Origin of the sequence: Streptomyces sp. CB01249, assembly GCF_001905735.1 — a bacterium.
Lineage (GTDB): Bacteria > Actinomycetota > Actinomycetes > Streptomycetales > Streptomycetaceae > Streptomyces.
Genome location: NZ_LISW01000009.1, coordinates 114,506 through 224,539 on the forward strand (window position 1 = coordinate 114,506; position 110,034 = coordinate 224,539).

A 110,034-nucleotide genomic window follows, 5' to 3' on the forward strand; every position below is an offset into this window, starting at 1 on the left:
ACGAGGTCTACGGCCAGTACTTCACCGAGACGGGACCGGCCAGGACCACCGTCGCCGTGCACCAGCTCCCCCACCCCCATCTGCTCATCGAGATCCAGGCCGTGGCGCATCTGCCGGCCGCGACCACCACGAAGGAGACACCGTGACCGACATCCCCGAGGTCATCGACTTCCAGGGCTGGATCGACGCCCACGCGCACCTGCTGAAGCCGCCGGTGAACAACCGCACCATGTCGCTCGGCAAGGACTTCATCGTGCAGATCGTCGGCGGCCCCAACCAGCGCACGGACTTCCATCTCGACCCGTACGAGGAGTGGTTCTTCCAGGTCAAGGGGGACATGCACGTCAATCTGATGACCGACGAGGGCCCGCGTACCGTGCACATCGAGGAGGGCCAGGCGTGGCTGCTGCCGGGCAACGTGCCGCACTCCCCGCAGCGCCCGGACCCCGACTCCATCGGCCTGGTGATCGAGCGGGTGCGTGAGGAGGGCACGCTGGAGAAGTTCCTGTGGTTCTGCCCCTCCTGTTCGGCGACGGTGTACGAGGTGGAGCTCCAGGTACGCGACATCGTCGCCGATCTCCCGCCGGTCTTCGAGCAGTTCTACGGGGACGAGCGGGCCCAGGTCTGCTCCGCCTGCGGTGCGCTCCACCCCGGGAAGGGCTGACCGGTGGCAGAGCTGATCGACGTCCACACCCACTACGTCCCGCGCGGCTGGCCCGACCTGTCGGAGCTGGGCGGCCCGGACGCCCCGTGGCTGCGGATCGAGTCCGAGACCGAAGCGATGATCATGACGGGCTCGTCGGAGTTCCGCCGGATCCAGGCGGACTGCTGGGACGCCGGGGTCCGGCTGCGGGACATGGACGCGGACGGGGTGCGCGCGCAGGTGGTCTCCCCCACCCCGGCGTTCTTCCACTACGGCCGCAGCGGCGCCGAGGCCGCGAAGATCGCCCGGATCTTCAACGATCTGGCCCTGGAGATCACCGCTCCGGCGCCGGACCGGCTGATCCCGTTCTGCCAGGTGCCGCTCCAGGACCCGGACGCCGCGTGCCGGGAGGTGGAGCGGGCGGTAGCCGCCGGGCACCGGGGGGTGGAGATCGGTAACCACGTCGGTGACCGGGACCTGGACAGCGAGGGGGTCGTCACCTTCCTCCAGCACTGCGCGTCGCTCGATGTGCCGGTGTTCGTCCACCCCTGGGACATGGACTCCTCGCCGCGGCTCGACCGGTGGATGGCGCGGTGGCTGACGGCGATGCCGGCGGAGACCCATCTGTCGATCCTGGCGCTGATCCTGGGCGGCGCGTTCGACCGTATCGACGAGCGTCTGAAGATCTGCTTCGCGCACGGCGGTGGGTCGTTCGCCTTCTGGCTGGGCCGGATGGAGAACGCCTGGCACGGGCGCAACGACGTCATCGGCACGTCGCAGTACCCGCCCTCGCACTACCTCGGCCGGTTCTCCGTGGACTCGGTCGTCTTCGACGACCGGGCGCTGCGGCTCCTCGTGGACACCGTCGGCGAGGACCGGGTCATGGTGGGCAGCGACTACCCGTATCCGCTGGGCGAGCGCCCGGCGGGTGCGGTGGTACGCACGAGCCGTTCGCTGAGCGAGTCGGCCCGGCAGAAGATCATGTACGGGAACGCGGAGCGTTACCTCGGGCTCTGATCCCAGAGCTCGTCCGGCCCCCGGTCCGCCTCGTGCGGGTCCGGGGGCCTTGCCGTCATTCCGGCGGCCGCCTCCTCCAGGCTCTCCATCAGCGCCCTGGCCGACGGGCTGAGGGTGCGGTCGGCCGACAGGGTCAGCCCCACGCGGTGGCCGATGCGGTCCAGCGGGACGGGGAGTTCGGCCAGCCGGCCGTCGTCCCGGACCAGGGAGCCGGGCAGGACGGCCACCACCTCGGTCTCCAGGAGCAGTTGGCGCACGGTCAGGAACGAGGTGGCCTCGACCCGGTCGCGCGGCAGGCCGAGGCCCTGGAGCGCGAGCATCTCCTCCACCTCGCGGCGGAGCACGGTCTGCTGGCCGGGCAGGATCCAGGGGAAGTGGAGGGTGTCCGCGAGCTCCGCCCCTGGGGTGGCGGTCAGCGGATGGCCGGCCCGGACGACCAGGCCGATGGACTCGTCGTAGAGGGGGCGCCGGATCAGGCCCTCGCCGGAGGAGGCGGTCAGCCTGCCCACGATGAGGTCGACACGCCCAGCCTCCAGGTCGAGGAGCAGGTCCTCCGGGGACGCCTCGCGGACGACGACCGTGAGGAAGGGGTGGGCCCGCTTCAGCGCGGCGACGGCCCTGGGCAGCAGGAGGTTGGAGCCGGCCAGGTGGGTGCCCACGACGGCGGTCCCCCGGTCGGCCTCGGCGAGTTCCACGAGGTGCCGGCCGGCCTGGGCGAGCTGGGCGAGGACGGCGCGCGCGTGCTGGGTGAACGCCTCGCCGAAGACGGTCGCGCTGACGCCCCGGGGTCCCCGTTCGAAGAGCGGGACGCCGAGGATGTCCTCCAGCTCGTGCAGGCTCCGGGTGGCCGCGGGCTGCGTGGTGTGCAGCTCACCGGCGGCCGCCACGACCGATCCCTGCCGCGAGAGGGCGTCCACCAACAGCAGGTGCCGCATCTTCAGCCGGCCGTCGAGCAGGCGGGGAATGTCCACGTAACGACCCTAACGGAGCCGTCGCCGGCCCCTTCCTCGAAGCAGCGGCGGGCCCGGTCGTCACCGTGGTGCACGACGGGGCCCGCCCGTCGGTCTCACGCGGAGGTGTTCGCCCCCGTCAGGTCGAGCGCGATGTCGGTGATCATGTCCTCCTGGCCGCCGACCATTTTGCGCCGCCCCACCTCCACGAGGATGTCGCGGGTGTCGAGACCGTACCGGCGGGCGGCGGTCTCGGCGTGGCGCAGGAAGCTGGAGTAGACGCCCGCGTAGCCGAGGGTCAGGGTCTCGCGGTCGACGCGCACCTCGCGGTCCTGGAGCGGGCGGACCACGTCGTCGGCGGCGTCCATCAGGGGGAACAGGGCGCAGCCGTGGTCCCAGCCCATGAGGTCGGCGACGGCGACGAACGCCTCCAGCGGGCAGTTCCCGGCGCCCGCGCCCTGGCCCGCGAGGGACGCGTCGACGCGGGTGACGCCGTTCTCGACGGCGACGACGGAGTTGGCGACGCCCAGGCCCAGGTTGTGGTGGGCGTGGATGCCGAGTCCGGTGGCCGGGTCGAGGACGTCGCGGTAGGCGCGGACGCGGTCGCGTACGCCGTCCATGGTGAGCCGCCCGCCGGAGTCGGTCACGTAGACGCAGTGGGCGCCGTAGGACTCCATCAGCTTGGCCTGGCGGGCGAGTTCGGCGGGTTCGGCCATGTGGGACATCATCAGGAACCCGGCGACGTCCATGCCCAGGTCCCGGGCGGCCGCGATGTGCTGGGCGGAGATGTCGGCCTCGGTGCAGTGGGTGGCGACGCGGACGGAGCGGATGCCGAGGGCGTGTGCCTGCCTGAGGTCGTGCAGGGTGCCGATGCCGGGCAGCAGCAGGGTGGTGGGGACGGCGTGCTCGACGCTGTCGCAGACCGCCTCGATCCACTCCCAGTCGGTGTGGGCGCCGACGCCGTAGGTGATGCTGGAGCCGGACAGGCCGTCGCCGTGCGCTATCTCGATGGCGGCGACCCCGGCGGCGTCGAGGGCCGTGGCGATGGTGCGGGCCTGGTCCACGGTGTAGCGGTGGCGGACGGCGTGCATGCCGTCGCGCAGGGTCACGTCCTGCAGGTAGAGAGCGGTCATCGCGGGGCCACCTCCGTGGCGCGGTGTGCGGCCATGCGTTCGGCGGTGCGCAGGGCGGCCGACGTCATGATGTCGAGGTTTCCGGCGTAGGCGGGCAGGTAGTGGGCAGCGCCCTCGACCTCCAGGAACACGGAGACCCTGGCGGCGTCCCCGGACCGGGTGCCGGCCGGGAGGAGCGAGCGCAGCGGGTCGTCGCCGGTGACGCGGTCGAACTGCACCTTCTGCTTGAGGCGGTAACCGGGTACGTAGGCCCGGACCCGGGCCACCATCTCCTCGACCGAGGCGGTGACCGCGGCGTCGTCGCAGTCGCCGACCAGGCAGTGCACCGTGTCCCGCATGATCAGCGGGGGTTCGGCCGGGTTGAGGACGATGATCGCCTTGCCGCGCGCGGCTCCGCCGACCTGTTCGATGGCCGAGGACGTGGTCTCGGTGAACTCGTCGATGTTGGCCCGCGTCCCGGGTCCGGCCGAGCGGGAGGAGATGGAGGCGACGATCTCCCCGTAGTGCACCGGGGTCACGGCGTTCACGGCGGCGACGACGGGGATGGTGGCCTGGCCGCCGCAGGTGACCATGTTGACGTTGGCGGCGCCGAGGTGCGCGTCGCCGTTCACGGGCGGCACGACGTACGGGCCGAGGGCGGCCGGGGTGAGGTCCACGACCGTGCGTCCCAGGGCGCGCAGCACCTCGTCGTGGCGGCGGTGCGCGCCCGCCGATGTGGCGTCGAAGACGATCTCGACGTCCGCGAACGCGTCCAGCTCGACGAGTCCGTCGACGCCCTCGTGGGTGGTGGCCACCTTGAGGCGGCGGGCCCGGGCGAGGCCGTCGGAGGCGGGGTCGATACCCGCCATGGCGGCGATCTCCAAGGTGTCGGAGAGCCGCAGCACCTTGATCATCAGGTCGGTTCCGATGTTCCCGGACCCGATGACGGCGACCTTCGTGGTCATGCGCGCGCTCCTTGCGTGGTGGCGGACGCGAACGCGGCGGAGACCGTGCCCAGTCCTTCGATACGGGCGGTGAACTCGTCGCCCTCGGCCGCCGCGGCCATGGGCCCGAGCGCGCCGGTCAGGACGAGGTCGCCGGCCTTCAGCGGATCGCCGAGCCCGGCGAGGGTGGAAGCGAGCCAGAGCGCCGCGGTGAGCGGGCTGCCCAGGCAGTCGCGGCCGGTGCCCCGCGAGACGGTCTCGCCGTTCTTCGTGAGGGTCATCGCCACGTCGCGCAGGTCGACCCGGTCCAGAGGGACCGGGGTGCCGCCGAGCACGTACAGGCCGCAGGAGGCGTTGTCCGCGACGGTGTCCACGATGCCGATGTCCCAGTCGGCGATGCGGCTGTCCACGATCTCCAGGGCGGGCAGGGCGAAGGCGGTGGCGCGCAGCAGGTCGGCGACGGTGGGGTCGCGGTGCGGCAGGTCCGTGCCGAGTACGAGCGCGACCTCGGCCTCCACCTTGGGCTGCAGCAGCCGTCCGGGGGCGATCGGCAGGCCCTCGGGCACGGCCATGTCGGCGAACAGGGCGCCGAAGTCGGGCTGTGCCACCCCGAGCTGGCGCTGCACGGCGGGCGAGGTCAGGCCGATCTTGCGGCCCACGAGGCGACGGCCCTCGGCGAGCGAGCGCTCGACGTACAGCCGCTGCACGGCGTACGCGGCCGCGACGTCCTCCTCGGGCAGGAGCGTGCGCACCGGGGGGCACGGCACGCCGGTGCGCGTGGCCTCGCGCAGGACGGCCGCCGCCTCGTGCACGGCGTCGGGCGCGCTCACGGCCGCCTTCCTTCGGTCGCGGCGGTGCGGTGGGGGACGTACATGCGCGTTACCTCCGGCAGGAAGGGGGTGGGGCGGCCGTCGACCGCACGACAGGTATAGGCGTGCGGCCGGAGGCGCGGCAAAATATGTTCCATGACACGGAACAGTGCGTCGGGAAACATGCTCGACAAGGCGGCGGCCGTCCTGGATTGCTACCGTCCGGACGGCGGAGCGTTCCGTCTGACAGAAATCGCCGCGCGTACGGGCCTGGCCAAGACCACCGCATTCCGGCTGTGCGCCGATCTGGTGCGGCTGGGCCTGCTGGACCGTGCGGGTGAGACGTACCGGCTCGGCGGCAAGCTGTTCGAGCTGGGCTCCCTGGTGCCGAGGCGGCAGGATCTGCGGGAGGCGGCGCTGCCCTTCCTCCAGGACCTGTTCGAGGCGACGCACGAGACCGTGCACCTGGGCGTGCGCGAGGGCTTCGACGTGGTGTACGTGGAACGCATCCACGGCCATGACGCGCTGGCCCTGCCGTCCCGCATCGGCGGCCGGCTGCCGCTGACGTGCACGGGGGTCGGCAAGGCCCTGCTGGCGTTCTCGGACGGCGCCCTGGTCGAGGAGGTGCTGGCCCGGCCGCTGCCCCGGCTGAGCCCCCACTCGATCACGGACCCGGTCCGGCTGCGCACGGTCGTCGAGCAGATCCAGGTCTCCGGGCTCGCCTACGAGGAGCAGGAGGCGGCCGTCGGCGTCAGCTGCATCGCCTCACCGGTCTTCGACGGTCCGACGGCGGTGGCGGCCCTGTCCGTGGCCGTGCCGCGCGCCCGGTTCCGTCCCGCCCAGCTGGCCCCGGCCGTGCGCACGGCCGCCCTCGGGCTCTCCCGGGTCATGCGCGGCACGGCACGCGACCGCTCATGAGGGCCGCGGCTGCCGGCGCTTCCGGGCGTCGTGGCGGCCGGCCACGACCGCGCGGACGGCCCGGTCGCCCCGGGGGTCGGCCATCAGTCGGGCGATGTCCCACCAGCGCAGCAGCAGTGCGGGGAAGTGCGGCGGGATCGCGTTCAGGTGGTCCTGGTCGAACCGTGCGCGGACGCTCTCGTGGCGCAGGGCGGTCCTGATGTCCTGGAAGGACGGCGGCCGGTGGCGTATCGCGGGCGGCAACGCGGCCTCGTACTCCGGACCCAGCCTGCTGCCCGGCTGAGCCATGATGTTCCCGCGCAGCGCGGCGGCGATGTCGTCCTCCAGCTCCTCCTGGGCGTGCACGGCGCGCCCCCACCAGTGGTCCAGGAAGGCGGCGACGGCCTCCGGGTCGGCCAGGTCGAGAGCGTCGCGCCGCTGGTCGAACGCGTCGCGCTCGTCGTGGGGCAGGGCGGCCCGGATCGCGCCCGGGGTCTTCGCGGGGTGGCGGGGCGCGGCCTGGCCGAGGTGGCGCACCCACGCGTCGCCGCGTTCGTCCTCGGGGGGTCCCCAGACGAGGGCGCCGTGCAGCATCCCGGGCTTCTCCGGGCCCGCCGCCGTCAGGGGGGCTTCCAGGCTGACCGCCATGAGTTCGAGGAAGGCGGGCAGCGACGCGTACTCCCGGTCGCGCTCCCCGTACCTGGTCCAGCGGCGCACCTCCCCGGTCCGGCCGTCGAGGTAGAGGCCGGAGGCGGTGTCGCGGGGGTTGCGGGAGCAGAACGGGATCCACGCGGGCTCCCAGAAGGGTGTGAGCTCCTCGCCCCCGCCGACCTCCTCCTGGATCTCCGTCTGCCGCCGGTGGACCTCGGCCACGGCGTCGAGCGGCATGAGGGCCCAGTCGCCCAGCATGAGCCCCGACCCGTTCACACCGTCCTCACCGGCGGACAGCCGCCACACCGCTTTCAGCTCTTCCGGGACGTCCACGCCCAAGACCGCTTCCAGCCGGGCCAGTTCGTCGTCGGATGCGCCGGGCCGGAGGGCCGCGTACGACGGCGGGGTGTACTCGGCGAGCCATTCCAGGATCCGGGCCCAGGCCCGGGTGACCCGTGCGTCTGCCGGTGCGTCAGTAGTCATGGCCCCTACGCTCGCATCACGCCCCGAGCAGTCGCGGGGCGGGGCGGGCCAACGCCCCCGGAGGGATGGACCATTCGCCCTTGGAGAATCGATTCGACGGCCCCCGATCGAGGGAAGCCGTGTTGGCTCCCCGGCGGCGGGGGCATGCCTGGCACCGACCCGCAGGACTACAAGAAAGAGGACGATCCCCGGTGTCTCTTCGCTCTCTCACCAAGGCCGTCGGCGCGGCGGCCGGTGCCGCCGTGCTGCTCGTGGCCGTGCCCGGTTCGGCGTCGGCCGCGACCGGTCAGTTCCGGTACTCCTACACCACCGAGGACGGGTACGAGGCCGTCGGCTTCCTGAACAACCCCGAGAGCGGCCGGTGCGTGAACCTGGACGCTCCCGCTTCCGTGCCGGGGGCCGCTTCCCGGGCGCCGAAGAATCTGACGGACGCCACCGCCATCGTCTTTCTCGGCGCGGACTGCGAGGGCGACACCTACTACGTCCTGCCGCCCGGCAAGGGCGCCTCCGACCGACTGCTGCTGAGGTCCGTCGTCTTCTCCTGAACCGGCCGGCCGAGGGGCTGTGTCCGGGTGTCACGGACACAGCCTCTCGGCGCGCCGCGCCGACGAGTTCCCTGCCCGGGCAAGCCGGACGCGTTCGCGCGCCGCCTCCGCGAGGTCCTCGCGGGCGCCGCGTAGGCGCGGACCGCGCCGTACGTCTGCCGATGCGGGCCGGGCGGGTGCGGTGTAGAGAGGAGTCATGGCGCAGCACGCCGAAAGACGCCGCCGGCCGGTGCGAGCGAGCCGGGCACTGCTCGCTGTCCCCATCGGCTGGATCATCACGGTCTTCCTGGTGGACATACTCGCACCGCCCGACATCCACCTCGGCCCGCTGCTCGTGGCGGCGCCCGCGATCACTCCCTCGATCGGCGGACCCCGCGCGGTCGGGTTCGTGGCCGCGCTGGCGGTGATCGCGCAGACGGCGGTCGGGGTGCTGCGCGATCCGGACGAACTGCTCTCGGCGAACCACGAGGCGCAGATCCTCGCTCTGGCCCTGGTCGGGGTGTGCCTCGTGGTCTTCTGCGTGCTGCGGGAGCGCCGCGCCCGGGAGCTGGAGCAGGTGCGGTACGTCTCCGAGGCGGTCCAGCGGGTGGTCCTGCCCCCGCTGCCCCGGCGTCTCGGGCCGTTGCGCGCGGCCTCGCTCTATCTCGCGGCGGAGGCGGAGGCGCAGATCGGCGGGGACCTGTACGCGGCGGCGCGCACCGACACGGGGACGCGGCTGATCATCGGTGACGTACGGGGCAAGGGGGTGAGCGCGGTCAGTGACGCGGCGCTGCTGCTCGGCGCGTTCCACGCCGCGGCCCGGCACCGGGCGAGCCTGGACGAGCTGGTCGCCTACCTGGACGAGAGCGTGACCTGGGGGCTGCCCGAGTCGGACGGGAACGGGCCCGGGGAATCGTTCATCACCGCCACCGTGCTGGACATCCCCGACCGGCACGACCGCGTGCACATGGTCTCCTGCGGGCATCCCCCACCGGTCGTGCTGCGCGGCGGGCGGCCGCTGACGATGGACGCCGCCTCGCCCGCTCCCCCGCTGGGGCTGGGTGGTCTGTCGCATCCGCGCTATCACATCGACAGCTTCCGCTTCGTTCCCGGCGACCTTCTGCTGCTGTACACGGACGGTGTCACCGAGGCCCGTGACGGCTCCCGCGCCTTCTATCCGCTCGCGGACCGCGTCACCGGCTGGGCCGGGGGCGACCCCGACTCCTTCATCGACCGCTTCCGCGACGATCTGCTGGGGTACGTCGGCGGGCGGCTGGACGACGACGCGGCCATGATCGCGATCGGGTACGGCGCCGCTCCCCGGGCCTGACGTCGCGGGCGGGACCCGGCGCCCCCTTGACGGCTCCGTTGGTCCAGTCCAATCTGGGGCACCCCGTGATTTGTTGTGCCCCTGCCAAGACGGTGAGGTCCCGCCATGCTCCGTACCCCTTCCCCTTCCGGCCGGCCCGGGCGACCCGCGCGGCGCACCGCCGTGGCCGCCGCGCTCGTCGGCGCCGGTCTGCTCGCCGCGCCCGGTGCCGCGTCAGCCGCATCCGGGAGCACCGACGCGGCGGTGGTGCGGGTGACGAACGGCAAGGAGCTCAAGACCGCGCTGGCGGCCGCCGTTCCGGGGCAGACGATCGAGCTGGCGGACGGCTCCTACTCGGGCAACTTCAAGATCACGCGGGGTGGCACCGCGGCCGACCCGATCACCCTGACCGGATCACGGGCCGCCGTCCTCACCACCCCCTCGGGCGGCGGGAACGGCATCCAGCTCACGAGCGCGCCGTACTGGGTGATCCGGGGCGTCACCGTCACCGGCGGCCAGAAGGGCATCATGATCGACTCCTCCGACCATGTCACGGCGGACTCGGTGGAGATCCACCACACGACCATGGAGGGCATCCACTTCCGGACGTCGAGCAGCTACGGGGTCATACAGAACTCCTTCATCCACGACACCGGCCTGTCGGGCAACGGCATGGGCGAGGGCGTGTACGTCGGCACGGCGAACACGCTCACGGACGCCAGCGACCACGTCCGCATCCTCGACAACGTCATCGGCCCCGGCATCGGCGGCGAGAACATCGACATCAAGGAAGGCACCACGGGCGGCCTGATCTCCGGGAACACCTTCGACGGCGACGGCCTCACCGGGGCCAACTACGACGACTCGTGGGTCGACATCAAGGGCAACGGCTACACGGTCGAGAACAACCGGGGCACCGGCACCACCAACGACGGCTTCCAGACCCACACCCAGGACCCGGGCTGGGGCTGCGGCACGGTCTTCCGTAACAACACCGCCGACCTGACGGGCGCCACGGGCCCCACCCGCTTCGCCATCGACATCACCAACTACTCCGCGTCGGACTGCCCCGCCACGGTGACCTCGGACAACCGCGTCACCGGCGGCGCCGGACTGGTCAACCCGGGCGTCCCCGTCACCTGACCGTCCGCGGCAAGGGCGCGATGCGCGCCGATGCGCGGGTCAGCCCCCGGCCCCCGACCGGACCGCCCCGCCCACCTCGGCCGGCGAGACGCGCCAGGGCGCGCCGTGGCCGGGGAGCACCCAGGAGGCCGACAGGCCGGCGATCCGGTCCAGCGAGGTGAGCGCTTCGGCGGGGTCGTCGGTGAAGGGCGCCGGCTGGGGACCGGTGCGCCCGGTCAGGACGTGCCGCGTGGTCAGGGCGTCCCCCACGAAGACCGCGTCGGCGAGCGGGACGTGGACCGCCACGCTGCCCGGGGAGTGCCCCGGCATGCCCACGATCACCGGGCGGCCGGGCAGGTCGAGGACATCGCCGTCGGCGACCTCCGTGACCTCTCCGACGTAGCGGGGTCGCAGGCCGTTCTTGCGGAGGGAGTAGCCGAAGAACCCGAGGGCGGGGCCCGGGCGCATGGGGCCGACGGCGACCTTGGGCTTCTCCCCCGTGCGGGCGCGAAGCGCGTCGTCGGCGTGGACGAACACCGGTACGCCGTAGGTGGTGCGCAGCCGTTCGGCGAAGCCGATGTGGTCCGAGTCGCCGTGGGTCAGCACGACGCCGCGGATGTCACCGGCGGACTTGCCCAGGGCGCGGAGTTCGCGCCGCAGGTCCCGCCAGTGGCCGGGTAGTCCGGCGTCGATGAGGGTGATGCCCTCGTCGGTGTCGACCAGGTAGCAGGACACGACGTCGTTGCCGAGACGGTGCAGATGGGGTGCGAGTTTCATGGGGTCTTCCTCCGGGAACGCGGGCGTGGACTAGCTCATCAGGGCGTGCAGTGCGGTGATGACCTGGCGGCCGGGGGGATCGGTGAAGTCGCGGACCAGGTCCGTGACGAGGCTCGCCACCGAGGTCACGGAGCCTCCCGCCGCCTCGACCTGACGCAGTGCCGCCGTCTCCGTGCGCTCCGACATGCCGCCGCACGCGTCGACCGGGACGATCACGTCGTATCCGTCGGCCAGGGCGTCGAGCGCGGTGTGCAGGACCACGATCTCGGAGGTCACTCCGCAGACCACCAGGGTGTCGCGGCCCCGGGCCGCCACCTCCTCGCGCCAGGGCCGGTCGTCCCAGCAGGACGGCCCGCCGCGTACGTACGCAGGTGCTTCGGGGAGTTCGGCGATGGCGCCGGGGCCACCCGGCCGGGGCGCGGCCGAGACGCTGAACGGGATGCCCAGCACCTGGGCTACCTGACCGAGGACTCCCGCCGAGCGCCTGATGTCCGCCGGGCTGTTCGTGCGGCTCAGGGCCACGATGCTGTCCTGCAGGTCGGCGAAGACCACCTGCACGGTACGAGGGTCGATCACTTCTCACCTCAAATCATTCACAGCCTGAATGGTTCGAGGAAGGTAGCATGTTGTCCGTGAACGATGTCAAGTGGACCGAGACCCTGAGCTTCCGCCTGGGTTCCCTGGGTGCGGTGATCTCCGATCAGTACGCGGAGGCCCTGGCCGAGGTCGGCCTGAAGCCCAAGCACGTCGGCGTACTGGGCGTCCTGGACGCGGGGCTTGCCTCCTCGCAGCTGGAGATCGCCAGGCTGATGCGGGTGGCGCCCAGCCTCGTCGTGTCCCTCGCCGATCACCTGGAGTCCCAGGGCGCGATCAAGCGGCTGCGCGATCCGGCCGACCGGCGCCGCCAGGTCCTGAGCCTCACCGACGAGGGCCGCGAACTCCTCGGGCGGTGCACGGACATGGCGCTCGCGATCGATGAACGCCTGGACGCCGGGCTCACCCCTCCCCAGCGGGCCGCGCTCCGTGACGCGCTCGGCCGCCTGGCGGTGGCGTACGGCCTGCCGGTACGCGACTAGGGCCCCGCTGCCCGGCACCCGGGACGTACTCCGACCGGAGGAATCGCGGGGCGACACGCCGTCCCGGGCCGCGCGTCCGGCGGCGGGCGGGGTGAGATCGCCCGATGCGCGTTCCGGGAGAGCGAAGAGGGGGCCGGGTGAAGGGCGTGCCGGGGCCCACGGACCATGTCGTCGTGGTGGGCGCGGGGTTGTCCGGGCTGGCCTGCGCCCTGCATCTGTTGGGGGCCGGCCGCAGGGTCACCGTGGTCGAACGGGACGCGGGTCCCGGTGGCCGGGCGGGGCGGATGCGGCTGGGCGGGTTCGAGACCGACACCGGTCCCACCGTCCTGACGATGCCCCATCTCGCGGACGAGGCGTTCGCCGCCGTCGGCGACAGCCTGCACCGCCGCGTCGAGCTGACGGCCCTGCACCCGGCGTACCGGGCCTGCTTCGCGGACGGGTCCTCGCTCGACGTGCACACCGACGGCGAGGCGATGGAGGCCGAGGTCCGGCGCTTCGCCGGTCCGGCACAGGCGGCGGGCTACCGCGAGCTGCGGCGGTGGCTGGAGCGTCTGTACCGGGCGCAGATGAGCCGCTTCATCGACACGAACTTCGACTCGCCGTTCGGACTGCTGCACCCGGACCTGGCCCGGCTCGCGGCGCTGGGCGGCTTCGGGCGCCTCGACGCCCGGATCGGCCGCTTCCTCTCCGACGAGCGGCTGCGGCGGGTCTTCTCGTTCCAGTCGCTGTACGCCGGTGTGGCCCCGGCCAAGGCGCTCGCGGCGTACGCCGTGATCGCCTACATGGACACTGTGGCCGGTGTCTGGTTCCCGAAGGGCGGCATGCACGCCCTCCCCCGGGCCATGGCCGACGCCGCGGCGGAGGCGGGCGCCGATCTGCGGTGGGCGGCCGAGGTGAGCGCGCTGGAGCGTTCGGCGGGGCGGGTACGGGCCGTGCGGCTGGCCTCCGGCGAGCGCATCGCCTGCGACGCGGTGGTGCTGAGCTGCGAACTGCCCACCGCGTACGAGCTGCTGGGGCACCGCCCCCGGCGTCCGGTCCGGCCGCGCCACGCGCCGTCCGCCGTGGTCCTGCACGCCGGTACCGACCGCACCTGGCCGCAGCTCGCGCACCACACGCTCTCGTTCGGCGCCGCCTGGGAGCGGACGTTCGAGGAACTGACCCGTACGGGCGCGCTGATGAGCGACCCCTCGCTGCTGATCACGCGCCCCACCGCGCACGACGCCTCGCTCGCGCCCCCGGGCCGGCATCTGCACTACGTGCTCGCCCCCTGCCCCAACACCACGACCGGTCCCCCGGCCGCCGCGTGGGCGGATCTCGGCCCGCGCTACCGCGACACGCTGGTCCGCGAACTCGAACGCCGGGGCCTGGACGGCTTCGCGGACAGCATCGAGGAGGAGCTTCTGGTGACCCCGCTCGACTGGACGGCCCGGGGCCACACCGCCGGCACGCCGTTCTCGCTGTCCCACACCTTCGCCCAGACCGGCCCCTTCCGGCCGCGCAACCTCGTGCGGGGCACGGAGAACGCGGTTCTGGCGGGATGCGGCACCACCCCGGGCGTCGGTGTGCCGACCGTGCTCATCAGCGGCAAGCTGGCCGCCGCCCGGATCACCGGCGTCGCCGGACCCCGCCCCCGCCGGATGCGCACCGAACCCTCTCCCCTGGTCCGGGCAGGTGCCGATGACCCGGCGTGAACTGGACGCGGCCGGCATCACCGATCCCGGGCTGCGCACCGCGTACGCGCGCTGCCGGGAGCTCAACGCCCGCCACGGCCGTACCTACTTCCTGGCCACCCGCCTGCTGCCGCCCGAGCGGCGCTCCGCCGTGCACGCCCTGTACGGCTTCGCGCGCTGGGCCGACGACATCGTGGACGACCTGGACCGGCACCGGACGCCCACCGAGCGCGACCGGCTGCTGCTGCGCCTCGAACGCGATCTGGCGCACGGACTGCGGACCGGCACGGGCGACGAACCGGTGGTCCGGGCGGTCGCCGACACCGCCGCCCGGTACGGCATCGGGCACGACCTGTTCGCCGACTTCATGGCCTCGATACGGGCCGACCTGACCGTCACCCACTACCCCACCTATGCCGATCTGCAGACCTATGTGCACGGTTCGGCCGCGGTGATCGGTCTCCAGATGCTGCCGGTGCTCGGTACGGTCGTGCCCCGCCAGGAGGCCGAGCCGCACGCGGCCGCGCTGGGGGTGGCGTTCCAGCTCACCAACTTCGTACGGGACGTGGGCGAGGATCTCGACCGGGGCCGCGTCTATCTGCCCGGCGATCTGCTCTCCTCCCACGGCGTGGACAGGCCGCTGCTGGAGTGGAGCCGGCGCACCGGGCGCGGGGACGCGCGCATCCGCGCCGCGCTGGTGGCCGCGACGGAGCTGACGCGCGGGGTGTACCGAACGGCGGAGCCGGGCATCGGCATGCTCGATCCGCGGGTCCGCCCCTGTATCCGCGCGGCGTTCACCCTGTACGGCGGAATCCTCGACGCGGTCGCCGAGCAGGACTACCGCGTCCTGCACCGCCGTGCGGTCGTCTCCCGGCGACGCCGCGCCGCCACGGCCGCCGCCGGGGTGCTGCGCGTGGCCGGGGCCCGCTGGCGGGCACGCGGCCGGGCGGTGGCGGACGGCCCGCAGGCCGGGCTGAAGGAACCGGTGCGGTGAGCCGGCGGAACGGGAAGCGGTGGTCGCCGCCGCTGCGGCTGCGCGGTTCCGGCCCCGGCTGGGCGGCGCAGGAGCCCACCTGGCGGGACGCGCGGCCCGCGCTCATCGCCGAGGCGCTGAAGCGGGCCACGGCACGCCCGTCCGGCAACTGGTACGTGGTGGGCGCCTCGCGCGAAGTGCGGGTCGGTGAGCGCCCGTACGGCCGGACGGTCGGCGGCACGGAGGTCGTGCTGTGGCGTGCGGAAGGCGGTGCGCTGCGCGCCGGGTCCGGTGTCTGCCCGCACCTGGGCGCTCCGCTGCGGGACAGCCGGGTGGTGTGCGGCACGCTGGTGTGCCACTGGCACGGACTCGCCCTGGACGGTGCCCCGTTCGCGGGCTGGCAGCCCTTCCCGGTGCACGACGACGGCGTGCTCGTGTGGGTGCGCCTTGACGAGGTGGGCGGCGAGGAGCCCACCGAGCGGCCCGCGGTGCCCGGACGGCCGGTGCGCGGGGGCTCGGTGGACGCGGTGTTCACGGCGGTCGGGCGGTGCGAACCGCAGGACGTGGTGGCCAACCGGCTGGACCCGTGGCACGGTTCGTGGTTCCACCCGTACTCGTTCATCGATCTGTCGGTCGTGCGGGAACCGCAGGGCGACGAGGACGACGCCTTCGTGGTCGATGTGTCCTTCCGGGTGGCCGGGCGCCTGGTGGTGCCGGTGCGGGCCGAGTTCACGGCGCCGGGGCCGCGTACCGTCGTCATGCGCATCACGGACGGCGAGGGCGCGTCCTCCGTCGTGGAGACGCATGCGACGCCCCTGACCCTTCCCGGTCACGAGCGCCCACGCACCGCCGTCGTCGAGGCGACGGTCGCCGCCTCGGACCGGCCGGGCTTCGCGCTCGCCCGGGCCGCCGCCCCGGTGCTGCGGCCGCTGATGCGCCGTACCGCCGGGCGGTTGTGGGTGGACGATCTGGCGTACGCGGAGAGGCGCTGGGCGCTGCGCAGCACCGGGCGCTTCCCGGGCTGAGGCGTTTCAGGCACGCCCTGCGGCGGCGAGTGCCCGGAGTGCGCGGGAGCGGCCCCTCCGGGGCACCGTCCACAGCACTTGGCCCCGGACGCCCCGGTCGGCGAGCAGGGCGTTCGCCGCCAGGAAGCCGGTGGTGGCGGCGCGTTCCATGAGGGCGACGGGCAGATCGCAGCGGATCGCGTCCCCGGCGAGGGCCAGCCAGGGGTGCGGGGTGCGCACGGCGGGGCGCAGGGGGTACGTGCCGGTTTCGAAGAACGGGCAGTCGGAGCGCCACTCGTGCCGGGAGTCGACCACGCGGGCGTCCCGGGTCTCCGGGTACACCTGGTGCAGCCGGTCGACGAGCCGTTCCTGGACCTCCTTGTGTTCGGCGCCGGGATCGACGGCGTACGCGTGCAGTTCCACGACGGAGCCCCCGGTGCGCGCGGCCCAGCGGGCGGCCTCGCCCTCGTACCGTTCCAGCGTGCTGATGTTGTCGAGCCCGTCGTAGCCGCTGGTGCCGAGGAAGCCGGGCCGGTCCGCGCGGACGGGGCGGTCGAGCCAGAGCCGGGAGACGAGGAAGGGCGGTGCGGTGCGCAGGGCGGCGATACCGTCGCGCCAGCGTGCGGTGCCGAGGCCGGGGGACGCGGCGACGGTGTGCCGCAGCCCGTCGGTGTCGAGGGCGAGCACCACGGCGTCGTGGCGGTGGGTGCCGGTCCCGGTGTGCACGTGGGCCCCGCCCCCGTCGCGCGGGGCGATCCGGTGCACGGGCGTCCCGGTCCGGATGTTCGCGCCGAGGCCTTCGACGTACGCGGCGAGAGGTTCCCAGAGGGCCTGCGGGAAGGGTTCGGCCGGTACGTCGAAGAGCAGGCCCTCGGAGGAGCCGAGGAAGTAGATGTGGAACATCAGCAGCAGTTCGGCGGCGGACAGCCGGCGCGGGTCGGCGAAGAAGCTGCGCGAGAACACCTCGAACGCCAGATGGTGGGCGGCCTCCGGGAAGCGCACGCCTTCCAGGAAGGCGGTCGCGCCGACGCCGTCGAAGCGCTCGTACACCTCGGGGACACGGACGTCGAGGAGCGGGAGCGCCGCCCGGGCGTCCATGGCGGCCAGGTCCCGCAGGCCGAAGGTGGGGCTGAGCGCGACGAAGCCGAGTGCGCTGAGCGGCGGCGTCCTCGGGACGCGGGCGAAGCTGTCGGTCAGGCCGCCGCTGTGCCGCAGCGGGTAGTCCGGCAGCGGGACGAGGCGGTCGAGGGCGGGGTCGGTACGCCGGAGCAGGCCGCGCAGGTTGTAGTACTGGCGGAAGAACGCGTGGAACCCGCGGGTCATCGTCACCTGTGAGCCGTCGGCCAGCACGGTGCGGTGGCCGGAGAGGCGGCCGCCGAGTGCGTTGTCCTTCTCGTACAGGGTCACCCGGGCGCCGCGCTCGGCCAACAGGGTCGCCGCGGAGAGGCCGGCGATTCCGCCCCCGACGACGGCGACGGACGGTTCGTCACCGCGTGGGAAACGTGGTGCGCCGGGTGCGGGCAGCAGGACTTCGGCCTTGCGGTCGCGGCCTCGTCGGGCGGCGGGGGGTCGGGCGTTCACGCGGCGTGCTCCGGTGTCGTGGCCGGGTGGCCGTTGCGGGCGAGGAAGGTGTGCACGATGCCGGTCTGCCATCCGGCGACGGGCACGACCCGCACCGAGGTCAGACCGGCCCGGGCGAGCCGCTCGGCGAAGGCGGGGGCGGTGTCGAAGGAGGTGACGCTGCGCCAGAGGTGGTGGTAGAGGGCACGGTCGCCGGTGAGCGTGCCCGCCGGGATGATCACCCCGTGGCAGACGGCGGTCCACAGCGCCCGGTGCGCAGGGGAGCCGCTGAGGCTGTACTCGTGCACGGCGAGGCGGCCGCCCGGCGCCAGCAGGTCCCGTACGGACCCGAGGACCGCGTCCGGGTCGGTGACGTTGCGGAACAGGTAGGCGGCGAACACCGCGTCGAAGGGCCCTTCCCCGGCCGTGGCCAACTCCTCGGCGGTCAGGTGGAGGAAGCGCACACGGGCCGGCCAGGGCTTGGCCAGGGCGCGGCGCAGTATGCCCGCCGACGCGTCCACGGCGGTGATCCTGGCCAGGGGCGCGGCGGTGAGCAGGGCCCGGGTGGAGGCGCCGGTGCCGCATCCGAGGTCGAGGAGGTGCAGTCCGGCGCCGCCGCCGGGGAGGCGGAGGCGGCGGGCCGAGCGCACGAGGTCGGTGCGGTAGCCGGGGTTGAGGGACGTCAGGCCGTCGTAGGTGCGGGAGGCGTGGTCGAAGGCCCGGGCCAGGTCGTGGTCGCGCAGCAGGGTCATCAGTGGCTCTCTCCGTCGGTGGCGGTGGACCGGGTCCGGCGCGGGAGGAAGGGCAGTTCGGCTGCGGTGGCGAGCATCGGCCGGACGGGGGTGCGCAGCCCGATGCCCCACTCCTCCCGGAGCGAGGCCGTGCCGTCGAGGAATCTCAACAGCCGCTCGGCCGGGACCCGGCGGAACAGGCCGGTGAAGAAGTCCGGGCCGTCGATCCGGCCGGTGTCCAGCGCGCGGAGCACGATGGCGTCCATGGCGAGCGCGCGCCGTCCGTGGGGGGCGGGGACGCCGCCCCGGCCGTCGCGCAGGGCGGCGGCGATGGCCCGGGCCTGGCGTTGCACGGCGGCGAAGGTGTAGCCGGTGGCCGGGCGGGTGGCACCGCCCGCGGTGCCGATCCGGAACACGGAGGGCCCGGTCCGGTGCGGGAACCGGGCGTCCGTCATCGGGATCATCCCCTGCTCCGTGCGCTCCACCGTGAGCGGGCCGAGCCGGAGGACGTCGCGGCAGTAGTGGCCGAGCGCCGACTCGTACGCCTGGGTGGTCAGCGGGTGGCGGGAGAACTCGGTGTACTCCACGAGCGCCCGGTCCGGAGCCAGCGGCAGCACGTAGCCGAACGCGAGTCCGTGGGCGGGCTGGGGGACGCGGAAGTCCATCAGGTCGGCGACCCCGGGTTCGAACCGGTCGGCGGCCGTGCGGACGAACCAGCCCCGGAAGTGCTGGAGCAGCTGGGTGCGGGCGGGCGGCAGGGCGGACAGCGGCCGGGAGTCGAACACCCGGCGGGCGCGCACGTTCACCGGGGAGCCGTCCGGCAGCGTGCAGCGGACCTCGGCGCCGCCGGGCACCGCGCGCACCGCGTCCGCCGTGGCCCGCAGCACGTGTCCGCCGTCCGCCCGAGCCAGGCGGTCGTGGACCAGGCGTTCGAAGTCGGCGGAGCGCACCATGCGGTAGGTGAAGGGGGCCGGTTCGACGGTGACCGGGCGGCCGTCGGCGCCGTGCACGCGCAGCACGGACCAGGACGCGCTGACGGCTCCGTCGAGGCCGTCCGCCTCCGCGTGCCAGTAGCACCAGGTCCGCTCCGCCGGGCGCTGCGGGCCGTCCGGCGGTTCGATCACGGTCACGGTGGCGGCGCCGGTCTCCGTCAGCCGGTGCGCGAGGCTGAGCCCGGCCGCGCCGCCCCCGACGACGGCCACGTCGCAGCGGTTCATGTCCGGCGCGCCAGGTCCGCCGCCACCTCCCGGGCGGCCCGGGTGCCCGAGGCGAGGGCGCCCTGGACGGAGCCGGTGGCCCGGTGGTCCCCGCACACGTAACGGCCCGGGCCGACGCGGGTGGTGCGGCTCAGCGGCCAGGGCGGGCGCATGGCCGGCAGGGCGCCCTCGACCGTGCAGGCGGCGATCTGCGTCCAGCCGCTCGTGTCGGTGGCGTACAGGTCGGACAGGCGCCGCAGCACCGCCTGCGCGCGGCCCGGGAGTTCGGCGCCCAGCACAGAGGTGGAGATCAGCGCGGTGCCGGGAGGCGCGTACGTGGGGGCGACCTCGCTGAGTACGCAGGTGTTCAGGACCGGTCCGGTGCTGTCCACGAGCAGCGTCGGTTCGGCGAGCGGGGTGCGGTCGGTGGCGTGGTAGTACGTCGTGACGGTGCGGGTGTCCGGGACGCTCAGGTCCGGCAGCAGACGGGTGGCGGCCGCCGGATCGGTCGCCACCACGACGATGCTCGCCGGTACTTCGCTCCCGTCCTCCAGGGCGACCCCCGTGTCCGTGAGCCGCGCGACGGGGGCGCCGAGCCTGAGGACGCCGTCGGGGAGGCCCTGGGCGAGCTGGTGGGGTACCGCGCCGATGCCCTGCGCGGGCAGGCACAGCGTCCCGCGCACCATGCTCCGCCAGACCAGGTGGAAGAAGCGGGCGGAGGTCTCCAGGCCGTCCTCCAGGAACACCCCTGCCAGGAACGGCCGCAGCACGCCGGTGATCGCCTCGTCCGACAGCCCGGCCCGGAACAGCGCCGCCGAGGTGGTCTCGTCGCGACGGCGCCTGACCGAGGAGGCGGGGAGCATCGCGTCGCGTGCCGTGAGCGCCGCCAGGACGCCCAGATCGCGGGCGGAGAGGACCCGGCCCGGGAGCAGGGCGCCCACCGCGCCCTGTTCCCGCGTCGGGTCGGCGAGGCGGACGGGGCCCGTCCGGGTGTGGGCGATGAGGCCTGCGGTGAACGGCCGCAGGCGCAGGCTCCTGAGGTCCAGGCGCCGCTTCACCTGCGGGTACGAGGTGTTGAACACCTGGAAGCCGCGGTCGAGCAGGAATCCGTCCCGGCGGTCCGTGCGCATCCGGCCGCCCACCGAGTCGGACGCCTCCAGGAGGGCCACCTTCCGTCCGGAGCGGCAGAGGTCCAGCGCACAGGCCAGCCCGGCCAGTCCGGCTCCGACGACGACGGCGTCCGTGGGCCGGCGGTGCTCGTCGGTCATGCTGCTCCTCGCCCCGGCGGTCATTCGGTCCAGCGGACCACGTTCGGCGGACCGATGCGAGGAGCCACGCAAGTGCGGACCGGGTGACGCGCGAGGGAGCCCCGGGCCCCGGGGCTCCCTCTACGCGGGCGTCAGCCGCCCGAGCAGACCGCGCCGTTCAGGCGGAAGACGGCCGGGTCGGGGTTGGGGCCGTCGTTGGCGCCGACGAACCCGAAGGAGGCGGTCGAACCGCCGTCCGGCGCCAGCGGGCCCGCGCCGTCGGGAGCGGTGACCCGGACATGGGAACCGGTCTGGTGGAACGTGGCGTTCCAGCCGGAGTCCACCGACTGGCCCGTGGTCGGCCAGTCCCAGTCCACCGTCCAGCCCGTGATCGGCGTGCCCGCCAGATTCCGCACGGTCACGGTGGTCACGAAGCCGTTGCCCCAGCTGGAGTCCCGGTGGTACGTCACCGAGCAGACCGCGTCCGCCGGGGTGCCGGTGGTGAAGGTCAGGGGCGCGGACGGGCCGGAGAGCCGCCCCGCCGGGTCGGCGGCCAGCACGTTGACCGTGTGGGTGCTGCCCGGTGGCAGGTTCCGCAGGGTGACGGAGGTGCCGGTGGCCTCACCGACCAGGCGGGTGTGGGCGCCGTCGCGCTCCTGGACCAGGTAGCGGGCCGCGCCCGTCGCGCTGTCCCAGGTGAGGCGTGCGGTGGTGTCGGTGACCGCGTCCAGGCGCGGGGTGCCCGGAGTGCTCGCGGCCGAAGCGGCGGGCCCGGTCCCGGCCTTCGGTTCGAGGGTCACGGTGAGCAGGGCGTACGGGGGCACGGTGACCCGGGACGCGGACGCGTCGCCGTCGGTGACCTCGGTGATGTCGCTGTCGCCGCGTGCGTAGCGGGTGACCTCCGGCGCGGTGGCGGACGGGGTGAAGCCGTCGTAGTCGAGGGCGACCGTCCGGGCAGTGTCCGGGTCCTTGTTGACGAGCATGACGCTCAGCCGTCCGTCGTCGCGGAGCACGGCGTGCGCCGAGACGTCCTGCGCGGAGGACTCGGCGGCGACCATCGTGTCGCCCGCGGTGCCCAGTTGGGCGGTCATCTTCATCCCGTAGTACGGGGCGAAGGGCGTGTTCGGTGCCGGTTCGCAGACGTCGCCGGTGCAGGCGCCGCTGGACAGCATGCCCATGTCGCCGTAGTCGGTCTCACCGTCGACGGTGGTGATCTCCCCGGCGCCGTTGTGGGTGTTCCACCAGTCGACGTTGAACACGCCGTTCTCCAGCGCCGTCATGAACGCGTCGGCGGCGAACAGGCCGTTGGGGCGGGCGGTGAGCCGGGCGCCGCCGGTGTTGGTGTTGATCTCGGTGAGCGCGATCCCGATGTCGGGTGAGTGCGCGCCCGCGACCCGGTCGATCTGGTTGCGCACCTCACGGAGTTCACCGGGCAGCTTGGCCAGCTTCGACAGGGCCGCGTCGGCGGTGGTGTCCGAGCCGCCCGCGTACCAGTGGACGCTGACGAAGTCGATGACGTCGGCCACGGCCGGGAGCACGGTGTGGTTCCAGTCGCCGGAGTCGCCGTCGCCGACGACTCCGTCCGGCCACTCCCCCGGGCTGGTGAGGACCGCGCCGATCTTGACCGTGGGGTCGACGGCCTTCATCGCCGCCGCGTAGGCGCGCACCTCGCGCGCGTACTCCTGCGGGCTCTTGTCCGCGTGCTCGTCGTTCTCCCAGCCGCTGCCGTAGTGGCCGTTGCCGTAGATCTCGTTGCCGATCTCCCAGTACTTCGCGCCGTACTTCTTGGTGACGTTCGCGTACCTGACCCAGCCGGCCGCCTCCTCCGGGGTGCCGGAGCCGTAGTTGGCGATGAGGATCGGCTGCGCCCCGGCGTCGCGGACGGTGCCCATGAAGGCGTCGAATCCGGTGCCCGGGGCGACGTAGCCGCCGGGTGCCGTGTGCGTCTCCCAGTGGTAGATGTCCGCGTACGAACCTCCCGGGTAGCGCATCACCCCGACATCGGCCGCCGTCATCAGGTCCGCCACCTCGGGATCGTTCATGTGCGCGTCCCAGATGGCGGTGTTGACCCCGCGGGCGGCTCCGGTCAGCGTGCCCAGCGACGCCTGGGCGTTCACCTGTACGTCGACGTCGGCGGCGGCCTGCGGTGCGGCGGGGGCCGCGCCGGTCAGCGAGGCCAGCACGGCGAGCGAGGCGGCCAGGACGGCGGCGGCGCGTGCGAGGTGGCGGGGGCCTTGCGGGGATCTGTGCGTTGGCGCCATGGGTGATCCTTCCTGGGATCTCGGCGGCACGGATGGAGTGGGACAGGAGCATGGGAGCGCTCCCATGATGGGGAGGGGTGTGACGCCCTGTCAACGGCGCGGGCACGCAAGGGAACTGAGCCGAATGGGGGCTTCCGGAGCGACCCCGGTCTTCTCTACTGTCGATGACCGGCTCATCCGGAACTACTGGGAGATCCTATGAAGGCACAGACCTTGTTCTGCTATACGTGCGATTCCGACGAGATGCACCGGCCTCTCACGGACGACGAGAAGTCCTGGCTGAGAGGGGAGACGGGGCGCGCGAAGGTGGACGAGTTCTTCATGTGCGAGGCACCGACGTGCCGCAATGTCCGCAGCGGCTACGTCAAGCGCCCGTTCCACCCGGTCATCCGTATTCCGGTGCCCTGACCCGTCCGGGCGGCTCCGACCATCCGCCGAACGCCCTGTTCCGGCTTGGGCGCCCCGACTCGCGCGCACCCTTCCGTTCGTCGTCCTGCCGCACTGCCTGTGGCGTACGCGTACTACCGTCGTCGCCGGGCAGCTTGACGCCTACGAGTCGACGCGTACGAGGAGGTTGATGTCCTGTGTCCGTCCTGGTCGTGCAGAACACCGCGCGTGGAGGTCCCGGGCGAGTCGGTGACTGGTTGAGCGCGGCGGGGCTCGGACTGCGGGTGCTGCGTCCGTACGCCGGTGAGGCGCTGCCCTCCGCGCTCGGCGGCCGCCCGCTCGTGGTGCTCGGCGGCGGCTTCCTCCCCGACGACGACGCACGCGCGCCCTGGCTCGCCGCCACCCGCCGCCTGGTGGGGCAGGCGCTGGCGGACGGCACACCGATGCTGGGGATCTGCCTGGGCGGGCAGATGCTCGCCCAGGTGGCGGGCGGGACGGTGCGTGCCGCGCACGGGGAGCCGGAGTACGGCAGCACGACGATCCGGCTGCGCCCCGAAGCCGCGGACGACCCGTTGCTCTCGGGGCTGGGCGAGACGGTGCCCGCGATCGAGCGGCACATCGACGCGATCACCCGGCTCCCGGCGGGGGCGGTCTGGCTCGCCTTCAGCGACGGCTGCCCGTATCAGGCGTTCCGGGTGGGGAACCGGGCCTGGGGCGTGCAGTTCCACCCGGAAGCGGAGGCCCGGAACATCGCCGCGTGGGACCGCGACCGACTGGCCGCCCAGGGCGTCGACCGGGACCGGCTCCACGCGCGGGCGGTGGCCGACGAGAAGGCGGCCACCGCCGCGTGGTCCGTCTTCACGGAACGTTTCGCGAAGGTGTGCCGGACCTGACCCGCCCCTGTGTACAACCCATGGATAACGTTGGCATAAGGTGAGCCTCACCTAATCATTTAATGGTGAACAAAACGAGGAGCACGTTCATGTCGTATCGGCGCCGTGGAACAGCCGCAGTCGCCCTCGCCGTCGCTGCCGCGCTGTCGCTGGCCGCGTGCGGCGCCGATTCCTCCGGCAAGGACGGCGCCTCGTCCTCCCAGGGGTCCAAGGACTCGAAGTCGGTCGCCAAGGGCGGCAAGGACTTCGGCGACGCGGCGGCGAAGACCGCGGCGCTCGGCACGGACGCGAAGCCCGGTCAGTGGCCGCGTACGGTCAAGCACGCCATGGGCAGCACCGAGATCAAGGAGCAGCCGAAGCGCGTGGTCGTGCTCGACGTCGGTGAGCTGGACAACGTCGTGTCGCTCGGCGTGAAGCCGGTCGGTCTCGCGCCGACCGAAGGGTCGCCGGAGCTGCCCTCGTATCTCAAGAAGGACGCGGGCACCCCGAAGAACATCGGCACGATCAACAGCCTCAACCTGGAGGCGATCGCCGCGCTCAAGCCCGACCTGATCCTGGGCAGCCAGCTGCGCGCCGCCAACTCCTACGACGAGCTGTCGAAGATCGCGCCCACCGTCTTCTCCATCCGGCCCGGGTTCACCTGGAAGGAGAACTACCTCCTCAACGCCGCCGCGCTGGACAAGACGGCGCAGGCCGAGGCGAACCTCGCCGCGTACAAGAAGAAGACCAAGGCCCTCGGGGACAAGCTGGGGGCGGACAAGCCGACCGTGTCGATGGTCCGCTACCTGCCCGACGGTCTGATCCGGCTCTACGCCAACGACTCCTTCATCGGCACCATCCTCAAGGACGTCGGCATCCCGCGCCCCAAGAACCAGGACATCGCGGACCTGGCGGCCGAGGTGAGCGCCGAGAACATCGACCAAGCCGACGCCGACTTCATCTTCACGGGCGTGTACGGCGATGCCAAGGCGACCGACAAGAGCAAGGCGCAGGCCAACCCGCTCTGGAAGAACCTGAAGGCGGTCAAGGACGGCCACGCCTTCGACGTGCCGGACGAGACCTGGTACCTCGGCCTCGGTGTGACCGCCGCCGACGAGGTCCTCGGCGACCTCGAGAAGTACCTCACGGCCTGAGGGCCGCGGACCGCGAAGAGAGAGTGAGCACGGCGCATGTCGCCAACCGACCTCACCCGCCGGCGGGCGGGCTGGCTGCTGGCCGGGGCGGCGATGCTGCTGGTCGCCGTCCTGCTGAGCCTCACCGTCGGCAGCCGCCAGATCGCTCCGGGGGACGCGCTGCAGGCGCTGTTCCACGACGGCGGCAACGACGACGCCCAAGTGGTACGCGCGCTGCGGGTGCCCCGGACGGTGATCGGTGTGCTCGCGGGCGCCGCGCTCGCTCTCGCGGGAACGGTCATGCAGGGGATCACCCGCAACCCCATCGCCGAACCGGGCATCCTCGGCGTGAGCCAGGGCGCTTCGGTCGGCGTGGTGACCGCGATCGCGTTCTTCGGGGTGCACTCGCTGAACGGCTACGTGTGGTTCGCGTTCGCCGGAGCGGCACTGGCCGGGGTGGGTGTGTACGCGGTCGCCAGCGGCGGGCGCGGCGGGGCCTCACCGGTCAAACTCGCCCTGGCGGGGGCCGCGATGAACGCGTTCCTCGCCTCGCTGGTGTCCGGGATCGCCACCACCAACGCGCGGGCCCTGGACGAGTTCCGGTTCTGGCAGGTCGGCTCGATCGGGGGGCGTGACGGCGAAGTGATCGGCCAGGTCTGGCCGTTCGTCCTGGCCGGGACGGTCCTGGTCGCGATGATCGCCCGGGGTCTGGACGCGCTCGCGCTGGGCGACGACGCCGCGCGGAACCTCGGCAACAACGTCGGGCGGCTGCGGGCCCTCGGTGCCCTCGGCGCGCTCGTGCTCACCGGGGCGGCCGTGGCGTCGGTGGGCCCGATCGCCTTCACCGGTCTGGCCGTTCCGCACATCGCCCGCGCGCTGGTGGGCACGGCACACCGCTGGGTGCTGCCGCTGGCGGCCCTGCTGGGTCCGGTGATGATCCTCGGCTCCGACGTGCTCGGACGCGTTCTCTTCCCGCCTTCGGAGGTTCCGGTGGCGGTCATGACCGCCCTGATCGGTGTGCCGTTCCTGGTCGCGCTGGTCCGGCGCCGGAAGGTGGTGGCAGCGTGAGCGACCTCGAAGCCGCCGTCACCCCGCGTCTGCGCCCCGCCGGGCATGCCGTGCTGCGGCGCGGGCGGGCGAGTTTCCTCGTACACCGCAGGGCGGCCGTCGTCGCCCTGGTGCTCGCGGTGCTGCTGGCGTGCGCGGTGGTGGCGTATCTGTGCGTCGGCGAATCGTTCGTGGCGCCGTCCGAGGTCGTACGCGTCCTGCTCTGCCGGCCCAGTCCCGACGAACTCGTGGTGGGCACGCTGCGGTTGCCGCGTCTGGTCGTGGGGCTTCTCGCGGGGGTGGCGTTCGGTGTCGCGGGGGCGCTGGTGCAGACCGTCGCCCGCAACCCGCTGGCCAGCCCCGACGTCATCGGCGTCACCCACGGGGCGGGCGCGGCCACGGTGGCCGCGCTGAGCTTCAACGCCGTCGCCGCCGACGCGCTCCCCTATGTCTCGGTGGCCGGTGGTCTGGCGGCGGCCCTGCTCGTGTACGTGTGCGCGTGGCGGGGCGGGCTGCACTCCTCTCGCTTCGTCCTGGTCGGCATCGGGGTGTCGGTCGCACTCGGTTCGCTGACCCAGCTGCTGCTGACCAAGGGCGACTATCTGGTGGCCCAGCAGGCCAAGGTCTGGCTCACGGGCTCGCTCAACAGCCGCGGTTACGAGGAGGCGGGGCCGCTCGTCGTCGTCCTGCTCGTCGGCCTGCCGGCGGCCCTGTGGGCGGCGCGGGCCCAGCGCGGCGCGTCGTTCGACGACGACACCGCGACCGCGCTCGGCCTGCGCCTCGGCCGGGTCCGGCTCGGGCTGACCGTGCTCGGGGTGGTCCTGGCGTCGGTGGCGACCGGCGCGGTGGGGCCGGTCGACTTCGTGGCGCTGCTCGCCCCGCAGATCGCACGCCGCCTCACCCGCACCGCGCAGACCCCTCTGCTGTCGTCGGCGCTCGCCGGTGCGCTGATCGTCGTGGTCGCGGACCTGCTGGCCCGCCGCCTGTTCTCCCCGGTCGAGCTGCCGACCGGTGTCCTCACCGCCGTGGTGGGGGCGCCGTACCTGATGTGGCTCATCGTCCGTACCCGTAGCCGATCCGGAGGCATCTCGTCATGAGCCGCCCGTCCGCCAGCCGCCTCTCGGCGCACGACCTGACCCTCGCCTATGAGGACCGCACCGTCGTCGAGGGCCTGGACCTGGAGATACCCGACGCCAAGGTGACCATCGTCGTCGGGCCCAACGCCTGCGGGAAGTCGACGCTCCTGCGGGCGCTCGGCCGTCTCCTCAAGCCGCGGCGCGGTGCCGTGCTGCTGGACGGCACCGAACTGGCCGGCCTCCCCGCCAAGGAGATCGCGCGGACCGTCGGCGTGCTCCCGCAGTCCCCCACGCCGCCCGACGGCATCACCGTCGCCGACCTCGTGGCGCGGGGCCGGCAGCCGCACCAGAAGTGGTGGCAGCAGTGGTCGGAGGCCGACGAGCACGCCGTGAGCGAGGCGCTGGAGCGTACGAACACGGCATCCCTCGCCGACCGTCCGGTGGACGAGCTCTCCGGCGGTCAGCGCCAGCGCGTGTGGATCGCGATGGCCCTGGCGCAGGACACCGAACTCCTGCTGCTGGACGAGCCCACGACGTATCTGGACGTCGCCCATCAGGTGGAGGTCCTGGACCTGGTGCGCCGGCTCAATCTGGAGCGGGGGCGCACCGTCGTCGCCGTCCTGCACGACCTGAACCAGGCCATCCGTTACGCCGATCACCTCGTCGCGATGAAGGACGGGCGCATCGTGGCGCAGGGGGCGCCGGACGAGGTGGTCACCACGGAGATGGTGCAGGAGGTGTTCGGGCTGTCGTCGGTCATCATCCCGGATCCGCTCACGGGCGGCCGCCTCGTCGTCCCGGGGTACAGCTGGCAGCCGTCGGCGGCGACGGAGAAGACGATCACGCGCTGACGGGGGCCCGGGGCGTCGAAACCCTGACATTCCCCTGACCGGGCGGAGGCGGAGTTCTGCGGGAGTCCTGAACCGGCGCGCCTTGTCCCGTCCGTCGGGCGCGGCCGATGCTGGAGAGGAGCCCGCGGTGGACCTCGACCAGAACGGGAACGCATGATGCTGACGACCACGGCACGCCCTTCACCGGAGACCGGCGCCCCCGGCCGTCTGTCGCCAGGGGTCCGCAGGATCACCCTCGACGCGGCGGGCATCCCCCTGTCCGCGCTGCTGAGCGAGCCCCTGGACGGGCGTCCGGCGCGGGCGACCGTCGTCGCCCTGCACGGCGGCGGGATGAGCGCCGGGTACTTCGACGGGCAGGCCCATCCGGACGTCTCCCTGCTGACGCTCGGCGCCCGCCTCGGCTGTGCCGTGCTCGCACTGGACCGGCCCGGATACGGCGCGTCGGCCCCGTATCTGCCCGCCGGGCAGTCGCTGCTGGAGCAGGCGGCGACGGTCCGTGCGGCGCTCGCCGACGCGCGGGACCGCCAGGTGTCCGCGCCGCTGTTCCTGCTCGCCCACTCCTTCGGCGGCAAGCTCGCCCTCGCACTCGCCGCCGACGCCCCGCCCGGCGCCTTCGTCGGCCTGGACGTCTCCGGGTGCGGGCACCGCCCGGCCACCTCCGCCGGGCTGCTGGGCCGCACCACGGCCGCCGGTCTGCGGCGGCTCAACTGGGGGCCGCTGCGGCTCTATCCGGCCGGGACCTTCCGCGAGAGCGGGGCGGTCGTCGCCCCGATGCCACGGCGGGAGGTCGAGTCGGCGGTGGAGTGGGACGCGCTGTCCGCCCGCCTGCTGCCCCGGGTGCGGGTGCCGGTGCGCTTCACCTTCGCCGAGCACGAGGCGTGGTGGCGTCACGACGACGCCGATCTGGCGGACCTCGCCGCGCAGTTGTCGGCGGCACCCCGGGTACTGGTCGACCGGCTTCCCGCGGCCGGGCACAACGTCAGCCTGGGTTCCGCCGCGCGGGCGTACCACCTGCGTGCCCTGGCCTTTCTCGACGAGTGCCTCGACGCGGGCGACCGGGCCGCCGCACGGTGACCGCCGCCGCCCCGGCCCGTCCCTCCCGCGTGAGCGTTCCGCCTCGGGTCCGGCTGCGGACGCTGTCGCTGCCCGCCCCGGGTTCGCGGTTCCCCGTCCCTGACTGCCTGGACGAGACCGAGCGGGCCCGCGCCGCCGGTTTCGCCGGTCCGCGCGCCCGGCTCCGCTATGTCACCGCCCATGCCGCGCTGCGCGAGGTCCTCGCCGAGTACACCGGTACGGACGCGGCACGGCTGCGGTTCGGGCGCGACCGGCCCGGCGGCACGGGCAGCGGTCCGGGAGGGCGGCCGGTGCTGCTCGGCTTCCCGGAGGGGCCGCACTTCTCCCTCTCGCACAGCCACGACCTGATCGTGATCGCCGTCGCCGCCGTGCCCGTGGGCGTCGACGTGCAGCGCGTGCCGCGGACCGGCACGGTCGACGCGCTGCTGCCCCGGCTGCACCCGGCGGAGCGCGAAGGCCTGCTGCGCGTCCCCCGGGCCGCGCGGGCGGCCGCCTTCGCCCGGCTGTGGACGCGGAAGGAGGCCTATCTGAAGGGCCTCGGCACGGGCCTCGCGCGCGGTCTGGCCACCGACTGCCTCCTGGACGGGACGCAGCCGGACGGCTGGCACGTCCGCGATCTGGCCGCTCCTCCCGGGTACGCGGCGGCGACCGCCGTCGCGTACCCCGTACCGCTACCCGGCGTTCATCGCACCGGCACGGCGTGAACCAGCCACCGAGGCGAGCAGTTCCCTCGTGTACGGGTGGGAGGGCTCGGCGAACACCTGTGCCACCGAACCCGACTCGACCAGCCGGCCGCCCCGCATGACGCCGACGTGGTGGGCGATGCCCCGGACCACGGCGAGGTCGTGCGAGATGAACAGGCAGCTCAGCCCCGACTCGTCCTGGAGCTCGGTGAGCAGTTCCAGGATGCGCGCCTGCACCGCGACGTCGAGCGCCGAGACCGGTTCGTCGCACACCACCAGATCGGGGCGCAGCGCCAGCGCGCGGGCGATGGCCACCCGCTGCCGCTGCCCGCCCGACAGCTCCTGCGGTCGCCGCCGGAGGGTACCGGCCGGGAGATGCACCCGGTCCAGGAGGGCCGCCGCCTCCCGGGAGCGCCCGGCCCGGTCGCCCACCCGGTACGCGCGCAGGGGCTCGCTGATGATGTCCTCCACCGTCAGGCGCGGGTCGAGGGAGGCATAGGGGCTCTGGTAGACGATCTGCATGCGGCGCCGCAGCCGCCGCAGCGCCTCCCCGCGCAGCGAGGTGATGTCCTCGCCGTCGAAGTGGACCGTGCCGGACGTCGGATCGGCGAGGCGGACCAGCAGCCGGGCGGTGGTGGACTTGCCCGAGCCCGACTCCCCGACCAGGGCGAGCGTCTCCCCCCGCCGGATGGTCAGGTCCACCGAGTCGACCGCCCGGACCGGCGCCCGGCCGTGACGGCCCCGGGTGAACTCCTTCACCAGCCCCCGGGCCACCACCAGGTCCCGCGACGCCCCCGCGGGCCGGACCGGCGGGGTCCGTTCCCGTACCGAACCGAGGCTCGGCGCGGCGCGCAGCAGTTGCCGGGTGACCGTGTGCCGGGGGTCGCCCAGCACCTCGCCGACCGTCCCCGATTCGACGATCTCGCCCTGGGACATCACCCCCACGCGCTGGGCGCGGTCGGCGGCGACACCCAGATCGTGGGTGATGAGCAGCACCGCCGTGCCCGTACGGGCGACGAGTTCGTCCACGTGGTCGAGGAGGGCGCGCTGCACGGTGACGTCGAGCGCGCTGGTCGGCTCGTCGGCGATCAGCAGCTTCGGCCGGGCGGCGAGGGCGATCGCGATGAGCGCCCGCTGGCGCATTCCGCCGGACAGTTCGTGGGGGTACTGCCGGGCCCTCAGGTCCGGCTGGGGCAGGCCCGCCTCGGCGAGCAGTTCGACGGCGCGCTCCGCGGCCTCGCGCCGGCCGGGGACCAGCTTGTGGATCAGGAGCACTTCGCCGATCTGCGGGCCGATGCGGCGCACCGGGTTCAGCGACACCATGGGGTCCTGCGGGACGAAGCCGATGTCCCGGCCCCGGTGGCGGCGCAGCTCCGGTTCACCGGCCGCGGCGAGGTCGGTCGCGCCGAAGAGGACGCGGCCCGCCGTGACCGTCGCCCCGGGCGGCAGCAGGCCGACGACGGCGTGGGCCGTCGTGGACTTGCCCGAGCCCGAGGCGCCCACCAGGGCCACGACTTCGCCCGGTGCGACGGTGAGGGAGACCCCGCGCACCGCGTCCACCCGGCCCGCCCGGGTGCGGTAGGAGATCCTCAGCCCTTCTATGCCGAGCAGCGGGTCGGATTCCCCGGGCCGTCCGTCCGGTGCCGTCAGGGGTTTCGTCATGGGGCGCTCTCCTTCGCCTCGCCGTCGAGGGCGCGGGCGATGCGGTTGGCGGCCAGGACCGTCGCCGCCAGGGCGAGTCCGGGCAGGGTGGTCAGCCACCAGGCGGTGGCCAGGTAGTCACGGCCGCCGGCGACCAGCGACCCCCACTCGGGGGCCGGCGGGCGCGCCCCGTAACCGAGGAACGACAACGACGACACCTGGAGCACGACGCCGCCGAAGTCCACCGCCGCGTAGACGAGGACGGGCCCGGCCGCGTTCGGCAGGACGTGCCGCAGCAGCACCGCGTACCACCGGGTGCCGCTCGCCCGGGCGGCCTCCACGTACGTGGACCGGGCGACGCGCAGGACCTCGGCCCGCATGATCCGGGCGAACATGGCCACGCTGGTCACCCCGACGGCCACGGCGACCTGCACGGTCCCGAAGCCGAGGGCGGTGACCAGGGCGAGCGAGAGCAGCAGTCCCGGCACGGCGAGGAGTACGTCGGTGAGCCGCATCAGGACGCTGTCGGCCCACCCGCCGGCCGCACCGGCCACCAGCCCGGTCAGCGACCCCGCCACCAGGCCGACGAGGACGGCGAGCGCCGTCGCCCGCAGGGTGAGGGAGCTGCCGTGCACCAGCCGGGTGAACAGATCACGGCCGAGCTGGTCGGTGCCCAGGAGGTGGTCCCCGCCGGGCGGCCGGAGCCGGTCGGCGGGCACCCCGGCCAGCGGGTCGCGGCCGGTGAACAGGGCGGGGTGCAGTGCGGCGAGCAGGACCAGGGCGAGGAACACGACGGACAGGACGAGCCCGGGCCGGGCGAACCAGAATACGGCGGCCCGGCGCAGCCGGGCGGGCGCCTCGCGCGGCGAGCCGTCGAAGGACGCGGTGACGGGGGCCCCGCCATCGGGGGACGTGCCGAGTGCGCTCACGCGGTCACCGCCGTCGCGCTCGTCGCCGTGAGGCGTGGGTCGAGCACCGGGTGCAGGAGGTCCACGGCCAGGTTCGCCAGGACGAACGCGCACGCGCCGAACACCACGAGCCCCTGGACGACGGGGATGTCCTGCGCGGTCACGGCGGTCGCCGTCAGCCGGCCGATCCCGTTGCGGGAGAAGACGGTCTCCACCACCACGGAGCCCGCCAGCACATGGCCGATCAGCACCCCGACGACGGTCAGCGGCGCGAGCGCCGCGTTGCGGGCGGCGTGGGAGAAGTGGACCCGGAGCCGGCTCGCCCCCTTGGCGACGGCCGTGCCGATGTACGGCTCGGCGAGTGCGGTGCGCAGGCTCTTCGCGAAGACCTGGGCGATCAGCGCGGCCGCGGGCAGCGACAGCGTCACCGCCGGCAGCAGCAAGGAGGCGGCGCTCCCGTCCCCGAAGGCCGGTAACAGCCCCCAGCGGAAGGAGAAGAGCTGGATGAGCACCAGTCCGGCCCAGAAGGTGGGGGCGGCCACCCCCGCCGACGGGAGCGACAGCAGGAACTGCGCCGCCCACCGTCGCCGGGTGTACGTGCCGGCCAGGGCGACCCCGGCCCCCAGTGGGAGGGCCAGGGCCAGCGTGGCCGCCGTGAGTTCCAGCGTCGCGGGAGCCGCGTCCGCGATCATCCGCCCGACCGGTTCGCCGGTGTGGACGGAGGTGCCGAAGTCCCCGTGCAGGGCGTGCCCGAGCCGTGTCGCGTACTGCTCCGCCACCGGCCGGTCGAGACCGTACCGGGTGCGCAGCGAGGCGAGTTGTTCCGGGGTCACGGAGGTGCTGTCCCCGCCCCCGGCGGCCATGACGGTCACGGGGTCGCCGGGCAGCAGGTACAGCACACCGAAGGACAGGGTGTAGGCGGCCCAGAGGACGAAGACGGCCTGGGCGAGCCGGCGTACGACGTACGTGGTCATGGTCAGGACAGCCACGCGTCGTGGAACTGCGGGTAGGACGTGGAGTCGAGGGTCAGGCCGTGCACCTTCTCGCCGATTCCGTAGACGCTCGCCATCTCGAACACGGGGATCTGGTAGCCCTGTTCCAGCACCCGTCGCTGTGCGGTCGCGACCAGGGCGGCCCTCTTCTCCGGGTCGGTCGCGGCGGCCTGCGCGTCCAGCGAGCGTTCCAGCCGGGGGTCGTCGATGCGGCCGAGGTTGAGCAGTTTGCCGGAGAACGCGGTGCGCAGGATGTCCGGGTCGTTTCGGGTGCCGTTGCCCCAGGCGAGGTCGTAGTCGCCCGCGCCGCGCGCCTGCTGGTAGTCCGGCAGGGAGAGCAGCGTGAGGGTGAGGCCGATCCCGGTCTTGCGCAGTTGCTGCTGGATCAGTTCCAGGACGGTCTGGTTGGGTCCGAAGTTGGCGCCCAGGATCACCTTCAGGTTCAGCTTCTTGCCGTTCTTCACCCGGATGCCGTCGGGGCCGGGTACCCAGCCGGCCGCGTCCAGCGTCCTTCTCGTCTTCTCGGGGTCGTGGGCGAGCAGCGCGCTGTTGTCGGCGTACGCGCCCGTGCTGCTGGACAGCGCGCTGGTCGCGGGGAGGTAACTGGGGCTGAGGACGGTCTGCACGACCTCGTCCCGGTCCACGGCCGTCTGGAGGGCGTGCCGCACCGCCGGGTCCTTCGTCAGCGGCCGTGCGGTGTTGACGCTGAGGGCCACGGGGACACCGGGGTTGGGCCGGTCGATGACGCTCAGCCCTTGCCCCGCGAGGGTCTCCTGGTCCTGCGGCGCGACGCCGGCGATCGCGTCGACCTGCCCGGAGTTCAGGCTCCCGCTGCGTACACCGGCCTCGGGGACTACTCGCAGGGTGAGCTTGTCCAGATAGGCGGCTCCGGAGTGCTTCCAGAGCGGGGAGCCCCATGTGTAGCCCTTGCGCCTGGTCAGTTCGACCGAGGTGTTCGGGGTGTAGCCGTCGAGGGTGAACGGCCCGGAGCCGATGAGTTTCGCGGTGCAGCGCTTGTCCGCGGGGAGCTTCAGGCTCGCGGGGGCGAGGAGCCCCAGTGTCGCTGTGGAAGTCGCCTGGAGGAACTGCTCGTTGGGCCCCTTGAAGGTGACCTTGGCCGTGTACCGGTCGACGACCTCGGTGCTGCGGTAGCCCTGGAGGTACCCGGCGCCCAGCATCGACTTGGCGCCCAGGGCGGCGACGGCGTCCAGGTTGGTCTTGACCGCCTTGGCGTCGACCGGGGTGCCGTCGGCGAAGGTGGCGTCCGTGCGCAGGCTGAACGTGAACTGCGTGGCGTCGGACGAGACCTGCCACGAGCGTGCGATCCACGGCACGATCTGGCCGGTCGTCGGGTTCTGGTCGGTGAGCGAGTCCACGAAGGCGCGGGCCCCGTACAGGGCGTCGGTGGTCGTGGCCTGGTGCGGGTCGACGCAGCCGGGGTCGGCCGCCATCGCGAACCTGAGGTGGCCGCCGGACCGCGGCGTGGACGCCGCCTTGCCGGAGGACCCGGATGCTCCGGAGCAGGCCGTCGCGGTGACCGAGAGGACGAGTGCGGCGGCGAGGGCGGTGGTCGAGGAGCTCGCGAAACGGCGCGCGGGCATGGGACGTCTGGACATGAAGGTACGACTCCGGGTGAGCGAGAGCGGAAATGAGGAGACCGGGGTGGGGGCTCGGGCGTCGCGGGCCCATGTGGCACACGCGTGCCCGCGCGAGGTGCGGGAGGCGGGGTCAGTGCCCCGGACAGAGGAAGCCGGCGAGGCGTTGCAGATCGATGTGCCGACGGGTCGTCAGCGGTACCCGCTCAGACACGGCCCATCCTGAAGCCGACCCCGCGGACGGTGATGATCCAGTCGGGTGAGCCGAGCTTGGAGCGGACGGCGCTGACGTGGGTGTCGATCGTCCGGCTGGCCCGGCCGCCGGGGACGTGGTGTCCCGGAAACCCCCACACCGCGGCCATCAGCGAGGCCCTGGAGTGCACGGTGTGCGGCTCCGACGCGAGCCTGTGGAGCAGGTCGAACTCCTTGAGGGTGAGGCCGATCAGCCGTCCGTTGAGCCGCACCTCCCGCGTCTCCGGATCGATGCACAGCGAACCGTGCGCGATCGCCTCCGCCCGCGTGGTACGTGGAGCCACCGGGCGGGACCGCCGGAGTACGGCGTCGATACGCGCGAGGAGTTCGCGGAACCCGTACGGCTTCGCCATGCAGTCGTCGCAGCCCGCCTGCAGGCACAGAATCCGGTCGAGTTTCATCCCGGCATCCGTGAAAGCGATGACAGGAATATCACTGCTCGCCCGGACGGCCCGGCAGACCTCCAGGCCATCGATGTCGGGAAGAAGGAGATCGATGAGAAAGAGGTCGAACTTCTCGTGCTTCTCCAGAGCTTCGGTGCCCGTCGTGCAGATCTCCACGTCGTACCCGTGACGCTTCAGCTGGGCACTCAACGTGTTTCCGTTCGACCTGTCGGAATCAACGACCAGGACGCGCATCAATTCCCCCGTTCCATGGTGCGGGCGCAGCACCGAAGTTGCGGGCCTCAGGCTAGACACCCGGCCACGCACCTGACTGTGAGCGGGGTCACAGGAGGCGGTCCGAGGGGGTGTCCTGCGCCTTCCTGAACAGGGATTTGTACTTCCCCTGACATTTCCTTGGCGCCGGCCGCGCACTCGACCCGGCGCGGGGCTTTTACCCGCCGCGTGAATGTCAGACATCCGCCCCGGCGACTTGACGATCGCTTGACATCTCCTTGCGCAGGACCTTGACGTTTCCGCCTTGAAAACAAAAAGTGCGGCGGCCGAGGATGTTTCACGTCAGCAGGAATCGAACGGACCTTCAGTCGGGAGACTCCATGGATGCTTCGGTCATCATTGTCGGAGCGGGACCGGCAGGACTCGTACTCGCCGGTGAATTACGTCTGGCCGGAATCGACGTGATCGTGGTCGAACGCCTTTCCCGGCGTACCGGGGAATCGCGGGGACTGGGTTTCACCATCCGGACGACGGAAAGTCTCGACCAGCGTGGCCTGTTGTCCCGCTTCGGTGAACTGGACACCAGCACCCGGGGCCACTTCGGCGGCATCCCGCTGGACCTGGCCGTCCTCGGCGGCGCGCATCCCGCCGCCCGCGGCATCCCGCAGTCCGTCACCGAGACGGTCCTGGAGGGCTGGGCTCGGGAACTGGGCGCCGACATCAGGCGCGGCCACGAGTTCCTGTCGCTCCAGGACACCGGTGAAGCGGTCTCCGTACGCGTCAGGACGGGCGACCGGGAATCCACGCTCACCGCGCAATATCTCGTCGCGGCGGACGGCGGACGCAGCGCGGTCCGCAAAGCGGCCGGTTTCGACTTCCCCGGCACCGAGGCCACCACGGAGCTGCTGCTCGCCGACATCCGGGGCGTGGACGTGGATGCCCGGGCGACCGGGCAGAGCCTCGCCGGCGGGATGGTCATGTCCGCCCCGCTCGGCGACGGCCTGCACCGCGTCATCGTCGGCGAACGCGGCGCCCTGCCGGGGCGGCGCACCGGGCCGCCCTCCTTCCACGAGGTCGCCGACGTGTGGAAGCGGCTCACGGGCGGCGACATCTCGGGGGCCGAAGCGGTGTGGGTGTCCGCGTTCACCGACGCCACCCGTCAGGCGTCCGAGTACCGGCGGGGCCGGGTGCTGCTGACCGGGGACGCGGCCCACATCCACCTGCCGGCCGGCGGACAGGGCATGAACACCTCCATCCAGGACTCGTTCAACCTCGGCTGGAAGCTCGCCGCCGTCCTGCGCGGGACGGCTCCCGCCACCCTGCTCGACACCTACCACTCGGAACGCCACCGGGTGGGGCAGCAGCTGCTGGCCAACACCCGCGCGCAGAGCCTCCTCATCCTCGGCGGCGACGACGTGCAACCGCTGCGGGACGTCCTGTCCGAGCTCCTCCCGTACGACGAGGTGGCCCGCCACCTCGCTGCCAAGGTCAGCGGGACCGACATCCGGTACGACGTCGGCACGGGCTCCCACCCGTTGCTCGGCGCCCGCCTGCCCCGGCTGGACCTGACCACCCGGGCCGGGCGCACCAGCTCCACCGCCCTGCTGCGCTCCGGCCGCGGGGTGCTGCTCGACCTCACGGACAACCCCTGGGCGCGCCGCAGGGCCGCCCGCTGGCGGGACCGGATCGACGTGGTCACCGGCGCCCCGCACGGCCCCGTGCCCGCAGGGCTCGCCGGCACCACCGCGGTCCTGCTCCGCCCGGACGGCTACGTCGCCTGGGCCGCCCCCGGCAGTCACCACGACCTGCCCACCGCGCTGGACCGCTGGTTCGGACCGGCCTGACCCCGACCGCTCTCAGAGAGGCCACCATGCACAGCAACCTCATCGTCGCCCGGATGGAGATCGGTAGCGCCGACGAAGTCGCCCGTCTCTTCGGCGAGTTCGACACGACCGACATGCCCCACCGGATGGGCACCCGCCGCCGCCAGCTGTTCGCGTACCGCGGGCTCTACTTCCACCTGCAGGACTTCGACGGCGAGGACGGCGGCGAGCGCATCGAGGCCGCCAAGTCGGACAGCCGGTTCATCGGCATCAGCGACGACCTCAAGCCCCACATCGCGGCCTACGACCCCGCCACCTGGCGCTCGCCGGCCGACGCCCTGGCCCAGCGCTTCTACCATTGGAGCGCCACGTGACCGCCACCCCGCCCGGGCAGGAACGCCGTGTCGTCATCACCGGGGTGGGTGTCACCGCTCCCGGCGCCCTCGGCACCAAGGACTTCTGGCGGCTGATCTCCGACGGCCGGACCGCGACGCGGCGGATCTCCCTCTTCGACCCCTCGCCGTTCCGCTCCCAGGTCGCGGCGGAGGTCGACTTCGACCCGGAGCTCGCCGGGCTCGGCCCGCAGGAGGTCAGGCGGATGGACCGGGCCGCCCAGTTCGCCGTCGTCACCGCCCGCGAGGCCGTCCACGACAGCGGGCTCGACTTCACGGCTCTGGACCCCGTGCGCACCGGGGTCACCATCGGCAGCGCCGTCGGGGCCACCACCGGCCTCGACCAGGAGTACCGCACGGTCAGCGACGGCGGCAGGCTCGACCTGGTCGACCACCGCTACGCCGTGCCGCACCTCTACAACTTCCTGGTCCCGAGCTCCTTCGCCACGGAGGTCGCGTGGGCCGTCGGCGCCGAGGGCCCGGGCACGGTCGTCTCCACCGGATGCACCTCCGGGCTTGACGCCGTCGGCCATGCCGCCGGGGTCATCAGGGACGGTCTCGCCGACGTGATGGTGGCCGGTGCCACCGACGCCCCCATCTCCCCCATCACGGTGGCCTGCTTCGACGCCATCAAGGCCACCACCCCCCGCAACGACGACCCCGAACACGCCTCCCGTCCCTTCGACTCCAGCCGCAACGGTTTCGTCCTCGGTGAGGGCGCCGCCGTCTTCGTCCTGGAGGAGCTGTCCGGCGCACGGCGGCGCGGGGCCCACATCTATGCCGAGGTGGCCGGCTACGCCACCCGGTCCAACGCCTTCCACATGACCGGGCTGCGGCCCGACGGCAAGGAGATGGCCGAGGCGATCCGGGTGGCCCTGGACGAGGCACGGCTGGACGCCGTGGACATCGACTACATCAACGCCCACGGTTCCGGTACGAAGCAGAACGACCGCCATGAGACCGCGGCGTTCAAGCGGAGCCTCGGCGAGCACGCCTACCGGACCCCCGTCTCCTCCATCAAGTCGATGGTCGGCCACTCGCTCGGCGCCATCGGATCGATCGAGGTCGCCGCGTCCGTGCTGGCGATGGAGCACCACGTCGTCCCGCCCACGGCCAACCTCCACAACCCCGACCCCGAATGCGACCTCGACTACGTGCCTCTGACCGCCCGCGACCGGCGGACGGACGCGGTGCTGTCCGTCGGCAGCGGCTTCGGCGGCTTCCAGAGCGCGGTCGTCCTCGCCCGACCCGATCGGAGCACCCGATGAGCGCCCGGACGGTCATCACCGGAATCGGCGTCGCCGCCCCCAACGGACTCGGCCTGGAGACCTACTGGCGGGCCACGCTCGCGGGTCAGCGGGCCATCGTCCCGCTGACCCGGTTCGACCCCACGTCCTACCCCTCCCGGCTGGCCGGCGAGATCAGAGGCTTCGAAGCCGCCGACCTGCTGCCGGGGCGTCTCCTGCCGCAGACCGACCGGATGACGCGGATCTCGCTCGTCGGGGCCGACTGGGCCCTGGCGGACGCGGAGGTCACCCCGGGCGATCTGCCCGAGTACGACGTCGGCGTGATCACCGCCGGTCACTCGGGCGGCTTCGAGTTCGGCCAGAACGAGCTCAAGGCGCTGTGGAGCAAGGGCGGCACCTACGTCTCCGCGTACCAGTCGTTCGCCTGGTTCTACGCGGTCAACAGCGGGCAGATCTCAATCCGCACCGGGGCCCGGGGGCCGAGCAGCGTCGTCGTCAGCGACCAGGCCGGCGGCCTCGACGCCCTCGCCCAGGCCCGGCGCCAGGTCCGCAAGGGGACCCCCGTCCTCATCACCGGCGCCGTGGACGCCTCCCTGTGCTCCTGGGGATGGGTGGCGCAGATCGCCGGCGGCCGGCTCACCACCTCCGACGACCCCGCGCGCGCCTACCTCCCCTTCGACAGCGAGGCCTCCGGCCACGTGCCCGGAGAGGGCGGTGCCATCCTCGTCGTCGAGGACGCCGAGCACGCCCGCCGCCGGGACGCCCCCCGGGTGTACGGAGAGATCACCGGCCACGCCGCCACGATGGACCCGCGGCCCGGCAGCGGACGGGCCCCCGGGCTCCAGCGCGCGATCGAACTGGCCCTGGCCGACGCCGGAAGCGAACCGGCCGACATCGACGTCGTGTTCGCCGACGCGGCCGCCGTCCCGGAACTCGACCGGGCGGAGGCCGAGGCACTCACCAAGGTCTTCGGACCGCGCGGGGTGCCGGTCACCGCCCCCAAGACCATGACCGGCCGCCTGTACTCCGGCGCGGCGCCGCTCGACGTCGCCACCGCCCTGCTGTCCCTGCGGGACGGCGTCATCCCGCCGACCGTCGGCTCCACCCTCGCCGAGGGGTACGAGATCGACCTCGTCGGGCCCCGCCCCCGCCCCGCCCCGCTGCGCACCGCACTGGTCCTCGCCCGCGGTCAGGGCGGCTTCAACTCCGCGCTCGTCGTGCGCCGCGACGGCGAACCGGGGTGACGCTCCCGTACACCGCGACTCCCCCGCCCGCGGCTGCGCGCCGCGCCACCCTCCGTAACGCCCCCACGAAAGGCTTCGCCATGTCCGTGCCCGGCACCCACACCGTCTTCGTCCTGGACGACCTGCGCCGCATCCTCCGGGAGGCCGCCGGCGCCGAGGAGGGGGTCGACCTCGACGCCGACATCCTCGACACCACCTTCGACGCCCTCGGCTACGAGTCGCTCGCCCTGCTGGAAACGGGCGGCCGGATCGAGCGGGAGTACGGCATCACGCTGGACGACGACACCCTGACCGACGCCGACACCCCCCGCGCGCTGATCGACGTGGTCAACGCGCAGCTGACCGCCGCCCGCACCGTCTGAGGAGACCTCATGAGCCAGCACACGGGCCGCGTGGCCCTCGTCACCGGCGCCACCAGCGGCATCGGCCTCGCCGTCGCCCGGCTGCTCGCCGGGCAGGGCCACCGGGTCTTCATCGGAGCCCGTAACGGCGACAACGTCGCCGCCACCGTCAAGGAACTGCGGGCGGAGGGCCTGGACGTCGACGGCACCACCCTGGACGTCCGGTCCGCCGACGACGTGCGCACGTTCGTCGGAGCCGCCGTGGACCGCTACGGCACGGTCGACGTCCTCGTCAACAATGCAGGGCGCAGCGGCGGAGGGGTGACCGCGGACATCGCCGACGACCTCTGGGACGACGTCATCGACACCAACCTCACCAGCGTCTTCCGCGTCACCCGGGAAGTTCTGAACACCGGTGGCCTGCGGCAGAAGGACCGGGGCCGGATCATCAACATCGCCTCCACCGCCGGCAAGCAGGGCGTCGTCCTCGGCGCCCCCTACTCCGCCTCCAAGCACGGGGTGGTCGGCTTCACCAAGGCGCTCGGCAACGAACTGGCCCCGACCGGGATCACCGTCAACGCCGTCTGCCCCGGCTATGTGGAGACGCCGATGGCCCAGCGCGTACGCGAGGGCTACGCCGCCGCCTACGACACCACCGAGGACGCGGTCCTGGAGAGGTTCAACGCCAAGATCCCGCTCGGACGCTACTCCACCCCCGAGGAGGTCGCCGGTCTCGTCGGCTATCTGGTGTCCGACACCGCCGCCTCCATCACCGCGCAGGCCCTCAACGTCTGCGGCGGCCTCGGCAACTTCTGACGCCCCCTCACATCACTTCACCCACAGGAGACTTCACCATGACGACCCGCGAGGTCGAGCACGAAATCACTGTCCAGGCCGCCGCCTCCGAGGTCTACCGGCTGCTCGCCGAGGTCGAGAACTGGCCCCGCCTCTTCCCGCCCTCCGTCTACGTCGAGCAGCTGGAGGCCGACGGCGACCGGGAGCGCATACGGATCTGGGCCACCGCCAACGGCGAGGCCAAGAGCTGGACCTCCATCCGGGTCCTGGACCCCGAGGACCTGAGGATCCGCTTCTGGCAGGAGATCCCCGCCCACCCCGTCGCCGAGATGACCGGGACCTGGGTCATCGAGCCGCTCGCCGAGGACGAGACCCGCGTCCGCCTCCTCCACGAGTACCGGGCCGTGGACGACGACCCGGAGAAGCTGGTCTGGATCGACCAGGCCGTCGACCGCAACAGCCGGGCCGAGCTGCCCGGGCTGAAGACCAACCTCGAACTGGGCGCCACGGACGCCGAACTGTCCCTCTCCTTCGAGGACTCCGTGCGCGTCGAGGGCTCCGCCAAGGACGTGTACGACTTCCTCAACGAGGCCACGCTCTGGTCCGAGCGGCTCCCGCACGTCGCCGGGGTACGGCTGACGGAGGACACCCCCGGGCTCCAGATCCTGCGGCTCGACACCCGTACCAAGGACGGGTCGACCCACACCACCGAGTCCGTCCGGGTCTGCTTCCCGTACCGCCGGATCGCGTACAAGCAGACGACGCTGCCCGGACTGCTCACCCTGCACACCGGCTACTGGCAGCTCGACGAGGACGCCGACGGGGTCACCACCGCCACCTCCCAGCACACCGTCGTCCTCAACGCGGAGAAGATCACCGAGATCCTCGGCGAGGACGCCGGTGTCCCGGAGGCCCGCGCCTACATCCGCGACGCCCTCGGCGGCAACAGCCGCGCCACGCTGGGCCACGCCAAGCAGTACGCGGAAGCCCGGCGTTGACCGGGCCGGCGTCCGAGGTCCCGGCGGCCGACGTGGTCGTCGTCGGCGCCGGGCCCGTCGGGCTCCTCCTCGCCGGGGAACTGCGCCTGGGCGGTGCCCGGGTGACCGTCCTGGAGCAGCGCGTCGAACCCGCCACGGAGTCCCGGGCGTCCACCCTGCACAGCCGCACCCTGGAGATCCTGGAGGACCGCGGCGTGCTCCGGCGGCTGGGCGCCCTGCCGGACGGCGGGCCCGGCCACTTCGGCGGGCTCCGCCTCGATCTCGCCGAAGCGGAGCCCGGCCACCCGCACGCCGGACAGTGGAAGTGCCCCCAGACCCGGCTGGAGGCCGTCCTGCAGCTCTGGGCCACCGACCTCGGCGCCCACGTCCGGCGCGGACACCGGGTCACGGGGCTCACCGTCCATCCCCACCGCGTGGAGGTCGCCCACACCGGCGACGACGGCACCGCGCACCGCACCACGGCCGCGTTCGTCGTCGGCTGCGACGGCGAGCGCAGCACGGTACGGCGGCTCGGCGGCTTCGAACTCACCGGCGAGGACGGGACGCTGGAGATGCTGCGTGCCGACGTGTCCGGCATCGACGTACCCGACCGCCGCTTCGAACGGCACCCGCACGGACTGGCCACGGCGCACCGCTGGCCCGACGGCTCCACCCGGGTGATGGTCCACCTCTTCGGCGCGCCACCGGCCCGGCGCACCGGTCCGCCGTCCTTCGCGGAGGTCGCCGCCGCCTGGGCCGAGGTGACCGGCGAGGACATCGGCCACGGCACACCGTTGTGGCTGAACGCGTTCGACAACACCAGCCGGCAGGTGACCGCGTACCGGCGCGGCCGGGTCCTGCTCGCCGGTGACGCCGCCCACGTCCAGATGCCGGTGGGCGGCCAGGCGCTCAACCTGGGCCTCCAGGACGCCGCCGCCCTCGGCCCCCGCCTCGCCGCCCGCGTCACCGGCCGCGCCGGAGACGACGAGCTCGACGCGTACCACCGCGAACGGCACCCGGTGACCGCCCGCGCGCTCACCGGCATCCGGGCCCAGGCACGGCTGCTGCTCGGCGGCCCCGAGGTGGACGGCGTGCGTGAGGTCGTCGCCGGACTCCTGCGCCTGGGCACCGTACGCCGCCATCTCGCCCGGGTCGTCACCGGGCTCGACAACCCCCGACCGCCCGCATCCACAGGGAGCTGACCACATGAGCAACAGGCTCGAAGGAAAGACCGCACTCGTCACCGGGTCGAGCCGGGGCATCGGACGCGCCATCGCGATCCGTCTGGCCCGCGAGGGCGCCCTCGTCGCCGTCCACTACGCCAACGACCGGACGTCGGCCGACGCGACCCTGGCGACCATCGAGGGGGAGGGCGGCCGCGGCTTCACCGTCCGCGCCGAACTCGGCGTGCCCGGCGACGTCCACGAACTCTTCCTCGGCCTGGAACGCGGGCTGAAGGAGCGGACCGGCGAGACCACCCTCGACATCCTCGTCAACAACGCCGGTGAGACCACTCAGAACGGCGTCGCCCCCGAGGACGTCACCCCGGAGCAGTTCGACCGCTTCTTCGCCGTCAACGCCAAGGCACCGTACTTCCTGGTGCAGCGCGCCCTGCCGTCGATTCCCGAGGGGGGCAGGATCGTCAACATCTCCTCGGGCCTGACCCGGGTCGCCAACCCCGAGCAGGTGGCGTACGCCATGACCAAGGGAGCCATCGAGCAGCTCACCCTCCACCTGGCGCGGCAGCTCGCCCCCCGCGGCATCACCATCAACAGCGTGGCGCCCGGGATCACCGACAACGGGAGTCCCGTCTTCGACATCCCGGAGGCCGTGGCGGAGATGTCCAAGCTGTCCGCCTTCCAGCGCGTGGGAGAGGCCGGTGACGTCGCCGACGTCGTCACCTTCCTCGCCACCGACGAGGCCCGCTGGATCACCGGCTCCTTCGTCGACGCCACCGGCGGCACCCTCCTCGGCTAGTCCGTGCCGACCGTCCCCCTCTCGAAAGGCATCTGTCATGGACGTCGGACTCCTCTTCGACCTGCGCAACCCCGACCAGTGGCACCGGCCCTGGGCAGACCACTACGCGCGGACCCTGGAGTTCTGCGAGGAAGCGGACCGCCGGGGCGCGGGCGGTCTGTGGTTCACCGAACACCACCGCTTCGAGGACGGCTACCTGCCGCAGCCGCTCACCTTCGCGGCGGCCGTCGCCGCCCGCACCCGCCACGCGCGCATCGGCACCTCGGTCGTCCTCCCGGCGCTGCATCACCCCGTCGACATCGCCGAACAGGCCGCGATCGTGGACCTGATCAGCGGCGGCCGGCTCGAACTCGGCCTCGGGGCCGGTTACCGCGTCCCCGAGTACGCGCTCTTCGACGCCGACTTCGGACACCGCTTCGCACGGACCGAGGAACGCATGAGGGAGATCCTGCGCCTCTGGCGCGAGCGGGAGATCACTCCCCTGCCGATCCAGGACCCGCCGCCGGTGTGGGGCGGCTTCTACGGGCCGCGGGGCGCCCGGCTGGCCGGGCGGCTGGGCGTCGGGCTGCTGCATATCAACCGGGAACGCTTCGGGCAGTACCGCGAGGGGCTGGTCGAAGGCGGCCACGACCCGGAGACCGCTCGTGTGAGCGATCTGCTCCCCCTGCTGCTCTCCCGGGACCCGGAGGCCGCCTGGCACCGCATCGGCCCCCATCTGGTCCACCAGGTGAACTCCTATCGTCAAGGGGCCCTCCAGGGAACCGCTTTCGACGGCCCGCCGCCCCTGACCCTCGATGATCTGCGCGACCCGGACGCCGAGGACCGGCGCGGACTGCTCGACATCCTCACCCCCGAGGACGCCGCCGTCCGCATCAAGGAGCTGACCGCGGGCCTGCCCGTGAAGCACCTCATCTTCTGGGCGAGCATCGCCGGCATGCCGGACGACCTGGTCGCCGAGAACCTGGAGCTGGTCACCGAACAGCTGCCGCGCCTCCTGCCGTGACGACGACCGAACGCGCTTCCGCCCGGCACGCGTGGGCCCTGCTCCTCGTCCTCTCCGGCAACATGGTTCTGGACGCGACCGAGGTGTCCCTCGTCCTGGTCGCCCTGCCGGTCATCGGGAAGGACCTGGGCCTGTCGCTGCTGACCGTGCAAGGGCTCATGAGCGGCTTCGCCCTCGGCTTCGCGGCCCTGCTGCCCACCGGGCCGCGGCTCGCCGCCCGGTTCGGCAGGCGGCGCGTCTACTTCGCCGCGATGCTCGGCTTCGCGCTCGCGTCGGTCGCGGGCGGGCTGGCGGACGGGCCCGCCCTGCTCATCGCGACCCGGGTGGTCAAGGGCGCGTGCGCCGCCCTCACGGCGCCGATGGGGCTGGCCATCATCGGCACCGCCTACCCCGAGGGGCCGGAGCGGCGCCGCGCCGTCTCGGTGTATTCCGCCTTCGGGGCCGCGGGGTTCACGGCCGGGCTCCTCGTGTCCGGGGCGCTCCTGGAAGCGGGCTGGCGCTGGATCTTCCTCCTGCCGGCCCCCGTCGCCCTCGTCCTCCTGCTGTGGGGGCTGCGGCTCGTGCCCCACGAGGCGACGGCCCGGCCGCCGGCTCCCGTCGGGCCCCCCGAACCAGGGCCGCCGGGGCGCGACCGCGTGCTGCTGCGCACCGGTCTGGGGGCGGCCACGCTGAACGGCACCTACCACGGGCTGCTGTTCCTGCTCACCTTCCAGCTGCAGGACCGGCTCGGCCTGTCGCCCTGGACGGGTGCGCTGGCGCTGCTGCCCGCCTGCGTGCCGCTCGCCGTGTCCGTGCCGTTCGCCGGCTCCCTCGTCCGTCGCCACGGAACGGGCCGGCTCATCGCGCTGGGCGCCGCGGCGCCTCTGCTGGGATTCCTGCTCGCCGTGTGGCGGCCCCCCTCGGGCGCGTACCTCACCCGCACGCTGCCCGTGCTGCTCCTCGTCGGCGCGGGGTTCGTGCTCTCCTTCGCCGCGCTCAACATGCGGGCCGCCGGGTCCGTGCCGCCGTCGCGTCGCGCCACGGCGATCCCGCTCTACCAGATGGCCGTGCAACTCGGCGCGGTCCTGCTCCTCCCGCTCACCGCCTGGCTCCTGACCGCCTTCGACGACCGGCGCCCGGCCCTCGCCGTGCTGGCCGTCGCGGCGGCCGGGGGCCTGGCCGCCGCTCTCCCCGGGCTCCGCGACGGACGTCCCGGCCCACCCGCACGGAAGGAACCCGCATGACCCGCTCCGCACCACCGCTCCCGCTCGCCGTCCCCGTCCGCGAGCAGCCCCATGGGCACTGAGCCCCGGGCCGCCGCCCGCCGCGGCCCCGACCTCGCGCGCCCGGACGCCACCTCGGTCCACATCACCCACTGGCACGCCCCCGGACGTGACGCCGCCCGCGCCCTGCTGGACGAGGTGTCCGACCGGTGGGCCGGAGCCGTGTGGCCCGACGGCCTGCTGTCGTTCCACGCCTACCTGGATACGGGCGGCGACACCGTCCTCACCTACGTCCAGGCGGCACGGCCCACCGCCCACCACGACCTCGTACGGACGCTCCGGGGCCCGGCGGCGGCCGCGGCCGTCTCCTACCGGCTGCACACCAGCGTCGTCCTGGACGGCACCGGAACACCCCCCGGAGCCGTCGTCGTCGCCACCTTCGACGTCGACGGAGCCGACGCACAGGAGCGGATCATCAAGTCCGTGGCGCGGGCCGTCACCGACGCACCGGCGGAGCAGCGCGAAGGCATGCTCAGCGCCCACTTCCACGCGAGCACGGACGGCAGCCGGGTCCTCAACTACGCGGAGTGGACGAGCGACGAGGCACATCTGGCCTTCCTGGAGGGCGCGGCCCGCGCGGCCACCCTCCGGGCCACGGGTGCCACTCCCGGCGTACGCCCCATAGGCTTTCGCCGCTTCCATCTCCACCACGGCATCACCCCCGAGAGGAGCGACACATGACCATCCTGGTGACCGGAGCGCGCGGCCGGGTCGGCGCCGCCGTCGTACGCGAACTGCTCGCCGCAGGCGAGAAGGTGCGGGCCGCGAGCGCCGACCCGGCGTCCCTGACGGCACTGCCCGACGAGGTGGAGCGGGTGCGGCTCGACCTGGCCTCACCGCAGGGCCTGCACGAGGCGCTCCACGGCGTGCAGAAGATCTTCCTGTACGCCCAGCCGGCCGGCGCCGCCCGTCTGACCGACGCCGCGGCGGCGGCCGGAGTCGGCCACATCGTGCTGCTCTCCTCACTCGCCATCGAAAGCCACGGGGCGGACACGAGTCCGATCGCGCAGCAGCACCGGCTCGTGGAGGACGTGCTGCGGGCGTCGGGGATCGGCTGGACATTCGTCCGGGCCGGCGGGTTCGCCACCAACGCCCTCCAGTGGGCTGAGGACATACGGGAGGGGCGCCCGCTGCGGCTCGCCTATCCCGAGGCCCACAGCGAGCCGGTCCACGAGTCGGACATCGCAGCCGTCGCGGTGCGCGCGCTCCTGGACGAGGCCCACCGGGGTGCCACTCTGCGTATCACCGGCCCCCAGTCCCTCTCGGCGCGGCGGCAGGCGGAGCTCGTGGGAGCGGCGGCGGGCCGGGACGTCCTGGTGCGGCTGATCACGCCCGAGGAGTACCAGAAGCAGCTCACCGCCTTCGTGCCCGAACCGGTCGCCGCGACACTCGTCGCGTACCAGGCGGCGCGGGACGGCCGGCCGCAGCGGACGTACGACGGCGTGCCGGAGGTGCTGGGACGCCCGGCGTTCTCCTTCGCGCAGTGGGCGGAGGAGAACGCGGACGCCTTCCGCTGAGCCGGCCGAAGGACCACGTGTGAGCGGCGCCCCCGGCGGGGCGCCGCTCACGGCCGTTCCGGTGCTACCACGCGACGGGCAGCCGCGTGACACCCCGCATCACCCGGTTGGTGTTCCACTCCACCTCGTCGGCCGGCACCGCGAGCCGCAGCCCCGGCAGCCGCCGCGCCAGGGTCGCGATGACCGTCTGCAGTTCGAGCCGGGCGAGCGGGGCCGCGGGGCAGTGGTGCGCCCCGTGCCCGAACGCCACGTGCGGGTTGTTCTCCCGGTGGAAGTCCAGCTCCTCCGGGTTCTCGAACACGGTCCCGTCCCGGTTGGCGGAGTCGGTCTGCGCGACCACCGCGTCACCGGCGCGCACCAGTTGCCCGGCGAGCTCGAAGTCCTCCACGGCGATCCGGGAGAAGGGCGCCACGCTGGTGGCCAGGGGGGTGTACCGCAGCAGTTCCTCGACCGCCGGGGGAACCAGGTCCGGGTCCTTGACCAGGGACTCCCACAGCGGGGGCCGGGACAGCAGGGTGTAGAGGAAGTTGCCGGTCTGGTTGGCGGTCGTCTCGTGGCCCGCGGTGAGCAGATCCACGGCGAACACGCCGAGTTCGCTCTCGGTCAGCCGGTCGCCGCTCTCGCGCGAGGTGACCAGACGGCTGAGCAGGTCGTCGCCGGGCTCGGCGATCCGGCGCGCGATCAGCTCCCGCAGGTAGCCGTCGAGGCTGTCCCGCGCCGCCTGGATGGTCGCGGGATCGGCGACCGTCAGCGCCATCATCGCGTCGGTCCACTCGCGGAACCGGCCGCGGTCCTCCTCCGGTATGCCGAAGGTCTCGCAGATGACCGTGATGCCCATGGGCCAGGCCAGTCCGGTGGCCAGGTCGGCGGGGGGTCCCGACTCCTCCAGGGCGTCCACGAGGGAGTCGATGACCGCCTGCACCCTCGGCCGGACGGCGGCCACCTGTCGTGCGGTGAACGCCTTCGCGGCGAGCCGGCGCAGGCGCGTGTGCTCCGGCGGGTCCATGCTGAGGAGGGAATCGGCCTGCTGGATCAGCGGGCTGGACCGGGGGACGTCCTTGCCGACGGCGGCGGCCCTGCTCAGCCGGGGATCGGAGAGCGCGGCGCGTACGTCCGCGTACCGGGTCACCAGCCAGGCGTCCCCGCCGTGCGGCATCGTGACCCGGGTGACGGGCTCCTCGCTCCGCAGCCTGGTGTAGGCCGGGTCGAGTTCGAGGCGCTCGGAGGTGAAGCCGGAGGCGTGGTAGGGGCAGGAGGAGAGGGAATTCCCGGAATCGGTCGTCGTCATCGGAGGGTCTCCGTCTGTGAGGTGAACCGGTGCGCGAACCCTGCCGACTCTAGATTCCGGCGTTTTCCGTCCCGGTCAGCCGTTTCATCACATCTCGACAATTCGTTGTCAGGAAAAGGAAAACCGGCGGGGCAGGGGGCGAGGGCGGGCCGACGGGTCACGGAATCCGGCGGCCCACCACGGGGTTTCACTCGTGCCCGACCCTGAACCCCACGCCGCGTACGGTCCTTATCCAGCTCCTCTGGCCCAACTTGCTGCGCAGGGAGCTGACATGGGTGTCGACGGTGCGGGTCGCCCGGGACCCCAGCACGTGCGGCATCGGGTCCTCCCAGATCTCGGTCATCAGCCGTTGCCGGCTGACCACGCTCTCGGAGTGCCGGGCGAGATAGTAGAGCAGGTCGAATTCCTTGCGGGTGAGATCGACGGGACTTCCGCGCAACAGGACCTCGCGGGACGCGGCATTGATGCGCAGCGTTCCGATCGAGAGGACTGTCAGGGATTCCCGTAATCCCGGCCGGGCGTGCCTGCGCCTGGTCACGGCCTCGATGCGCGCCACCAGTTCGCGGAATTCGTAGGGTTTGTCGAGGCAGTCGTCCGCGCCGGTCCGCAGGGCCAGGACGCGGTCGAGTTCGCTGCCGCTGTCCGTGAAGGTGATGACCGGTGTCTCCGCGTCCTCGCGGATGCGCCGGCAGACTTCCAGGCCGTCGATGTCGGGAAGGTCGAGGTCGAGCAGGACGAAGTCCGCACCACGATGTGCGTCCAGTGCCGCCGTGCCGCTGCTGACGGAGGCGACGCCGTACCCGTGGCGCTCCAGTGCCCGGGTCAGTTCGCCGTCGCTGTTGTGTGAGTCCTCCACCACGAGAATCTGCACGATGTCTCCCTTGATCCGATCGGGTGCGCATACGCAGACGATGTTCTCCGCGCGGCCCGGGATCCGATGGCACGTGTCGAGGGTCTTAAAGAAGCGTTCACGGAAGTTAACGACCGCTTCGCGTACGACCGTTCGAGCTTGCCGGTACGTGTCAACTCATGAACTCAGCAAGGGATTTGACACACCGTAAGCTCCGAGGAAGGCGTGCACCGCCGACCGCGCCACCTGCCGGACCTCGGCGTCCGGCACGGCTCGGGTGCCGAGCTGGGACCGGGCCTCCATCGGACCGGTCAGCAGGGCGAGGAAGTGCTCGGCCGCCTCCGCCGGATCGCAGGACCGCAGCCGGCCGGAGAGGGCGAGCCGGGCCAGCCGGTCGGCCAGCGCCTCCTTGAGCCGGCTCGCACCACGCCCCCAGACGATCTCCAGCAGGTCGGGGAACTGGCCGATCTCCGCGTAGAGCAGGCGCCGCAGCGCCCAGGACTGCTCGTTGCAACATCGCAACAGCAAGCGGTACGCCAGCTCTTCGAGCCGGGCGGCCTCGTCGCCGTCCGGCACTTCGGCACCCACGCCCTCGGCGGTAAACAGGTCCACGACGGCCAGGTTCTGAGCCATCACGTCGTCGGCCGCGGCCTCCATCGCACTGCGGAAGACGCTCTGCTTGTCGCCGAGGTGGTTGTACACCGTGTGCTTGGCGACCCCCGCGACCTCGGCGATCTCCTCCATGCAGGCGCGGGCGTAGCCCCGCTGGGCGAAGACGGTGAATGCGGCGCCCAGGATCGCCTGCCGCTTGTCGATGCGGCCTCGCGACGGGGCCTTGGGGGTGCTCGTTCCGCTCACCGGGCCATCGTACCCACCGGCGCGCAGAAATGCACCAGCGAGTGCAAACCAATGCCCCACATCGTTGAAACCGAACGCATGGGTGCCCTACTCTGCACTCGCCAGTGCAATTCTCGCTCGATCTCACCGGAGACAGTCATGGCGCATGCACAGGACGAACGTCTGGATCCCGCCCTGCGGCGGCTGATCGGCGTGATCCTGTTGGGCGGGATCATGGGGATCCTCGACGGCTCGATGATCGCCGTCGCGGCCGACACCCTCGCCCGGGACTTCGACACCTCGCTGTCCACCATCAGCTGGGTGTCCACCAGCTATCTGCTCGCGCTCACCGTCTCGATCCCCGTCACCGCCTGGGCGGTCGACCGGTTCGGCGGACGCAGGCTGTGGCTGCTCGGCCTCGTCGTCTTCCTCGTCGGCTCGGTGGCCTCCGGCCTCGCCTGGAACGCACCCAGCCTCATCGTCTTCCGCGTCGTGCAGGGCCTGGGCGCCGGTCTGCTCGACCCGCTGATGCTCACGCTGCTCGCCCGCGCCTCCGGGCCCGCCCGCGCCGGACGCGTCATGGGACTGATGGGGATCGTCGGCTCCAGCGGCCCGGTGTTCGGGCCGGTCGTCGGCGGCATCATCCTCCAGGGCACCGGCTGGCGCTGGATGTTCCTGGTCAACGTCCCCATCGGCCTCGTCGCCCTGGCACTCGCCCTCAAGTTCGTGCCCGGGGACTCCCCCGCCGCCAAGTCGTCCGTCGGCAAGCTCGACATCCTCGGACTCGCCCTGATCGGACCGGGCGTCGCAGCCGGTGTGCTCGCGCTCTCGCAGGCCGCCGAACAGGCCGCGTTCGCCGTCCCGTCGGTGCTGGTGCCGCTGGTGCTCTCCCTCGTGCTGCTGGGCGGATACGGGTTTCACGCCCTGCGACGACGCGGCGAGGGTGCGGCCGCGCCCCTCATCGACCTGCGCCTGTTCAAGCGCGGGAGCTTCGCCGCCAGTGTGACGGTCGGCTCGCTCGTCGGCCTCGCCACGTTCGCCAGCCTCTTCGCCCTGCCGCTCTACCACCAGCAGGTCCAGGGACGGAGCACCTTCGAGGCGGCCCTGCTGCTCGCCCCGCTCGGCATCGGGTCGGCCCTGTCCATGCCGGTCACCGGCCGGCTCTCGGACCGGGTCGGCTCGCGGCGCCTCGTCCAGGCGGGCGGCGCTCTCGCGCTGCTGAGCGCGCTGGCCTTCACCCGTATCGGGGCGGACACGTCCGAAGTGTGGCCGGCCGTCGCCGCGTTCGCCATCGGCGTGGGTCTCGGCGCGGTCGGCGCCCCCACGATCGCGTCCCTCTACCGCACCCTGCCCGCGCCCCTGGTGCCGCAGGGGAGCTCGGTGCTCTACATGCTCAACCAGCTCGGGGCGTCGATCGGCATCGCCGTCGTCGCGCTCGTGATGCAGACCGCCGGTGACGGGGACCCGGTCCGCGGATTCCACGCCGCGTACTGGACGGTGTCGGTGGTGCTCGTCCTCGTCCTGGGGGCGGCGACCCTGCTGCCGGGCCGACCCGCGCCCACGCCGTCGGAGACCCCGTCCGCCGGAAGCCCGCCGTCGGAGGCCGCATCCGTGGAAGCCCCGTCGGTGGAAGCCCCGTCGGTGGGGGTCCCCACCGCATCCGTTCGTACGCGAGGAGAGGGCGAATGAGCACGCTGGTCATCGCCGGTGGCACCGACGGCATCGGCAAGGCTCTGTCCGAGGTGTACCTGGGGCGGGGCGACACGGTGGTCGTCATCGGCCGGAGCCCCGAGAAGGGCCGCCGGTTCCTCGACGCCGCGACTGCGTCGGGCGCCGCCGGGCGGGCCTTCTTCGTCATGGCCGACCTCAGCCTGCTGACGGAGACCTCCCGCGCCGCCGAGGAGATCCGCGCCGCGTTCCCGACGGTCGACGCGCTGGTGTTCTGCGCCCGCCACTACCGTTTCCGGCGCACGGAGACGGCGGAGGGGTACGAGGAGAACTTCGCGCTCTTCTACCTGAGCCGCCATGTGCTGGGCCAGGCCCTCGCCGAGCCGCTCTCCCGCGCACGGCATCCGGTCGTCGTCAACGTGGCCGGTCCGGGCGCCGGGCTCGACATCGTCCAGTGGGACGATCTCCAGTTCAGCCGCGGCTACCACGGCGGGGCCGCGCTCGGTCACGGCGGAAAGCTCAACGACCTGCTGGGTGTCTCCTACGCCGAGCAGCACGGCCCGGCCGGGATCCGTTACGTACTGATCCACCCCGGGGTCACGGCGACCGGCTTCTCCGGTGAGTACGACCGCGCGACACTCGCTCACATCCGGTCGATGCAGGCGCACGCGAAGCCCGTCGAGGCGGCGGTGCCGCCGATCACCGACGCCATCGACAAACCCCCCGCCGAAGCGCTCAGCGCCTACGTCGAAGGCCGTCGCATTCCGGTCGACACCCCCGACTTCGACCCCGCTGCCGCACGCCGGCTGCGCGACCTCACCGACCGTCTCCTTGCGGGGAGTTGACACTTCTGACGAAGACCTGAAACGGCGGCCCTGGGAATCGGAGGACGCCGGACGGAGACTGGGAGGGCGCCCGCACCGCCCTCCTCTCTCCCCCGACTCCCAGGAGCCCGCCACCATGTCCTACGTGTCCGCCGACCCCGTACGGGCCGTCCTCGACGATCCGCGCAGCGCGGCCGTACTCGTCACCACCGTCGCCACACGGGGACCGGACCACACCCGGCGGACCGCCGAAGAGGCCGTCGCCGACGCGCGCCGCGCACCGTGGCCGCGCGGGCTGCTCTCCCTGACCGTGTACACCAGCGGTGACGACGACTCCGTCCTCACCTACGCCCAGTGGGACGCCGAGGACCGGATTCCGGCCACCGGCTCCGTGGACGGGGCGGGCGCCGTGTCCCGGGTGTTCCGGCACTACCGCACGGTCCGCGGCACCGCCGTGGAGGAGCCGGCGCCTGTCCCGGAGTCGTTCCCGGCGGCGTTCTTCCCCGCCGAGGACGAGCAGGCCGCCCGCGCCTGGCTCGACGGGCTGCTCGCGGGGGAAGAGCGGACGGAGGGCGACGACCGGGCCTACCCCGGCGCCCTTGCCGCACACCTCCACATCGCCGTGGACGGCGGCCAGGTACTCAGCTTCTCCGAGTGGGTCGCGGAGGGACCGGCCGTCGCCCACATCGAGGCGGTATGGGCCCCGGTACTCAAGGACTTCGGCGGCACCGGCACCCTCTACCGCCACCACCGCACCCTCCTGCCCCCGGACGCGGCCGCTCCGCGATGAAACGGCCGCCGCGAGGCGGCGAAACCCCCCGGCCCTGCCGCGAAACTACGATGGCGACGCGGCGGTGACGGAATGCTCGGGGGGCGTTGGTGGAGCGGTACGAGATCGAGACGTTCCTGACGTTGGCGGACGAGCTGCACTTCGCGCGGACCGCAGACCGGTTGCACGTGTCGCCCGGGCGGGTCAGCCAGACGGTCAAGGCGCTGGAACGGCGCGTCGGCGGCCCGTTGTTCGAACGGTCCAGCCGCCGCGTCGCCCTCACCCCGGTCGGCCGGCGGCTCCGGGAGGACCTGCTGCCGGCGTACCGGCAGATCCAGCGTGCCTTCGCCGACGCGACGGCGGCGTACTCCGGTGTACGGGGCGCGTTGCGGGTCGGCTTCACCGCCCCGTGGAGCGCGGAACTCCTCATCAAGGCCGGTGACACCTTCACCGCGCGCCACCCGGACTGCACGGTCGAGCTGCTGGACGTGACGTACAACGCCGCCATAGCCGCGCTGAGGAACAAGCGGGTCGATCTGGTGGTCGCCGAGCCGCCCGTGGAGGAAGCCGACGTCGTCGTCGGTCCGGTGGTGTTCTCCGAGCCCCGTGCGCTGGTCGTTTCCGCGAGCCACCCGCTGGCACGGCGGGCCACCGTGTCCCTGGAGGTGCTGGCCGAGCTGCCGCTGGTGACGGCCGCAGGGGTGTCGAAGGCGTTCAGCGAGTGGTTCTTCCCCGCCCGGACACCGGGCGGCCTGCCGATCGAGCGCGGTCCGGCGGCGGTCGGCTGGCAGGCCATCCTTTCGCTGGTCGGTGCCGGAAAGGGGGCCACCGTGGCAGCTGTCGCCGCCGGCACGTACCACGTCCGGCCCGATGTCGCCTACGTGCCGTTCGATGACGCGGAGCCCGTCGACTACGCGCTGATGTGGCGCACCGGTGACCGGCCGTCGGGCCTGTCGGCCTTCATCCGGACCGTCGTGGAGCTCGCCCCGCCGTCCGGCCGCCCCTCATGCGGCTGCGGGGGCGCCGACACCTCCGGCCCTCGGCAGTGTCAGGGTTGCGGCGGCGGTCGCTAGCAGCCCGGCTGCGGCGAGCAGCACGCTCCAGCGCATCCCGGCGAGGAACGAGTCCGCGCCGGCCAGCAACGCCCCGAAGACGGCCACCGCGATCGCCCCGCCCACCTGGCGGGCCGTGTTGAGTACGGCCCCGGCGGTGCCCGCGCGGTCGGCGGGCACCGCGTCCAGGAGCATCGCGGTCAGGGCCGGCACCGCCAGCGCACCCCCGAGGCCGACCGGCACCATGAGCATCGCCACCACCCATACCCCGGTGTGCGGGCCGACGACGAGCAGGGACAGCAGTCCGCCCGCGCCGACGAGTTGCCCCACGGTCATCGGGAAGCGCGGTCCGTACCGGGCGGCCAGCCGGGCGGAGGCGAGGTTCACCAGCGCGACCAGGGCCGTCATCGGGATGAACATCAGGCCCGCGTGCAGCGCCGTCTGCCCGCGCTCCTGCTGGAGGTAGAGGCTGAAGTCGAACACGCCCCCGTAGTAGGCGGCGTTGGCCATGAAGCCGACCACCAGGGACACCGTCACGACCCGGGTCCGGAACAGCGCCATCGGCACCATCGGGTGGGCGCCCCGCGCCTGCGCGACGAGGAAGCCCGCGGCCCCGGCGACGGCCACCGCCAGGGAGGCGAGGACCGCCGGGCGGCCGAAGCCCTCGGCCCCGCCCTCGATGACGCCGTACGTCAGCCCGCCCATCGCCAGGACCGCCGTCACCTGCCCCGGCACGTCCAGCCGCGCCGGCAGTCGCGGGGAGGCGGGGAGCCGGGCCAGGAGGGCCAGCGCCGCCAGGGCCGCGGGGAGATTGACGTAGAAGATCCAACGCCAGCCGGCCGACGCGGTCAGCGCCCCGCCGACCACCGGCCCGGCCGCGACGGCGACGGCGCCGCCGACGGTCCAGACCGCGATCGCGCGCGCCCGCTCGGCCTGAGCGGGGAAGCCCTGCCGGACCAGTGCCAGCGAGGCCGGCATCATCACCGCGGCCGCCGCGCCCTGGACCAGCCGGGCCGTGACGAGGACCGCGAGGCCGGGCGCGAGCCCGCAGGCGGCCGACGCCGCCGCGAAGAGGACCAGGCCGCCTCCGAAGGCCCGCTTCGCACCGATGCGGTCGGAGAGGGCACCGGCGGACAGCATCAGGGCGGCGAACATCAGCGTGTAGCCGTCGACCACCCACTGGAGTCCGGACATGCCGACGCCGAGGCCGCGGCCGATGTCGGGCAGGGCGACCGTGACGATCAGCGCGTCCAGAGAGATGAGGAAGAAGCCCAGCAGGGCGGCGCCCAGTACGGCGGGTGAGCCGCGCCGTTCGGTGGCCGGCGCGCCGGTGGTGGAGTCGAGTCCGGCGGCCATCAGCCCGCCGCTCGTACGGGCAGTGCCTGGTTCCCGTCGCCCCAGGTCGCGGTCATGACCACCGTGTCGATCAGCCACCGGTCGCCGTTGCGGACCAGCTCCCAGCGGTAGTCGCCGCCGAGCGTCCACAGGGACGCGCCGTGGGCCGCGGCCAGGCGGTGGGTGGCCTGGAAGGAGGCGGTGCAGACGGCGCGGTCGCCCTCGACGGTGACGAGCTGATTGGCGATCAGGTGCTGCGTCGCGTCGTAGCCGGAGAGCGTGGCGCGCCAGGCGTCGGTGATCTCCTGCGGTGTCAGGCGGACCGGCTCTCCGCCGTTGAGGCTGGTGTAGTCGAGCACGACCTTGTCGGCGAAGAGCGTGCGCAGCTGCTCCCACTCCCGGCGATCGGCGTGCACCGCCATGCGGGTGCAGGTCTCGGCGACGGCGTACCGGGAGGCGAGGGTGTGGGTGGATTCGGACATGGTGGACGACCTGTCTGTGGGGGCGGCGGTGTTCACAGCGTGCGGGCGAAGTGCTCGGCGGCGGCATCGGCGGCCAGGCGGACCTGAGGCGCCTGGTCGTAGAAGTCGAACTGAACGCCCTCCGTCCACACGAATTCCGAGGACCCGGCCAGACCCGCGTGGAAGCGCCGGGCCCCGTCCGGGATCGCGGCGTCCTCGCTGTGCACGAGCAGCGTCGGTGCCGTGATGCGCGGGGCGAGTGCGACGGCGTCGAGGTCGAGCCATTCGGTCCAGGCCATGACGGCGTACCGATTGGGCCACTGGGGTATCCCGCCGCGTTCGGGGTTCAGGTAGAAGTCGATGTCGAAGGGCATGGCGGCATCCGGGTCGCTGCCGCTGACCACGGGTACGTAGGCGACCTCCCCGGTCTCCGCGTACAGGCGAGCGGCCTCGGCCGCCGCGGCCTTCTTCGCCTCGATGCCCTCGGGGCCTCCGTAGTTCTCCTCGCAGATCCCGCGGTCGTGCAGCCAGGGTGCGACGAGGGCGAGTGAGCGTACGCGGGGGTCATCGGCGGCGAAGGCCGCGGCGTACATCGCGCCCGCGCATACCCCCAGCGCTCCCAGGGCCTCGCCGTTCACGGCGGGGTGGGACAGGACGAAGTCGGCCGCCGCGCGCAGGTCGCGGACCTTCTGCGCGGGCGACTCGCGGTCGCGTGGCGCGCCGTCGGACTCGCCGTATCCGGTGAAGTCGAACGACAGCGCCGCGTAGCCGCGTTCGGCCAGCTCCCGTGCGTAGCGGTCGGCCATCTGCTCCTTGACGGACGTCCAGGTTCCGGCGATCAGGACGGCGGGCGGCGGGGTGGTCTCATCGGCGTCGGGCAGGTGGAGGTGACCGGTCAGTTTGCCCATGTCACCGACGAAGCTCACCTGTTCACGTACGGGCATACGCCACTCCTTGCGATCAAGGGGAAGGGGGATGCCCTCACGCTGACATCCGGCGGTGTTCCGGATCAACGACCGATGCGTAAGGCGAGGTTGAGCTGAGCTAAACGTTCCCCGGAGGCGTGCGGTACCCAAGCGGTGACGTACGTCCGGAGGATGGGGGCACGTTCCGGATGAACAGCACCGGCGTGACGGCGGTCGCGGCGGCGAAGAGGCCGAACGCGAGGCGCATACCGCCCAGTTCAGCAAGGAGGCCCACCAGCGCCGCGCCCAGGGGCATGGCGCCGAAGGTGAAAAGGCGGGACGCAGCGCCGTAGCGGCCGAGCATCTCGTCCGGGACCCTGCGCTGCGTGAGGGTGCGGGCGTTGACGGACCAGAGGGTGCCGCCCATGCCGCCGAGGAACGCCCCGGCCGCCACCGCCCAGAGGCTCGTCGTGAGCGCGGGCAGCGCCGCCATCGCGAGGGTGCCGATCAGGTCGGCGAACATCGCGCGCCGGGCGCCGAGGACCCGGTTGACCCAGGTCACCGTCAGCGCACCGGCCAGGCCGCCGACGCCGAGGGCGCTCAGCAGGATGCCGTACTCGCGGGAGCCGAGTCCCATGGCCCGCTGGGCGTAGAGCGGCATGAGCGCCAGCCAGGCACCCCAGACGGCGGAGAGCACGGCGACGATCAGGGACAGGGTGCGCAGCAGGCGGTCGTTCCAGAGGAAACGTACGCCCTCGGCGATGCGGCTGTTGACCGATGCGGGGGCCGCGTCCGGGGTGGGCGCGGCGGGGCGGAAGCGGCCCACGAGCAGCAACAGAGACAGGGCGGCGAGGGCGTAGGAGGCGCCGGTCACGCCCAGGGCGAGGCCGGTTCCGGCGGCCAGGAGCAGCCCTCCGACGAACGGCCCGGCGAACTCCTGCCCCACGGTCTCCGCGCCCACCATCCAGGCGTTGGCCCGTTCGCGTCCGGCGGGCGGCACCGCGGCCGGGACCAGGGCGGACGCCGAGGTCGAGGCCGCCACGTCGGCGACGCCGAGGAGCGCGCCGGCGGCGAAGAGCACGGGGAGCACGACGCCGCCGGTGAGGGCGGAGACGGTGAGCCAGGCCATGGCGGCCACGCGCATGCCGTTCGCCGTCCAGAGCAGTCGGCGGCGGTCGAAGCGGTCGACGAGGACGCCGATGTGCAGGGCGATGAGCAGCCACGGCAGCGTGAGGGTGAGGGAGACGGCGGTGACCTGTGCGGGTGAGCCGGTGAGCTGGGCGGCGAGCAGGGGCAGGGCCATCTTCATCACGCCGTCGGCGAGGTTGGTCACGGCGGTGAAGGCGACCAGGACGGCGGTGTTGCGGCGCCCGGGGCGGGCCCGGGTGTCGTGCGGCACGGTCGCGGTGTGCGTGTGTGCAGGCGCTGTTGTCGTCATGGCCGTCCATCCCCCTGGTCGTCTCGGCAGCACGCCGTATCACCGTCTAACGAGTTAGCCGGTGAGTGAACTGTGCCCCACGCCGCCCGCGCCGCGCAACCGGTAAAGCCGATAGCCGGTAGAATGGTGGGGGTGCGAAAGGAGTGACGCTCATGCTGGAGCAGCCGGCCCCCGCCGTCCTGATCGAAGCCTTCGCCAACACGGTCGACGTGGAGGAGGCGAGCGACGAGATCGCCACCGCCGCCGGGTTGTCCGCCTGGCTCACCGGACGCGGTCTGCTCGACGCCCCCGCAGAGCTCCCGGCGGACGTGCACGCCGACTACCTCGCGCTGCGCGCGGGCCTCCGGGAGGAGTTGGGCGCGCACGTGGGCGACACCGCCGACCCCGCGCTGCTCGCCGCCGCCGAGCGTGTGCTTGCCGCGCACCCGGTGCTGGTCACCGCCCGGGGGACGCTCGCCGCAGCCCCGGGTCTGCCCCCGGAGCGCCGGCCCGTGGCCGCCCTGGCGATCGCCTGGAACGAGCTGGTCACCACCGGCGACGCGGCCCGGCTCAAGCGCTGCGCGGAACACACCTGTGCCTGGGCCTTCTGGGACGTCTCGAAGAACCGCAGCCGCCGCTGGTGCTCGATGAAGGTGTGCGGCAACCGCAACAAGTCCCGTGCCTACGCCACCCGTAAGCGGGAAGCCGTCTGACGGGGCGTCCCACAGGGCTCATCAGGAATCGAGAAGCGGGGGCCGCCGGGGCGTCCCTAGCCTGCTGGACATGGACATCTCACCCGTACAACACACCCCGGGGAAGCGCCCGGCCGACGTGGCGCGACTGCGCCGCGTCCGCGATCTGATCGACCGGACCTACGCAGCGCCGCTCGACGTGGTGGCGCTCGCGCGCGGGGCGGGCATGCCCCCCGGCTGCCTCAGCCGACGGTTCCGGACCGTCTACGGGCAGTCCCCGTACGCCTATCTGACGGCCCGTCGCGTGGACCGCGCGACGCTGCTGCTACGGGGTGAGCTCGGCGTCGACGCCGTGCGCGCCGCGGTCGGCTGCGCGACGCCGGGGATATTCACCGCCCGCTTCACCGAGCTGACCGGCCTGACGCCGGAGCGCTTCCGCCGCCTGGCGGAGAGCGGGGCGGACAGCGCGGGCGCGGCGGTTTCACCGGGCGTCGAGGGGCTGCCGGCGTGCCTGGCACAGCGGGTCGCGAGAGCGGTCAGGAATCAAGAAGCCCCGGCACCGGCCCGGAACCTAACGTGAAGTTCATGGACACCACCACTGACACCAAGCCCACCACCTCCCTCTCCTCCGTCACCCTTGAGGTGGCCGACGTCGAGGAGGCCCGCCGCTTCTACACCGCCTTCGGAGTGGACACGCACATCCGGCTGAGGGCCCGCGCGGCCCAGGACACCGGGTTCCGCGGCTTCACCCTGGCGCTCACCGTGTCCGGACCGGCCACCGTCGACGGCTTCGTGGCCGCCGCGGTCGACGCCGGGGCCACCGTGCTGAAGCCGGCCGCCAAGTCGCTGTGGGGGTACGGCGGCGTCGTACAGGCCCCGGACGGGACGATCTGGAAGATCGCGACCTCGGCCAAGAAGGACACCGGCCCCGCCACCCGCGAGATCGACGAGTTCGTCCTGCTGCTCGGCGTGCAGGACGTGAAGGCCACCAAGCAGTTCTACGTGGACCGGGGGCTGGCCGTGGGCAAGAGCTTCGGCGGGAAGTACGCCGAGTTCCTGCCCGGCGAGTCCTCCGCCGTCAAGCTGGCGCTGTACAAGCGGCGCGCCCTCGCCAAGGACCTCGGCGTCCCGGACGACACGGCGGGCGAACACCGGATCGTCCTCGGTGGCACCGCCGACGCCTTCACCGACCCGGACGGCTTCGCCTGGGAGCCCGCCGCCTCCGCCGACCACGCCTGACCCGCACGCCCACTCCTCCCTCGTCCTTCCCGTACGAAAGGAACCCCCTGCCATGCCGACGTCGAAGTCCTCCGAGAACTACAGCGGATTCACCGCCGAGGAGCGGGCCGCGATGAAGGAGCACGCGCGCGAGGAGAAGAAGGCGGCCTCCCGGCGCGGTGCGTCCCGGGCCGAGAAGGAAGCGGCGGCGGAGCAGGACGTCCTCGCGAAGATCGCCGAGATGCGGGACGCGGACCGTGTCCTCGCCGAGCGCATCCACAAGATCGTCAAAGAGGCCGCTCCGGCACTCGCGCCGAAGCTCTGGTACGGCATGCCCGCGTACGCCAGGGACGGCAAGGTCGTCTGCCATTTCCAGAGCGCGGAGAAGTTCAAGTCGAGGTACGCGACGCTCGGCTTCAGCGACCAGGCAGCGCTGGACGACGGCGTGATGTGGCCGGCCGCGTACGCCCTGACCGAGCTGACCGCCGCCGCCGAGGAACAGATCACGTCGCTCGTCCGGAAGGCGGCGGGCTGAGGCCCCGCACTCCCCCGCGGTCAGCCCCAGTCGGGGTTGACCGCGATGTGAGACTTGCGCCATGGACATGGGGCGTGAGTCACGGTGGGAGAAGGACGCGATGACGGTGGAGATCGTCTTCGCCCTGGTGTCGGCCGCCCTGCTGGGGGCGGCCGTCTTCGCGGTGTCCTTCGGCGCCGTCCTGGTCTTCGACGTCACCGGCCCGGCACGTGACCGCACCCTGACCGGCGGTGCGCTGCTCGGAGCGGCGGCCGGGGTGTGGCGCGTGGTCCGGGTACTGCGCCGCTTCGACGCGGAGCGCCGTAAGGGTCACTGAGCCGTCGAGGCCTACGCTCCGGCCTGCAGGCGCAGCCCGGCCAGGGTCAGGTCCAGCGCGGAGCGGAACTGGTCCACGTCGTCGTGGCCGTCGAACTCGTCGATGATCTCGTGGACGAACGGGTAGTCCGCCGGGTCCAGCTCACGCCAGGCACTGGCGAAGCGGCCGAGGTACTCGTCGCGGTCCACGGCACCGTCAAGGATCTCCTGCGGCGGCTCCTGGCCCATGTCGACGGCGGACCCGACGACGACTCCAACCACCGCGGACACCGCGTGGAACCGCTGGCGCGCGTTGAGCTTCAGGCGCAGCGTCTGCTGGCCGAGCTTCTCGTACAGGCGCAGCGAATTGCTCTGGAGGTTGGTGTTGCGCATGAAGTACGCGCCGAGCCAGGGCCGGTCCACGATCGCGTCGAACAGCGTCACGGCCATCGCGCGGAGGTTGTCAATGGGGTCGTCGCCCTGCGGAAGCTTCTCGACGTCGGCGAGCACCGTGCCCACCACGTGATCAGTGGCAAGGTCCAGCAGTTCGTCCTTGCTCCCCACATACCAGTAGATGCTCGCGACGCCGCCGCCCAGGCGCTGCGCGAGCGCGCGGAACGTCAGCGCGGGCGCACCGGCCTCGTCCAGCAGGGCCACCGCCTCGGTGAGCACGGACTCCATCGAGTGCGAAGCCCGGCGGCGCCCTCCGTCCGACCGGCGCCGCTGCGGCTGTGCCATGGCTTCTCCCTCTCGCTTTTTGCATCGCATCGAACGTTGTTCTATCGTAGCTCATCGTACGGCGTTCGATAGCCGAACGATGTTCGATCGAAAGGACCGCGCCATGACTACCGCCCCACCCGTGAACGGGTCCCGTTCCTATCCCTCGCTGCGCGCGGCGTGGATACCCCTGGCCGCCCTGTGCCTGGCCTTCTTCGTCGAGATGGTCGACAACACCCTGCTGTCGATCGCCCTGCCCACGATCGGCCGCGACCTGGGCAGCGGCACAACCGCGTTGCAGTGGGTCACCGGTGCGTACTCGCTGACGTTCGGCGGCCTTCTGCTGACCGCCGGATCGATGGCGGACCGGCTCGGCCGCCGCCGGGTGCTGCTCATCGGGCTCACCGTGTTCGGTGCGCTCAGCCTGTGCGTCGCGCTCGTCTCCACCGCGGGCGAGCTGATCGCCCTGCGCGCCGCGCTCGGCGTGGCCGCCGCCGCGATGGCCCCGATCACGAACTCGCTGGTATTCCGCCTGTTCGACGACAAGGCGCTGCGGATGCGCGCGATGACCGTCATGATCATCGTGGGCATGTCCGGCTTCGTCCTGGGCCCGCTGCTCGGCGGTACGGCGCTGGCGCACGTCCGGTGGGAGTGGCTGCTGCTCGTCAACGCCCCGATCGCGCTGATCGCGTGCATCGGCGTCCGGCTCGGCGTCCCGGCCGACCGCCCCGAGGACCTGACCAAGGACAAGCTGGACGTGCCGGGCGCGCTGCTGAGCGTCGCCGCCATCGGGCTCGCCTGCTACTCGCTGACCAGCGGCGTCGAGCACGGCTGGCTCTCCGGGATCACCCTGGCGTCCGTCGTGGGCGCGGTCGCGGCCGCGGTCGCCTTCGTGCGGCACGAGCGGCGCACGAAGGCTCCCATGCTGGATCTGCGGGTCTTCTCGAACGGCACGGTGCGGGGGGCCGCGCTCGCGCAGATCGGGACGTCCATCGCGATGGCCAGTGTGATGTTCGGGCTGATCCTGCACTTCCAGTACGCGTACGGGTGGAGCCCGGTCCGGGCCGGCCTGGCCAACCTGCCCATCATCGTGACGATGCTCATGGCCACCCCGCTGTCCGAGTGGCTCGCCCGCCGGTTCGGCCACCGCATCGCCTGCCTGGTGGGCGCGGCCTGCCTGGCGGGGTCGCTGGCCGGTCTCGCCTGGGGCGTCGAGCACGGGTACGCCGTCATCGCGGTGTGCATGGTGCTCATGACCGTGGGGCTGCGCACCGTGATGACGATCTGCGCGGTGGCCCTGGTGGACGCGATGCCGAGCAACCGCACGTCGATCGCCGCCGCCCTGAACGACACCGCCCAGGAGGTCGGCTCCAGCGTCGGCACCGCGGTGGTCGGCACGCTGATCGCCGCACTGGTCACCACGTCGCTCCCGGCCGGGGTCTGGAGCAGCGACCTCGTCGCCTCCTTCTTCCACGGCGAACGGATCACCTACGCACTGCTCGCCGTCGTCGTCGGGCTGATCGCGGCCGGCGGCGCGCTGAGCCTCACCGACTCGCACAGCGTCGAGGAACACCCCGTCGAGGAACCCGCCTGAGGTACGCCCCGGCAGCGGAGCCCGTCGGTCCCGGGCTCAGTTGCCGGGGGGAGCGCCCGGTCGCACACGCGGCCGGGCGCTCCTTCCTTCACCGGCGTCCGCCGAACTCCCACTCGTGGACCTCGATGCCGGCGTACCGGTCCGCTGTGAGGACGGCGCGTGCCTCGTCAGGGCTCGCGGCCCTGAGCAGGCAGGCCGTACCGAGCCAGGTCCCGCCGTCGTCGGACAGCAGCGGCCCGTACGCGATCAGGTCGTCCTGGGCGGCTGTCGGCAGGCCCGGGTCGGCCGCGGGGCCTTCGCCGAGGCCGATCACCAGGTAGCGGTTGCCGCCCTCCGAACCCCCGGGAAAGTCCCACATGGTGCGGCCCAGCACGTTGCGCCAACGACGTATCAGAACGTCCCGATAGGCACCTGCCTGGTAGTTGGGCTCATCGAAGGCGAACGCCCGGGCGGTGGCCGCATCCGGGAGGTCCACGATGTGCACGCTTCCGGTGGGTGTCTCACCGTCAGCGGCGAAGGTCGGGCCCCGGGCGATCAGCTCCTTCGCGTACCGGTCCATGTAGGACCAGTGATCCTCCAGCAGCTCTTCGCGCAGGGCGAGGGAGCCCGGCCGGTCTCGGTGGTAGCAGAAGTACTCCATGACCACGGACCCTTCCGTGTCGACGGCTCCCGCTCAACCGGTTTCGGGCCGTCGGTGCGCGGCGCCGACGGTCCCAGGAGGACCGGCAGTACTACCGAGGTCTGACGGCCGGGTTGGCTCCCCGGTATGACGCCGTCGGTGCGGCCGTGCCCCTACTGTCCGGTCATCGCACCGAAACCGAGAAGGGGCTCCCCATGACGCTCGCGCCCGACGCCCTCCCCGCGCACCGCCGTCCACTGCCGCGGCGCGCCGCTCTGCTCCTGGTCCATGCGCTGCTGGCCCTGCCCGCCACCGGCCTCGCGCTGGTGATGGCCCTGACCGGCAACGCGTCCGCCGCCGGACGGCTTCAGCACCGTCTCGCATCCCTCGGCGGGCCGACCGCGTTGCCGACGACCACGCCGGACCGCTTCCGCACCGTCGTTGGCCGGGCCCTCCGAGGCCTCCCGGCGAACGCCCTCGCCTTCGCCCTGGCCGCCCCCTCCGTTGTCCTCCTCCTCACCCGCGGCCTGCTGTACCCGCTGGCCACGGCGGGCGAGGACACCTCCCACGCCTGGGGCGGCCCCACCCCGGCAGGCGCCTGGGCAGCCCACTTCGCCATCGCCCTGGCCATGGTCACGGTGGTGGCGGTACTCCTCACCGCCACCCGCCGCCCGCACCGGTGGTAGCCGACGAGAACCGCTCTCGTCCGTCGGTCTCAGCCGGTCGCGCCGTCGACCAGCCCGGACAGCGCGTCGGCGGACTCCGGGGTCAGGCGGTAGAAGCCCTGAAGGCTGATCGAGTTTTCGAGGCGGCCGTCCACCACGTACTTCAGGACGCGCGTCCTGCCTCGACGGTTCTGCCAGGTCAGCTGCGGCAGCAGGTCGCCGGGGACCGGCACGTCGAAGCGCACGGGGGTCGCCGCCACATGCACCGCCTCGGCGCCGCAGCCGTCGGCGCCGAGCATCGACCAGTCGTCGTGGCCCGGATGGGCCGGGTCCTCCCATGTGACGGGAGCCGCGCCGCAGCAGTCACCCCGCTCCCTGTCGACCACGCGCAGCCGGCTCACCACGTAGACCTGGCGCTGGTTGACGTGCACCGCGTACACCGTGTCCCCGGCGCTCGCGCCCGCCCACCCGGGCAGGGACGAGTGCACACCGCTGAAGGCGACCGGCGGCCGCTCGCCCACCCGCCCCGCCTTGCGCAGGGCCCGGCACACGTCATGGGTCCACAGGACCGTGAAGGCATCAGACATGGCGTGATCGTACGGACGGGGACTGACATAGACGGCCACGGTCGTGCCAGGGTGGGCGGCATGGACTGGCAGGCCGAGAGCCCGGAACTCTGGACGTTCCTCGGGTCACTGCACGACGGAGAGATACTCACCGGCACCGTGGCGGCGATCGAGAGGTTCGGGGTCTTCGTGGCACTGGACGAGGGCCCGGGACATCCCATATTCCCGGGCGTCGGGTTCCTCACCATGCCCGAACTGTCGTGGCGGCACTTCACGGATCCGGAGCAGGTCGTGCGGATCGGGCAACGCGTCACGTGCGAGTTCATCGGCTTCGACACCTACAACGCGGAGGCCCGGCTGTCCTTGCGCGCCCTGCAGCCCGATCCGCTCAGAGCTTTCGCCTGCCGCACAGAAGCGGGCCATGTACTGCGCGGAACCGTGAACGCGGTGTGTCCCATCGGCGTATTCGTCGATGTCGGAGACGGGATCGTCGGCCTGGTGCCCTTCAGGGAGTATCCCGGTGCTGCGAAGAATTCCGGGTTCCCCTCGGCCGACCGGTCGGCCGACTTCGAGGTCGGTGCGGGCATCACCATCGTCGTCCTGGACATCGACCTGCCGCGGAGACGTCTGCTGTTCACCCAGGCGGACGGCGGCCGGTAGGCGTGTGGCCCGGTCAGGGCGCCGGACCCCGCCGGTGCTGGGTCGGCGATGAGTTTGCGGGGTGGTAGCGGTCCTTACTGAGACAAGCCACCGATCGTGAAGGGACAGTCCGATGACCAGCCTCATGGTGGACTTCATCATTTCGCTCGACGGCTACGCGTCCGCAGAGGGCTGGCCCGGGTTCTGGGGCATGGAGGGACCCGAATACCTCGCCTGGATCGACAGCGAGAGCGAGAAGCAACATGTCAGTTTGATGGGAGCCACGACCTACCGGCTCATGTCGGGGTTCGCCGCCCAGATGCCCGATGACCCCGGGTTCGCCGAGCTGAACCGCATGCCCAAGGTCGTGTTCTCGTCCACTCTGGAACCGCCTCTCTTCTGGGAGAACGCCGAGCTTGTCAGGGGCGACGCCGTCGAGGCCGTGAGGGAGATGAAGCGGACGGAGACGCGTCCGCTGCGTACCCTCGGCAGCCTGAGCCTGTGCCGGGCGCTGCTCGTGGCCGGGCTCGTGGACCGCTTCCGCGTCGTCGTCTTCCCGGTCATCACCGGCGCCACCGGGCAGGAGAGGATCTTCGACGCATACCCCGATGTCCGCCTCGATCTGGTCGAGAGCCGCACTTTCGACGGCCGGCTCCAACTGCTGGAGTACGCACCCACCGTTCTCGACGGGCCGCCCGGCGAAGACGGTGGAGGTCCGGATCAGGCGTCCTGAGGCCGTGCCCGAGCGGTGGCGTCGGCGTCGGCGTCCACGGTGAACGTCTCGCCGGAGGCCGGTACGCCGGCTCCGTGCCAGGTGAACGGGATTCCATTCGCCGTCTCCAGGTCCGGCCCGTCCATCAGCTGGAAGTGCACATGGGGCTGGGTGGAGTTGCCCGAGTTGCCGCAGCGGCCGAGCAGATCACCGGGCCCCACCTCGTCGCCCGGCCGGACGCGCAGGGAGCCGCGCTGGACGTGCGCGTACACGGCGTGCGTTCCGTCGCCCAGGTCGAGGACTATGTGGTTGCCCACGATGCGACGGCTGCCGCCTATGGTCCGGCACGCCCCCTCGACCAGCCAGAAGTACAGGACACCGGCGAGCGAGCTGCGGCTCAGGTGGTCGCGCTGGCCGTCCTCCGCGTGCACGACGGTCGCGGGACCGACCGCGTACAAGGGGGCGCCGAAGGCGGGATAGTCCCGGTTGCGCTGGGCGACGGGCCAGAACCAGACGGGGGCGGGCCGGGCGGGTCCCTCCGCGGGCTCGGCCACGATGTCGATGGCGTAGGTCTGCGCCAGGGTGTGCGTCCCGTGGCTCGGGACCTTGTCGGCGGGGCTGTTGACCGCGGACCAGCGGCCGGTCACCGGAGGCGCCACCGCGACGGGCTGCGGAGGGCTGGTCTCGATCCGGTGGCGGGCGGAGCGGCCTGCCACCAGGCCGATTCCCATCGCGCCGAGCGCCGGAAGCCAGCTCCACCAGTAGTTGTACGGCAGTTCGACAAAGAATCCGACGACGATCTGGGCGAAGAAGACCACCCACAGCGCGTACTGGACCTTCGCGGCGATCTTCCGTCGGTCCACGGACATGTTCTCCCCCTTGAACGTAGATCTGTGTACGCAATCGGTCAGGTCACCGGGCGTGCGGCGGTGAGCACCACCAGGAGCGGCACGACTCGCCCGGCCGGTATCTCGTAGCGGCCGCGCTCCGGGGAGTGCAGCCAGCCGGCGCCCGTCAGCTGGCGCAGATGGTGGTAGACCTGCCCGGTCGTCCCGACGCCGTCGAGCGCGGTCAGCTCGGCCGCGGTGCGCAGCCCGCCCAGCACCTCACGCAGCAGCGTCAGCCGCACGGGGTTGCCGAGCGCGGCGAACGACGCGGCGGCGTCCGACCAGTTGTCGTCCAGCACCGTTTCGGTCAGCAGCCCGTACTGCCACTCGTAGCGATGCCCGGTCGGTACGCGCACCGCTCCGGTGAACAGCACGGCGCCGTCCGCCTCCTCCGTCACCGGGTGCCGTGCCTTCAGCGCGTCGAGCGCCCAGAAGTCGGCCTCCGACACGGCGGGCGCGGCGGGGGCCGCGTCCACCAGCTCGGCCAGGCGTCGTTCGAGCTCGGTGACACGCTCTTCCAAGTCCATGGAACGAGATTACGTAATTACGTAGTCACGTGCAAGGGTGAATCTTCACCCCCCTCACGCGACATATTTGCGCAGTCCAGACTGCGCACCCTAGGCTGTACGCATGAACGAGACCGAGCAGACCGTCTCCGAGACGGCCGCACGCGCGGCGCACGAGATCCGCGTGGTGTACAGCCGACTGCGGCGGCGCCTGCGGGAGACGTACGACCGCGACGAGCTCACGCCCTCCCAGACCTCCGTCCTCAGCCGCCTCGACAAGGACGGCGAGGCGTCGGTGGTCGAGCTGGCCGCCGCCGAGGGCGTACGGCACCAGTCGGTGACGAGCACCGTCGGTGCCCTGGCCGAGCGTGGTCTGGTCGGCCGCCGCCCGGACCCGGAGGACGGCCGCCGTCAGCTGGTGTACGTGACCGACAGCGGGCACACCTTCCTGGAGGACCGCCGGCTCGCCGGGGAGGGCTGGCTCGCCCGGGCCCTGGAGGATCACTGCACGGAGGAGGAGCGGCGCGAGCTTCTGGCGGCGATGACCGTCCTGGAGCGGATCGTCCGGTCGTGAGTACGGGAATGACACGCGCCCTGAAACGGTGGCGCCCCGAGCGGGACAAGGGCTCGGCGCAGGGCTTCGACCGGCGGCTGCTCGCCCCGATGATGACGGGGGCCGCCCTCAATCCGGTCAACTCCTCCATCATCTCGGTCTCGCTGGTCCCGATCGGGGCCGCCTTCGGCGCGCCGCCCGCCCAGACCGCCTGGCTGATCTCCGCCCTCTACCTGGCCACCGCGATAGGCCAGCCGGTGATGGGCCGGCTGATCGACCTGTTCGGGCCCCGGCGGCTGTTCCTCGCCGGGACCGCGCTGACCGGGATCGCCGGGGTCGTCGGCATGCTGGCGCCCAGCCTCGGCGTGCTCGTCGCCGCACGGGTGCTGCTCGGCTTCGGCACCTGCTCCGGTTATCCGGCCGCCATGTACCTGATCCGCAGCGAGGCCCGGCGCACCGGCCAGAAGAGCCCGGCCGGGGTGCTGACCGCGCTCGCGATCACCACGCAGACCATCGCCGTCGTCGGCCCGAGCGTCGGCGGACTGCTCGTCGGCGTCGGCGGCTGGCGCGCCACTCTCGCCGTCAACATCCCGCTGGCGCTCCTCGGCCTGTACCTCGGGGCGCGCCGCATCCCCGCGCTCCCCGGGTCGGCCCGCGCGGACGGCCGCGCCTGGGTGCGGAGCCTGGACCTGCCGGGGATGGGGCTGTTCGCCGTGGCGCTGTCGTGCCTGCTGCTGTTCCTGATGGACGTCGGCAGCGGCGACTGGTACCTGCTGGTGCTCACCCTCGTGGCCGGTGCCGGATTCACCTGGCGCGAGCTGCGGGCCGAGGAGCCGTTCATCGACGTACGGGTGCTCGGCGGGAATCTGCCCCTGGTCGCCACGTACGGGCGCGCCCTGCTCTGTTACGTCGTCACCTACGCGTTCCTGTACGGATTCACGCAGTGGACCGAGCAGGGGCGCGGGCTGTCCGCCTCGCAGGCGGGGCTGGTCCAGCTGCCGCTGTTCGCGACGGGGATCGCCGTCTCCGCCCTCACCGGACGGCGCCAGGCGGTGCGCGGGAAGCTCCTGGTCGGCGCGGTCGGGCAGATCGCGGCGTGCGCGATGCTGCTCCTCCTGCACGGCGACAGCCCCGTGTGGATGCTGCTGGCCGTCGTGGTCGTCCTGGGTGTGCCCCAGGGGCTGAACGGCCTCGCCCTTCAGAACGCGGTCTACCACCAGGCCGACGCCGACCGCATCGGCTCCTCCGCCGGGCTGCTGCGCACCTTCGGCTACCTCGGCGCCATCACCGCGTCGGCCGCCAACGGCGCCTTCTTCGGGCAGCGCGCCGACACCCCGGGCCTGCACCACCTGGCCTGGTTCATGCTCGCCGCCGGCTTCCTGTTCCTGGCGGTCACCGTCGCCGACCGCTCACTGCGGCGTATCGGCGAGAGCTCCGAGAACGACTCCCAGAACGATGAGGACACCCCATGACCCGCCCCGCCCTGCTCGTGATGGACCTGCAGAAGGCCATCGTCGGCCGCGTCCCCGGCCTCGACGCCGGTTTCACCCCGCGCCTCGCCCGGGCCGTCGCCGCGGCCCGCGCGGCCGGTGTGCCCGTCGTGCACGTCGTCGTCGGCTTCCGGCCGGGCCGCCCCGAGGCCAAGTCCAGCCCGCTCTTCGGCGCCCTGCCGGAGGGGGCGTTCACCGAGGCCGACCCGGGGGCGGAGATCCACCCGGACGTCGCGCCCCGGCCCGGTGAGGCCGTCGTCACCAAGAAGCGGGTCAGCGCCTTCACGGGCAGCGACCTCGATCTCGTCCTGCGCGGGGCGGGCGTCGACCACCTGGTTCTGACCGGTCTCGCCACCAGCGGCGTCGTGCTCTCGACGCTCCGCCAGGCCGCCGACCTCGACTACCGGCTCACCGTCCTGGCCGACGGCTGCGCCGACCGCGACCCGGAGGTGCACCGGGTGCTCACCGAGAAGGTGTTCCCGAACCAGAGCGAGGTCACCACGGTGGACGGCTGGATCGCGGGCCTGGGCTGACCCCGGTCCGGCCGGGGGCCGGGGTGATCCGGCCCCCGGCTCACCCCGGCTCCACGGCGTCCAGATCGTCGGCGTAGTGCTCGATCGCCCGCCGGTACTGCCGCACCCCGGGGTCGTCGGAGGCGGTGGCCAGCGTCTTCAGGAGCAGGCCCACCGCCTCGCGGCCCTCGCCGCGGTTGTACAACGCCATGGCCAGGAACGCCCGGAGCGCCGGGTCCTCCGGGAACGCGTCGAGCCCGCGCCGCAGGGTGCGCGCGGCCTCCTCGTAACGACCCAGGACCCGGTACGTGCTCCCCAGCCCGAGGAACGCCCCGTGCCGGTCCTCGCGGGCCAGGCCCTCCCCCGCCAGCGCCCGCTCGTAGAACGGCACGGCCTCAGCCTCCAGGCCGAGGACGTCGTGCACCCAGGCGGTCTGGTAGGCGATCACGGCGTCCTCCGGATACCGCCCGGCCAGCCCCAGCAACTGCTCCCGGGCCGCCCCGGCCTCACCCTGCTCCCGCAGCCGTACGGCGCGCGCCAGAGCCAGGTCCTTCTCATGGTCATCCACGCCCATGCGGCCTACGGTGGCACACCCGGATCACCCGAACACCAGCAGGCCGACGAACTCGACGCCGAGCGCCACCGTCCCCCAGAGGATGATGTCCGCCACCGGCCGCACCGGGCGGCCGGCACGCTCGCGCCGCAGGGTGAGGTGGACGGCCAGGGCCGCCGGTGCCGAGACGACCCACAGCACCGCAGCGACCAGTGCGCCGTGCGCGGCGAGTTGGCTCCCGTCACCGGATCCCGCCCGCGCCATCAGGACCAGCGTGGGAAGTCCGGCCGCCGCCGCCAATCCGAGGAGCGTGGCCGCCACCACATACCGCCGACGCTCACCACGCCCCCGGCGCCTGCCGAACCAGTGCGCCGCGGCCACCAGCGGCAGGACGTAGCCGAAGGTGAGCACTGTGCTCAGCACCCAGATCAGCGGCGCGCCCGCCACCAGCATCACCACGACGGACCGCTCGGGCGCGGCCAGCAGGCCGGACCACAGCGGAGCGGACGCGAGGAAGGCCACGCACAGCAGCGCGACGGATACGGACGACGGCGCCGACCCGGCGCGCTCGGCCGCGCCCCCTCTGTCGAGCCGCGTCATGCGCCCTCCCCCGCTCCGGCGCACCCTATGACGCACCTCCCACCACCCGCACCCCCACGCTGTGCGAGTTGCCGCATGCGGACCGTTACCCGCACCATGGGATTATCGTCCAGGTCGGCTCGTACGGCCTCACCGCCAGGGACGGGATGGGTGCGGCTCATGGCCAGGTACTTCGAGAACGGCGCCGGTGAACTCGTGTCCGACGCGTTGGCCGGTTTCGCCCGTGCGCACGAGGATCTGGTGCGGTACGACGCGGCGGACGGTTTCGTCACCGCCCGGCACCCCGCGCCCGGGCGGCGGGTGGGGCTGTTGTCCGGGGGCGGGTCCGGGCACGAGCCGCTGCACGCGGGGTTCGTCGGTGCGGGCATGCTCGATGCGGCCTGCCCCGGGAGGGTGTTCGCCTCGCCGCACAACCGGCAGATCTTCCGGGCCTCGCGCGCGGTGGCCGGGCCGGACGGCGTACTGCACATCGTGAAGAACTACACGGGCGACCGGATCAACTTCGGCATCGCGGCCGAGCGCCTCGCCGACGCGGGGATCGCCTGTGCGCGGGTCCTCGTGGACGACGACCTGGCCACCGACTCGGAGGACATCGCCGCCGGACGGCGCGGCACGGGCGCCACGGTGCTGCTGGAGAAGGTCCTGGGCGCAGCCGCCGACACGGGGATGGGGCTCGAAGAGCTGGTGGAGCTGGGTACGGGGCTCGCGGGCCGGTGCCGTACGCTCGCGGTCGCCTCGGCCGCGCACCACGCGCCGGCCACCGGTGAGCCGGCGTTCGAACTGCCGCCCGGCGAGCTGGAGTACGGCGTCGGGATCCACGGGGAGCGCGCCGCGCGCACCCGCGAACAGGGCACCCTGGGCGCGCTGGTGGAGGAGATGACCGGGGCGCTGCTGGAGGCGTTGCGGCCCGGGTCCGAGGAGTCGGTCGTCGCTCTCGTCAACGGGCTCGGGGCCGTCACCTCTCTCGAACTGTACGCGGTGTTCGGGGAGTTGGGCCGGGTGCTCGACGCCCGAGGGGTGCGGCTCGCGCGCCATCTGGTGGGCGAGTACGTGACGGCGCTGGACATGCGGGGGTTCTCCGTCACCCTCATGGCGGCCGACCGGGCCGCCCTGGACTTCTACGACGCACCCGTACACACCCCGGCACTGCGGTGGTGACCGGCCGGCCCCCGACGGGACGAACGTACGAGGAGGGTCCATGACGAGCGACACCCTGGACGGCACGCGCACCCGTGAGTGGGCGGGGCGCTTCGCGGACTCGGTCCACGCCACGGAGGCCGAACTGACGGAGCTGGACCAGCAGGCGGGCGACGGCGACTTCGGCGCCAACCTCGCCGCCGGGGTCGGGGCCGCCGGTCCGCTGCTCGACCGGCTGGCGGCGTCGGCGGGCCCGGGCGACCAGCTCGCCGCCCTGGCCACCGCCTTCCTGGACGAGGTCGGCGGGACCAGCGGACCGCTGTTCGGTCTGCTGTTCCAGGCGATGGGCCGGGCCGCCGGCGCCGGACCGGGGCTGACGACGGGCGCGCTCGCCGAGGGCGCCGCCGAGGGCCTGGCCGCCATCCGCCGCGTCGGGGACGCGGCACCCGGGGACAAGACGCTGGTCGACGCGCTGGCCCCGGCCGCCGACGCGCTGCGGGCGGCCGGGGACGCGCCCCCCGCAGACGCCCTGGCCGCCGCCGCGGACGCGGCGTGGCGAGGGGTGCGGGAGACGGCGTCCCAGGCGGCGCGCATGGGACGGGCCAGTTACCTGGGCGAGCGGGCCACCGGCGTCCCGGATCCGGGGGCCGTGGGCATGGCCCTGTTCTTCGCGTCCGCAGGGGGAACGGTGCGGACGCTGGCGCCCCACCTCTCCGGAGACTGACCCGCCCGCCGCTCAGGGGCCGAGGCGGCTGCGGGCCCAGCTGAGCAGTTCGGGGTCGGCCAGGCTCGTCACCCACAGGTCGGCCTGCTCGCCGTCCGGGTCCGGCGGGCGCGTCCCGATGCCGATCACCCGAAGGCCCGCCCGGCGCGCCGACTCCATGCCGGTCAGCGAGTCCTCCACGGCCAGGGCCTCCTCGGGCGGTACGCCGCAGAGGCGGGCGGCCACCCGGTAGACGTCCGGTTCGGGCTTGGGCCGCACCTCCTCGCCGGCGACCACGACATGCTGGAAGCAGCCGAGGAGCCCGGCCCGGTCGAGGCACGACTCCACCGTGGCGCGGGGGCAGTTGCTGGCCACCGCGAGCGGGCGGTGGCGGGCGGCGAGCCGGACCAGCGCGGCGGCGCCCGGCATGGTGACCGGGTCCTCCTCGACCAGCGCCGTGAAGGTGCTCAGGAGGGTGTCGGCGAAGTCGCCGGCCAGGTCGGGTTTTCCCGTCTCCCGGGCCATCAGGGCGCCGCACTCGATGTAGTGCACGCCCTTCGCCCGGTCCGCGAACCCGGCGGGCGAGGCGAGCCCGTAGAGCCGGAACGTGAGGGTGCGGGCCTCCTGCCAGTGCCTTTCCGTATCCATCAGGGTGCCGTCGCAGTCGAAGACGAGGGCGGACGGGGACCAGGAAAAAATGCGATGAGCTGTCATGTAACCGCCGTTCTCGGAGGCTGCGCCGAACCGGTGAGGTACGAGGGCGCAGACATGTGCCGGATGGCACACCTGTGGAAGGGAGGAATCGGACGCGGGCGTCGCTCCGTGAGCGCGGCGGCCAGGTCGATTCCGCCGGGCGCCGCGACGGGCTCGCGACCCCGAGGGTCAGCCCGTCCGAAACATCATGACCATTACGTTATTTCGGTGGCCCCGAATTCCGCAATCACCAATTCGAGTGCACCGGAATACATGAAGAAGTACCGGCCGACTGCGCGGCCCCGGCGATGAATAATAGGATCGTCGCGCGATGCGACTGGGCCCCTCGCACAGGGACGGGACGGGCTTTCACGTCGCGGCGCTAGCACGTATGAGCGAAGGTGGAACAGGTGCAGGACAGGGCGCGCGCAACCCGGAAAGTGCTGCTGGAATCGGCGGCACATCTATTCGTAGAACGGGGATATGCGGGCACGAGTGTCAATGACATAAGTGACCACTCGGGAAAGACCAGCGGCGCGATCTACTTCCATTACTCCAGCAAGGAAAAGCTCGCCCTTGCCGTCGTCCGCGAGCAGTTCGCCACCTGGCCGCAGCTCGCCGCCGTCTACGCCGCACCCGGCGTCCCTCCGCTGGAGAAGCTGGTCGCGCTCAGCTTCCGCGTCGCCCGGTCGCTCAGCGAGGACGTCGTGGCGCGGGCCGGCGCGCGGCTGTGGGCGGAGCGCCGCGCCATCGGGTCGCCCGTGCCGACACCGTTCGGCACCTGGGCGCTCGCGTGCGCCAGGCTCCTCGCCCAGGCCCGGACGCGGGGCGAACTCGCGGAAGGCGTCGAGCCGTCGGCGGCGGCCGTGGCACTGGTGTGCGGGTTCTACGGGCACTGCACCCTGACCGACGAGATGCCGGGCAAGTGGGGCTGGCCGGAACGGCTCGAAGAGTGGTGGCGGCTGGCCCTCGCCTCGCTCCAGGCGGAGCCCGATGCGGCGGGGCTGCTCGCCCGGGCCCGCGCCCGGATCCCCGCACAGCCGGACGGCTCGGACGCCGGGCGGCCGGCCGCCGCCATCCCTCCCCGGTGACGGGCATCACAGGCTCCGGCCTCTTGACGCCCTCCTTCCAAACCGGTTTGGTTGTCCTCGTTCGAGCAGTCAAACCGGTTTGAAGGCGCCCGTCTTCGGCCCGCGGCAAGGAAGTCCAGGCCCATGGCACGCAAGCCCACCATCGCGGATGTCGCCCGGCGGGCCGGTGTTTCACGCGCCACGGTCTCCTTCGCCCTGAACGACCGGCCCGGCGTCGCCGAGGAGACGAAGCTGCGGATCCTCGCGGCGAGCCGGGAGCTCGGCTGGACCCCCAGCCGTCAGGCCCGGGCCCTCTCGCTCGGCAAGGCCGGTGCCTTCGGGCTCGTCCTCGCCCGCGACGCGGAGCAGGTCGGGGCCGACCCCTTCTTCCCGGCCTTCATCGCCGGGGTCGAGGCGGTGATCGGGCAGCGCGGCGACGGGCTGATGATCCACATCACCGCCCCGGACAACGAACAGAGCGTCTACCGGCGCCTCGCATCGGAGCAGCAGGTGGACGGGGTCCTCCTCACCGACCTGCGCCGCGACGATCCGCGTCCCGCGCTGCTGCGGGAGCTCGGTCTGCCGGCCGTCGTGGTCGGCCAGCCCGAGTGGGGCGACGGCCTGACGGCGGTGAGCCTGGACGACGAACCGGCGTACACCGCCGCCGTGCGCCACCTCGCGGAGCTGGGCCACCGGCGCATCGCCCACGTCGAGGGGCCGCAGGAGCTGCTGCACGCCCACCGGCGGCGGACCGCGTGGGAGCAGACCCTGCGCGCGCTCGGCCTGCCCGAAGGACCCGTGCTGCCCGGCGGGTTCACGCCCGACGGCGGCGCGCAGGCGACCCGGCAGCTGCTGGGCTCCGCCGAGCCGCCGACCGCGATCGTCTACGGCAACGACCTGGCCGCCATGGCCGGACTCTCGGTCGCCCAGGAGCTGGGTGTCCGGGTCCCCGACCAGCTCTCGCTGGTCGGCTACGACGACGCGCCCCTGACGCGGTACAGCTTCCCGCCGCTCGCCTCCGCACGGGCGGACGCCCGGGGCTGGGGCGAGGCGGCGGCCCGCGCGCTCGACGCGGTCGTCGCCGAGGGAGCCGCCGACCATGTGCGGCTGCCCCCGGCGCAGTTCGTGCCCCGCGCGTCGATGGGGCCGGCGCCCCGCCGGTGACGTAACGGGGCAATCGACCGGTCGTGCTCGCGCCGACCGGGAATTCCGCGCGGCGACGAGGCCGCGTGAACAGTTCGGAGATCAATCATGCTGAGGAGAACGGCGTACGCGCTGCTCGTGCTCGCTCTCGCGGGCACGGCGACGGCCTGCGGCCGGTCGGCTCCCGATCCGGCCACCGCCGCCGAGGCGCGCGGCCCGATCACGGTCTGGCTTTCCAACAACGCGCAGGAGGTGCAGTGGGGCAGGGCGATGGTCGCCGCGTGGAACAAGGCCCATCCCGACCAGCACGTCACCGCGCAGCAGATCCCGGCCGGCAAGACCTCCGAGGAGGCCATCAGCGCCTCGATCATCGCGGGGACGACGGCGTGTCTCGCCTTCAACACCTCGCCGGCGGCAGTGCCGACCTTCCAGAAGCAGAACGGCCTCGTCCCCCTCAGTGACTTCCCGGACGGCGAGAAGTACATCGCCGGTCGCGGCGGCTCCCTCACCGACCAGTACCGCTCCACCGACGGCAAGTTCTACCAGCTGCCGTGGAAGAGCAATCCGGTCATGATCCTCTACAACAAGAAGCTGTTCGCGAAGGCCGGTCTCGATCCCGAGCACCCGAAGCTGGCGACGTACGAGGAATTCCTCGAAACCTCCCGGAAGCTCGTGCACAGCGGTGCCGCGAAGGCAGCGATATGGCCCTCGCCGAGCAGTGACTTCTTCCAGCCCTGGTACGACTTCTATCCGGCGTTCGCCGCGCAGAGCGGCGGAAAGCAGCTGATCGAGAACGGCACACCGCAGTTCGACTCGGCGGCGGGCCGGCAGGTCGCGGCGTTCTGGCGCACGCTGTACGCGGAGAAGCTGGCGCCCCAGGAGCAGTATCCGGGCGACTCCCTCAACGACGGCAAGGCCGCCATGGCGACCGTGGGCCCGTGGGCGGTGGCCGCGTACAAGGACAGTGTGGACATCGGGGTGGCACCGGTGCCGACCGCCGACGGCGGGAGCGGGAAGCACTCGTTCAGCGACGAGAAGTCCGCGGCCATGTTCAGCGCCTGCAAGAACCGGGCCACCGCCTGGGACGTGCTGAAGTTCGCCAGCTCCGCCGCGCAGGACGGGAAGTTCCTGGAGGCCACCGGCCAGATGCCGATGCGCGAGGACCTGACGGCGAAGTATCCCGGCTACTTCGCGAAGAACCCGATGTACAAGGCGTTCGCCGACCAGGCTGAGCGCGTGGTCGAGGTGCCGAACGTGCCGGGCTCCATCGACATCTGGCAGACGTTCCGCGACGAGTGGACAAAGTCGGTCGTGTTCGGCCGCGAGTCCACGGACGCGGCGCTCCGCAAGGCGTCGTCCGACATCACCGGCCTGCTGAACGAGTACGGGGACCCGTCATGAGCGTGAACCTGGACGCGGCGCCCGGCGCCGTACGCACGAGTGGGGCCGCCCCGCGCGGCAGGGCACGGCGCGGTCTGTCGCGGGCCGGCGCGCTGTTCGTGTCGCCGTACGTGCTGTTCATCGTGGTGGTCTTCGCGGTCCCGCTGGTCTACACGGTGTGGATCTCCTTCCACCGCTTCTACTTCACCGCGCCGGGCACGGACATCGACTCGCCGTGGGTGGGGCTGTCGAACTACCGGGACGTCTTCACGGACCCGGTGGTCGGGCAGGCGTTCCTCAACATCCTGATCTTCCTCGTCATCAACGTGCCGCTGACAGTGGGCCTCTCGCTGGTGCTGGCGGCGGCACTGAACTCGAAGATCCGGGGACGCGGGTTCTTCCGCGCCGCGTTCTACGTGCCGTATGTGACGGCGAGCGTGGCCCTGGTCGCCGTATGGCAGTTCCTCTTCGGCTCGGACGGGTTCGTCAACCACCTGCTCGGCTCGCACGCCCCGGATCCGTCCTGGCTGGTCAACTCGCATCTCGCGATGCCGATGATCGCCGTGTTCGTGACCTGGAAGCAGCTCGGCTTCTTCGTGATGCTGTACCTGGCCTCGCTGCAGAACGTCGGCAAGGAGCTGTACGAGGCGTCCGCCATGGACGGCGCGGGCAAGGTGCGGCAGTTCTTCTCGGTGACCGTGCCGGGCGTACGGCCCGCGACGACGCTCGTCGTGATCTACGCGATCATCACCGGCGCCAACCTGTTCAGCGAGCCGTACCTGCTGACCGGCGGCGGTGGCCCCGACCACGCGTCGACCTCGCCCGTCCTGCTGATGTACCAGAAGGGCATCGAGCAGGGCCACCCCGACTTCGCGGCCGCTCTGGGCGTCGTGCTCGTCGCCTTCGTGATGGTCGTGTCGATCGCCGCCCGCAAGCTCACCGAGAGGGGCGACTGACATGAGCGCCACCACACCGAGGCCCACCCGCCGCTTCGCCGGGGGCAACGCCGTCCGCTACGTACTGCTGTCGCTCGGCGCCGTCGCCTTCCTGTTCCCCTTCTACTACATGATCGTCGGCTCGCTGCGCGGGCAGACGGTCGGTGACCTGTCGGCCGCGGTCCCATCCGGGCTGACCGGTGACAACTACGCGGCGGTCAACAGCGCGATCTCGCTGGGCCGGTCCCTGCTCAACTCGGGGATCATGACCATCGGGGTGCTGATCTGCACGCTGGTGTTCGGCGTGCTCGCCGGGTACGCGCTGGCGCAGCTGCGCTTCCGGGGCAAGGGGGCGGTCTTCGCGGCCCTCCTGCTCGTGCAGATGATCCCGTTCCAGCTGCTGACGCTGCCGCTGTACGTGCTCGTCGTCCGCGACTACGGGCTCGGCGACAACTACCTGGGCATGATCCTGCCGTTCGCGATCAACTCGACGGCCGTGTTCCTGTTCCGCCAGTTCTTCGCGCAGATGCCTCAGTCGCTCTTCGAGGCGGCCCGCATCGACGGCGCGAGCGAGCTGCGCATCCTGTGGCGGATCGCGCTGCCGATGGCCCGGCCGGCCGTGCTGACCGCGCTGCTGCTGACGTTCATCGGTCCGTGGAACGAGTTCCTGTGGCCGTTCCTCGTCACCAAGAACGCGGACATGCAGCCGCTGGCCGTCTCGCTCGCGAGCTTCCTCTCCAACCTTCAGGGCACGGTGGCCAACCCGGCCGGTGCCCTGCTGGCCGGCGCCTGTGTGCTGGCCCTCCCCGCGGTGGTCCTGTTCCTCCTGTTCCAGCGCCACTTCACCTCTACCGACATCGATTCCGGAGTAAAGGGCTAATCGCCATGAGCAACACCACCACCGCCACCCACATCCCCTACCGCATGGTGCGCAAGGGTGTGGTCATGTCCCCGCTGGCCGGTGAGGCGAACGAGGTCGAGGGTGTCCTGAACCCCGCCTCCGGCCGCACCCCGGACGGCACCCTGCACCTGCTGCCGCGCCTGGTCGCCGAGGGCAACGTCTCCCGCGTCGGCCTCGCCGAGGTGACCTTCGACGAGGCGGGCGTGCCGAACGGCGTCGAGCGCCGCGGCACCGTCCTCTCCCCCGACGAGGGCTGGGAGCGCGGCAAGAACAACGCCGGGGTCGAGGACCCGCGCGTCACCTGGGTCCCGTCGCTGGGCAAGCACGTCATGAGCTACGTGGCCTACGGCCCGCTCGGCCCGAAGCCGGCGCTCGCCGTGTCCGAGAACCTCACCGACTGGACCCGCCTCGGCCCGATCCAGTTCGCCTACCAGCCGGACCTGGACACCGACCTCAACCTCTTCCCGAACAAGGACGTCGTCCACTTCCCCGAGCCCGTCCCGGGCCCGGACGGCGAGCCGGCGTACGCGATGCTGCACCGCCCGATGTGGGACCTGGGCTGGTTCCGCCCGGGTGAGGGCGTCCACCTGCCCGCCGGGGTCACCGACGAGCGGCCCGGCATCTGGATCAGCTACGTCCCGGCCGCCGAGGTGGAGGCCGACATCACCGCGCTGACCCGCCCGCGCGACCACCGCCTGCTGGCCCTGTCCGAGTTCCCCTGGGAGTCCCTGAAGATCGGCGGCGGCCCCGCCCCGATCCGGGTGCCCGAGGGCTGGCTGCTCATCCACCACGGCGTGTCGGGCTCCATCGAGGACCCGTGGGCGCAGAACCAGGACGTGTCGTACGCGGCCGGCGCGATGATCCTCGACCCGGCCGACCCGTCCCGTGTCCTCGCCCGCTCGGACCAGCCGCTGATGGCGCCGGAGACCGAGGAGGAGCGCTCGGGCACCGTCCCGAACGTCGTCTTCCCCACGGCGATCGAGGAGATCGACGGCGAGCTGTACGTGTTCTACGGCATGGCCGACGCGCACATCGGCGTGGCCCTTCTGGAGCGCACGGCATGACGGACGGCGCCCTGGGTATCGGCCTGGCCGGCTGCGGCGGGTTCGCGGAGTTCGTCCTGGACGCGATCGCCGGGCTGCCCGGACTGCGGCTCGCGGCGGTCGCCGACCCCTCGCGGGAGCGGGCCCGGCTGCTCGGTGAGCGGCACGGCGTCCCGGCGCTGGGTTCGCTGGACGAGCTCCTTCAGCGGGACGACGTGGCGGCCGTGCTGATCGCCACCCCGCCGGCCACCCATGCCGCGATGGCCACGGCCGCGCTGCGCGCGGGGCGCCACGTCTTCTGCGAGAAGCCTCTCGCCACCACGACCGAGGACGCCTCGGCGGTCGTCCACGAGGCACGGCTCGCCGGGCGCGCCCTGGTCGTGGACCACGTACTGCGCTACAACCCGCTGCTGCGGGCCGTCGAGCGGCTGACCGGGCGGGGGCTGCTCGCGCCGCCGCGCCGGTTCCTGTTCGAGAACGACGCGTCCGACGAGGACCTGGGCCCCGGCCACTGGTTCTGGGACCCGGCCCACAGCGGCGGCATCTTCATCGAGCACGGCGTCCACTTCTTCGACGCCGCCCGGGCCCTCCTCGGCACCGATCCGCTGAGCGTGCGGGCCACCGCGGTCGGCCGCCCCGGCGGCCCGGTCGACATGGTCAGCGCCGATGTGGTGCACCCCGGGGGCGTGCTCGCCTCGCACCTGCACTCCTTCACGCACGCCCATCGCGCCGAGCGGCAGCTGATGCGCCTGGACCACGGGTTCGCGGAGACGCGGATCAGCGGCTGGATCCCCGTACACGCGGAGATCACGGCCTGGGTGGACGAGGACGGTGCCCGCGCCTGGGAGGAGCTGCCGGGGCTGCGGGACGACCTGCTGGCCGTCGAGGGGTTCCGGCCCGGCGGCGGTGAGCGGATCACCGTCCGCGTGGAGCGGAACGCCGGGTCCGCCGCGCCGGCCCGGGGCCGGGGCGAGGTGCGGACCGTGCCGCACCGGGTGACCGCGGTCCTGGACCTCGGCGGCGAGCCGCGCAAGCCGTATGTGTACGCGCAGAGCGTGCGCGCGGCGATGGCCGACCTGGTGCGGGCGGCCCGGACCGGCGCGCCCCCGGTGGCCGGACCGGTCAGCGGTTTCGCGGCGGTCGCGGTCGCCGAGGCGGCCACGGTCGCCGCCGCGACCGGCGCCGAGCAGCACGTGCTGTCGCCCGGCCCGGCCCTCTTCGAAGGAGTCCCCGCATGAGCTGGTGGCAGGACATGGTCTGCTACGAGGTGTACCCCCGGGCGTTCGCCGACTCGGACGGGGACGGCACGGGCGATCTGGCGGGCCTGACCGCCCGCCTGGAACACATCAGGGACCTGGGCGCGGACGCGGTGTGGTGCACCCCGTTCTACCCGTCGCCGCTGGCCGACGGCGGCTACGACATCTCGGACTACACGGGGGTCGCCCCGGACCTGGGGACGGACGCGGACGCCGGGCGGCTGACCGCCCGCGCCCACGAGCTGGGCCTCAAGCTGATCGTGGACCTCGTCCCGAACCACACGTCGGACCGCCACCCATGGTTCCTGGACGCGCTCGCGGCGGGCCCGGAGTCGACGGAGCGGGAGATGTACCTGTTCCGGGCGGGGCGGGGCGAGGCCGGGGAACTGCCTCCGAACGACTGGCAGTCGGCGTTCGGCGGGCCCGCCTGGACGCGGGTCGCGGACGGCGAGTGGTACTGCCATCTGCACGCCCCCGAGCAGCCCGACCTGAACTGGCGCAACCCGAAGGTGCGCGACGCGTTCACGGAGGTCCTGCGCTACTGGCTGGACCGGGGGGTGGACGGCTTCCGGGTGGACGTGGCGCACGCCCTGTTCAAGGCGGAGGGCCTGCCGGACGCCGGGCCCGGGCAGCACGCCGATCCGCTGCGCAACCACCTGATGCCGTACTACGACCAGGAGGAGCTGCACCCGCTGTACCGCGAGTGGCGGGCGCTGCTCGACACCCATCCGGCGCCGCCGGGGGCGGTGGCGCCGCACGACCGGGTGATGGTCGCGGAGTCGGCCGTCTTCGACCCGGCGCGGCTGGCCCGCTACATCCGCCCGGACGAGATGCACCAGGCGTTCAACTTCGCCTTCCTGGAGGCGGCTTGGGACCCGGCGGAGCTGCGGCGCGTCATCGACGACTCGTTCGGGGTGCCGGGCGCGGCCGTCACCTGGCTGCTCTCCAGCCATGACGCGGTGCGTCCGGTCACCCGGTACGGCTCGCTCGCGCGGGCCCGCGCCGCCGCGCTGCTGATGCTGGCGCTGCCCGGCTCCGCGTACCTCTACCAGGGCGAGGAGTTGGGCCTGCCCCAGGCCGAGGTGCCCGTCGACCGCATCCGCGACCCGTTGTGGGAGCGGTCCGGCCGCACCGAGCGCGGGCGCGACGGGGCGCGGGTGCCGATGCCGTGGTCCGGCGCGCGGGCGCCGTACGGCTTCACCACGGCGGACGCCGGGGCCACCTGGCTGCCGCAGCCCGACGGCTGGGCCGGTCTCACCGTCGCCGCGCAGGAGACGGACCCCGGCTCGACGCTCGCCCTGTACCGGGCGGCGCTCCGGCTGCGCCGCGCCCATCCGGCCCCGGACCCGGCGGCGCCGCCCGTCTGGCTCTCGGAGCCGGGGGCGCCCGTCCTGGTGTTCCGGCGCGGGGAGTTGGGGTGCGCCGTCAATCTGGGCGCCGAGTCCGTACCCGCGCCCGGCCGCCCGCTGCTCAGCAGTGGACCGCTCGACGGGGACGCGCTGCCGCCCGACACGGCCGTGTGGTTCCTCGCCCCGCCCTCTTCCCGTACCGCCTCTGGAGACACCGATGACGACGCCCGTGACTGAACCGACGCCCCGGACCGACCTGTCGGGGCTCGTCAAGGCGTACGACGTACGCGGTGTGGTGCCGGACCAGTGGGACGAGACGACGGCTGAGCTGTTCGGTGCCGCGTTCGTCCGGGTCACTGGTGCGGAGGCGATCGTGACGGGGCACGACATGCGGCCCTCCTCCCCCGGTCTTGCCCGGGCGTTCGCGCGGGGCGCCACGGCGCAGGGTGCGGACGTCACGGAGATCGGGCTGTGCTCGACGGACCAGCTGTACTACGCGTCGGGTTCGCTGGGGCTGGCCGGTGCGATGTTCACCGCCTCGCACAACCCGGCCCGGTACAACGGCATCAAGCTGTGCCGGGCCGGTGCGGAGCCGGTGGGCCAGGACACCGGTCTCGCGGAGATCCGCGCGCTCGTGGAGCGGTGGACGGACGAGGGGGCGCCGGCCCCGGCCGCCCGCGCGGGTGCCGTCACCGGGCAGGACACCCTGGCGGGGTACGCCGCGTATCTGCACTCCTTGGTGGACCTGTCCGCGATCCGTCCGCTGAAGGTGGTGGTGGACGCGGGCAACGGCATGGGCGGCCACACGGTCCCGACGGTGCTCGCGGGGCTGCCGCTGACGGTCGTGCCGATGTACTTCGAGCTGGACGGCACCTTCCCGAACCACGAGGCCAATCCGCTGGAACCGGCCAACATCGTGGACCTCCAGGCGCGGGTGCGGGCCGAGGGCGCCGATCTCGGGCTGGCCTTCGACGGCGACGCGGACCGCTGCTTCGTCGTGGACGAGAACGGCGACCCGGTCTCCCCGTCGGCGATCACGGCCCTGGTCGCCTCGCGCGAGCTGGCGCGGCACCCGGGCGCGACCGTCATCCACAACCTCATCACCTCGCGCGCGGTGCCCGAGGTGATCCGCGCGGCGGGCGGCACCCCGGTCCGTACCCGGGTCGGCCACTCGTTCATCAAGGCCGAAATGGCCCGCACCGGGGCGGTGTTCGGCGGCGAGCACTCCGCGCACTACTACTTCCGCGACTTCTGGAACGCGGATACGGGCATGCTGGCCGCGCTCCACGTCCTCGCCGCGCTCGGCGGCCAGGACGGTCCGCTGTCCGCGCTGACCAGCCGCTTCGAGCGGTACGCCGCGTCGGGCGAGATCAACTCCACGGTCACCGACCAGGCCGCCCGCACGGCGGCGGTCCGCGCGGGCTGGGAGTCCCGCCCCGGCGTCACGGCCGACACCCTGGACGGGCTCACCGTCAGCGGTCCGGACTGGTGGTTCAACCTCCGCCCGTCCAACACGGAACCGCTGCTGCGGCTCAACGTGGAGGCGAGCACCGGCGAGTTGATGGCCCGGGTCCGGGACGAGGTGCTGGCGACGGTGCGCGAGGCCTGACGGACACCGCCGGGCACAATGCGGCCCATGAGCCTGCACTACGAAGTCGTCTTCACCTGCTTCCTCCGCGCGGACACGCCCGCCCCGGTGCTGGACGCCCTGCGGTGGCACCTCGGCCTGACCGAGGAACCACCACCGGGGCACGGCGAGGAGGAGCACGCGTACCCGCTCCTCACCCCGGACCCGCACAGCCGTCTGCCCGGCGGTGACTTCGCGTCGCTCCGCCTCCAGGACGAGGGGTGGGGCCTGTACAGCCGCAACTACTGGATGGACGACGAGTTGGGCGAACTGGTCACGGTGCTGGACCTGTTGGCCCCGCACGTCGCGGGTCCCTGCCTCGGCGGCCACTTCCGCGAGGAGTACGACATCGAGCCGACGCACTTCACGTTCCGGGACGGCGCCTACGGCCCGTTGAAACCGTGAGGCCCCGGTCCCGTACGGGCACCTACCCGGCGCCGTCCGTCAGGGTGACGGTGAGGGTGTCCTCGTCGCGGGTGAGGTGTTCGATGCTGACCGAGCCCTCCGCGCCGTTGTAGGTACCGGTGCCCCCGGTGACGGCGAACTCGTGTGTCCAGCGGCGTGAGTCGAGGGGCAGTTCGGTCACGGCGGGGAGCGGGCGCTGGAAGGCGGTGGAGGCTGTGATCATGCCGTCGGTGAGGGCCAGGACGAGCGTCGCCATGACGAAGGAGCCGTCGGGTCCCACGGTGACGGGCAGGCAGTGCGCGTTCTCGGTGCCCACGGCGCGGCCCTCGGCGTCCGTCAGGTCGTAGCGGACGTAGTACGGGACGCCGACGGTCAGGATGTCCGGGATGTTCGCGCCGGTGCGCCTGCCGTGCAGGATGAATTGCTGGTCGGCCCTCCGTTTCGCGTGGGCGGTTCCGGCGGCTCCGGCCACCAGTCCCCCGGTGATCGTCGCCGCCGAGGTCAGTTGCAGCATGCTTCTGCGGTCCATGCACGGGTAACGGCTCCCGGCCCCGGAACGGACCGCCCGCCGCCGAAAGATCACCGGAACGCAGGAGCCGCCCCTAGGCTTACGAGCGTGGAGATCACCGTACGAACCGCCGCCGCGCCGGACCTTCCCGCGCTGCTCGCCCTCTACCGCGAGCTGAACCCCGACGACCCCGACCTGTCGCCGGAGACGGCCCGGGCGGGGTGGGAGCGCATCGCGGCACAGCAGGGGCGGACCGTTCTCGTCGCGGAGGCCGGCGGGTCCGTCGTCGGGACGGCCGACAGCATCGTCATGCCGAACCTGACGCGGGGCGGCCGGGGCATCCTCTTCGTGGAGAACGTGGTGGTCGCCGGGGCGGGGCGTCGCCAAGGCGTCGGGCGGCGGTTGCTGGACGCGGTGGTGGGCCTCGCGGAGGAGGCGGGCTGCTACAAGGTGCAGCTCCTCGCCGCCGATGACGCGTACGTCCACACGTTCTACGAGTCCTGCGGCTTCGAGCCGCGGGCCCAGGGCTTCCGGCGCTACCTCGCGCGCGAGGCGTGAGCCGCGGCGCCGTTCAGCCGTCCGCGCCGAAGCGGTCCGGGGCCAGCGTCCTGAGCAGGGCGTTGACCACCAGGTCCGTCGAGGCGGCCATGTCCACGGCGCCGGGGGCCAGCAGCCACTGAACCTGGAGGCCGTCCATCACCGCGATGATCGCGTCGGCCGCGTGCTCAACCTTGTCCGTCCCGTCGTCGGGGAGGCCGCACGCCTCGCGGAGGGCGTCGGCGACGAGGCCCCGCAGCCCGTCGTAGCGGTCCCGGAAGTACTCCTGCGCCGGGTGGTCGTCCGTGACGGACTCCGCCGACAGGACGGCGTACAGGCGGACGATGCCCTCGCGTTCGGCGTTGCGGGTCGCCGTGTCGACCAGGTGGCGCAGGAACGCCAGGCCCTGCGGGCGGTCCGGGCCCAGCTGCTGGATGTCCGACTCGTCGCGCAGTTCGAGGACGCTGGTGAGCAGCAGCGCCTTGGACCGGAAGTAGTGCAGGACACCGGCCTGGGTGAGGCCGACCCGGTCGGCGATCTCGGCGAGCGAGGCGTTGTTGTAGCCACGGGCGGCGAAGGTGTCCATCGCGATGTGCAGGATGTCCCGCTGCCGCTGCTGGGCTTCCGGGCTCCTGGGCGTGCGGGGCTTGGCCGACCGGCCGGACCTGCCTGCTGACTGGTTGCTCACCGGCACAGCTTAGACCGGCGGGAACGGGGGTCAACGGGGGCGTCCGGGCCGCTGAACCAGGGGTCGCGGGGGCGCGGAAACCGCCCGCACCAATGCGCGTACGACTACTTACTAACCACTTAGTGGGTGTGCTTTCATATCGCCGTCGTCCACGGAGCCCGCGCCTGACACGGTGTCCGAGGGACGCGCCATGTCCTCCCCCAGGCATGACCGAAGGAGAGCCGCACATGTCCCACGACACTCCCCCGCGCCCACGGGCGCGCGCCGCAGGCGCGGCCCTGGCGATGGCCGTCGCGGCCGTCGGCCTGGCCGGCAGCGGTACGGCCGCACAGGCCGCCGACCCCACAGCTCAGGTATGGGTCACCACCCCCGACGGCGCGAAGAAGCTGTCAGCCGAGGGCTCCGTCGCCTTCACCGGCTCGCCGCAGAGCGTCGACATCCGCGTCGACGCCAACAGCAAGGGCCAGAAGTACACCGGGGCGGGCGCCTCGGTCACCGGGGCCTCGGCCCACCTCATCCAGGGCCTTCCGCAGGACAAGCGGAACGCGCTGATGAGTTCGCTGTTCTCGTCCTCCGGCGACGGCATCGGGCTCAGCTATCTGCGCCAGCCGCTCGGCAGCAGCGACTTCAACGCGGACAACAGCCTCTACACGTACGAGGACACCCCCGGCTCCTTCTCCATCGACCGGGACAAGGCCGAGATCATCCCGGTCCTGAAGCAGGCCACCTCGGTCAACCCGGCCATCCGCTTCATGGGCACCCCCTGGTCGCCGCCCGCCTGGATGAAGACCAACAACGCGCTCAACGGCGGCAGCCTCAAGACGGACAGTTACCAGGCCTACGCCGACTACCTGGTCAAGGCGATCAAGGCGTACGGGCAGCAGGGCATCACGCTCACCGACCTGACCGTGCAGAACGAGCCGGAGTTCGCGGCGAGTTACCCCTCGATGACCATGACGTCGTCCCAGCAGGCGGACTTCTTCAAGGTGCTCGACCGTACGCTGACGGCGGCGAACCTGCCGACGAACCTGCTGGCCTTCGACCACAACTGGGACCACCCCAACTACCCGTTGGAGGTGTTCAACGGGACCCCGGGCATGAGCCGGGTGATCGGCGCCGCGTTCCACTGCTACGGCGGGGACCCCTCCGCCCAGCAACAGGTCGTCAACGCCGGGAAGCGGGTGTTCTTCACCGAGTGCTCCGGCACGGAGAGCGCGGACCGGTCCGCCACGTTCGCCGACACCCTCAAGTGGCACGCCGAGAACCTCGTCGTGCAGAACATGCGCAACGGCGGCGAGACGGTCATCGACTGGAACCTGGCACTGGACCAGAACGGCGGCCCGCACCAGGGCGGTTGCTCGGACCGCTGCAACGGCGTCGTGGAGATCGCGAACGGCAATGTGACGCGCAACGCCGAGTACTACGTGCTGGGCCAGCTCTCCAAGTTCGTCAAGCCCGGCGCCACCCGCATCGGCTCGACCAGCCAGGGCAACGGCGGGGTGGAGAACGTCGCCTTCCAGAACCCGGACGGCACCCGTGCCGCGTACGTCGTCAACTCGGCCACCAGCGCGCAGAAGTTCTCGCTGACCGACAACGGCAGGTCGCTGGTCTACACGCTGCCCGCGGGCGCGGTCGCCACCTTCGTGTGGAGCGGCACCGACGGCGGCACCACGGAGCCGCCCACCGGCTCCATCGACCCGTCCGCCTGGTACCGGGTGAAGAACGCCGGCAGCAGTGCCTGCCTGGACGCCGCCGACTGGGGCACCGCCGACGGGACCGCGCTCCAGCAGTGGAGCTGCACCACCGGCGCCAACCAGGGCTGGCAGTTCCGGTCCGCGGGTGACGGCACCTACCAGGTCGTCAACCGGCACAACAGCAAGGTGTGGGACGTCGACGGTGGCCCCGGCGCGACCGCGTCCGGCACCCGCGTGCACCTGTGGTCGTACGTGGGCGGCACCAATCAGCAGTGGCGGGCGGAGCCCTCCGGCGCGGCCGGGCGCTACCGCTTCGTCGCCCGCAACAGCGGCAAGTGCCTGGCCGTGGACGGCGGGTCCACCGCCAACGGGGCGCACCTCGCGCAGCAGCCGTGCGACGGATCGGCGGCGCAGACCTTCTCCCTGGAGAGCTGAGCACCCTCGTCCGTGTGCCCCCGCGAGCGGTCCGCTCGCGGGGGCTTCGCGCGTACGCCGCCGGGCTCAGCCGAGACCGCGGTGGGCGGCCCACAGCGTGCCGGCGCGGCTCGCCCCCTCGGCGATCAGGGCCGCCAGTTCGGGCCGGTCGGGCACCGGGAACGACACGTAGGCACCGCGTCCGCCCTCCACCGGCCGCCCGTACGCCTTCGCGGCGAGGTGGCCATCGGGGAGGAGCCGGATGTTGAGGGTGGTGAGCTGGAACTCCGTCCCACGCCGGGTGTCGGTCCAGCGGAGCTCCGGCGGGATCGTGATGTTGACCGCCAGCGCACTCACTTCCAGGTCTCCGCTCATCCCCGCATGATCCCACGTGCCTCCGCGCGCCGGGGCGTGCGGCGCTGTGCGCTTGGGCCGCCGTGCTCCCGGGGGTTTCCGCACGCTCTACCGGGGCCCGTGGGCGGCGGAAAGGATGAGCACACCGCAGGTCAACCTGGTGATCCGCACCCCTGCGGCGGAAGGAGCCCAAGGTGTTGCTTCTCATCTCTCCGGACAGCGTCGAGGAAGCCGTCGACTGCGCGAAGGCGGCGGAGTATCTGGACATCGTCGATGTGAAGAAGCCCGACGAGGGGTCGCTCGGCGCCAACTTCCCCTGGGTCATCAGGGAGATCCGGGAGGCGGTCCCGGCCGGCAAACCGGTCTCCGCGACCGTGGGCGACGTTCCGTACAAGCCCGGCACGGTGGCCCAGGCGGCGCTGGGGGCCGTCGTCTCGGGCGCCACGTACATCAAGGTCGGGCTCTACGGGTGCACGACGCCCGACCAGGGGATCGAGGTGATGCGGGCGGTCGTGCGGGCGGTGAAGGACTACCGTCCCGAGGCCCTGGTCGTCGCCTCGGGCTATGCCGACGCCCACCGCGTCGGCTGCGTCAACCCGCTCGCGCTGCCCGACATCGCGGCCCGGTCCGGCGCCGACGCGGCCATGCTCGACACGGCGATCAAGGACGGCTCGCGGCTGTTCGACCACGTACCGCCGGACGTCTGCGCCGAGTTCGTCGGTCTCGCCCATGCCTCCGGGCTGCTCGCGGCCCTCGCGGGCAGCGTGAAGCAGGCGGACCTCGCCACGCTGACCCGTATCGGCACGGACATCGTGGGGGTGCGCGGGGCGGTCTGCGAGGGCGGTGACCGCAATGCCGGAAGGATTCAGCCGCATCTGGTGGCCGCGTTCCGGGCGGAGATGGACCGGCACGCCCGGGAGTTCGCGGCCGGCGTCACCCTCGCGGGCTGACCGCCGGAATGCCGACCTTCGAAGAAGCGGGGCGCGGGATCCCCGTCACCGACCCGGCCACCGGGGAGACCTGCGGCGAGGCCCCCGATATGCGGCCGGAGGAGCTGGACGCGGTGATCGGCCGGGCCCACCGGGCCTGGTCCGGGTGGCGGGCCGACGCCGCCGCCCGGACGCAGGCGCTGCTCGGCGCGGCCGGTGCCGTGGAGGCGGCCGGTGACGAACTGGCGCGGCTGCTCACCCGGGAGCAGGGCAAGCCGCTGGCCGAGTCGTACGCCGAGGTCGCCCGCACGGCGGCCCGGCTGCGGTACTTCGCGGACCTGGCCCCCAGGACGCGGCGGATCAGCGACGGGCGGCCCGTGCGCAGCGAGGTCCGCTGGCGGCCCGTCGGGCCGGTCGCGGCGATCGTGCCGTGGAACTTCCCGCTGCAACTGGCGGCGGCGAAGTTCGCACCCGCGCTCGCGGCGGGCAACACGATGGTCCTCAAACCGTCCCCGTACACCCCGCTCGCCACCCGGCTGCTGGGGTCCGTGCTGGCGACCGCCCTGCCCGAGGACGTGCTGACCGTCGTCACCGGCCGCGAACCCCTCGGGGCCCGGCTGGCGTCGCATCCGGGCATCCGGCACGTCACGTTCACCGGTTCGGTGCCCACCGGGCGGGCGGTCGCCGAGGGGGCGGCGGCCTCCCTCGCCCGGGTCACCCTGGAACTGGGCGGGAACGACGCGGCGGTCCTGCTGGACGACGTCGATGTGGAGGGGATCGCGGACCGGTTGTTCTGGGCCGCGTTCCGCAACTGCGGGCAGGTCTGCATGGCCGTCAAGCGGGTGTACGCCCCCGCCCGGCTGCACGCGGAGGTGGTCGAGGCGCTGGCCCTGCGGGCGAAGTCCGTCGCGGTGGGCAGCGGCCTCGACCCGGACACCCGCATCGGTCCGGTCAACAACGCCCCGCAGCTGGCCCGGGTGGCGGAGCTCACCGGACGGGCCCTGGCCGACGGCGCCCGGGCCGCGGCCGGCGGGCACCGGCTGGACGGGCCCGGCCACTTCTTCGCCCCGACGGTCCTCACCGATGTGCCGCCGGAGAGTGCGGTGGTGACGGAGGAGCAGTTCGGGCCGGTCCTGCCGGTGCTGCCGTACGGGAGCGTCGACGAGGCGGTCGACGCGGCGAACGGCACGGGCTTCGGCCTCGGCGGCTCCGTCTGGGGCACGGATCTCGACCGGGCGGAGGCGGTGGCGGACCGGCTGGAATGCGGGACGGCCTGGATCAACCACCACGCGGAGCTGTCGCTCGCCCAGCCGTTCGCCGGGACCAAGGACAGCGGGGTCGGCGTCGCGGGCGGGCCGTGGGGGCTGTACGGAAATCTGCGGCCGTTCGTCGTCCACCGCCCGGAGGTGCCATGACCAGGAGATTCCGGGCGGCGGTGCTGCGCGGGTACGAGGAGCCGTTCGCGGTCGAGGACGTCGTCCTGCACACGGAACCCGCCCCCGGTGAGCTGCTGGTGGAGATCGCGGGCGCCGGGATGTGCCGGACCGACCTCGCGGTGCGCCGGTCCGCCGGGCGCAGCCCGCTCCCGGCGGTCCTCGGCCACGAGGGGGCCGGGGTCGTCGTGGCGTCGGGCGGCGGGCCCGGTACGGAGACGGGCGTCGGCGACCCTGTGGTGCTGAGCTTCGACTCCTGCGGGCACTGCCGGAACTGCCGGGGCGCGGCCCCCGCGTACTGCGACTCCTTCGCCGCCCTCAACCTCTTCGGCGGGCGTGCGCAGGAGCCGCTCCGGCTCGGCGACGCGGACGGGAAGGCGTTGGCCCCCCGGTGGTTCGGCCAGTCCTCGTTCGCCGAGTACGCGCTCGTGTCCGCCCGCAACGCCGTGCGCGTCGATCCCGCGCTGCCCGTCGAGCTGCTCGGGCCGCTCGGCTGCGGCTTCCTCACCGGGGCCGGGGCGGTGCTCAACACCTTCCGCGCCGGGCCCGGCGACCCGCTGGTGGTCCTGGGTGCCGGGGCGGTGGGTCTCGCCGCGGTCATGGCGGCGGTGGCGGCCGGTGTGCCGGTCGTGGCGGTGGACCGGCTGCCGCGGCGGCTGGAGCTCGCCGAGCGGTTCGGGGCCGTCCCGCTGTCCGCCGACGCGGCCGGGCTGCCGGAGCGCGTCCGCCGGCTGACGGACGGCGGTGCCCGGTACGCGCTGGACACGACGGCGTCGCCCGCCCTGATCAACGACGCGCTCCGGGCGCTGCGCCCGACCGGGACGCTGGGTCTGGTGGCACGGCTGCACAGCGCCCTGTCGCTGGAGCCGGGCACCCTGGACCGGGGCCGGAGCGTCCGCCACATCTGCGAGGGGGACGCGGTGCCGGGGCTGCTGATCCCCGTACTGACGGAGCTGTGGCGGGCCGGGCGGTTCCCCTTCGACCAGCTGATCCGTACCTATCCCCTGGCCGACGTCAACGAGGCCGAACGCGACTGCGAAGCGGGCCGGGTGGTCAAACCCGTCCTGATCCCGGAGGGAAGAAGCCGATGAACGAGGCATGCGGTACGACGCCCCAGGACCTGGCGGCGGAAGGCGTGGACGGGGGTGTGGGGCTGACCGCTCTGCTGGTCGCCGCCGCCCGCGCGATCGAGACCCACCGCCGTGACAGCCTGGCCCGCGACATGTACGCCGAGCACTTCGTGCGGGCGGCCCCGGCCTGCGCCGAGTGGCCCGTGCGGATCGAGGAGGTGCCCGACGGGGACGGGAACGCGCTGTGGGGCCGGTTCGCCCGCTACTTCGGGCTGCGGACCCGGGTCCTGGACGACTTCGTCGTGCGGTCGGTGCTCACGGGCGCCCGCCAAGTGGTGCTGCTCGGGGCCGGGCTGGACACGCGGGCGTTCCGGCTGGACTGGCCGTCGGACTGTGTGTTCTTCGAGGTCGACCGGGCGGGCGTGCTGGCCTTCAAGCACCAGGTGCTGACGGAGCTGTCGGCCGCGCCGAGGGTGAGCCGCGTGCTCGTTCCGGTGGATCTGCGCGACGACTGGGTCACCGCGCTGACCGCGTCGGGCTTCGACCCGGCGGCGCCGAGCATCTGGCTGGCGGAGGGGCTGCTGTTCTATCTGCCGGGCCCGGCCGAGACGTATCTCGTGGACACGGTGGATCTGCTGGCCACCGAGGGCAGCGCCCTGGCCTTTGAGGCGAAGCTGGAGGCGGACCTCCTGGCGTACCGGGACAGCGCGATCTACACGGCGACGCGTGAACAGATCGGCATCGATCTGCTCGGTCTCTTCGACCCGGGCCCGCGCCCCGACTCGGCGGGGCGGCTCGCCATGCGGGGCTGGTCCGCGTCGACGCACACGCCCTTCGAGTTCACCCGCCGCCACGGGCGCGGCCCGCTGCCGGAACCGAACGACGCGCTGGAGGGGAACCGTTGGGTGTTCGCGTACCGGCGCCGGGTGTAGCGCCTACGGCAACTCGCGCGTGAGCCAGACGACTTCGCCGTTCTCCTCGGTGGAGAGGTGGTCCCGTACGAAGTCGAGCTTCTCCAGGACGCGGAGCGAGGGTTCGTTCCAGGTGGCGACGGTCGACCAGAGCCGCCGCCGCCCGGTCGCGGCGGCGGCGCCGAGCACGGCCCGGGCGGCCTCGGTGGCGTAACCCTGGTTGTGCGCACGCCGGAAGAGCTCGTAGGCGATCTCGGGCTCCTCCAGGGTGGAGCGGCCGATGATCAGTCCGCAGTAGCCGATGAAGTCGCCCTCCTCGCGGCGCTGGATGGGGAGGAGGGCGATGCCGGTGTTCTCCGTGCCGGCGAGGAGACCGGCGATGCCCTTGCGGGCGCGCTCGACCGTGTAGTTCTCCTCGCCGCGTTCGGACAGCAGCTCGCTGAACTCGGCGGCGTCGGATTCGGCCCAGGGGCGCAGGATCAGCCGCTCGGTCTCCAGGTGGTACGGCATGGTCGTGTAGGTCGGCATGCCCCTACTCTGCCGCACGGCCCCGGGCGGCCTTCCGCCGAGGCCGGGTATCGGGTGCGGAGGCGAGCCGGAGCGCGCGGCCGGTCAGCGAGGTGTCGTCGCCGAGCAGGGCGGCGGGGGTGCCGGTGAAGACGACCCGGCCACCGTCGCTGCCGGCCCCGGGCCCGATGTCGATGACGTGGTCGGCGCGGGCGACAACGCGGAGGTTGTGCTCGACCACGACGAGCGTGGCCCCGGCGTCGAGCAGGTTGTCGAAGAGCACGTTGATCCGGTCCACGTCGCTGGGGTGCAGTCCGGTGGTCGGCTCGTCCAGGACGATCCGCTCGCCGGACAGGTCGTCCACGCCGCAGAGGTGGCGCGCGAGGAGGAGGCGCTGCTTCTCCCCGCCGGAGAGCGTGTCGAGGGACTGGCCGACGGCGAGGTAGCCGAGGCCGACGCGTTGCTGCCAGGACATCGCCTCGACGATCCCGGGGTCGTCGGGGAGCAGGTCCGCGAGTTCGTGCGCGGCCATGGAGAGCACGTCGGCGATGGTGCTGCCGCCGACCGTGACGGCGAGGGCGGTGTCGTTGAAGCGCCGTCCCCCGCACACGTCGCACGGGGTGGAGACGTCGTCCAGGAACGCCAGCTCGGTGGTGAGGTGGCCCTTGCCCCGGCAGGCGGGGCAGGCGCCCTTGGAGTTGAAGCTGAACCAGGACGGGTCCAGGTCCGACGCCCGTGCGAACGCGCCCCGGACGTGGTCGGCCACGCCGAGGACGGACAGCGAGGTGGACCGCTGTCCGCCGCGCAGCGGGTCCTGGCCCACGACGGTGAACCTGGGGTGCTGGGCGGGGAGTTCCCCGGTGGCGAGGGAGCTCTTGCCGGAGCCCGCGACGCCGGTGACGGCGGTGAGGACGCCGAGCGGGAACTCCGCGTCGAAGCCGGTCAGGTTGTTGGCCCGGGCCTTGCGGACGAGGGCGGAGCCCTGCCATGGGCGGGCCGTGGTCGCGACCTTCAGCGGGGTCCCGAGCAGCCGCCCGGTCACCGTGCCGCTCGCGCGAAGGGCGTCGGGCGTGCCCTCGAACTCGATCCGCCCGCCGTCGGCCCCGGCGCCCGGGCCGACGTCGATGACGTGGTCCGCGATGCCGATCAGCTGCCGGTGGTGCTCGACCACCAGCACGGTGTTGCCCGAGTCCCGCAGCCGGAGCAGCAGCTGGGTGAGCAGGTGGACGTCCACAGGGTGCAGGCCGACCGAGGGCTCGTCGAACACATAGGTGACGTCGGTGAGGGCGCTGCCCAGGTGCCGGACGATCTTCACGCGCTGGGCCTCGCCGCCGGAGAGGGTGGAGGAGGTCCGGTCCAGCGAGAGGTAGCCCAGGCCGACGGAGCGGAGGGCGTCGAGGGTGGCGCGGATGCCGTCGAGCGCGGGTTCGACGCGCGGGTCGTGGGTGTCCGCCAGCAGTTCCCGTAACCGGGTGACCGACATGGCCGACCAGTCCGCGAGGGAACGGCCGTCGATCAGGCTGGCCCTGGCCGCCTCGTTGAGCCGGGTGCCGTGGCACTCCGGGCAGGTGTGCCGGGTGGTGATGCGGTCGAGCTCCTCGCGGACCTGCGCGGAGATCTTCGTCGGGTGGTTCTTGACGAAGGTGTCGCGCATGCGGGTGATGACGCCGTCGAAGCGGGCGGTCTTCGGGAACTCGGGGTCCGGGTCGGGCAGTTTCAGCTGCTCGGCGTGGAGGAAGAGGTCCATCTCCTCGTCCGTGTAGTCCTTCAGCGGCTTGTCCCGGTCGAACAGACCGCTGTACGCGAACCGCTTCCACCGGTAGCCGCCCCGCCGGAAGAGGCTGAAGCGGACGGGCCCCTCGTTGATGGACTTCTCGGGGTCGATGAGTTCGGCGGGGTCGATGTCGACCACGGTGCCGATGCCCTCGCACCGCGGGCACATCCCGGTCGGGTCGTTGAAGGAGTACGCGGGTGTGTACCCGGCGGAGGGTTCGCCGATCCGCGAGAACACGAGCCGCATCAGCGGTGCGACGTCGCAGGCGGTCGCCACGACGGAGCGGGCGTTGCCGGTGAAGCGGCGCTGGTCGATCAGCGCCGTGAACGTGAGCCCGTCCATCGACTGGACCTCGGGCGCGGGCAGCTGCGGCAGCCGGTTGCGTACGAATGTCGGATAGGCGTCGTTGACCAGCCGCTGGGCCTCGGCCGCGATCGTGTCCAGCACCAGCGAGGACTTGCCCGAGCCGGACACCCCCGTGACGGCGGTGAGCGCCTTCTTGGGCACGTCGACGGTGACGTCCTTCAGGTTGTTCGTCGCCGCGCCGACCACGCGGATCACCCCGGCCGCATGCGCATCGCTCATCAGGGGATCGTACTCAGCCGGGGTGTTCCTTCCCGGGTGACGGCGCCCGGCATTTCGCGTGCCGGGCGCCCCGGAAGGTCAGCCGGTGGCGGCGTTGAGCAGGTCGAGCGCGCTCTGCTGGCAGCCGTAGTCGCTGGTCCCGCCGCCGCCGTTCCAGTGCGGGCCGTACTGGTCGAGGGCGTTGCGGTCGCGGTCGTGGGCGCTGTCGGCCCAGCGGGCGAGGGGTGCGGCGTACGGGTGGTCGGCGAGCGCGCGGTTGAGGGTGCCGAGGCCGCGCACATAGGCGCCCTTGAAGCTGGGGCCGTCCCCGGTGCAGCCGTCGCCCTCGCCGGGCTCGCGCAGGACGCCGTCGGTCTGGAGCCGGACGGTGGACGCGTCGGCGAGGCCGCGCGCGGTCGTCAGGAGGGCCTGGTCCCCGGTGGCCCGGTGCAGTTCGGTGAGCGCGCCCAGGACGACGCCCTGGTTGTAGGTCCAGGTGGGCTGGCCGTTGTTGGCGCAGTTGCCGTCCAGGCCGTCGTTGATCATGCGGTCACCGTTGATCATGCCGCTGTGCTGGAACCAGTCCCACTCGTTCTTCGCCCGGTCCAGGTACACGGTGTCGCCGGGGATGCGGTTGTGCAGGGCCGCCGTGAGGGCGAGGAAGAGTTCGTTGGTGATGGCGTTCTTGTAGTTGCCGTCGGTGTTCCACCGGACCCCGCCGCCGCAGGTGCCGTTCCAGTTGGCGAACATGTGGTCCGCGTCGGCCCGGGCGGTGTCGAGGTAGCGGCTCTCCCCCGTCAGGTCGTACGCGGCGATCCAGGCGAGGCCCCACCAGCCGGTGTCGTCCAGGTACTCGTTGCGGAACTGGCCGCCCTGGGCGTTGATGTTCTTCTCGTACGTGTCGGCGATGGCGTACCGGTAGCTGCCCATGCCGGTGATCCGGATGTTGTCGATGACGGCGGTCAGCGCGTTGGCCGCCGTCCACCAGCCGTTGCCGCCGAAGAGTTTGGTGCCCCGGTCGTACGACATCATCAGGGCGGTCGCGGCGGCGGTGCTCCTGTTGCCCGCGTTCCAGGTGGTGCGGGCCCAGGGGGTGCACGCGATGGCGCCGCCGCCCGCGGGCTGCCCGCAGGCGCGCAGGGCTCCGACGCCCTGGGTGTTCCAGTCGTCCACGTTGTACATCTGGGTGCGCCAGCCCCGGCCCCCGGAGGGGACGGCGGTGTCGCCGAGCTTGCTGCCGGAGGCCCAAGTCCTGCCGCCGTCCATGGAGCGGTCCAGCCAGACGTGGTCGCCCGCCCCACCGTTGTCGAGGGAGCCCCAGCCCATCGCGTCGGTGTCGTCGATGTGGAGGGCGATCGTGCGGGAGTCGACGGTGGCCGTGACGGGAATCCGGTCCTGCGGACTGAGCGCCGGGTCCCGCGCGTCGCAGTACTTGTTGCACACCGCCGCCTCCGGGGCGGCGACGGCGGGCACGGCGCCCACGAGGAGTGCGGACAACGTTGTCAGTACGGCGCCGATGAGGGCCGCCCGAGGGCGCGCAGGCTTCATGGAGGGCTCCCGGAACGAGTGGGGGGCGGCGGAGAGCGCTCCGCCGACGCGCAGGAGAACGCTCTCCGACGCTAGCGAAGCGCCATGGGCACGTCAACGGCGCGGGCACGGGCCGCGCGGCGAGGAGCACCACCCCGGGCGCTCACCCGGCGCCGGGATCCGGCCACGCCGCGACCAGCGTGTCCACGTCCGGGAAGCGGGGGCCGCCGATCGGCGCCCGGAGCGTTTCACCGGTGAGCCAGCAGACTTCGCCGGGGCTGCCGTCGCCGATGTCGAACAGGCAGCACACTCCCCCGGCGGCCGCCGCGAGACCGGTGAACGTCTCCCGGACCGTGGCGGAGCGTTCGAAGAGGCGGCTCATCGCCGAGGTCGCCGCCCAGAACTCCATGGACGCGTAGCCCGGGTGGTGGGCGGACGCGAAGCGGACCGTGGCGTAGATGTAGCCGACCTCCAGCCGCCCGTCGGCCGCCGGGGCGTAACCGGGCCGGTCGGCGTACGCGCGTACCGCGTCGTCCAGGCCGAACATGAGGGAGGTGTCGAGTTCGAGGTCGTCGCCGGTGGTGCAGTCGACCGGGTCGCTCCCGAACTGCGAGGTGAAGGGAAGGGCGATCCGGTCACCACCGGGCAGTGTGACGTGGAGCGGAGTCCCGTCGGGGTCCGGCGCCGCCAGCTCCGTCAGCGCGGCCAGCGCCCCGGCGACGTTCTGCGGGCGCAGGTAGATGTCGTAGCTGTAGGTCAGCCCCATGAGCGATGCCCCTCCCCCTCGGCCGGGCCGGTTCGCACCTTCTCATGAACCCGCGGCCGGGCCCTGACGATTTTTTTTCGCGGGCCCGGGCCCCGTCATCCGGCCGCGTACGCCAGCGGCGGTGCGATCGCCTGGGCGTCCGCTCCCTCGCCGACCCACAGCCCGATGAACAGCGCCGCAGTCGCTTCCAGGAGCCCCGCGCGTTCCAGTGCGCCGCCCGGCACGGGCTCGCACCCGGTGTCCCGTACGAGCCGGTGCACGCACGCGAGGGAGGGGCCGTCGTCCCCGCACACCGGTACGGCAAGCGGGCGGCCGTCGAAGACGGGCGGACGCATGCGCCATACGTCCTCGTGGCAGAGGTTGAACGCCTTGACCACGTGCACTCCGGGCGCGGCGTCGGCCAGTCGCTCCGCCGCCGAGACGCCCCCGCGGGTCAGCAGCCGGAAGCCGGGGCCGACGGGGTTGGAGCAGTCGATCAGCGCCTTGCCCCGGAGCTCGGGACCCAGGTCCCGCACCACTTCGGCCCCGGCGCCGAAGGGCAGCGCGGCGAGCACCACGTCTCCGGCCGCGGCTGCCTCGCGGAGCCCGGCGGCCTTCGCGCCGCCGCCGAGCCGTGCCGCGAGCCGCCGGGCGCGCTCCTCGTCGCGTCCGCCGACCACGACCTCGTGCCCCGCCCGCACCCAGTGGGTGGCGAGCGCGTCCGCCATGTTCCCCGCGCCCAGTACGCCGATCCTCATCACGCGTGTCCTTTCGATGGAGGCCTGTTCAGCCGTTCGCATCGACGCTAGAACGCGGCTCGGGCACCATCTGGTACGTGACCACCGACGCCTTTCTCGCCGACTGCCGCGCCCGCCTGGCGTTCGACCTGCTCTCCCACACCTGGAACGCCGTGGTGCTCTGGTCCCTGCGCGACGGCCCCCGCCGCCCGGTCGAACTGCGCGAGCACATCGGGTCGATCAGCCCCAAGGTGCTCACCGAGACGCTGCGCCGCCTCCAGTTCAACGGACTCGTGTCCCGGCAGGCGTACCCCGGCTCCCCGCAGCGCGTGGAGTACGCGCTCACCGGCCTCGGACGCACCCTGCTGGGGCCCATCGACACCATCGGGGCGTGGGCCTTCGAGCACGGCGACGAGGTGATGGCGGCGCAGGACTCCGGCGCGGACGAGCTGTAGCGGCCGGCCCGCTCAGGGCAGGATCGAGTCGACGTACCCGCCGTCGACGCGGAGGGCGCCGCCCGTGGTGGCGGAGGCGTACGGCGAGGCGAGGTAGACGACCATGTTGGCGATCTCCTCGGGCTCGATGAGGCGTTGCAGCAGGGACTGAGGGCGGTGCTTGACCATGAACTCGTGCTGGGCCTCGTCCCAGGGGAGGTCGTCGCCGACGAGTTCCCGGACGAAGTCCTCGACGCCGCCGGTGTGGGTGGGTCCCGCGATGACGGAGTTGACGGTGACCCCGGTACCCGCGGCGTCCTTGGCGAAGCCGCGGGAGACGGCGAGCAGCGAGGTCTTGGTCATGCCGTAGTGGATCATCTCGGCGGGGATGACCACGGCGGAGTCACTGGCGATGTTGAGGACGCGCCCCCAGCCCCTGTCCTTCATGCCCGGCAGACAGGCGCGGATGAGGCGGACGGCGGAGAGGACGTTGACCTCGAAGTAGCGGCGCCACTCCGCGTCCTCGATCTCCAGCGGGGCGGCGGAGCCGAAGACGCCGAGGCTGTTGACCAGGATGTCGACCGGCGGCGCGGCCTCCAGCACGGCCGCGGCGCCGTCCTCGGTCGCGAGGTCGCCCGCCGCGCCGGTGACCTCCTCGCTCCCCGAGGCGGCCCGTACGGCGTGCACGGCCTCGGCGACCCGCTCCTGGCCGCGGCCGTTCACGACGACATGGGCGCCGGCCCGGGCCAGCCCGACGGCGATGGCCTCGCCGATGCCCTGGGTGGAGCCGGTGACCAGGGCGGTGCGGCCGGAGAGATCGATGTGCATGGCGGGTCCTCCTCGCGCCGGGGCCGGCGACACGGCCCGCGCGGGTCAGTTGAGGGTGTCGGGGTCCGGGCCGGTGCGCAGTCCCCGGTCGAGGGCGGCGAGGTCGGCCAGGTCGGCGTCGGTGAGTTCGAAGCCGAAGACGTCGAGGTTCTGCCGGATGCGGGCGGGGGTGACGGACTTGGGGATCACGATGTTGCCCGTCGCCAGGTGCCAGCGCAGCACGACCTGCGCGGGGGTTACGCCGTTGGCCTGAGCGATACGCGTGATCGCCTCGTCCGCCAGCACCGCGCCCTGGGCCAGCGGGCTCCACGCCTCGGTCGCGATGCCGTGCTCGGCGTGGAAGGCGCGCAGCTCCGCCTGCTGGAGGCCGGGGTGCAGCTCGACCTGATTGACGGCGGGGACGGTGCCGGTGTGCTCCATGAGCCGCCGCAGGTGGGGGACCTGGAAGTTGGAGACGCCGATCGCACGGGCGCGGCCGTCGGCGAGGATCTTCTCCAGCGCCTTGTACGTCTCCACGTACAGGTCCCGGGCCGGGGTGGGCCAGTGGATGAGGTAGAGGTCCACGTGGTCCAGGCCGAGCTTGTCCAGAGAGGCGTCGAAGGCGGCGAGCGCCTGGTCGTAGCCCTGGTCGGCGTTCCACAGCTTGGTGGTGACGAAGAGCTCCTCGCGCGGCAGTCCGGAGTCCGCGATGGCCCGGCCGACACCGCGTTCGTTGCCGTAGACCGCGGCGGTGTCGATGCTGCGGTACCCGGCGTCCAGGGCGTACCCGACGGCGGTGGCGGTCTCGTCGTCGGGCACCTGGAAGACGCCGAAGCCGAGCTGGGGCATGCGGACGCCGTTGTTGAGGGTGAGGGTGGGCACGGAAGCCATGGGGGTGGTCCTTTACGTGTTCGTCGTATGCCGTGCGGCGAGCCGGGCCGGCTCGCCGCACATGCATGCAAGCGCGCCTTACATGCATAGACAATACTTGCACACGCTTACTAATGCAATCGACGGCTTCCCGCGTCGGTCACTCCCCCACATGCAGCCCGAAGCCCGTGCGGCCCGTCGGTTCCAGGCCCTCCTTGAGGTGCAGGGACGGGATCTCGTAGTCGCCGAAGTTCTGGCGGCGGTACGGGACCGGGGCGGTCGTCTCCAGCGTGAGCAGGCGTTCCTGCCAGGCCTTGGCCGCTTCCGGGTAGTCCGCGTCGGTCATCCGGTCGGTGCCGTACAGGACGAACGGCGGAAGCACCTCGAGGCCGGGGTAGTGGAGGATGCCGTGCTGGATCGGGAAGAGCAGGTCGTCGATGGGGCCGTTGATGCCCCGGGGCGCGTAGTGGGATTCCAGGCCGCCGACGGTCACCGAGAGCAGGGCGCGGCGGCCCGCGAGGGTGCCTTCTCCGTAGCGCTCGCCGTACTTGGTGTCGCTGTGCTCGCCGACGCCGTACGCGAAGTGGAACGTGAACACGCGGTCCACCCAGCCCTTGAGGATCGCGGGCATCGTGTACCACCACAGGGGGAACTGGAAGATGACGGTGTCCGCCCACAGCAGCTTCTCCTGCTCGGCGCGCACGTCCGGGGTGAGCGTCCCGGCGTCGAAGGCGCGGCCGGAGTCGCGGGCCGGCCTGAGCGGGTCCGAGGCGTCGGGCCCGTAGTCCGCCGCGTCGACGGTGGTCTTCCAGTTCATCGCGTACAGGTCGCTCACCCGCACCTCGTGCCCGGACGCCTCCAGGGTCGAGACCGCGAGGTCCTTGAGCGAGCCGTTGAGGGACTTCGGCTCGGGGTGGGCGTGGACGATGAGCGTCTTCATGGGAAACGCACTCCTTCGGATCGGATGGGTTCGATCCTGGACGCCGGGGCGTCCGTTGTTCAGGGGCGCCGCTTCCATCCGACGGGACTTCCTGGTACCGGCAGGGCCACCCTCGCGCGGGCCGGGCGTGGCCATACTGGGGGCATGGACGATCTCGCGGGATTCCTGCGGACCCGGCGCGCCCGGGTCGACCCGGCCTCGGCCGGCATCTCCGCCGACAGCCGCCGCCGGGTGGACGGGCTGCGCCGCGAGGAGGTCGCGCACCTGTCCGGGGTGAGCGTCGACTACTACGTACGCCTGGAACAGGGGCGCGCCACCCAGCCCTCCGAGCAGGTCCTCGACGCGCTCGCCCGTGTCCTCGGTCTGGACGAGACCGAGCGCGAGCACCTCGACCGGCTCGCCCGGCAGCGGCGTCGGCGCGCGAAGACGCCCGGCGGGCGGGTCCGGCCCGAGCTGCTGCGCGTGCTCGACCTGGTGACCGACGCACCCGCGCTGATCATGGACCACCGCATGGACGTCCTCGCGGGCAACCGCCTGGCCCGGCTGCTGTACGGCCGGGCGCTGCCGGGGATGAACACCGCCCGGCACCTCTTCCTGGAGGAGGCCGAGCGGGGTCTGTACGCGGAGTGGGAGCAGTGCACCCTGGACGCGGTCGGCCACCTGCGGCTGGCCGCCGGCAAGTATCCGGACGACGCGCGGCTGGCCTCGCTCATCGGGGAACTGTCGATGGGCAGCGACCGCTTCCGCCGGCTGTGGGCCCGCGCGGACGTCCGGGCCCGTACGCATGGGCGCAAGGTGTACCGGCACCCGCTCGTCGGTGTGCTGGAGCTGCACCAGGAGAACTTCTCGCTGGTGGACGCGCCGGGCCGGGAGATGATCGTGCTGTCGGCGGCGCCCGGCAGCCCGGCGGAGGACGGACTGCGGCTGCTGGCCGGGCTGGGCGCGGAGAGCGACGGCGCACCCGACCGGCCCCGCGTCCGCGAGGAACGCCCCCGCTAGCGCGCCGCCTCGAAGCGTGCCAGGTGGTCCTCGCCGAGCCGGACGTCCCGGGCGGCGAGGGCTTCCTCGACGTGCTGGACGCGGCTGACGCCGACGATGGGGGCGATGCCCCGGTGCAGCAGCCACGCCAGGACGACCTGGTTCTTCGTCGCTGAGACCTCATCGGCCACCTCGTCCAGGACCGCGAGGACCCCGGCGGTGCCGGGGTGGTCGTACGTGGCGGGGAACGGCTTCTCCGGGCGCGTGTAGGAGCCCCAGAGCAGGGAGCTGTACGCCCACACCTCCAGCCCTTCCGCCTCGGCGAGGTCCAGGTCGTCGGGCGTGAGGTGGCGGTGGCCGCCCTCAGCGACGGGGGTGAGCGGGCGGGGCTGGACGAGGGAGTGGCGCAGTTGCAGGGCGGTCCACGGCTCGACGCCCTGCTCGCGGGCCAGGGAGCGGGCGCGCTCGACGCGCCAGGCGGGGTGGTTCGCCGCGCCGACCCGCAACGCCACGCCCTTGGTGACCAGTTCACCGAAGGCTCCGACGGTCTCCTCCAGGGGGACGGTGCGGTCCTCGGCGTGGGCCCACAGCACGTCGACGTGGTCGACGCCGAGGCGTTCCAGGCTTGCCGCCATGCCCGCGTGGACGGCGCGGGCCGAGAGGCCTTCGGCGCTCTGCGGCCAGGAGTGCGGGACGAGCGGGTTCTGCCGGACCTTGGTCGCGATCCGTACGGCGCCGCGGGCGCCGGGGCGGGCCGCAAGCCACGCGCCGATGACGCGCTCGCTGGCACCGCCGACGCCGCTGGGATCGGCCCAGAAGGAGTAGCAGTTGGCGGTGTCGAGCCAGCCGCCGCCACCGGCGACGAAGGCGTCCAGGATGGCGAAGGACGTGTCGGGGTCGACCTGTGTGCCGAAGCCCATGGTGCCCAGAACGATCCGGGGGCTCGCCTCGTTGATGTCGGTGGCGTGCGCGTCGGTGCGGTTCGTGTTCGCGTTCATGTCCGTCATGCTCGGCGTTGAAGTGCGCTCCAGGTCAAGCCCGTTCTTCGAAACCTTCAGGAGTTGTGGTGGCGTATCTCGCGGAATCGGTCGAGTCGATGGAACAACTCACCGTCGGCTGGCGGACCATGGTGCTCGACCGGGACGCCGGCGCGGACGTACGGGACCTGCCCGGGATCGCCGTGCGCTGGGCCGACTGCGGCTTCGCGTTCTGGAACTGCGTCACCCTGACCGACGTCGGCGCGGACGCGGCGCTCGCCGCCCGGCGCATGAGTGAGGCGGCGGACATCATGCGGGCGAAGCGGCGGCCCGGCTTCCTCTGGGTCTTCGAGGGGCTGCTCGACCCGGAGGCGCGCGCCTCGCTGGACACGGCGGCCGAGCGTGCCGGACTGGCGTACGCCTTCCCCGGCACGGGCATGGCGGGCGACCTGTTCCCGCTGCCCGAACCGGCCCACCCGGAGCTGGAGTTCGTCCGCGTCAGCGAGGACGAGCACCTGTTGGCCTACGCGGATCTCAACTCGCGCGCGTACGGCTTCCCCCTGGACGCGGGCCGCGACGGGCTGGCGGGGTCCGCGCTGTGGAAGAGCGGGGTGCACGCCTATCTGGGCCTGCGGGAGGGGGTGCCGGTGACGTGTGCCGCGACGGTGGAGGCGGCGGGGCGGCTCTTCGTCGTGCTGGTCGCCACCGATCCGGCGTGGGAGCGCCGGGGTTACGGCGAGGCGGTGACGCGCAAGGCGCTGTACGAGGGGGCCCGCGCCACCGGGCTGACCCGCGCCACCCTGCACGCGACGGCGGCGGGTGCCCCGGTGTACCCCCGGATCGGATTCACCCCCAATTCGGCCATGCGCTTCTACGGGTTGCAGGAGTGAGGGAGGCCGTCGGCGCTGTCACACAACCATGACACGCGGGGTCACAACCCGGGGCGCGGGTGGCCTGTCCAACTGGGTGAGACGACGGGCTGATCCACCCGTCGTCGGCGGGACGCGGCAACCGGCCGCGCCGCCCACGCCCCGGGGGGGGGAAATCTTGAACACCGTTGCACGCAGCCTGCGTTCGTCCGCCGTCGCCTCGGCCGCCGGCCTGCTCCTGACCCTGACCGGAGCCGCCCTGGCCCCGGCCGCCCTGGCCGACAGCGGCCCGCCCATGCTGGCAGTCTCCACCGACGCGCCCGCGATGATCGGCCTCGGCGGTCTGCCGGTCGCCTTCACCACCACGGCGTCCAACCCCGGCCCGAACGACACCTCGTCGGCGCGCCTGATCTACCGCATCGACGGTGAGAACGGGCTGCCGGAGCACGCCCTGAGCCTGGAGTACCGGCTCGACGGAACGACCTGGAAAGAAGTTCCGCTGGAGGTCAGCAAAGGCTCCGTGTACGGCGGCGAACTGCCCGAGCAGTTCCCGCTGGCCGCCGGGAAGTCGCGGACCGTGCAGTTGCGGCTCGGCATGCCGATGGGCACCCCGCACAACGGCTCCAGCAACGGCGGCACCGACCACCTCAAGCTGACGACGATGATCTCCTACGGGGCCGCGGGTGCCGCCAACGACACCGATGTGGACAACGTCGCGGTCAGCGGGCTGGACACCCGCCTGTCGGGGGTACCCGCCACCGCGGTCGCCGGCGGGCCGGGGATCACCTTCAAGGCCACGGTCGACAACCCGACGCCGTCCGCGTACGAGAACGTGAGCGATGTGATCATGACGAGCCGCCACGCCTCCGTCCAGGTGCTGCGCTCGGGGAAGTGGACCACGCTGAAGCCGATCACCGACAGCGCCGAACCCGATGTGTACGGCTTCAACGTCATCGGCCCGGACGTGTCCATCAAGGCACACGGCAGCACGTCCACGCAGGTCCGGGTGACCTACCTCAAGAACGCGCCGGCCGGTAAGACCATCCTGAACCCGTGCGCGATCGTCAACGAGGGGCCGGGCACCTTCCGGGGCACGTTGAGCTGTGGCGACAGGGCCACGGTCACAGTGAAGAAGGCGGCCGCCTCCGGCACCCCGTCCCCCTCCCCCTCCGTCACCGCGAGCACATCGTCCTCCCCCGCCGCCACGGGCACCGGCTCCACCTCGGCGTCGTCCGGCATGTCCGCGCAGCTGGCCGAGACCGGGGGCGGCGGCCTCTCGGCGACCGCGGTGGGCGCGGCGGGCCTCGTCGCGGCCGGGGCGGGCGCCCTCGGCTTCACCGCGGTGCGCCGCCGTCGCGGCCGGGCCTGAGCGGACGGCGGACGGGTCCGGTCCCCGGCGCGCGGGCGTCGGGGACCGGACCCGTCCGGGTCGCTCGGGGTCAGGAGGCGATGAACCGAGCCACCTGACCGAGGACGACCGTGTCGGCCAGGTACCCGATGTGGGTCTGGCAGAGCACGTTGTTGTTCGTCGCGCCGCTCAGCCGGGTGCTGGTGTACGGGAGGATGACGCCGTCGCACGCCGAGTACCAGGTGGCGTACTCGGTGTCGCCGGGGGTCTCGTCACCGGAGCTGATCTGCGCGATGAACGAGGAGCCCGGGTACATCTGGCGGCAGGTCGTGTAGATCAGGCAGGCTCCTGCGGCCGTGGTGCCGTGGTTGGCACCGGCGAGGGACGCGAGGTGGCTGACGCTGGTGTTGCCGCCCAGCACCTTCAGGTAGTACTGGCTGACCAGGCCGCCCATCGAGTGGTTGACGATCGCGACCTTGCCCGCCCCGGTCCGGGACTTCACGTTGTTGACGAAGGCGGCGAGGCCCTGGGCGTTGGTGACGTTGTCGCCGTAGGAGTCGTACTCGTACGCGAACAGGTTCGCGCTCGACCAGCCGTTGAGGCGGAAGACGCTCATGGCGGTGGTCCAGTTGGAGGCGCTGCCGGTGTAGCCGTGTACGAAGACGACCGGGGTGCTGGTCGACAGCGGCCGCACCGCGGCCGCGCGGGCCGGGGCGGACGTCTCGGCGGCGGCCGGGGACGACGGCGAGAACAGGGCGAACGCGACCGTGACGGCCGCGAGGACGCCGAGGAGCCTGTGCGGTGAACGACGAGCCATGGGGCACTCCTGAGGGGAACGCGGGGATGTGGTGGCCTGCTCGCACAAGGTGCCGGGCAGGGGGTGTCCACGCCATCGGCGAATTCACCGGTCTTCGTGAGCCGTGTGCGGGTGTTCCGTGGCAGCCCGGGCCGGGGAACGGTGGTTTTCAGCCGTTCGGGCCCGGGACGCGGTGTTCCGCCCCCGGGCGGCGCGGCGCTCGCGCAGAGTGCTGCGTATGACCACACCCGCTGAGCTGCTCCGCCTCCTCGCCCGCACCCGGGCCTCCCTCGACGGGGAGGAGGTCACGTACTGGTGGTCGGGCGATGTGTACGCATGGGCGCCCGACCAGCCCTACCAGCGCCTCTTCGGCTTCGAGGGGGTCAATGCGGCCCGTCTCGTCCAGGACGCCGATGCCGGACCGGACGCCTTCCAACTGCTCACCCGCGAGGCCGCCTTCTACCTCGACCCGCAGACCCGGGAGATCCTGGAGACCTGGCAGGACCTGCCGGTGGTGCACGTCTGGAACGACCCGGCCAACCAGAAGTGGCGGCCCTTCCC

115 protein-coding genes and 1 pseudogene (2 of these 116 only partly in view) are annotated in these 110,034 nt (G+C 72.6%); 70 read left to right on the top strand and 46 right to left on the bottom strand.

Annotated features, from left to right (window positions below):
- The 3 genes in view from AMK18_RS30610 to AMK18_RS30620 are tightly spaced (at most 3 nt apart) and all read left to right on the top strand, a layout consistent with a single transcriptional unit that may run on beyond the window.
- Positions 1-146, top strand: the final stretch of a protein-coding gene (locus AMK18_RS30610; protein WP_018103084.1) for a RidA family protein. The gene continues 292 nt to the left of window position 1, outside the view; 146 of the gene's 438 nt are visible here — the last part of the coding sequence; the start codon falls outside the window, past its left edge; the stop codon is at positions 144-146.
- Positions 143-664, top strand: coding sequence for a 3-hydroxyanthranilate 3,4-dioxygenase (locus tag AMK18_RS30615; RefSeq protein ID WP_073865347.1), 522 nt, complete (start codon positions 143-145; stop codon positions 662-664). The genes AMK18_RS30610 and AMK18_RS30615 overlap by 4 nt, the downstream gene beginning before the upstream one ends.
- A gap of 3 nt (positions 665-667) precedes the next feature.
- Complete coding sequence (locus AMK18_RS30620; protein ID WP_073865348.1) at positions 668-1,660, top strand: amidohydrolase family protein; 993 nt, start codon at positions 668-670, stop codon at positions 1,658-1,660.
- On the opposite strand, the gene AMK18_RS30625 is transcribed toward AMK18_RS30620, so the two are convergent.
- The 4 genes from AMK18_RS30625 to mhpD form a co-directional block, all read right to left on the bottom strand.
- Positions 1,645-2,631, bottom strand: coding sequence for a LysR substrate-binding domain-containing protein (locus tag AMK18_RS30625; protein WP_018103081.1), 987 nt, complete (start codon positions 2,629-2,631; stop codon positions 1,645-1,647). The two genes, AMK18_RS30620 and AMK18_RS30625, sit on opposite strands and share 16 nt — an antisense overlap.
- A gap of 95 nt (positions 2,632-2,726) precedes the next feature.
- Positions 2,727-3,743, bottom strand: coding sequence for a 4-hydroxy-2-oxovalerate aldolase (dmpG, locus tag AMK18_RS30630; RefSeq protein WP_073865349.1), 1,017 nt, complete (start codon positions 3,741-3,743; stop codon positions 2,727-2,729).
- Positions 3,740-4,687 carry an acetaldehyde dehydrogenase (acetylating) gene (locus AMK18_RS30635; RefSeq protein WP_073865350.1) on the bottom strand — a complete coding sequence of 316 codons (948 nt, stop codon included), beginning with the start codon at positions 4,685-4,687 and terminating at the stop codon, positions 3,740-3,742. Before AMK18_RS30635 ends, dmpG begins: the two co-directional genes overlap by 4 nt.
- Positions 4,684-5,496 (bottom strand): 2-keto-4-pentenoate hydratase, encoded by an 813-nt coding sequence (gene mhpD / locus AMK18_RS30640; protein WP_073865351.1) that lies wholly within the window; start codon positions 5,494-5,496, stop codon positions 4,684-4,686. The genes AMK18_RS30635 and mhpD overlap by 4 nt, the downstream gene beginning before the upstream one ends.
- 162 nt (positions 5,497-5,658) lie before the next feature.
- Here mhpD and AMK18_RS30645 point away from each other — a divergent pair, with 162 nt between their 5' ends.
- Entirely contained in the window at positions 5,659-6,393 is a 735-nt protein-coding gene (locus AMK18_RS30645; protein ID WP_018103076.1) for an IclR family transcriptional regulator, read from the top strand.
- Here AMK18_RS30645 and AMK18_RS30650 read toward each other — a convergent pair.
- Positions 6,388-7,506 (bottom strand): DUF6247 family protein, encoded by a 1,119-nt coding sequence (locus tag AMK18_RS30650; protein ID WP_079199368.1) that lies wholly within the window; start codon positions 7,504-7,506, stop codon positions 6,388-6,390. The genes AMK18_RS30645 and AMK18_RS30650 overlap by 6 nt on opposite strands.
- Before the next feature lie 191 nt (positions 7,507-7,697).
- On the opposite strand from AMK18_RS30650, the gene AMK18_RS30655 reads away from it, so the two are divergent.
- From AMK18_RS30655 to AMK18_RS30665, 3 genes are all read left to right on the top strand, one after another.
- Positions 7,698-8,051 carry a hypothetical protein gene (locus tag AMK18_RS30655; RefSeq protein WP_198957118.1) on the top strand — a complete coding sequence of 118 codons (354 nt, stop codon included), beginning with the start codon at positions 7,698-7,700 and terminating at the stop codon, positions 8,049-8,051.
- Positions 8,052-8,247: 196 nt separating this feature from the next.
- The gene (locus tag AMK18_RS30660; RefSeq protein WP_073865352.1) at positions 8,248-9,360 is read left to right on the top strand and encodes a PP2C family protein-serine/threonine phosphatase; all 1,113 of its coding nucleotides are present in this window, start codon (positions 8,248-8,250) and stop codon (positions 9,358-9,360) included.
- Positions 9,361-9,465: 105 nt separating this feature from the next.
- On the top strand, positions 9,466-10,482 hold the full coding sequence (locus AMK18_RS30665; protein ID WP_073865353.1) for a right-handed parallel beta-helix repeat-containing protein: 1,017 nt from the start codon (positions 9,466-9,468) through the stop codon (positions 10,480-10,482).
- Between the two features lie 39 nt (positions 10,483-10,521).
- Here the strand turns inward: AMK18_RS30665 and AMK18_RS30670 are convergent, their stop codons facing one another.
- Together AMK18_RS30670 and AMK18_RS30675 are read right to left on the bottom strand one after the other, a co-directional pair.
- Positions 10,522-11,238, bottom strand: coding sequence for an MBL fold metallo-hydrolase (locus AMK18_RS30670; RefSeq protein WP_073865354.1), 717 nt, complete (start codon positions 11,236-11,238; stop codon positions 10,522-10,524).
- Between the two features lie 30 nt (positions 11,239-11,268).
- Entirely contained in the window at positions 11,269-11,814 is a 546-nt protein-coding gene (locus AMK18_RS30675) for an isochorismatase family protein (RefSeq protein WP_241836680.1), read from the bottom strand.
- Positions 11,815-11,861: 47 nt separating this feature from the next.
- Between AMK18_RS30675 and AMK18_RS30680 the strand changes: the two genes are divergently transcribed.
- From AMK18_RS30680 to AMK18_RS30695, 4 genes are all read left to right on the top strand, one after another.
- Entirely contained in the window at positions 11,862-12,314 is a 453-nt protein-coding gene (locus AMK18_RS30680; RefSeq protein ID WP_073865355.1) for a MarR family winged helix-turn-helix transcriptional regulator, read from the top strand.
- A 137-nt stretch (positions 12,315-12,451) separates the two neighbouring features.
- Entirely contained in the window at positions 12,452-14,005 is a 1,554-nt protein-coding gene (crtI, locus tag AMK18_RS30685) for a phytoene desaturase family protein (protein WP_073865356.1), read from the top strand.
- Positions 13,992-14,978, top strand: a complete 987-nt coding sequence (locus AMK18_RS30690; protein WP_073865357.1) for a phytoene/squalene synthase family protein — start codon at positions 13,992-13,994, stop codon at positions 14,976-14,978. Before crtI ends, AMK18_RS30690 begins: the two co-directional genes overlap by 14 nt.
- Positions 14,975-15,982 (top strand): DUF5914 domain-containing protein, encoded by a 1,008-nt coding sequence (locus AMK18_RS30695; RefSeq protein ID WP_073865358.1) that lies wholly within the window; start codon positions 14,975-14,977, stop codon positions 15,980-15,982. Before AMK18_RS30690 ends, AMK18_RS30695 begins: the two co-directional genes overlap by 4 nt.
- A 6-nt stretch (positions 15,983-15,988) precedes the next feature.
- On the opposite strand, the gene AMK18_RS30700 is transcribed toward AMK18_RS30695, so the two are convergent.
- The 5 genes from AMK18_RS30700 to AMK18_RS30720 all read right to left on the bottom strand — a co-directional run bounded on the left by AMK18_RS30700 (position 15,989) and on the right by AMK18_RS30720 (position 22,956).
- Complete coding sequence (locus tag AMK18_RS30700; RefSeq protein WP_073865359.1) at positions 15,989-17,542, bottom strand: NAD(P)/FAD-dependent oxidoreductase; 1,554 nt, start codon at positions 17,540-17,542, stop codon at positions 15,989-15,991.
- Complete coding sequence (locus AMK18_RS30705) at positions 17,539-18,273, bottom strand: class I SAM-dependent methyltransferase (RefSeq protein WP_073865360.1); 735 nt, start codon at positions 18,271-18,273, stop codon at positions 17,539-17,541. Before AMK18_RS30705 ends, AMK18_RS30700 begins: the two co-directional genes overlap by 4 nt.
- Complete coding sequence (locus AMK18_RS30710; RefSeq protein WP_073865361.1) at positions 18,273-19,469, bottom strand: lycopene cyclase family protein; 1,197 nt, start codon at positions 19,467-19,469, stop codon at positions 18,273-18,275. Before AMK18_RS30710 ends, AMK18_RS30705 begins: the two co-directional genes overlap by 1 nt.
- On the bottom strand, positions 19,466-20,716 hold the full coding sequence (locus AMK18_RS30715) for an NAD(P)/FAD-dependent oxidoreductase (protein WP_073865362.1): 1,251 nt from the start codon (positions 20,714-20,716) through the stop codon (positions 19,466-19,468). The genes AMK18_RS30710 and AMK18_RS30715 overlap by 4 nt, the downstream gene beginning before the upstream one ends.
- A 131-nt stretch (positions 20,717-20,847) precedes the next feature.
- Positions 20,848-22,956 carry a cellulose binding domain-containing protein gene (locus tag AMK18_RS30720; protein ID WP_073865363.1) on the bottom strand — a complete coding sequence of 703 codons (2,109 nt, stop codon included), beginning with the start codon at positions 22,954-22,956 and terminating at the stop codon, positions 20,848-20,850.
- A 198-nt stretch (positions 22,957-23,154) separates the two neighbouring features.
- On the opposite strand from AMK18_RS30720, the gene AMK18_RS30725 reads away from it, so the two are divergent.
- From AMK18_RS30725 to AMK18_RS30760, 8 genes are all read left to right on the top strand, one after another.
- The gene (locus AMK18_RS30725) at positions 23,155-23,364 is read left to right on the top strand and encodes a hypothetical protein (RefSeq protein WP_073865364.1); all 210 of its coding nucleotides are present in this window, start codon (positions 23,155-23,157) and stop codon (positions 23,362-23,364) included.
- 176 nt (positions 23,365-23,540) lie between these two features.
- Positions 23,541-24,236: a type 1 glutamine amidotransferase gene (locus AMK18_RS30730; protein WP_073865365.1), complete on the top strand. Its 696-nt coding sequence runs from the start codon at positions 23,541-23,543 to the stop codon at positions 24,234-24,236.
- 89 nt (positions 24,237-24,325) lie between these two features.
- The gene (locus AMK18_RS30735) at positions 24,326-25,369 is read left to right on the top strand and encodes an ABC transporter substrate-binding protein (RefSeq protein ID WP_073865366.1); all 1,044 of its coding nucleotides are present in this window, start codon (positions 24,326-24,328) and stop codon (positions 25,367-25,369) included.
- Between the two features lie 36 nt (positions 25,370-25,405).
- Positions 25,406-26,416: a FecCD family ABC transporter permease gene (locus AMK18_RS30740; protein ID WP_073865367.1), complete on the top strand. Its 1,011-nt coding sequence runs from the start codon at positions 25,406-25,408 to the stop codon at positions 26,414-26,416.
- A complete protein-coding gene (locus tag AMK18_RS30745) occupies positions 26,413-27,492 on the top strand; it encodes a FecCD family ABC transporter permease (RefSeq protein WP_073865368.1) in 1,080 nt (359 codons plus the stop codon). The genes AMK18_RS30740 and AMK18_RS30745 overlap by 4 nt, the downstream gene beginning before the upstream one ends.
- Positions 27,489-28,322: an ABC transporter ATP-binding protein gene (locus tag AMK18_RS30750; RefSeq protein ID WP_073865369.1), complete on the top strand. Its 834-nt coding sequence runs from the start codon at positions 27,489-27,491 to the stop codon at positions 28,320-28,322. The genes AMK18_RS30745 and AMK18_RS30750 overlap by 4 nt, the downstream gene beginning before the upstream one ends.
- 153 nt (positions 28,323-28,475) lie before the next feature.
- Complete coding sequence (locus AMK18_RS30755; RefSeq protein WP_073865370.1) at positions 28,476-29,396, top strand: alpha/beta hydrolase; 921 nt, start codon at positions 28,476-28,478, stop codon at positions 29,394-29,396.
- A gap of 29 nt (positions 29,397-29,425) precedes the next feature.
- The gene (locus AMK18_RS30760; protein WP_241836681.1) at positions 29,426-30,100 is read left to right on the top strand and encodes a 4'-phosphopantetheinyl transferase family protein; all 675 of its coding nucleotides are present in this window, start codon (positions 29,426-29,428) and stop codon (positions 30,098-30,100) included.
- Here AMK18_RS30760 and AMK18_RS30765 read toward each other — a convergent pair.
- The 6 genes from AMK18_RS30765 to AMK18_RS30785 form a co-directional block, all read right to left on the bottom strand.
- Positions 30,068-31,741, bottom strand: coding sequence for a dipeptide ABC transporter ATP-binding protein (locus tag AMK18_RS30765; RefSeq protein WP_073865372.1), 1,674 nt, complete (start codon positions 31,739-31,741; stop codon positions 30,068-30,070). The two genes, AMK18_RS30760 and AMK18_RS30765, sit on opposite strands and share 33 nt — an antisense overlap.
- On the bottom strand, positions 31,738-32,649 hold the full coding sequence (locus AMK18_RS30770; RefSeq protein WP_073865373.1) for an ABC transporter permease: 912 nt from the start codon (positions 32,647-32,649) through the stop codon (positions 31,738-31,740). Before AMK18_RS30770 ends, AMK18_RS30765 begins: the two co-directional genes overlap by 4 nt.
- Positions 32,646-33,602, bottom strand: a complete 957-nt coding sequence (locus AMK18_RS30775; protein ID WP_073865374.1) for an ABC transporter permease — start codon at positions 33,600-33,602, stop codon at positions 32,646-32,648. The genes AMK18_RS30770 and AMK18_RS30775 overlap by 4 nt, the downstream gene beginning before the upstream one ends.
- Before the next feature lie 2 nt (positions 33,603-33,604).
- Complete coding sequence (locus tag AMK18_RS30780) at positions 33,605-35,236, bottom strand: ABC transporter substrate-binding protein (protein WP_241836682.1); 1,632 nt, start codon at positions 35,234-35,236, stop codon at positions 33,605-33,607.
- 112 nt (positions 35,237-35,348) lie between these two features.
- Positions 35,349-35,429, bottom strand: a complete 81-nt coding sequence (locus AMK18_RS35725; protein ID WP_365677897.1) for a putative leader peptide — start codon at positions 35,427-35,429, stop codon at positions 35,349-35,351.
- A complete protein-coding gene (locus AMK18_RS30785; RefSeq protein ID WP_073865376.1) occupies positions 35,422-36,105 on the bottom strand; it encodes a response regulator transcription factor in 684 nt (227 codons plus the stop codon). Before AMK18_RS30785 ends, AMK18_RS35725 begins: the two co-directional genes overlap by 8 nt.
- A 359-nt stretch (positions 36,106-36,464) precedes the next feature.
- Between AMK18_RS30785 and AMK18_RS30790 the strand changes: the two genes are divergently transcribed.
- The 12 genes and pseudogenes from AMK18_RS30790 (at position 36,465) to AMK18_RS30845 (ending at position 48,662) form a co-directional block, all read left to right on the top strand.
- The gene (locus AMK18_RS30790) at positions 36,465-37,928 is read left to right on the top strand and encodes an FAD-dependent monooxygenase (RefSeq protein WP_073865377.1); all 1,464 of its coding nucleotides are present in this window, start codon (positions 36,465-36,467) and stop codon (positions 37,926-37,928) included.
- A gap of 26 nt (positions 37,929-37,954) precedes the next feature.
- On the top strand, positions 37,955-38,281 hold the full coding sequence (locus tag AMK18_RS30795; protein WP_018103046.1) for a TcmI family type II polyketide cyclase: 327 nt from the start codon (positions 37,955-37,957) through the stop codon (positions 38,279-38,281).
- Positions 38,278-39,567: a beta-ketoacyl-[acyl-carrier-protein] synthase family protein gene (locus tag AMK18_RS30800; protein WP_073865378.1), complete on the top strand. Its 1,290-nt coding sequence runs from the start codon at positions 38,278-38,280 to the stop codon at positions 39,565-39,567. Before AMK18_RS30795 ends, AMK18_RS30800 begins: the two co-directional genes overlap by 4 nt.
- Positions 39,564-40,790 (top strand): ketosynthase chain-length factor, encoded by a 1,227-nt coding sequence (locus AMK18_RS30805; protein WP_073865379.1) that lies wholly within the window; start codon positions 39,564-39,566, stop codon positions 40,788-40,790. Before AMK18_RS30800 ends, AMK18_RS30805 begins: the two co-directional genes overlap by 4 nt.
- Before the next feature lie 80 nt (positions 40,791-40,870).
- The gene (locus tag AMK18_RS30810) at positions 40,871-41,152 is read left to right on the top strand and encodes an acyl carrier protein (protein WP_018103043.1); all 282 of its coding nucleotides are present in this window, start codon (positions 40,871-40,873) and stop codon (positions 41,150-41,152) included.
- A gap of 9 nt (positions 41,153-41,161) precedes the next feature.
- Positions 41,162-41,947 (top strand): 3-oxoacyl-ACP reductase FabG, encoded by a 786-nt coding sequence (gene fabG, locus AMK18_RS30815; protein ID WP_018103042.1) that lies wholly within the window; start codon positions 41,162-41,164, stop codon positions 41,945-41,947.
- Between the two features lie 38 nt (positions 41,948-41,985).
- Complete coding sequence (locus AMK18_RS30820) at positions 41,986-42,924, top strand: aromatase/cyclase (protein WP_073865380.1); 939 nt, start codon at positions 41,986-41,988, stop codon at positions 42,922-42,924.
- Positions 42,921-44,880: pseudogene (locus tag AMK18_RS35545) on the top strand (SDR family oxidoreductase). The gene AMK18_RS30820 and the pseudogene AMK18_RS35545 overlap by 4 nt, the downstream one beginning before the upstream one ends.
- Before the next feature lie 37 nt (positions 44,881-44,917).
- Positions 44,918-45,883, top strand: coding sequence for an LLM class flavin-dependent oxidoreductase (locus tag AMK18_RS30830; protein ID WP_018103040.1), 966 nt, complete (start codon positions 44,918-44,920; stop codon positions 45,881-45,883).
- A complete protein-coding gene (locus tag AMK18_RS30835) occupies positions 45,880-47,106 on the top strand; it encodes an MFS transporter (protein WP_073865381.1) in 1,227 nt (408 codons plus the stop codon). Before AMK18_RS30830 ends, AMK18_RS30835 begins: the two co-directional genes overlap by 4 nt.
- A 51-nt stretch (positions 47,107-47,157) precedes the next feature.
- The gene (locus AMK18_RS30840) at positions 47,158-47,826 is read left to right on the top strand and encodes an antibiotic biosynthesis monooxygenase (RefSeq protein WP_073865382.1); all 669 of its coding nucleotides are present in this window, start codon (positions 47,158-47,160) and stop codon (positions 47,824-47,826) included.
- A complete protein-coding gene (locus AMK18_RS30845; protein WP_073865383.1) occupies positions 47,823-48,662 on the top strand; it encodes an SDR family oxidoreductase in 840 nt (279 codons plus the stop codon). The genes AMK18_RS30840 and AMK18_RS30845 overlap by 4 nt, the downstream gene beginning before the upstream one ends.
- A 64-nt stretch (positions 48,663-48,726) precedes the next feature.
- Here the strand turns inward: AMK18_RS30845 and AMK18_RS30850 are convergent, their stop codons facing one another.
- The 3 genes from AMK18_RS30850 to AMK18_RS30860 all read right to left on the bottom strand — a co-directional run bounded on the left by AMK18_RS30850 (position 48,727) and on the right by AMK18_RS30860 (position 51,658).
- The gene (locus AMK18_RS30850; RefSeq protein ID WP_073865384.1) at positions 48,727-49,950 is read right to left on the bottom strand and encodes a cytochrome P450; all 1,224 of its coding nucleotides are present in this window, start codon (positions 49,948-49,950) and stop codon (positions 48,727-48,729) included.
- 187 nt (positions 49,951-50,137) lie between these two features.
- Entirely contained in the window at positions 50,138-50,821 is a 684-nt protein-coding gene (locus AMK18_RS30855; RefSeq protein WP_018103035.1) for a response regulator transcription factor, read from the bottom strand.
- 156 nt (positions 50,822-50,977) lie between these two features.
- Positions 50,978-51,658: a TetR/AcrR family transcriptional regulator gene (locus AMK18_RS30860; protein ID WP_018103034.1), complete on the bottom strand. Its 681-nt coding sequence runs from the start codon at positions 51,656-51,658 to the stop codon at positions 50,978-50,980.
- A gap of 138 nt (positions 51,659-51,796) precedes the next feature.
- On the opposite strand from AMK18_RS30860, the gene AMK18_RS30865 reads away from it, so the two are divergent.
- The 4 genes from AMK18_RS30865 (at position 51,797) to AMK18_RS30880 (ending at position 55,971) form a co-directional block, all read left to right on the top strand.
- Positions 51,797-53,326 (top strand): DHA2 family efflux MFS transporter permease subunit, encoded by a 1,530-nt coding sequence (locus AMK18_RS30865; RefSeq protein WP_073865385.1) that lies wholly within the window; start codon positions 51,797-51,799, stop codon positions 53,324-53,326.
- A complete protein-coding gene (locus tag AMK18_RS30870) occupies positions 53,323-54,150 on the top strand; it encodes an SDR family NAD(P)-dependent oxidoreductase (RefSeq protein WP_073865386.1) in 828 nt (275 codons plus the stop codon). The genes AMK18_RS30865 and AMK18_RS30870 overlap by 4 nt, the downstream gene beginning before the upstream one ends.
- A gap of 115 nt (positions 54,151-54,265) precedes the next feature.
- On the top strand, positions 54,266-54,919 hold the full coding sequence (locus AMK18_RS30875) for a hypothetical protein (protein ID WP_073865387.1): 654 nt from the start codon (positions 54,266-54,268) through the stop codon (positions 54,917-54,919).
- An 89-nt stretch (positions 54,920-55,008) separates the two neighbouring features.
- Complete coding sequence (locus tag AMK18_RS30880; protein ID WP_073865624.1) at positions 55,009-55,971, top strand: LysR family transcriptional regulator; 963 nt, start codon at positions 55,009-55,011, stop codon at positions 55,969-55,971.
- Here AMK18_RS30880 and AMK18_RS30885 read toward each other — a convergent pair.
- The 4 genes from AMK18_RS30885 to AMK18_RS30900 form a co-directional block, all read right to left on the bottom strand.
- Positions 55,903-57,306 (bottom strand): MFS transporter, encoded by a 1,404-nt coding sequence (locus AMK18_RS30885; protein ID WP_073865388.1) that lies wholly within the window; start codon positions 57,304-57,306, stop codon positions 55,903-55,905. The genes AMK18_RS30880 and AMK18_RS30885 overlap by 69 nt on opposite strands.
- Positions 57,306-57,767 carry a nuclear transport factor 2 family protein gene (locus AMK18_RS30890; RefSeq protein WP_073865389.1) on the bottom strand — a complete coding sequence of 154 codons (462 nt, stop codon included), beginning with the start codon at positions 57,765-57,767 and terminating at the stop codon, positions 57,306-57,308. Before AMK18_RS30890 ends, AMK18_RS30885 begins: the two co-directional genes overlap by 1 nt.
- 32 nt (positions 57,768-57,799) lie before the next feature.
- Complete coding sequence (locus AMK18_RS30895; RefSeq protein ID WP_073865390.1) at positions 57,800-58,690, bottom strand: alpha/beta hydrolase; 891 nt, start codon at positions 58,688-58,690, stop codon at positions 57,800-57,802.
- A 100-nt stretch (positions 58,691-58,790) separates the two neighbouring features.
- Entirely contained in the window at positions 58,791-60,089 is a 1,299-nt protein-coding gene (locus tag AMK18_RS30900) for an MFS transporter (protein WP_241836683.1), read from the bottom strand.
- Between the two features lie 152 nt (positions 60,090-60,241).
- Between AMK18_RS30900 and AMK18_RS30905 the strand changes: the two genes are divergently transcribed.
- The 5 genes from AMK18_RS30905 to AMK18_RS30925 all read left to right on the top strand — a co-directional run bounded on the left by AMK18_RS30905 (position 60,242) and on the right by AMK18_RS30925 (position 62,829).
- Positions 60,242-60,781, top strand: a complete 540-nt coding sequence (locus AMK18_RS30905; RefSeq protein ID WP_073865392.1) for a CGNR zinc finger domain-containing protein — start codon at positions 60,242-60,244, stop codon at positions 60,779-60,781.
- A gap of 70 nt (positions 60,782-60,851) precedes the next feature.
- Complete coding sequence (locus tag AMK18_RS30910) at positions 60,852-61,340, top strand: helix-turn-helix domain-containing protein (RefSeq protein WP_073865393.1); 489 nt, start codon at positions 60,852-60,854, stop codon at positions 61,338-61,340.
- 5 nt (positions 61,341-61,345) lie between these two features.
- Entirely contained in the window at positions 61,346-61,999 is a 654-nt protein-coding gene (locus tag AMK18_RS30915) for a glyoxalase (protein ID WP_241836684.1), read from the top strand.
- A gap of 52 nt (positions 62,000-62,051) precedes the next feature.
- Positions 62,052-62,513 (top strand): iron chaperone, encoded by a 462-nt coding sequence (locus AMK18_RS30920; RefSeq protein ID WP_073865395.1) that lies wholly within the window; start codon positions 62,052-62,054, stop codon positions 62,511-62,513.
- 61 nt (positions 62,514-62,574) lie between these two features.
- Positions 62,575-62,829 carry a DUF6332 family protein gene (locus AMK18_RS30925; RefSeq protein ID WP_073865396.1) on the top strand — a complete coding sequence of 85 codons (255 nt, stop codon included), beginning with the start codon at positions 62,575-62,577 and terminating at the stop codon, positions 62,827-62,829.
- A gap of 11 nt (positions 62,830-62,840) precedes the next feature.
- Here AMK18_RS30925 and AMK18_RS30930 read toward each other — a convergent pair whose 3' ends face one another.
- On the bottom strand, positions 62,841-63,488 hold the full coding sequence (locus tag AMK18_RS30930) for a TetR/AcrR family transcriptional regulator (protein ID WP_018103020.1): 648 nt from the start codon (positions 63,486-63,488) through the stop codon (positions 62,841-62,843).
- A gap of 160 nt (positions 63,489-63,648) precedes the next feature.
- On the opposite strand from AMK18_RS30930, the gene AMK18_RS30935 reads away from it, so the two are divergent.
- Positions 63,649-65,118, top strand: coding sequence for an MFS transporter (locus tag AMK18_RS30935; RefSeq protein ID WP_073865397.1), 1,470 nt, complete (start codon positions 63,649-63,651; stop codon positions 65,116-65,118).
- A gap of 88 nt (positions 65,119-65,206) precedes the next feature.
- Here the strand turns inward: AMK18_RS30935 and AMK18_RS30940 are convergent, their stop codons facing one another.
- The gene (locus AMK18_RS30940; protein ID WP_073865625.1) at positions 65,207-65,758 is read right to left on the bottom strand and encodes a YciI family protein; all 552 of its coding nucleotides are present in this window, start codon (positions 65,756-65,758) and stop codon (positions 65,207-65,209) included.
- Between the two features lie 194 nt (positions 65,759-65,952).
- Between AMK18_RS30940 and AMK18_RS30945 the strand changes: the two genes are divergently transcribed.
- Positions 65,953-66,423: a hypothetical protein gene (locus tag AMK18_RS30945; protein ID WP_073865398.1), complete on the top strand. Its 471-nt coding sequence runs from the start codon at positions 65,953-65,955 to the stop codon at positions 66,421-66,423.
- Positions 66,424-66,452: 29 nt separating this feature from the next.
- Here the strand turns inward: AMK18_RS30945 and AMK18_RS30950 are convergent, their stop codons facing one another.
- Positions 66,453-66,989, bottom strand: a complete 537-nt coding sequence (locus tag AMK18_RS30950) for a hypothetical protein (RefSeq protein WP_073865399.1) — start codon at positions 66,987-66,989, stop codon at positions 66,453-66,455.
- Between the two features lie 60 nt (positions 66,990-67,049).
- On the opposite strand from AMK18_RS30950, the gene AMK18_RS30955 reads away from it, so the two are divergent.
- Complete coding sequence (locus AMK18_RS30955) at positions 67,050-67,628, top strand: S1 RNA-binding domain-containing protein (RefSeq protein ID WP_073865400.1); 579 nt, start codon at positions 67,050-67,052, stop codon at positions 67,626-67,628.
- Positions 67,629-67,740: 112 nt separating this feature from the next.
- On the top strand, positions 67,741-68,340 hold the full coding sequence (locus AMK18_RS30960; RefSeq protein ID WP_073865401.1) for a dihydrofolate reductase family protein: 600 nt from the start codon (positions 67,741-67,743) through the stop codon (positions 68,338-68,340).
- Here the strand turns inward: AMK18_RS30960 and AMK18_RS30965 are convergent.
- Together AMK18_RS30965 and AMK18_RS30970 are read right to left on the bottom strand one after the other, a co-directional pair.
- Positions 68,328-69,188, bottom strand: coding sequence for a M23 family metallopeptidase (locus AMK18_RS30965; protein ID WP_073865402.1), 861 nt, complete (start codon positions 69,186-69,188; stop codon positions 68,328-68,330). The genes AMK18_RS30960 and AMK18_RS30965 overlap by 13 nt on opposite strands.
- A gap of 38 nt (positions 69,189-69,226) precedes the next feature.
- Positions 69,227-69,733 carry an ArsR/SmtB family transcription factor gene (locus AMK18_RS30970; RefSeq protein ID WP_073865403.1) on the bottom strand — a complete coding sequence of 169 codons (507 nt, stop codon included), beginning with the start codon at positions 69,731-69,733 and terminating at the stop codon, positions 69,227-69,229.
- Positions 69,734-69,836: 103 nt separating this feature from the next.
- Here AMK18_RS30970 and AMK18_RS30975 point away from each other — a divergent pair, with 103 nt between their 5' ends.
- Genes AMK18_RS30975 through AMK18_RS30985 form a run of 3 tightly spaced genes read left to right on the top strand, consistent with a single transcriptional unit; the run spans position 69,837 to position 72,288 of the window.
- Positions 69,837-70,286: a MarR family winged helix-turn-helix transcriptional regulator gene (locus tag AMK18_RS30975; protein WP_018103012.1), complete on the top strand. Its 450-nt coding sequence runs from the start codon at positions 69,837-69,839 to the stop codon at positions 70,284-70,286.
- 8 nt (positions 70,287-70,294) lie between these two features.
- Positions 70,295-71,737, top strand: coding sequence for an MFS transporter (locus AMK18_RS30980; RefSeq protein ID WP_073865404.1), 1,443 nt, complete (start codon positions 70,295-70,297; stop codon positions 71,735-71,737).
- Positions 71,734-72,288: a cysteine hydrolase family protein gene (locus tag AMK18_RS30985; RefSeq protein WP_073865405.1), complete on the top strand. Its 555-nt coding sequence runs from the start codon at positions 71,734-71,736 to the stop codon at positions 72,286-72,288. The genes AMK18_RS30980 and AMK18_RS30985 overlap by 4 nt, the downstream gene beginning before the upstream one ends.
- 40 nt (positions 72,289-72,328) lie before the next feature.
- Here the strand turns inward: AMK18_RS30985 and AMK18_RS30990 are convergent, their stop codons facing one another.
- Complete coding sequence (locus AMK18_RS30990) at positions 72,329-72,841, bottom strand: tetratricopeptide repeat protein (protein WP_073865406.1); 513 nt, start codon at positions 72,839-72,841, stop codon at positions 72,329-72,331.
- 24 nt (positions 72,842-72,865) lie between these two features.
- Positions 72,866-73,420, bottom strand: coding sequence for a hypothetical protein (locus tag AMK18_RS30995; RefSeq protein ID WP_073865407.1), 555 nt, complete (start codon positions 73,418-73,420; stop codon positions 72,866-72,868).
- 159 nt (positions 73,421-73,579) lie between these two features.
- Here AMK18_RS30995 and AMK18_RS31000 point away from each other — a divergent pair, with 159 nt between their 5' ends.
- Together AMK18_RS31000 and dhaL are read left to right on the top strand one after the other, a co-directional pair.
- The gene (locus AMK18_RS31000; RefSeq protein ID WP_073865408.1) at positions 73,580-74,578 is read left to right on the top strand and encodes a dihydroxyacetone kinase subunit DhaK; all 999 of its coding nucleotides are present in this window, start codon (positions 73,580-73,582) and stop codon (positions 74,576-74,578) included.
- Positions 74,579-74,618: 40 nt separating this feature from the next.
- Positions 74,619-75,281, top strand: coding sequence for a dihydroxyacetone kinase subunit DhaL (gene dhaL / locus AMK18_RS31005; protein WP_073865409.1), 663 nt, complete (start codon positions 74,619-74,621; stop codon positions 75,279-75,281).
- A 12-nt stretch (positions 75,282-75,293) separates the two neighbouring features.
- Here the strand turns inward: dhaL and AMK18_RS31010 are convergent, their stop codons facing one another.
- Positions 75,294-75,974, bottom strand: a complete 681-nt coding sequence (locus AMK18_RS31010) for an HAD family hydrolase (RefSeq protein WP_073865410.1) — start codon at positions 75,972-75,974, stop codon at positions 75,294-75,296.
- A gap of 389 nt (positions 75,975-76,363) precedes the next feature.
- Between AMK18_RS31010 and AMK18_RS31015 the strand changes: the two genes are divergently transcribed.
- The 10 genes from AMK18_RS31015 to AMK18_RS31060 all read left to right on the top strand — a co-directional run bounded on the left by AMK18_RS31015 (position 76,364) and on the right by AMK18_RS31060 (position 87,062).
- Positions 76,364-77,044 (top strand): ScbR family autoregulator-binding transcription factor, encoded by a 681-nt coding sequence (locus AMK18_RS31015; RefSeq protein ID WP_241836685.1) that lies wholly within the window; start codon positions 76,364-76,366, stop codon positions 77,042-77,044.
- Between the two features lie 123 nt (positions 77,045-77,167).
- Positions 77,168-78,187, top strand: coding sequence for a LacI family DNA-binding transcriptional regulator (locus tag AMK18_RS31020; RefSeq protein ID WP_018103004.1), 1,020 nt, complete (start codon positions 77,168-77,170; stop codon positions 78,185-78,187).
- Positions 78,188-78,274: 87 nt separating this feature from the next.
- A complete protein-coding gene (locus AMK18_RS31025) occupies positions 78,275-79,567 on the top strand; it encodes an extracellular solute-binding protein (RefSeq protein ID WP_073865412.1) in 1,293 nt (430 codons plus the stop codon).
- Positions 79,564-80,502, top strand: coding sequence for a carbohydrate ABC transporter permease (locus AMK18_RS31030; RefSeq protein ID WP_018103002.1), 939 nt, complete (start codon positions 79,564-79,566; stop codon positions 80,500-80,502). Before AMK18_RS31025 ends, AMK18_RS31030 begins: the two co-directional genes overlap by 4 nt.
- 1 nt (position 80,503) lies before the next feature.
- Complete coding sequence (locus AMK18_RS31035; protein ID WP_073865413.1) at positions 80,504-81,361, top strand: carbohydrate ABC transporter permease; 858 nt, start codon at positions 80,504-80,506, stop codon at positions 81,359-81,361.
- 5 nt (positions 81,362-81,366) lie between these two features.
- The gene (locus AMK18_RS31040; RefSeq protein WP_073865414.1) at positions 81,367-82,446 is read left to right on the top strand and encodes a glycoside hydrolase family 130 protein; all 1,080 of its coding nucleotides are present in this window, start codon (positions 81,367-81,369) and stop codon (positions 82,444-82,446) included.
- Positions 82,443-83,663, top strand: coding sequence for a Gfo/Idh/MocA family protein (locus AMK18_RS31045; RefSeq protein WP_073865415.1), 1,221 nt, complete (start codon positions 82,443-82,445; stop codon positions 83,661-83,663). Before AMK18_RS31040 ends, AMK18_RS31045 begins: the two co-directional genes overlap by 4 nt.
- The gene (locus tag AMK18_RS31050; RefSeq protein ID WP_073865416.1) at positions 83,660-85,267 is read left to right on the top strand and encodes a glycoside hydrolase family 13 protein; all 1,608 of its coding nucleotides are present in this window, start codon (positions 83,660-83,662) and stop codon (positions 85,265-85,267) included. Before AMK18_RS31045 ends, AMK18_RS31050 begins: the two co-directional genes overlap by 4 nt.
- Positions 85,248-86,639, top strand: coding sequence for a phosphomannomutase/phosphoglucomutase (locus AMK18_RS31055; RefSeq protein WP_073865417.1), 1,392 nt, complete (start codon positions 85,248-85,250; stop codon positions 86,637-86,639). Before AMK18_RS31050 ends, AMK18_RS31055 begins: the two co-directional genes overlap by 20 nt.
- A 27-nt stretch (positions 86,640-86,666) precedes the next feature.
- Positions 86,667-87,062, top strand: coding sequence for a hypothetical protein (locus AMK18_RS31060; protein WP_073865418.1), 396 nt, complete (start codon positions 86,667-86,669; stop codon positions 87,060-87,062).
- A 22-nt stretch (positions 87,063-87,084) separates the two neighbouring features.
- Here the strand turns inward: AMK18_RS31060 and AMK18_RS31065 are convergent, their stop codons facing one another.
- On the bottom strand, positions 87,085-87,591 hold the full coding sequence (locus AMK18_RS31065; protein ID WP_026171505.1) for a hypothetical protein: 507 nt from the start codon (positions 87,589-87,591) through the stop codon (positions 87,085-87,087).
- An 87-nt stretch (positions 87,592-87,678) separates the two neighbouring features.
- On the opposite strand from AMK18_RS31065, the gene AMK18_RS31070 reads away from it, so the two are divergent.
- Entirely contained in the window at positions 87,679-88,128 is a 450-nt protein-coding gene (locus AMK18_RS31070; protein ID WP_073865419.1) for a GNAT family N-acetyltransferase, read from the top strand.
- 13 nt (positions 88,129-88,141) lie between these two features.
- Here AMK18_RS31070 and AMK18_RS31075 read toward each other — a convergent pair whose 3' ends face one another.
- Complete coding sequence (locus AMK18_RS31075; protein WP_443333241.1) at positions 88,142-88,795, bottom strand: TetR/AcrR family transcriptional regulator; 654 nt, start codon at positions 88,793-88,795, stop codon at positions 88,142-88,144.
- Between the two features lie 227 nt (positions 88,796-89,022).
- Between AMK18_RS31075 and AMK18_RS31080 the strand changes: the two genes are divergently transcribed.
- Complete coding sequence (locus AMK18_RS31080; RefSeq protein ID WP_073865421.1) at positions 89,023-90,924, top strand: RICIN domain-containing protein; 1,902 nt, start codon at positions 89,023-89,025, stop codon at positions 90,922-90,924.
- 66 nt (positions 90,925-90,990) lie between these two features.
- Here the strand turns inward: AMK18_RS31080 and AMK18_RS31085 are convergent, their stop codons facing one another.
- Positions 90,991-91,278, bottom strand: coding sequence for a hypothetical protein (locus AMK18_RS31085; protein ID WP_018102991.1), 288 nt, complete (start codon positions 91,276-91,278; stop codon positions 90,991-90,993).
- Between the two features lie 173 nt (positions 91,279-91,451).
- On the opposite strand from AMK18_RS31085, the gene AMK18_RS31090 reads away from it, so the two are divergent.
- Genes AMK18_RS31090 through AMK18_RS31105 form a run of 4 tightly spaced genes read left to right on the top strand, consistent with a single transcriptional unit; the run spans position 91,452 to position 95,621 of the window.
- Entirely contained in the window at positions 91,452-92,207 is a 756-nt protein-coding gene (locus AMK18_RS31090; RefSeq protein ID WP_073865422.1) for a (5-formylfuran-3-yl)methyl phosphate synthase, read from the top strand.
- An 8-nt stretch (positions 92,208-92,215) separates the two neighbouring features.
- On the top strand, positions 92,216-93,601 hold the full coding sequence (locus tag AMK18_RS31095; RefSeq protein ID WP_073865423.1) for an aldehyde dehydrogenase family protein: 1,386 nt from the start codon (positions 92,216-92,218) through the stop codon (positions 93,599-93,601).
- A complete protein-coding gene (locus AMK18_RS31100; protein ID WP_073865424.1) occupies positions 93,598-94,710 on the top strand; it encodes an NAD(P)-dependent alcohol dehydrogenase in 1,113 nt (370 codons plus the stop codon). Before AMK18_RS31095 ends, AMK18_RS31100 begins: the two co-directional genes overlap by 4 nt.
- The gene (locus AMK18_RS31105) at positions 94,707-95,621 is read left to right on the top strand and encodes a class I SAM-dependent methyltransferase (RefSeq protein WP_018102987.1); all 915 of its coding nucleotides are present in this window, start codon (positions 94,707-94,709) and stop codon (positions 95,619-95,621) included. Before AMK18_RS31100 ends, AMK18_RS31105 begins: the two co-directional genes overlap by 4 nt.
- Before the next feature lie 3 nt (positions 95,622-95,624).
- Here the strand turns inward: AMK18_RS31105 and AMK18_RS31110 are convergent, their stop codons facing one another.
- The 5 genes from AMK18_RS31110 to AMK18_RS31130 form a co-directional block, all read right to left on the bottom strand.
- A complete protein-coding gene (locus tag AMK18_RS31110) occupies positions 95,625-96,128 on the bottom strand; it encodes a GNAT family N-acetyltransferase (protein WP_073865425.1) in 504 nt (167 codons plus the stop codon).
- Positions 96,129-96,132: 4 nt separating this feature from the next.
- Positions 96,133-98,466 (bottom strand): thiamine ABC transporter permease, encoded by a 2,334-nt coding sequence (locus AMK18_RS31115; RefSeq protein WP_073865426.1) that lies wholly within the window; start codon positions 98,464-98,466, stop codon positions 96,133-96,135.
- A gap of 78 nt (positions 98,467-98,544) precedes the next feature.
- The gene (locus AMK18_RS31120) at positions 98,545-99,993 is read right to left on the bottom strand and encodes a glycoside hydrolase family 76 protein (protein ID WP_241836686.1); all 1,449 of its coding nucleotides are present in this window, start codon (positions 99,991-99,993) and stop codon (positions 98,545-98,547) included.
- A 142-nt stretch (positions 99,994-100,135) separates the two neighbouring features.
- Positions 100,136-100,738, bottom strand: a complete 603-nt coding sequence (locus tag AMK18_RS31125) for a hypothetical protein (protein WP_073865427.1) — start codon at positions 100,736-100,738, stop codon at positions 100,136-100,138.
- Positions 100,739-100,833: 95 nt separating this feature from the next.
- On the bottom strand, positions 100,834-101,475 hold the full coding sequence (locus AMK18_RS31130) for an NADPH-dependent F420 reductase (RefSeq protein WP_073865428.1): 642 nt from the start codon (positions 101,473-101,475) through the stop codon (positions 100,834-100,836).
- Positions 101,476-101,552: 77 nt separating this feature from the next.
- Between AMK18_RS31130 and AMK18_RS31135 the strand changes: the two genes are divergently transcribed.
- Positions 101,553-101,909, top strand: a complete 357-nt coding sequence (locus AMK18_RS31135; protein ID WP_073865429.1) for a winged helix-turn-helix transcriptional regulator — start codon at positions 101,553-101,555, stop codon at positions 101,907-101,909.
- 12 nt (positions 101,910-101,921) lie between these two features.
- Here the strand turns inward: AMK18_RS31135 and AMK18_RS31140 are convergent, their stop codons facing one another.
- From AMK18_RS31140 to AMK18_RS31150, 3 genes are all read right to left on the bottom strand, one after another.
- Positions 101,922-102,716, bottom strand: coding sequence for an SDR family NAD(P)-dependent oxidoreductase (locus tag AMK18_RS31140; RefSeq protein WP_073865430.1), 795 nt, complete (start codon positions 102,714-102,716; stop codon positions 101,922-101,924).
- A 45-nt stretch (positions 102,717-102,761) separates the two neighbouring features.
- On the bottom strand, positions 102,762-103,586 hold the full coding sequence (locus AMK18_RS31145) for an aldo/keto reductase (RefSeq protein ID WP_073865431.1): 825 nt from the start codon (positions 103,584-103,586) through the stop codon (positions 102,762-102,764).
- A 139-nt stretch (positions 103,587-103,725) separates the two neighbouring features.
- A complete protein-coding gene (locus AMK18_RS31150) occupies positions 103,726-104,505 on the bottom strand; it encodes an NAD(P)H-dependent oxidoreductase (protein WP_073865432.1) in 780 nt (259 codons plus the stop codon).
- A 144-nt stretch (positions 104,506-104,649) separates the two neighbouring features.
- Here AMK18_RS31150 and AMK18_RS31155 point away from each other — a divergent pair, with 144 nt between their 5' ends.
- A complete protein-coding gene (locus AMK18_RS31155) occupies positions 104,650-105,504 on the top strand; it encodes a helix-turn-helix transcriptional regulator (RefSeq protein ID WP_073865433.1) in 855 nt (284 codons plus the stop codon).
- Here the strand turns inward: AMK18_RS31155 and AMK18_RS31160 are convergent.
- Positions 105,501-106,481 carry an aldo/keto reductase gene (locus tag AMK18_RS31160; RefSeq protein ID WP_443333242.1) on the bottom strand — a complete coding sequence of 327 codons (981 nt, stop codon included), beginning with the start codon at positions 106,479-106,481 and terminating at the stop codon, positions 105,501-105,503. The genes AMK18_RS31155 and AMK18_RS31160 overlap by 4 nt on opposite strands.
- A gap of 68 nt (positions 106,482-106,549) precedes the next feature.
- On the opposite strand from AMK18_RS31160, the gene AMK18_RS31165 reads away from it, so the two are divergent.
- Both AMK18_RS31165 and AMK18_RS31170 read left to right on the top strand, forming a co-directional pair.
- Positions 106,550-107,350, top strand: coding sequence for a GNAT family N-acetyltransferase (locus AMK18_RS31165; RefSeq protein WP_073865434.1), 801 nt, complete (start codon positions 106,550-106,552; stop codon positions 107,348-107,350).
- Between the two features lie 157 nt (positions 107,351-107,507).
- Entirely contained in the window at positions 107,508-108,698 is a 1,191-nt protein-coding gene (locus AMK18_RS31170) for a hypothetical protein (RefSeq protein ID WP_073865435.1), read from the top strand.
- A 70-nt stretch (positions 108,699-108,768) separates the two neighbouring features.
- Here AMK18_RS31170 and AMK18_RS31175 read toward each other — a convergent pair whose 3' ends face one another.
- A complete protein-coding gene (locus AMK18_RS31175; RefSeq protein ID WP_073865436.1) occupies positions 108,769-109,494 on the bottom strand; it encodes an esterase/lipase family protein in 726 nt (241 codons plus the stop codon).
- A 217-nt stretch (positions 109,495-109,711) separates the two neighbouring features.
- On the opposite strand from AMK18_RS31175, the gene AMK18_RS31180 reads away from it, so the two are divergent.
- Positions 109,712-110,034: the beginning of a DUF1838 family protein gene (locus AMK18_RS31180; RefSeq protein WP_073865437.1), read on the top strand. The gene runs 424 nt beyond the window's last position; the window shows 323 of its 747 coding nt (coding positions 1-323); the start codon lies at positions 109,712-109,714; its stop codon lies beyond the right edge, outside the window.

Coding starts and splice junctions, on each gene's coding strand:
- dmpG (WP_073865349.1), bottom strand. CDS start 3,743: ATGACCGCTCTCTACCTGCAGGACGTGACCCTGCGCGACGGCATGCAC.
- AMK18_RS30635 (WP_073865350.1), bottom strand. CDS start 4,687: ATGACCACGAAGGTCGCCGTCATCGGGTCCGGGAACATCGGAACCGAC.
- AMK18_RS30645 (WP_018103076.1), top strand. CDS start 5,659: ATGCTCGACAAGGCGGCGGCCGTCCTGGATTGCTACCGTCCGGACGGC.
- AMK18_RS30650 (WP_079199368.1), bottom strand. CDS start 7,506: ATGACTACTGACGCACCGGCAGACGCACGGGTCACCCGGGCCTGGGCC.
- AMK18_RS30660 (WP_073865352.1), top strand. CDS start 8,248: ATGGCGCAGCACGCCGAAAGACGCCGCCGGCCGGTGCGAGCGAGCCGG.
- AMK18_RS30665 (WP_073865353.1), top strand. CDS start 9,466: ATGCTCCGTACCCCTTCCCCTTCCGGCCGGCCCGGGCGACCCGCGCGG.
- AMK18_RS30670 (WP_073865354.1), bottom strand. CDS start 11,238: ATGAAACTCGCACCCCATCTGCACCGTCTCGGCAACGACGTCGTGTCC.
- AMK18_RS30680 (WP_073865355.1), top strand. CDS start 11,862: ATGTTGTCCGTGAACGATGTCAAGTGGACCGAGACCCTGAGCTTCCGC.
- AMK18_RS30690 (WP_073865357.1), top strand. CDS start 13,992: ATGACCCGGCGTGAACTGGACGCGGCCGGCATCACCGATCCCGGGCTG.
- AMK18_RS30705 (WP_073865360.1), bottom strand. CDS start 18,273: ATGACCCTGCTGCGCGACCACGACCTGGCCCGGGCCTTCGACCACGCC.
- AMK18_RS30710 (WP_073865361.1), bottom strand. CDS start 19,469: ATGAACCGCTGCGACGTGGCCGTCGTCGGGGGCGGCGCGGCCGGGCTC.
- AMK18_RS30715 (WP_073865362.1), bottom strand. CDS start 20,716: ATGACCGACGAGCACCGCCGGCCCACGGACGCCGTCGTCGTCGGAGCC.
- AMK18_RS30720 (WP_073865363.1), bottom strand. CDS start 22,956: ATGGCGCCAACGCACAGATCCCCGCAAGGCCCCCGCCACCTCGCACGC.
- AMK18_RS30725 (WP_073865364.1), top strand. CDS start 23,155: ATGAAGGCACAGACCTTGTTCTGCTATACGTGCGATTCCGACGAGATG.
- AMK18_RS30735 (WP_073865366.1), top strand. CDS start 24,326: ATGTCGTATCGGCGCCGTGGAACAGCCGCAGTCGCCCTCGCCGTCGCT.
- AMK18_RS30740 (WP_073865367.1), top strand. CDS start 25,406: ATGTCGCCAACCGACCTCACCCGCCGGCGGGCGGGCTGGCTGCTGGCC.
- AMK18_RS30750 (WP_073865369.1), top strand. CDS start 27,489: ATGAGCCGCCCGTCCGCCAGCCGCCTCTCGGCGCACGACCTGACCCTC.
- AMK18_RS30755 (WP_073865370.1), top strand. CDS start 28,476: ATGATGCTGACGACCACGGCACGCCCTTCACCGGAGACCGGCGCCCCC.
- AMK18_RS30765 (WP_073865372.1), bottom strand. CDS start 31,741: ATGACGAAACCCCTGACGGCACCGGACGGACGGCCCGGGGAATCCGAC.
- AMK18_RS30775 (WP_073865374.1), bottom strand. CDS start 33,602: ATGACCACGTACGTCGTACGCCGGCTCGCCCAGGCCGTCTTCGTCCTC.
- AMK18_RS30780 (WP_241836682.1), bottom strand. CDS start 35,236: ATGTCCAGACGTCCCATGCCCGCGCGCCGTTTCGCGAGCTCCTCGACC.
- AMK18_RS30785 (WP_073865376.1), bottom strand. CDS start 36,105: ATGCGCGTCCTGGTCGTTGATTCCGACAGGTCGAACGGAAACACGTTG.
- AMK18_RS30790 (WP_073865377.1), top strand. CDS start 36,465: ATGGATGCTTCGGTCATCATTGTCGGAGCGGGACCGGCAGGACTCGTA.
- AMK18_RS30795 (WP_018103046.1), top strand. CDS start 37,955: ATGCACAGCAACCTCATCGTCGCCCGGATGGAGATCGGTAGCGCCGAC.
- AMK18_RS30805 (WP_073865379.1), top strand. CDS start 39,564: ATGAGCGCCCGGACGGTCATCACCGGAATCGGCGTCGCCGCCCCCAAC.
- AMK18_RS30810 (WP_018103043.1), top strand. CDS start 40,871: ATGTCCGTGCCCGGCACCCACACCGTCTTCGTCCTGGACGACCTGCGC.
- fabG (WP_018103042.1), top strand. CDS start 41,162: ATGAGCCAGCACACGGGCCGCGTGGCCCTCGTCACCGGCGCCACCAGC.
- AMK18_RS30820 (WP_073865380.1), top strand. CDS start 41,986: ATGACGACCCGCGAGGTCGAGCACGAAATCACTGTCCAGGCCGCCGCC.
- AMK18_RS30830 (WP_018103040.1), top strand. CDS start 44,918: ATGGACGTCGGACTCCTCTTCGACCTGCGCAACCCCGACCAGTGGCAC.
- AMK18_RS30840 (WP_073865382.1), top strand. CDS start 47,158: ATGGGCACTGAGCCCCGGGCCGCCGCCCGCCGCGGCCCCGACCTCGCG.
- AMK18_RS30845 (WP_073865383.1), top strand. CDS start 47,823: ATGACCATCCTGGTGACCGGAGCGCGCGGCCGGGTCGGCGCCGCCGTC.
- AMK18_RS30850 (WP_073865384.1), bottom strand. CDS start 49,950: ATGACGACGACCGATTCCGGGAATTCCCTCTCCTCCTGCCCCTACCAC.
- AMK18_RS30865 (WP_073865385.1), top strand. CDS start 51,797: ATGGCGCATGCACAGGACGAACGTCTGGATCCCGCCCTGCGGCGGCTG.
- AMK18_RS30870 (WP_073865386.1), top strand. CDS start 53,323: ATGAGCACGCTGGTCATCGCCGGTGGCACCGACGGCATCGGCAAGGCT.
- AMK18_RS30875 (WP_073865387.1), top strand. CDS start 54,266: ATGTCCTACGTGTCCGCCGACCCCGTACGGGCCGTCCTCGACGATCCG.
- AMK18_RS30885 (WP_073865388.1), bottom strand. CDS start 57,306: ATGGCCGCCGGACTCGACTCCACCACCGGCGCGCCGGCCACCGAACGG.
- AMK18_RS30890 (WP_073865389.1), bottom strand. CDS start 57,767: ATGTCCGAATCCACCCACACCCTCGCCTCCCGGTACGCCGTCGCCGAG.
- AMK18_RS30895 (WP_073865390.1), bottom strand. CDS start 58,690: ATGCCCGTACGTGAACAGGTGAGCTTCGTCGGTGACATGGGCAAACTG.
- AMK18_RS30900 (WP_241836683.1), bottom strand. CDS start 60,089: ATGACGACAACAGCGCCTGCACACACGCACACCGCGACCGTGCCGCAC.
- AMK18_RS30905 (WP_073865392.1), top strand. CDS start 60,242: ATGCTGGAGCAGCCGGCCCCCGCCGTCCTGATCGAAGCCTTCGCCAAC.
- AMK18_RS30910 (WP_073865393.1), top strand. CDS start 60,852: ATGGACATCTCACCCGTACAACACACCCCGGGGAAGCGCCCGGCCGAC.
- AMK18_RS30915 (WP_241836684.1), top strand. CDS start 61,346: ATGGACACCACCACTGACACCAAGCCCACCACCTCCCTCTCCTCCGTC.
- AMK18_RS30920 (WP_073865395.1), top strand. CDS start 62,052: ATGCCGACGTCGAAGTCCTCCGAGAACTACAGCGGATTCACCGCCGAG.
- AMK18_RS30925 (WP_073865396.1), top strand. CDS start 62,575: ATGGACATGGGGCGTGAGTCACGGTGGGAGAAGGACGCGATGACGGTG.
- AMK18_RS30930 (WP_018103020.1), bottom strand. CDS start 63,488: ATGGAGTCCGTGCTCACCGAGGCGGTGGCCCTGCTGGACGAGGCCGGT.
- AMK18_RS30935 (WP_073865397.1), top strand. CDS start 63,649: ATGACTACCGCCCCACCCGTGAACGGGTCCCGTTCCTATCCCTCGCTG.
- AMK18_RS30940 (WP_073865625.1), bottom strand. CDS start 65,758: ATGGAGTACTTCTGCTACCACCGAGACCGGCCGGGCTCCCTCGCCCTG.
- AMK18_RS30945 (WP_073865398.1), top strand. CDS start 65,953: ATGACGCTCGCGCCCGACGCCCTCCCCGCGCACCGCCGTCCACTGCCG.
- AMK18_RS30950 (WP_073865399.1), bottom strand. CDS start 66,989: ATGTCTGATGCCTTCACGGTCCTGTGGACCCATGACGTGTGCCGGGCC.
- AMK18_RS30955 (WP_073865400.1), top strand. CDS start 67,050: ATGGACTGGCAGGCCGAGAGCCCGGAACTCTGGACGTTCCTCGGGTCA.
- AMK18_RS30960 (WP_073865401.1), top strand. CDS start 67,741: ATGACCAGCCTCATGGTGGACTTCATCATTTCGCTCGACGGCTACGCG.
- AMK18_RS30965 (WP_073865402.1), bottom strand. CDS start 69,188: ATGTCCGTGGACCGACGGAAGATCGCCGCGAAGGTCCAGTACGCGCTG.
- AMK18_RS30970 (WP_073865403.1), bottom strand. CDS start 69,733: ATGGACTTGGAAGAGCGTGTCACCGAGCTCGAACGACGCCTGGCCGAG.
- AMK18_RS30975 (WP_018103012.1), top strand. CDS start 69,837: ATGAACGAGACCGAGCAGACCGTCTCCGAGACGGCCGCACGCGCGGCG.
- AMK18_RS30980 (WP_073865404.1), top strand. CDS start 70,295: ATGACACGCGCCCTGAAACGGTGGCGCCCCGAGCGGGACAAGGGCTCG.
- AMK18_RS30985 (WP_073865405.1), top strand. CDS start 71,734: ATGACCCGCCCCGCCCTGCTCGTGATGGACCTGCAGAAGGCCATCGTC.
- AMK18_RS30990 (WP_073865406.1), bottom strand. CDS start 72,841: ATGGGCGTGGATGACCATGAGAAGGACCTGGCTCTGGCGCGCGCCGTA.
- AMK18_RS30995 (WP_073865407.1), bottom strand. CDS start 73,420: ATGACGCGGCTCGACAGAGGGGGCGCGGCCGAGCGCGCCGGGTCGGCG.
- AMK18_RS31000 (WP_073865408.1), top strand. CDS start 73,580: ATGGCCAGGTACTTCGAGAACGGCGCCGGTGAACTCGTGTCCGACGCG.
- dhaL (WP_073865409.1), top strand. CDS start 74,619: ATGACGAGCGACACCCTGGACGGCACGCGCACCCGTGAGTGGGCGGGG.
- AMK18_RS31010 (WP_073865410.1), bottom strand. CDS start 75,974: ATGACAGCTCATCGCATTTTTTCCTGGTCCCCGTCCGCCCTCGTCTTC.
- AMK18_RS31020 (WP_018103004.1), top strand. CDS start 77,168: ATGGCACGCAAGCCCACCATCGCGGATGTCGCCCGGCGGGCCGGTGTT.
- AMK18_RS31025 (WP_073865412.1), top strand. CDS start 78,275: ATGCTGAGGAGAACGGCGTACGCGCTGCTCGTGCTCGCTCTCGCGGGC.
- AMK18_RS31030 (WP_018103002.1), top strand. CDS start 79,564: ATGAGCGTGAACCTGGACGCGGCGCCCGGCGCCGTACGCACGAGTGGG.
- AMK18_RS31035 (WP_073865413.1), top strand. CDS start 80,504: ATGAGCGCCACCACACCGAGGCCCACCCGCCGCTTCGCCGGGGGCAAC.
- AMK18_RS31040 (WP_073865414.1), top strand. CDS start 81,367: ATGAGCAACACCACCACCGCCACCCACATCCCCTACCGCATGGTGCGC.
- AMK18_RS31045 (WP_073865415.1), top strand. CDS start 82,443: ATGACGGACGGCGCCCTGGGTATCGGCCTGGCCGGCTGCGGCGGGTTC.
- AMK18_RS31050 (WP_073865416.1), top strand. CDS start 83,660: ATGAGCTGGTGGCAGGACATGGTCTGCTACGAGGTGTACCCCCGGGCG.
- AMK18_RS31055 (WP_073865417.1), top strand. CDS start 85,248: ATGACGACGCCCGTGACTGAACCGACGCCCCGGACCGACCTGTCGGGG.
- AMK18_RS31060 (WP_073865418.1), top strand. CDS start 86,667: ATGAGCCTGCACTACGAAGTCGTCTTCACCTGCTTCCTCCGCGCGGAC.
- AMK18_RS31065 (WP_026171505.1), bottom strand. CDS start 87,591: ATGGACCGCAGAAGCATGCTGCAACTGACCTCGGCGGCGACGATCACC.
- AMK18_RS31080 (WP_073865421.1), top strand. CDS start 89,023: ATGTCCCACGACACTCCCCCGCGCCCACGGGCGCGCGCCGCAGGCGCG.
- AMK18_RS31085 (WP_018102991.1), bottom strand. CDS start 91,278: ATGAGCGGAGACCTGGAAGTGAGTGCGCTGGCGGTCAACATCACGATC.
- AMK18_RS31095 (WP_073865423.1), top strand. CDS start 92,216: ATGCCGACCTTCGAAGAAGCGGGGCGCGGGATCCCCGTCACCGACCCG.
- AMK18_RS31100 (WP_073865424.1), top strand. CDS start 93,598: ATGACCAGGAGATTCCGGGCGGCGGTGCTGCGCGGGTACGAGGAGCCG.
- AMK18_RS31105 (WP_018102987.1), top strand. CDS start 94,707: ATGAACGAGGCATGCGGTACGACGCCCCAGGACCTGGCGGCGGAAGGC.
- AMK18_RS31110 (WP_073865425.1), bottom strand. CDS start 96,128: ATGCCGACCTACACGACCATGCCGTACCACCTGGAGACCGAGCGGCTG.
- AMK18_RS31115 (WP_073865426.1), bottom strand. CDS start 98,466: ATGAGCGATGCGCATGCGGCCGGGGTGATCCGCGTGGTCGGCGCGGCG.
- AMK18_RS31120 (WP_241836686.1), bottom strand. CDS start 99,993: ATGAAGCCTGCGCGCCCTCGGGCGGCCCTCATCGGCGCCGTACTGACA.
- AMK18_RS31125 (WP_073865427.1), bottom strand. CDS start 100,738: ATGGGGCTGACCTACAGCTACGACATCTACCTGCGCCCGCAGAACGTC.
- AMK18_RS31130 (WP_073865428.1), bottom strand. CDS start 101,475: ATGAGGATCGGCGTACTGGGCGCGGGGAACATGGCGGACGCGCTCGCC.
- AMK18_RS31140 (WP_073865430.1), bottom strand. CDS start 102,716: ATGCACATCGATCTCTCCGGCCGCACCGCCCTGGTCACCGGCTCCACC.
- AMK18_RS31145 (WP_073865431.1), bottom strand. CDS start 103,586: ATGGCTTCCGTGCCCACCCTCACCCTCAACAACGGCGTCCGCATGCCC.
- AMK18_RS31150 (WP_073865432.1), bottom strand. CDS start 104,505: ATGAAGACGCTCATCGTCCACGCCCACCCCGAGCCGAAGTCCCTCAAC.
- AMK18_RS31155 (WP_073865433.1), top strand. CDS start 104,650: ATGGACGATCTCGCGGGATTCCTGCGGACCCGGCGCGCCCGGGTCGAC.
- AMK18_RS31160 (WP_443333242.1), bottom strand. CDS start 106,481: ATGAACGCGAACACGAACCGCACCGACGCGCACGCCACCGACATCAAC.
- AMK18_RS31175 (WP_073865436.1), bottom strand. CDS start 109,494: ATGGCTCGTCGTTCACCGCACAGGCTCCTCGGCGTCCTCGCGGCCGTC.